The sequence below is a fragment of the Paraliomyxa miuraensis genome (genome assembly GCF_026337845.1).
Taxonomy (GTDB): domain Bacteria; phylum Myxococcota_A; class Polyangia; order Nannocystales; family Nannocystaceae; genus Paraliomyxa; species Paraliomyxa miuraensis.
In genome coordinates this window covers 516768-632110 of the sequence record NZ_JAOVZF010000163.1, presented here as the reverse complement: position 1 = coordinate 632110, position 115343 = coordinate 516768, and the positions used below count along the sequence as shown (strand labels likewise).

Genomic DNA, 115343 nt, shown 5'->3' with positions numbered 1-115343 from the left:
TGGTCGAGGACCTGCAGCGCTTTGCGGTCGCGTTCGGGCTCGACCTGGAGGCGCCGGCCCGCGCGGGCCTGATGCAGCATCGCTTTGGCGCCGAGCCTCCACCGCAGGTGGACCTGGCCCTGCTCGCGCCCCCTCGGCCCGCGCCCGCGCCCGCGGCTCGGTCGTCGCCGGTGCGGTGGATCGTGCTCGCCGGTCTCGGCGTGGGCATCGGCGTGGGCGGGTTCGTGGTCGGTGGCTTGGCACGCGACAAGGAGACCGCAGCCGCTTCGTCGTCGCCTCCGCCCGCGCAGGCGCCCGCCGTCGTGGCCGGGTCCCCCGAGGCGCTCGCCGGACCCGCGGCGCCCGACCCCGCACCGGCCGAGGCCGAGGTCGACGAGGCGACCCTCGACGAGGCCGGAGGCGACGACTCGCTCGCGACCGACACGGGGCAGCTCGAGTGGGTCGAGACCGAGGGATTCGAGACCGAGGGATTCGAGACCGAGGGATTCGAAACCGAGGGACTCGCGACCGAGGGCGGTGATGTCGCGGGCGCGAGCCGAACCGGTCGCAAGCGCCGTCGTCGTCGTCCCAAGGCATCCACCTCGTCGGCCAATCCCGACAGCATCCTGCCGCCGAGCTGGCGTGACCAATGATGCAGCTGCCGATCTCGCTCACGCTCACCCTCGCGCTGGGCACCCCCGCGCCCTCGACCGCCGTGCGCCCCGCGGACGACGACGCGGCCTACGTGCGCGCGGTGGCCAAGCGCGTGGCGACCCACGTGGAGGCTGGTCGCTACGAGCAAGCGCTGCAGGAACTCGACGACGCCGAGCGCGATCGACCCCACGCCGTGTTCGTGTACATGCGCGCCACCATCGAAGAGCGACGCGGTGACTGCGGGCGTGCTATCGCGCTCTACCGTCGATTCCTCGAGCACGACGTCCCGCCCGCCGACGCCGACGATGCTCGACGTGGCGTGGCCCGCTGCGGCGGCGAGGAAGGCACGGAGGTCTCGACCGCCGAGGGCTCGATCACCGAGTCGACCGAGGGCGATGGCTCCGAGCCCGGCGATCCCAGCGGTGGTACCCAAGAGGGTGGAGGCGATGCTCCCCCGCGCCGGTGGATCACCGATCCTTGGGGCGGTGCGCTGGTGGCCGCAGGTGTGGTGGGCGTGGGCGTGGGTGCGGGTCTCATCGTTCGTGCCCAGGCCGATGCTCGCGCCACGGCCAGCGCCGCCGATCTCCAGACCCACCAAGATCTCTCGCGCAGCGCCGAGCGGCTCGACCGCGCCGGGATCATCACCCTCGCGGTGGGCTCGGCCCTGGTTGCTGCGGGCATCGTTCGCTACGCGCTCATTGGTGCGCGCGGTCGCAAGTCGCTGGCGCTCGTGCCCGCCCCTGTGAAGCGTGGAGCCGAGGTTGGGCTCATCGTGAGGTTCTGACGCTCGCGGTGGGCTCCATGCCCGAGTGGTCGTGGTGAGCTCACGAGCGCGCATCGGTGCTGCCGTGCCTCGGGCCCCCATGCATCGATCGAGTCGATGAACGTCACGATGGTGGTTCGTCTCATCCATCAGGACGCTTGGTGCATCTCCTCGGCCGAGAGGATCCATGCACCGATCACGACACCTGCTCCTTCGTACCCTTTCCGCCCTGGCTTTGCTCGCTACCGGTTGTACCGACGGTGATGCTCCATCCGACGAGGGCTCCTCCGAGTCCTCGGGCGGGGGCGCGCCGCTCGGCCTCGCTCCGGTCGAGGCCACCATGCTCGTCCACATCTACTATCAGACCCCCGAGACGCTCGAGCGCCTGGCCACGGAGGTCGACCTGCTCGAGCACGCCGACCGTGCCGAGGGCTACGTGGCCGCGTTGATCGAGCCCGACGAGTACGAGCGCCTCGTGGCCGAGGGACTGACGGTCGAGGTCCAGCAGGAGCCCACCTCGATCTTGCAGCGCATGCTGGACGCGGGCGGGTTCCGTTCGATCCCGAGCTATGCGTGCTACCGCACCGTCGAGGAGACCGTGGACACCATGACCACGCTCGACTCGAACTACTCCGGCCTGGTGGAGCTCGTCGACATCGGCGACTCGTGGGACAAGGTCACCGCGGGGGGCCCCGCTGGCTACGACCTCCAGGGCATGGTGCTCACCAACGAGGCCATCGCCGGGCCCAAGCCGCGGTTCTTCCTCATGGGGGCGATCCACGCGCGTGAGTACGCCACCGCCGAGATCGCGATCCGCTTTGCCGAGCAGCTGGTCGAGGGCTACGGCACCGACCCCGACGCCACCTGGCTGCTCGACCACTACGAGCTGCACGTGCTGCCCCACGCCAACCCCGACGGGCGCAAGATCGCCGAGCAGGGCTACACGCAGCGCAAGAACCGGAACACCAGCGCGGGGTCGTGCTCGTACCCGCCCACCGCGAGCAGCCAGCACGGCATCGACCTCAACCGCAACAACTCGTACGAGTATGGTGGCGCGGGCACCAGCACCAACGCCTGCAACCTCACCTATCGCGGCACGGGGGCGAACTCCGAGCCCGAGACCCAGGCGCTGCAATCGTACATGAGCTCGATCTTCGCCGATCAGCGCGGATCGGGCAGCAGCGATGCTGCGCCGGACGACACCACCGGTATGATGATCACGCTGCACTCGTACGGAGAGCTGGTGCTGTACCCGTGGAGCTGGGGTGCCAGCGCGGCGCCCAACCTCGCCCAGCTGCGCACGCTCGGGCGCAAGCTCGGCTACCACAACGACTACGAGGTGTGTCAGGGGCCCCTGTGTCTCTATTCGGCCAGCGGCACCACCGACGACTGGGCCTACGGCGAGCTCGGCATCGCGGCCTACACGTTCGAGGTGGGCACCTCGTTCTTCCAGAGCTGCGCCAGCTTCGAGTCGACCGTGGCTCCCGTCAACCTCGAGGCGCTCACCACCGCGTTCAAGGCCGCGCGTCGGCCGTACCAGACCCCGTCGGGGCCCGATGCGGTGGGGGTGGCGGTCTCCGCCTCTCCGGTGACCGCGGGCGCCTCGGTCACGCTCACCGCCACCGCCGACGACACGCGCTTCGACAGCAACGGCTGGGGCACCGAGCCCTCGCAAGACGTGGCGGCGGCTCGCTACTCCGTCGATCACGCCTCGTGGACCGGCGCGCCGCTCACGGCCATGGCCGCGAGCGACGGCACCTTCAATGCGAGCAGCGAGGGCCTGACCGCCACCATCGACACCTCGGGCTGGGCCCCGGGGCGCTATCTGCTGCTGGTCGAGGCTCGCGATGCGGCCGGCAACTGGGGAGCGCCCAGCGGCGTGTTCCTCGACGTGGAGGCGGCCGGAGGCATGGTGGAGGTCTGCGGCAACTCGCTCGACGACGACGGTGACACCGACGTGGACTGCGACGACGCCGACTGCCTGGGGACCCCGGCGTGTGCGGAGCCCGAGGTCTGCAACGACACGGTCGACGACGACGGCGACGGCGACGTGGACTGCGACGATGCCGACTGCGGGGAGGACCCCGCGTGCGTCGAGCTGGACTGCGACGACACGATCGACGACGACGGCGACACGCTGGTCGACTGTGACGACCCCGATTGCACGGGTGATCCGGCGTGCCCGCCCCCGTGGACGGTGCTCGATCAGGCCGACTTCGAGAGCGGCTGGGGGATCTACATCGACGGCGGCACCGATGCCCAGCGGCTGAACAACGCCAGCTATGCGCACGGCGGCAGCTACTCGGCCGAGATCCGCGACAACTCGGGACAGGCTTCGTCGTTCTACTCCAACCCGATCGACCTCAGCGGCTACACGAACCTCGAGGTCGACTTCTGGTACTACGCGCGCAGCATGGAGAACGGCGAGAACTTCTTCGTGGAGCTGTACGACGGCTCGAGCTGGCAGGTGATCGCCGATCTCTCCCAGCCCGCCGACTTCGCCAACAACACGATGAACAACGAGATCATCACCGTCGACTCGGGCTCGTACACCTTCAGCAGCGTGGCGCGGCTGCGGTTCCGCTGCGATGCCTCGAACGACTCCGACTGGATCAACGTGGACGACATCACGATCTCGGCGTACTAGGCTGGCCGAGACGCGAGGGCGCCCGAGCACGGTCTCGGGCGCCCTCGTCCCCTCGCCTGGGCATGACTCCGCCCGGACGGAGTATGATGGAAGCGATGGTACGGCGGCTGCGCATCCTTCTCCTGACGGCCTCGCTCCTGATCGCGCTCTCGTGTGGTCCACTGGTGGAGCTCCCCGACGAGGACGCCGACGCCTCCGGTGAAGGAACGACCACGGCCACGACCACGACGGGCACCACCACGACCCCGCCGAACACGACGACGAGCACGACCACGCCGGGTACGGCGACCCCGCCGACGGCCGACGATGCGAGCGATGACGAGCCGCCCGAGATCCCCGACTTCGTCACCGAGACCTGTGGCGAGCTCGGTGAGGCCTGTGTCGATGGCGTCTTCGACTGCTGCTCGGGCAACTGCTACTTGGTCGGCCCGCTCGGGGGCGTGTGCTCGGAGTGCGACGAGGACGCCGATTGCCCGCAGTGGGGCTGCAACCCTGCCTCGCCGCTCGAGGGAATTCCCGCGTGGTGCGGAGACGGCCTGTCGGGCTCGGGCTGCGAGACGAACGCGGCCTGCCAGCCAGGCTTCGTGTGCGACACGATCTTCGAGATTCCGGGCATCGTGGAGACCAGCACCTGTGGCGAGTGCTCGAGCGACACCCCGTGCCCTGCGGGCAACCTGTGTGCACCCGCCTACGATCTATCCCTGTTCGCCGGCCACTGGTACTGCGTTCCGCAAGGCGCACTACCGCCGGGGGCGGGGTGCGACGAGCCGGGCACGGGCGATCTGCAGTGCGCCTCGGGCCACTGTGCACCGGCCTCGCTCATGGGGATCTCGGTGATCGGAGTCTGCTCGGAGTGTGAATCCAATCTCGACTGCCCGGGCGGCTCGTGCGTGCTTCCCGAGGTGGTGATCGAAGGCAACGAGCTGGTCGTCGAGCTGGGCTACTGCGGGTGAGCCAGGGACCCTGGAAAATGATGTGCGACACGTGTCCTCGGCCGGAGTCCGCTTCGGAACTCCGCCGTTCCCCGAAGAAGGCGGCGTGTAGCGCATCGCCTTGACACCCTCGGCTCGGCCCCCTATCCTCGAAATGTTGCCATACGGGGCTTTGTGCCGCCGTCACGTGTAACGCCAGCCTACATCCGGCAAGGATCGCCCCGCGCGATCCAGAGCGTACCTCCTTCACCAAGGAGCTCGTGATGGCGTCAGCCTCTCCACAATCGATCGTGGTCGACCGTCCGCTCGAGGGCTTACTTGCCCGGCTCGGCGTGAACGGAGCGGCCGAGCGTGCGCTGTTCGAAGCCTCGTGGCGCCAGCTATGCCGCCATGCGGCGCTGTTTGGCTACGCCGACCACCCCGACGTGGACGTCGAGCACCTCGAGCTGGCCCAGCACGTCGTGCACGAGCAGCTGGCCCAGTGGGCGCGCCGTGGCGATGCGCGAGCGGTCGAGCACGAGGCCGTGCGAACGATGCTCTCGGCCCTGCGCGGCGCCATTGGGCTCGCCGCCACGCCGCCGCGTCCGGAGCTCGCGACCCTGCTCGGGCCGGCGCAGGCGAGGCTGTGCGCCGCGGCGCGGTGTCAGTACGTGCCGCTGGTCGAGCTGTTCCACTACAACCGCTCGCTCGAGCGTCACTATCGCGTCCACGAGAGCTTCGTCGAGCTCGTCGACTGGTGCGTCGCGGCCATCGAGCACGCCCGGGACGCTCCTCCCGACGCCGAGGGACTCACCAAGCAGGTGCGCCGCTTCGTCGCCGTCGTGCAGCATCTGCGGCCGAACGAGCGTCGTCTTCCGAGCGCCGAGCGCGGCACCGAGGCCAGTGCGAGGGCGAAGGCCGTGGCCGAGGATCTGCCGCCCGAGCTGGTGGGCTCGCCGCCGGCGCTGGCCGATCGCGCGGCCGCGTCTGCCCCCGCGCACGACGCCGAGCCCGGAGCCGGCTACATGCACGTGCTGCACTGGTACGAGCTGCTCGGTACGCAGCTGGACTGGGGCGCGCTCGAGCGCACGGGAGCCGAGGGCGTTGGCACTCCGCGGCGCCTGCCTCCGCTGCTCCACAGCGCGCTGCTGGTGCACCTGCTCGGGCTCGAGGATCGCCGTCGCAAGGCGGTGCTGTCGGCGGCGGTCGACCGCCTGCTCGTCCATCGCTTCATTCCCGCCGCTCACGCGGTGGGGTCCAGGAACAATCGGCACGAGCCGGTGGCGGCGCTGCTCGTGAGCGTGATCGGGGCGGCGCTGCGCCCCTGGAGCTTCGTGGCTCCGGCGCTGCGCCCCGACGAGCGCATCGTGCTGGTGGCGCTGCTGGCCGAGCTCGCCACCAGCAAGGCCCTCAAGCTGCTGCACGACGAACGGCAGCACGCCGACGCCCACGACGAGCCCCAGCGGATCCGTACCGCCGTGAATCGGGCGCTCGCGCGCTGGCCCGGCTGCGTGCACGAGGTCTCGCCCAAGCAGCGCATCGATCGGGTGGTCGCGGGCATGCGCTACCTGAGCCGCGTGCGGCGGGGTACCGAGCCGCGCGTCCGCGATCTCGCCATCGTGGGCGAGCTGCTCGGGCGCTGAGCCCACCCTCACGTCGTCATCGACTCAAGCCACCGGCTCGCGCGCGAGCCGGATGGAGGACCCATGTCGTTCGTCAACTACGCCTCTCGAGAGATCACCTACAAGCTCGTCTACTACGGCCCCGGTCTCTGCGGAAAGACGACCAACGTGGAGCACCTGCACCGCAGCGCCAGGGCCACGGCGCGGGGCAAGCTCGTCTCGCTGACCACCGAGACCGAGCGCACCCTGTTCTTCGACTTCATGCCGCTGACGGTCGGCAAGCTCTCCGGGTTCGACGTGCGCTTCCACCTCTATACCGTCCCCGGGCAGGTGTTCTATCGCGCCTCCCGGCGCTTGATCCTGGGCGGGGTCGACGGGGTGGTGTTCGTGGCCGACAGCCAGCGCGAGCGCCTCGAGGCCAACCTCGAGAGCATCGAGGACATGCACGAGTGCCTGCGCGAGCACGGGCTCGAGGCCAAGGGCGTGCCGCTGGTGCTTCAGTGCAACAAGCAGGACCACGAGGATGCGGTCACGCTGGACGAGCTGCGGCGCGAGCTGGGGCTGGAGCACGTGCCCACGATCTCCGCCGTCGCCGTTCGCGGGATCGGCGTGCGCGAGACGTTCGAGCGCCTCGCCAAGACGGTGGTGAGTCGGGTGGGAAGGCGATGAGCCATCGCGAGCACACCGGTCCGAAAGGGCGTCGGTTGGCCACCGACCGCCGGGTCAGAACCGGCCGTGCACGCCCAGCCCCAGCGCCCGACCCGACGACCACGGGCCCAGGACCGCGGTACGCTTGGTGGAGATCGCCTGCAGCTCCTGCTGGTGGCGATTGCGGCGCGTCAGTCCCACCCCGAGCAGGGTGCCTCCCACGGACGCGATCACGAGCCCCGAGGCGATTCCGATGAGCCCCATGCGTTTCTTGATCCGTGCCGCCTCGGGATCGCCCGCCTCCTGAAAGAGGTTGGCCTCCTTCTTCTCCTCGATGCGCCCGCTGATGTACAGCGGCAGCGAGAGCAGGCACACCAGACCCCCGAGCCCGGTGACCACGTAGCCCGCGATCGCCATGCGCTCGTCGCGACGCAGGTCTTCACGCAGCATGATCTCGTCTGCGCTCGGGGGCGGTGGGGTGGGGACGACGGCGGGAACCGGGGCGGGCTCGGCTGCGGGGGCGGGCTCGGGCTCGGCCGACCGATCCAGTGCCGCCACGCGCCAGGGGCTTGCCTCGACCACCCGGGGCAGCGGCGCGAGCCCTGCGGTCACCGCGACGACGATCACGAGCCGTCGGCGATCCACACCCTCCATCCATGTGCGCACCATGGGGCCATCATACGGCCGCGTGATCAAGGGCGCTCGTGGTATCTCGGTGGTCTCCGGCGCAACCGCCGAGGTTCGGGGGCGCCCGAGCACGGTCTCGAGCGTGACCGACCGAAACACTGTTGGGTGGTTTCCCCGTGCAGTAGCATCGCGCCGTGGCACAGGGCATCGCGGCGAAATGGCAGGCACTCGTCGACCTCGCGGCGACCAAGGGGCTCGAGCGGGGGGCGTATACGGTGCCGCGCGGGTTGCAGTGGGCACGCAAGGCGTCGCCGCAGCACGAGATCCAGCTGCGTCCGCCTCCGGCCTCGTACGTGGCGCTGCTCGAGGCGATCGGAGGGTGTCCGGTGTTCGGGCTGTGCTACTACGACCGCGACGGCTGGTCGTTCTTGTCGCCCTCGGCGCAGGAAGTCCTCAGTACCGATCTTCCGACCCCCGATGACGTGTGGCCCGAGGCGGACGATGCAGGCGTCATCCGCTGCCCCTTCGTGTTCTTCGCAGGCGTCGAACTGTCCGACATCGAGGGCTGGGCGTTCGGCCCCGATCCTGCCCGCGGGGACACGATTGTGTGGGAGGTCGAAGGCGGCATGCCGCGCACGCCGGCAGGCCCCTTCGAGGCATGGTTCGACCAGCGGCTCGACGAGGCGCTCGACCGCATCGGGAGTGCAGGCGAAGCCGAGCTGTCCGGCTGGCGAGAGGCGCTGGCGAAGGAGGACGACCCCCATCGTCTCATCGACTACTCGATCGAGCGCAGGCTCGGCGACATCGATCAGCGCACGGACGTCGACCGAGCCTTGGTCTGGGTGGTCGATCCCTCGACGCGCCCGTACTGCTACGGACTCTGGGATACCCAACAGAGCCGATGGCGCATCGAGCCCCGGCCGATGTACCGGGTGAGCCCCTTCACCAGGGGCGTGGCCGAGGTCATCTTCGGGGAGGAAGGCAGCTCCTACGGCGGCCCCTGGGTTCGTATCGATCCGCAGGGCACTCGCCAGTGAACCGGAAGCCGGTCGCGGGGCGAGCAGAGCAAAGCGCCCCGGTCGCCCCGACCAATGCCCCCCTCCGGGGGCTACTAGAAATTACACTCCACCACCATCGCGGTGATGTTGTCCGTGCCGCCGGCCTCGTTGGCGCGGTCGATCAACGTCGACACCGCGTCCTCGAGATCCTTGCTCTTCTGGATGATCTCGTGGATCTCGTCGTCGGTGAGCATGCCCGACAGGCCGTCGGAGCACAGCACGTAGCGGTCGCCGTTTTGCAGGTCGATCTTGGTGATGTCGACCATCACGTGGTCGCGCATGCCGAGCGCACGCGTGATCACGTTCTTGTGGGGGAAGTTGCGCGCCTCCTCCTCCGTCATGTCGGGGCGCGCTTCCTTGTAGTCCTCGAGCAGCGAGTGGTCGCGCGTCATCGGCTTGATGCTGCCGTTGCGCACGCGATAGCACCGCGAGTCACCCACGTGCGCCACGAAGCCCTGATCGCCCTTGACGATGAAGGTGACGATGGTGGTGCCCATGCCCCGCAGCTGCGGGTTCTTGGCGGCCGACTCGTGGATGCGCTTGTTGGCCAGCCGGATGGAGGCCACCATGCGATTCTCCACATAGGACAAAGAATGGTCGTAGCGGTACGGCCACGTCGCGTCCTGATCCTTGCTGTGGCGATAGAACTCGCCGATGACGTCGGCCGCGAGCTTGCTGGCGACCTCGCCGGAGGCATGACCTCCCATCCCGTCGGCTACCAGGAAGAGCTGCTCGTCCTCGATCAGCGCGAAGTAGTCCTCGTTGTGAGTCCGCTTCATGCCGACGTCGGTCTTGGCCGCGTACCGGATTCGCACGTCGCCGGTCATCCTATCCGAGGCCGTTGGCCCGTCCAAGGTGCCCCGCACCAGAAGAGTCCGACGCCCGATCCCCCCCTGGCCACGCGACCGGCCGCCCAGGGACGGAGCGCCCCCAACGGGCCTTCGAGACGCCCGAAAACGGCCCATGCGCGACCTTGACATTTGCTCAGTAATGCACCACTGTTCGGTGCGCTCACCCCGTGACCGAGAACGCCTCATCCTCCGTACAGGGCCCCGTTGGGGCTCCCGTGGTGCATCTGCTGACCGTGGGCGACGAGCTGCTCGCGGGCGACATCGTCGACGGCAACAAGGCCCGGATGGCCGCGCGCGCCCGCGCGCTGGGCCTCGAGGTGCGCCGGGCCGTCTCCGTTCGCGATCGCATCGACGAGATCGTGGCGGCGCTGCGCGAGGCGAGGGACGAGGCCCACGTGTGCCTCGTCTCGGGGGGTCTGGGCCCCACCACGGATGATCTCACCACGGCGGCCGTGGCCAAGGCAGCCGGTCGCCCGCTGCGTCGCGACCCCGACGCGGTGGAGCGGCTGCGGGAGAAGTTCCGCCGCTTCGGGGTCGCCCAGATGCCCGAGGCCAACCTCAAGCAGGCCGACTTTCCCGAGGGGGCGGAGATCTTGCCCAACCCCATCGGCAGCGCCGAGGGTTTGATGTGCGTGCTCTCCCGCGAGCCGTCGGGCGCGTCTGCCGATGGGGCCGACGAGCCCAGCGGGAGCAGTGAGCACGGCTGCCTCGTGTTCGTGATGCCCGGGGTCCCCCGCGAGCTCGAGCGCATGCTCGCCGAGCAGGTCGAGCCGCGACTGACGGCGCGGTTGGGCGCTCGCTTCGCGCTGCGCCCGATCCCGCGTCGCATCCATCGGGTGCTCGGCATGGGCGAGTCGACGGTCGCAGCCCGCATCGAGGGGCTCCTGGCCCGCGCGCGCGAGCGCTCGCCCGGCCTGGCCGCGATGTACGTGCACTACCGGGCCAGCATCCAGCACGTCATGGTCGTGCTCGAGGGCACCGCGGGGGCCGACGGAGAGCAGGCCACCGAGGACGAGCTCGCCTCGCTCGACGAGGAGATGAAGGAGGCGCTCGCGCCGGGTCTCTATGGCATCGGCGAGGTCGAGCTGGCGCCGCGCGTGGTCGAGGCGCTCATCGGGGCCAACCTTCGCTTCGCTACCGCCGAGTCGTGCACGGGCGGAGGACTCGGGGCCCTGATCACCACCGTCTCCGGATCCTCGGCGTGCTTCCGCGGCGGGATCATCTCCTACGACAACGAGATCAAGGAGCGCCTGCTCGGCGTGCCGGGCGACATGCTGGCCACGTTCGGCGCCGTCTCCGAGCCGGTGGCGCGGGCCATGGCCCTTGGCGCTCGCACCCAGCTACGCACCGATCTCGCCGCCGGGATCACGGGGATCGCCGGCCCCGGCGGTGGATCCCCCGAGAAACCCGTGGGAACCGTCCACATCGCCATCGCCGATGGCGCCGAGACCTTCCACAAGGCACTGCAGCTGCGGGGCGATCGTGGCACGGTACAGGCGGCCTCCGTCCTGTGGGCGCTCAAGCTCTTGTGGGATCGGTTGCTCGCTCGCGGGATCGCCTCCATCACCGAACGCAATCCGCCACGCGAGTCACCACGCGACTCATAGACCAGAAGACCAAGACCATGGCATCGAACGACAAGGACAAGGATCCCACCAAGCAGCGCGACACGGCCATCGACCTGGCGCTCGCCACCATCGAGAAGCAGTTCGGCAAGGGCTCCATCATGCGGCTGAACGCCGACGGCAAGCTGCCGACCGGCGAGGTCAAGGTCATTCCCACCGGCTGCCTGGGTCTCGACATCGCCCTCGGGGTGGGGGGGCTGCCGCGCGGGCGCATCATCGAGATCTACGGCCCGGAGTCGTCGGGCAAGACCACCCTGGCCCTGCACGCGGTGGCCGAGGCGCAGAAGCTCGGGGGCGTGTGCGCCTTCATCGATGCCGAGCACGCGCTCGACGTGGGCTACGCCCGCAAGATCGGCGTGCGCACCGACGACCTCCTGGTCTCGCAGCCCGACTACGGGGAGCAGGCGCTCGAGATCTGCGACATGCTCGTGCGCTCGGGAGCGGTGGACATCGTGGTGGTCGACTCGGTGGCTGCGCTCACGCCCAAGGCCGAGCTCGAGGGCGAGATGGGCGACTCCCACGTGGGTCTGCAGGCACGGCTGATGAGCCAGGCGCTGCGCAAGCTGACCGGGTCGATCTCCCGCAGCCGCACGATCGTGATCTTCATCAACCAGCTGCGCATGAAGATCGGTGTGATGTTCGGCAGCCCCGAGACCACCACCGGCGGCAACGCGCTCAAGTTCTACGCGTCGATGCGCCTCGACATCCGACGCATCGGGGCGATCAAGTCCTCCGAAGCCGTGGTCGGCAACCGCACCCGCGTCAAGGTGGTCAAGAACAAGCTCGCGCCGCCGTTCCGCGAGGTCGAGTTCGACATCACCTACGGCGAGGGCGTCAGCCGCGAGGGCGTGCTCGTCGACATGGGCGTCGATCAGAACGTGGTCGACAAGTCGGGGGCGTGGCTGTCGTACCGCGGCGAGCGAGTGGGGCAGGGGCGCGAGAACGCCAAGCAATTCCTCAAGGAGCATCCCGAGATCGCGGCGCGGATCGAGGCCGACATCCTCAAGAAGCACGGGCTCGGTGCGCCGGCCGCCAACGGCCCCGGTGCGGGCGAGGCCAGCGAGGCCGAGGTGGGGCAGGCGGTGCCCAAGCCCGAGCCCAAGCCCAAGAGCAAGAACCCGGTGGGTGGCAGCAACGGCCGGGCGCGCGCGCGCGCGTAAGCGGCCCGCGTGGTGCGAGGGCGGCCGGCTGCTCCCACAATTCGAGCCTCGGACCGAGCTTGGGTATCCTCGACGGGATGCCAGTGATGCGGGAAGGCCTCGTTGGGGGATTCGGTCGACTCGGGCTCGCGGCCGCGTGGGTGCTCGCCGCGGCGTGCCAGGAGCCCAACCCGGACTTCGACGGGCCGGCCTCGGGCGCGAGCTCGAGCAGCGGGGACGGCACCACGTCCACCACGACCGCCGAGCCCATGACCACCACGGGAGTGGGGACCGGGTCCATGACGACCAGCGGTTCCGACACCATGCCGCCGCTCGACGACGGCTCGAGCGGTCCGGGAAGCACGACCGACCCGGACACGAGCGGCTCGTCGAGCAGCTCCGGCGGCGAAAATCCCTTGTATCCCCCGTGCGTGCTCGATGGCGGCCCCGAGTGCACCAAGCCCTACGAGGAGTGCTACGACTCCGCGGCCCCCGAGTTCACGGTGTGTACGATCCCCTGCGACGAGGACTCGGACTGTCCCGAGCCCTCGACCGGCAACGCGGAGGTCGTGTGTGCGGGGCAGGGCAACGACCAGTGCTTGCTCGATTGCTCGGGAGGAGCGACGTGCCCCGACGGCATGGAGTGCCAGCAAGTGGGGCCGGGGGGCATGTTCAATCGCTGCCTGTGGTCGAGCTGATTCCGCGCTAGCGCCCCAGCCCCACCTCGAGCGCCTCGCGGACGTTGCTCACCTCGCACAGCTCGAGCCCCTCGGGCACGCCCGTGGTCTTGCGCTGGTCACGGCGCTTGGCCACCAGGGCGCGCCGAAAGCCCAGCCGCGCCGCCTCGGCCAGGCGCAGCTCGATCCGCGTCGCCTGCCGGATCTCTCCGGTCAGGCCGATCTCCCCCACCGCGACCAGCTCGGGCGGCAGCGGTCGGCGCATGTGGCTCGAGGCCACGGCCATCAGCACCGCGAGATCCGACGCCGGCTCGAACAGCCGCAGCCCGCCGGCCACGTTCATGAACACGTCCTGGTCGAGCACGAACATGTCGCCGTGGCGGTCGAGCACCGCCATCAGCATGGCCAGGCGCGAAGGATCGACGCCCACGCAATTGCGCCGCGGGCTGCCGCCCATGCTCTGGGCCAGCAGCGCCTGCACCTCGAGCAGCAGCGGGCGCGAGCCCTCGAGGCTCGCCGTCACGCACGAGCCCGGAGCCGCGGCGGGTCGCTCGGCGAGCAGAGCCTCCGAGGGGTTGTCGATCGGTCGCAACCCCTGGCCGGTCATCTCGAACACCCCGAGCTCCTGCGTGCTGCCGAAGCGGTTCTTGGTCGCGCGAAGCAGGCGGGTCGAGCGATCCTCGTCACCCTCGAAGGCCACCACCGCATCGACCATGTGCTCGAGCAGCTTGGGACCGGCGAGCTGTCCATCCTTGGTCACGTGGCCCACCACGATCACGGGGACGCCGGCCGACTTGGCGTAGCTGACCAGCTGCGTGCTCACGGCGCGGATCTGGGTGACGTTGCCGGGCAGGCCCTGGTGCGCCTCGCTGTAGATCGTCTGGATCGAGTCGATGACCAGCACCGCGGGGGAGGGGCGCAGGCCTCGCGCCGCGCTCAGCACGGACTCCACCACGGTCTCGGCCAGCAGCAGCAGCCGCTCGTGGGTGGCCTCGAGCCGGGTGGCACGGCCGGCGACCTGCGCCACCGATTCCTCACCGCTGGCGTAGAGCACCGGGCCGACCGAGCGGGCCAGCGCGGCGCTCACCTGCAGCAGCAGGGTCGACTTGCCGATCCCCGGAGGCCCGCCCACCAGCACCACGCTGCCGGGCACCAGACCACCGCCCAGCACCCGGTCGACCTCGCCGATGCCGCAGCTGCGACGCGGGCCCTCGTCGATCTCGTCGGCCCGGGTGACGGGGATCGGCGCGGCGGGCCGCTGCGACAGCACGACGCGTCCATCGCCGACCGGCGCCTCGATCTGCTCCTCGAGGGTGTTCCACGCGCGACAATCGGGGCACTGGCCGAACCACTGCGAGCTGACGGCCGCGCACGCGGAGCACACCCACTGACGCTTGGGCTTGGACGACTTGGCCTTGGCCATGGAGGGGGACTCTACGACGCCTTGGAGGCGGCGGGCCATGGGGAGAAGGGCGCGCGAAAGCGGTCGCGAGCGACGGAGGCTCCGTTGTCGTCGCTTTGGCATCGATGCAACAATGTCGGGGCTCTCGGCCGCTCGCAGGCGGAGAGCCGGGGAGGAATGACCCTCAACGAGCTCCGCGCGTTCATCACCGTCCTCGAGGCGGGATCCTTCATTGCGGCGAGCGAGGCAAGCGGGGTCTCTCGCTCCACCCTTCGCACGCGCATCGACGAGCTGGAGAAGAGCGTGGGCTCGGCCTTGCTCGTGCGCGGCTCGGGGGGCGTCGAGGTGACGGAGGCCGGCCGCTTGCTCGAGTCGGGGGCGCGCGCCCTGGTGCGAGACGCGGAGCGGCTCAAGACGCGGCTCTCCGAGCCCGGCGACGAGCTGATCGGGGAAGTGCACATCGTGCTCCCCCTCGGGGCGGGGCCGCCGCTGCAGCGCGGGATCGCGATGGCGCTGCACCAGCGGTACCCGGGGCTGCGGCTACGCCTCGAGTTCTCGCCCGATCCCGTGGCGGAGCTCGGCAGCGGCGCCGACCTCTACGTGCTGTTCGGTACCCCGCCGCCCGAGGGACCGTACCGGACCTTCGTGCTCATGCGAACGCCCATGCGGCTGCTCGCGAGCCCGGCCTATCTCGAGCGCCGCGGTCGTCCGTCGACGCTCGAGGAGCTGGTGGAGCACGAGCTGCTCCACTGGCGCGGCCCCAACCAGGAGACCTCGTGGCCGCTGCTGACCGGCGGCATGCTGCCCATCGAGCCGTGGTTTTCGTGTCCCAATCTCTACACGGTTCGCTTGCTCGTGGCCGCGGGGCAGGGCATTGCGCTGTTGCCCGCCAACCCGCGCCTGAACGGTCTGTTCGGCGACGATGTGGAGGTCGTGCTCCCCGAGCTGGTCGGTTGGGAGGCGACGGCCCGTGCGGTGCTGCTCGAGGACCGCGCCAGGCTGCGCCGCACCCGGGCCGCAGCGCAGTTCTTCCGCGACCTCGGCGACGGGACGGTGCTCGCCGGCATCGGCAAGCGGGCGGGCGCCGGCACCGACGCATGAGCGCAGGCCCAGGCCGTCGCGCGCCCGTACGCCCCGCTCGGCGGCTCGCGCTTCGAGGTCGCGCGCGCGCCGGATCGGCGTTCTTCGGGCGATGATCAGGATTTCGCCACTTGCTGTCGCGATTCTTGCCAGGGGTGGCGGTCGTTCGCCAGTGCCGCGGGGCGATGTGCATGGCATCCCGGACTGGGAGCAGGCAGGCGAGCGGCGATGGAACTCGAGCAATTGCGAGCGTTCGTGGGGGTGGTCGAGCACGGCTCGTTGCTCACCGCGAGCAAGGCGATGAGGATCTCGCGAACCACGCTGCACTCGAGGATCTCGGCGCTCGAGGAGGGGCTGGGACGCGAGCTGCTGGTGCGCACGTCTCGGGGGGTGCTGCCCACCGAGGTCGGGCGCGAGCTGGCCGAAGGGGCGCGGCGGCTGCTTGCCGATGCGGAGGCACTGGCCCAGTCGGCCGCGCACGACGGAGACCGCGTGCTCGGGCGGCTGCGCCTGTGCGCGGCGGTCGGGTTTCCGCCGCAGCTGGCGATGGCGCTCACCTCCCAGCTCGCGCGACGGCATCCCGAGCTGGAGATCGCGGCGGAGGTGACGGGAGATCCTTGCGATGATCCCGATCCCGACGCCGATGTGATCGTGCACTTCGGACCGGCGGTGCCGAAGGGGCCGTTTCGGACGTTTGCCCTCACCCACGTGCAGGAGCGGCTGCTGGCCAGCCGGAGGTACCTGGAGGAGCACGGACGGCCGCAGTCGCTCGAGGCGCTGTGCGAGCATCGGCTGCTGAGCTGGCGGCCGCCGGGAGAAGATGGGCGCCGCTGGCCGCTGTGCGACGGGTCGACGCTCGAGGTGTCGCCGGCCGTGGTGAGCAACGACGTGCTCGTGGTGCGAGGGCTCGCGGCAACGGGGCAGGGGATCGCGCGGGTGCCCGACGCCGCGCTCGGGTTCGGACCCGGGGTGATGGGCATGGGCGACGCGCTCGAGACGGTGATGGCCGACGAGGTGGGGCGAAGGATCGGCGTATGGGTGCTCTTGCCCGAGACGCGAGCCGATACTCCGCGGAGCCGGGCGGCGGCGAGGCTGCTGCGAGAGCTCGCCGCCGGGCTCGCGAGGGGGAAGCGGCGAGGCACCGCGTGAGCGCGGCGTGACCGCTCGCCGCGACCTGCGTCGCGCGAGCTTCACTCGGCCGCCGAGACGTACAAGATCCCCAGGCACATCTCGTCGAGCGTGCCATCGCCCCAGTTGCGATCGACCGGGTCGAGCTGGATCCCGTCGACGACGGGCTGGTTCTCCGCGCTGTTGTCCCACCAGCACTGTAGGTGCAGCTCCTGATCGGCGGTCCACGTGATCGGCTGCGCGAGCGCATACGACGACTGCCAGTCGAAGTCCCACTCGGGTACGTCGAGCATGCACTGCTCGTTGCCACCACCGGAGTCGCGGACCGTCAGCCGACCGCGCGTGCCGAACAGGTGCATGTGCAGCCCGGCGGTCCAGACGATCAAATCATCGTCGGCCTGGGCGCCGATCCCCGGGAGCACGCCGTTGAGGAACACCGGGTGCGTGCGATCCATCGTGGCCTCGTGGGTCACGTTGGCATCGCCTGCGGGGATCAGCATCGAGGTGGTGCCGGTCAGCCATCCCAGGTCGGCCAGCGGCATCAGCACGGCCGGGCGGTCCACGGAGGGCTGCAGGCGCAGGCCGATCGCGCTGCGATCGGAGAGCCCGGCGTTGCCCACGGTGTTGTAGTGCACCTGGAACACGATGGTGGAGCCGGGGAGGATCCGCTGGCCCACGCCCTCGGGGGCGATGGACGCCCCCACGCCGGGGACCCAGGCACCCAGCCAGCGTGCGCTCCCATCGAGCATGCCGGGCCCGCCAAAGCAGGTGTAGCCCGCCTCGGGATCGGCGGCATCGAGGTCGACGTAGGGGCCCTCGTTGCCCGGGTCGATCTGGAAGGCGATCACGTGGTGCACGATTGCTCGCTCGCCCGGGTAGACCTCGAACCCGGTCATGAATTGCTCCTCGGTCATGTCCTCCGGCATGGGGATGAGGAAGCAGCGATAGTCGTCGGGGGTGCTGGCGTCGGGCGTGTAGCTCTGCGGCATCTCGAGCATCACGTCGGGCACGAGCTCGGGGGGCGGAGGATCGGCGGGCGGTGCATCCTCGGGATCGCCCTGCGGCATGTCGGTGGCGAGGTAGGCCAGCAGCTGGTCCTTGTGCTCGGGCTCCAGCGACAGCGGGTCGGCGTACTGGTTGCACGCATCGTCGGGGCCCCAGGGGGGCATCACGTCTTGTTCGATCGCCCAGATCGCCGCGGGTCCGTAGGTCACGAAGTCCTCGTAGGTATCGAGCGGAAACGGGGCCACCTCGCCGGGGCGATGGCAGTTGGCGCACTTGTCTCGCACGATCGGCTCGATGTCCCGCCACCAGGTCAGCGCATCGTCGGGCAGCGTCTCGGTGCCATCGGCCGAGTCGGTGTCGGTGTCGGTGGCCCCGGTGCCATCGGTGCCCGCGTCGGCGGCGGGCTCGTCGTCCTTGCAGGCGGCGGTCGGGAGCAGCAGCAGTGCGCACAGCGAGGCAGGGCCGAGGGACAGGGGAGCGCGGGGGGTCGTTCTTGACGTCGCCATGGTGCTACCCGACACCATGACAAGCGACGCCGCGCTTGGGGTGGCCGGAATTTCGACACCGGGTGAACAGGGCTCCCCGCGACGCTGGCGGCCGAGGCTTCCAAGGCTCGCGACGCCTTCGCGTCACGCCGGAGCCGCGTCGCTGCGCGGCTCGGGAATCCAGGCCGCCACGAGCAGCCCCGTGATCAGGATCGACCCCGCGGCCAGGAGCGTGCAGCCCAAGAAGCCCGCGTCGGCATAGATGGGCCCGGCCAGCGCCGCTCCCACGCCTCCGCCGAGCTGGCCGATCGCGACGACCAGGCTCATCAGGGCCCCGCGCTGCTCGTCGCCCACCAGCGCGGTGAGCAGCGCCTGGAACGGCGACAGTCGCAGCGCCAGCAGCAGCATGGCCACGAAGAACAGCACATAGGCGGCCGTGGGCGCGGTGACCAGCACGGTGGTGAGCGCGAACATCACGGCCGTGCCCACGCACGAGACGATGATGAGCGGCTTGCGACCGAAGTGATCGCTGAGCCGACCTGCCTGCGGCCCGAAGAGCACGCTGGAGATCCCGCCCACCACGAACAGCAGCGCGATCCCGTCGGCGTCCATGCCCAGCGCTTGCCCGGCCCACGTGGGCATGTAGGTCACGAACGACGAGACGGCGAAGAACATGGTGGCGTAGGCCAGCGCCGCGCCCTGCACCTGGCGCTGGCCGAGCAGGCCCATGTAGCCGCGCAGGGCCGTGCCCACGGTGAGGCGCGCACGATTGCGAGCCTGGGCCGACGACATCGACGATGGCTGCGGCACCACGAGCAGCACGAGCACGAACGCCCCGCCCATGAGCACCGCGAACAGCACGAACGCGGCGCCGAAGCCGAAGCGATCGGCCAGCACGGTGCCGGCGGGCACCCCGAGCACCTGGCCGACCGCGAAGCCGCTCATCACCCAGCCGCTGGCCCAGCCGCGGCGATCGTAGGGAAAGTAGTCGCCGATGTAGGCGATCGCCGAGCCGGTGAGGATGCCAGCCGCCACCCCGGCGAGCATGCGCACGGTGAGCATGCTCGCGTAGCCCGTGGCCAGCGGGTGCAGCAGCAAGGCCGCGGCCAGGGCTCCGGAGCCCCATAGCAGGATCGGGCGCCGACCGACCCGGTCGGAGATCGGGCCCACCACCAAGGCGAACACCGAGAGCGTGAGGGCGAAGCCGGTGACCAGGGTGCCGCGCAGGGCGGGCGCGATGTGCAGCTCCTCGCCGATCTGCGGCAGGATCGGCGCCACGATCATGATCTGGCTGGTCGAGGCCAGCACGGTCAGCCACAGCGCCAGGAGCACCAGGCGATCGCGACCAGGGCTGCGCTCGGAGTTCATGCTCCCCCGGGGGCCCAAGACCGGCGTGGTGTGCCGGCGAATGGCGTTCGCGACCGCATCATCATGATGGTGCCCGATCGTCACCGACCGGGGGGCACGTTACCGGCCCAAGCCCGGATGTGCCACCGTGCCCCGTCGTTGGGGGGCTAGAAGCGAATTCCGAGCTGCCCCTGCACGGTCTGCACCGCGCGAGCGTCGCCGGTGGGGCTGGTGTCGCTGACGCGGTTGAACGCACCGAGCGGAAACAGCACGCCGTACTGCACCTGGAAGAAGATCGGCTCGCGCACGTCGTGGTAGCGGAACGCGCCGTCGAGCTCGATGCCGTAGCTGTACTTGTTGCCCAGCGTGGCCCGGCGGTTGGCCGCCAGCGCGTACTCCACGTCGACCCGCGCGCTGAAGCTGTCGAAGAAGTAGAACGCCGCCCAGGGCTTGAAGTACGCCGCGTTCGACACCGTGCCCAGGATCTCCCGGAACAGCAGCATGTCGATGTTGAAGGCGCGGTTGAAGCGGAAGTTGCTGATGACGTCGTCGTCGTCGTTGATGCCCACCGCGGCGCCTGCATCGGGCGCGTAGGGCGAGCTGGCCACGTCGCCCATCGCCATGCCCTGGTCGAGGCCGATGTGGAAGCGGTCCTTGAAGAAGCCGTACTTGAACTCGAGCGCGTAGCCGAAGTTGGCCAGGGTCTTGCGCTCGAGATCCGACGAGGTGACCGACTCGTAGATCCCCGAGTCGTCCTGTGCCGTCTCGGCCAGCGACTCGTCGAGCGCGTTGAAGCGCCCGAAGTTGCCGGCGGCCTCGAGCTCGACCCGCAGCGTGCGCCAGTTGACCCGCATCCACAGGTCGGGGGTGACCACGAAGGCGCGGCGCGCCACGAGCAGCTCGTGGTACGGCGAGTTCTGCAGCAGCCCGGCATCGGCGGCCGCGGCCGAGCCCTCGACCTGGTCCACGTCCTGGTAGCGCATCCAGGTCTTGAGCCCGTAGTTGAACACGGGCGAGCCCAGCGACAGCTTGCGTCGCAGCATGTCCTGGTCGTCGCGCCGCTCGAGCGAGGCGCTCCACTGGTAGACGTTGTCGAACTTCTCCGCGGAGATCGTCTGCCCCACCAGCCGCGCGTTGCCGTACTCGGAGCCGAGCACCTGCGCCGTGGTGGCGCCGCTGGCCGCCCAGTCCCACGAGACCGCCAGCGTGTGGGTGCGCCGGCGATCCTTGCCGAAGTCGAACCCCAGGCGCACCGAGTCGACCGAGTCGCCGTAGTCGCTGTCGAGCTGCCGCACGATGTCGGCCTGCTCGCCCCGTGCGTAGCCGTTGCCGCCGTTGGCCACCAGGCCCATGCCCCACTCCCAGGGCATGCGCCCGAACTGCAGGTCGAGCCCGAAGCCGAAGCGGATGTGGCCCCACGCGCGCTTGACCTGGATGCTGTCCTCGAGGCTGTTGACCCCGGCCTGCGGCGGCACCTGCGTGCGCGTGAACAGATCGAGATCGGCGTCGGGATTGTCGAAGCGGTAGGTGTCGGGCGTGCTGCCCAGCACCACGTTGTCGAGCAGATCCACCTGGCTGTGCACCTTGACCGTGTCGGTGATGTGCAGGGTGGGCTCGAGTCGCAGCCGCAGGTTGGCGCTGGGGAAGCCGTTGCGGCGGCGGCAGCGGTTGGTGGCGCGCTGGAGCGAGACCCCCGCGTCGGTCAGCCGCGTGAAGCAATCGGCGTCGTTGTTGAGGAACACGCTGCGCCCGGTCTCCTCGCGGTCCTCACCCGACTCGGCCGGGGGCCGAAAGAACTTGTTCGGCAGCGGATCGAAGTTGGAGTCGCGATCGGCCAAGCCGAGGTTGAGGCGGTGGAAGTAGTCGCCTCGCATGCGCAGGTAGCCGCCGAGCTCGAACAGCTGCACCCGGCGACGGCTCGGGGGCTGGGCCGGCACCTCTTCGATCGGTCGCAGCGCCTGCTTGTCCTTGGGTGCCTCTTCGGCCGGCCCTTCCTTCTTGTCCTTGCCCTGGCCGGGCTGACCTGGCGGTCCCGCTCCCGGACCGCCGGCACCGGGTCCTCCCAGGCCGGGCTGCGCAGCTGCGCTGGGCGTGATCCCCAGCATCACGCCGGCGGAGAGCAGCACGAGCAAGGGCAGGGGGCGATACGACGCGGGTCGACGTCCGCGTGGGTACGGGGTGCCGCTCATCGAAAAAGGCGTCGCACGCTAACAGCGCGCCACCGGGGCGTCAACTTGGGCCCGGGGGTCCTGGGATGGCTTGCCGCGACCGAAGGGGTCGGTGTGATCCTGTTCACGGCAGGCGCTGGGGCCGGGCTCGGCGATCGGCCCCAGGCCAGCATCAGTCCGGCATCAGGCCGGCATCAGGCCGGCATCAGCCTGGGCAGGCCACCATCAGCCCAGCAGACCACCATCAGCCCGCTGGGCCACCGTCAGCCCGCAGGAATGGTGGCGCAGCCGAACTTGATGCTCACGCTGGCGTTGGCGAACCCTTGGATCTTGGTGCAGGTCTGCGGGCAGACCACGATCTTGGTCGGTGCCGCGGGGACGTCGTAGTACCAGCCATCGGTCACGCCGGCACACTGCGTCGGGTCGTCCACGCGACCGATCTGCAGGATGCCCCCCGCGCCGTCGTCGAACTCCACGTTGACCTCGTCGGGGTTGAAGCTCTCGCCGTCGGGCGGCGGCGGAATGTCGTACTCGCACGCGAGCGACGCCCCCTGCACCACCTGCATCGAGACCTGATCGAAGATCGGCCCGAAGTTCTGCTCGCAGAGGTTGCCGAACACGCCGCCCGTGAGCCCGACCAGGTCGAGGTACTCCTGGGACAGCGCCGCCGCCAGCAGGCAGCACGAGGTCATCTGGACGCACGCGAGGATCTCGTTCTCGGGCGAGGCGATCGCGTGGAACTTGTAGCCCGCGTGGCTCGGGTCGAGGGCCAGGAACTGGTTGTTGAAGTCGCTGGCCGACATGTCCGAGTCGTCGTCGGACACCACGATGATGTGCTTGGCGGCCGTGGGCCGCATCTGGGGGGCCCAGGTGGCGTGGTGCTGGATGATCTTCTGGAGCGCCGCGTTGCTGCCCACGCCGTCGACGATGTGCAGGTAGCCCGGCAGGTTGGTGTCGTTGGGGCACGAGCCCGAGCCCAGCGGCTGCGCCAGGCAGATCCCGGCGTCATCCGAGTCGTCGGCCGAGATCAACACCACGTGGGCGTCGATGTTGGCCAAGAAGATCTGGCTGGAGAACGTGTTCATGTGCTGCTGCACGAACCCCGCCTCGGCCGACATGCTCCCCGAGTTGTCGACCACCACGATGATGTCGGCCGGCTGGACGCCCACCATGGCGGTGTCGCTGACCTCGGCGCACCCGCCACTGTCGTCCAGCATGCCCGTGTCGACGCTGCCCACGTCGAGCTTGGTGCCGCCGCTCATGGTGCCCGGGTCGTCGCTGTCGCTCGCGGTGCTCGTCACGGTGGGGTCGTTGGTGGGATTGAAGGTCACGCCCACCGTCACGGTGGTGGTGTCCTCGCGCTCGTCGGGCCCCCCGCACGCCAGCGCGGGCAGGAGCACGGTCATCGCAACCGGAATCCATGTCTTCGTCATCATGATCGTTCCCCCCACGGCCAGTGTCGATCACGGCCGGGACCGTGACCCGGTGATGATGACGGGTCGCCGCCGATGATGGCAAGCTCCGCCCCATGACCTCGTGGTGGCAGCCGGGCCAGCTGTTGTTCGTGGGCTTTGCGGGCACCGAGGTCCCGCGGGACCTCGCCGCCTTGCTCGGGCAGGGCCGGGTGGGGGGGGTGGTGCTGTTCTCCCGCAACATCGAGTCGCCCACGCAGCTGCGCGCGCTGGTCGATGCGCTCCACGAGGCGGCCCCGCCCGAGCTGCCGCCGCTGCTGGCCATCGACCAGGAGGGCGGCCGCGTCCAGCGTCTGCGCGACCCCTGGACCGAGTGGCCGCCCATGCGTCGGCTCGGCGATCGCGATGAGCCACGGGCCACCCGCGCACTTGCGCAGGCCCTCGCCCGCGAGCTGTCCGAGCTGCGGATCCACCTCGACTTCGCCCCGGTGGTCGACGTGGACACCAACCCCCAAAACCCCGTGATCGGCGACCGCAGCTTCGGGCGCGAGCCGGCGCGGGTGATCCGCCACGCGTGCGCCGTGATCGAGGGCCTGCAGGCGGGGGGGGTGGCGGCGTGCGCCAAGCACTTCCCCGGCCATGGCGACACCGATCTCGACAGCCATCTCCAGCTCCCGCGCGTGCGCCACGATCTCCATCGCCTGCGGGAGGTCGAGCTCGCTCCGTTCGCGGCCGCGGTGGAGGCGGGCGTGGCCAGCATCATGACCGCTCACGTGGTGTTCGAGGCGCTCGATCCCAGGCGACCCGCCACGCTGTCACCCGACGTGATGGCGCTGCTGCGCGAGGAGCTGCGCTACGACGGGGTGGTGTTCTCCGACGACCTCGAGATGAAGGCGGTGGCCGATCACTTTCGGCCCGAGCAGCTCGTGCATGGCTCGCTCGAGGCCGGCGTCGACGCGATCCTGGTGTGCAGCGACGCCGGCTTGCGCGACGAGGTGCTGCAGCGGCTCGAGCGAGCGCCCGACAACCTGGTGGAGCGCGCGGTGGCCCGGGTGGTGGCGCTCAAGCAGCGCTATGCCTCGGGAGCTCGCCCGGCTGCGAGCGCGGCGGCGGTCGCTGGCGCCGACGCGCCGTCGCCATCGGGCCTCGTCATCACGCTCGATCGAGCGGTGGCGGAGGGGATCGGCCCCGCGCCCGCTGCGTCCGATCCCGCGGGTCCGCCCTATCCCGAGCACCGCGAGCTCGCCGAGCGCCTGGCCCGCGACCGGTGAGTCGCGCTAGCCTCGCCCGTATGCGCCAGTACCTCGACCTGCTCGAGGAGATCCTCGAGCACGGCGTGCCCAAGGACGATCGCACGGGTACGGGCACGCTGAGCGTGTTCGGTCGGCAGCTCCGCTTCGATCTCGGTCGCGGCTTCCCCATGGTCACCACCAAGCGCCTGCACCTGCGCTCGATCATCCACGAGCTGCTGTGGTTCCTGCGCGGTGACACCAACGTCGCCTACCTGCGCGAGCACGGGGTGAGCATCTGGGACGAGTGGGCCGATGCCCAGGGCGAGCTGGGGCCGATCTACGGTCACCAGTGGCGCTCGTGGCCCGATCGCGATGGCGGCTCCATCGATCAGATCGCGCGCGCCGTGGAGCTGATCCAAGCGAACCCCGACTCGCGACGGATCCTCGTCAGCGCCTGGAACGTGGCCGACCTCGATCGCATGGCGCTGGCGCCCTGCCACTGCCTGTTCCAGTTCTACGTGGCGCGGGGTCGCCTCTCGTGTCAGCTCTATCAGCGCAGCGCCGACGTGTTCCTCGGCGTGCCGTTCAACATCGCCTCGTACGCGTTGCTCACCCAGATGATCGCGCACGTCACCGAGCTCGAGCCGGGGGAGTTCGTCCACACCCTCGGCGACGCGCATCTCTACGTCAATCACCTCGAGCAGGCGCGGCTCCAGCTGGAGCGGGAGCCCCGGCCGAGCCCCACGATGCTCATCGAGCGCCGCCCGGCGAGCATCTTCGAGTATCGCTACGAGGACTTCGAGCTGCTCGACTACGATCCGCACCCTGCCATCAAGGCGCCGGTGGCGGTCTAGGAGTTCACGCGCATGCGGGTCGGGATCATCGTGGCCATGGCCACCAACGGGGTGATCGGCCGCGACGGCGATCTGCCGTGGCGGCTGCCCGCCGACCTGCGGTGGTTTCGGCGCGTGACCATGGGGCACCACGTGATCATGGGCCGCAAGACCTGGGAATCGATCGGGCGCCCCCTGCCGGGCCGCACCCTCGTGGTGCTCACCCGCGACCCCGAGGCACGGCGCCGCCTCGAGGAGATCCCGGGGGTGGTGGCCGAGGCCGAGCTGTCCGGCGCGCTCGACCGCGCGCGCGCGGCTGGCGACACCGAGGCGCTCGTCGCCGGCGGCGCGGAGGTCTACGCCCACGCGCTGCCCCTGGCCGACCGCCTCTATCTCACCCGGGTGCACGGGCAGGTCGAGGGCGACGTGGTGTTCCCCGCCTTCGATTCCGACCAGTGGACCGAGACCGCGCGCGAGGAGCACGCCGCCGACGACCGCCACGCCCTGCCGTTTGCGCTGTGCACCCTCGAGCGCCGGGCGCCCCCTTCCCCGGGTCGTGCTTCCTAGGCTCGGGCCCCTGTCATCGTGCCCCCCCCTCTCATGGTGCTCATGGCGCTCGAGCGGGGTCGATAATCGCGCGTCGGTCCCTCGGCTATTGTGCGCGCCCGCCCCGACGCCGATACTGGGTGAGCTGGGGTCGCCGCGTGTGAGCCCGGCGTTCGCCCCATTCTTGCCAGGAAGCTCGCCCATGCGTCGCTCATTGCGTTCTTCGGTCAACCCAACCAGTCGTGGAGGGTCGGGCCGCGGAGGATGGTGGGCTCTTGGTCTGGGAAGCGCGATGGCGATCGGCGTCGTCACGCTCCCCGCGCAGGCGAGCGCCACTCAGGTACCGGTCTCGCGGGCGCAGGCGGAGGCCGAGCCTGCCCCGGAGGAGCCGACGTTGGTGGGCGACGCCGAGATGGGGATCTTCGCCGAGAGTCGGCCGGACCAGGACGTCGCCGCCGTGTCTCCCCAGGTTCGCCTGGGCATGCGTCCTCGGCCCGAGGTCGAGCTCGACCTGCGGTTCGGAGCGGTGTCCACGTTTCGCAACGGCCCGCAGGGACGGCAGCAAGACGCCCGGCCCAGCAACCTGAGCTTTGGCGCGAGTCGGGTGGTCGACGCTCGCGGCGATCGCTGGCGCTACGCCAAGCTGGGGTTCTCGTTCGTGCTGCCCACGGCCTACGCGGGCACCCCGTCCGAGCACGAGGCCTACGACTATGCGCTCGGCGGTCGCGTGGGCTGGGACCCGTGGAGCTGGACCCCCAAGACGTTCGGGCTGGTGCTCCCGGCCGAGGTGCGCGCCCAGCTGGGGCGCCGCTGGGTCCTGGGGGGCGATGGTGGCGTCGCCGTATTGCTGCCCAGCGCGGACCGCACCGACGGGCTCGCATTCGCGGCTCAGATCGCAGGCGAGGCTCGACTCGTCACGCGATGGATGGGGCTCGGCATGCGGCTGATGGCGGTGTGGAACGGCCGTCATCCCGACGATCGATCCCAGGTGGGCGTGAGCCCATTCGCCGACGTGAGCCTGTGTCGCCGCAGCACCGGTCGTCGGATCCGCGGCGAGCGAACGCGCACCTCCAACGAGTGTCCGGTCTACGCCTCGGGACGCGTCAACATCAACCTCGACGGCCCCTACGGATGGAGCGGCGAGGAAGCGATGCGCGTGTGGGGCTTGCAGGTCGGCCTGGGTTGGTCGGTCTTCTGATCGTTTCCACCGGTCGTGAGCACGACCGACCCGTGAAGTCTCCCCCGTGGATCCCCGAGGGGACCGAGGCATCCACCGGGTGATCGGCCGGGTTTGCGATGCCGGGTGATCGGCCGGGTTTGCGACGCCGGGTGATCGGCCGGGTTTGCGATGCCGGGTCTTGCGATGGGGTGGTGTCGCTGGATCCGATTTCGATCACGGAACACTGAAGTTGGTGTCACGTGTCACTCCCTCTTCCCTCGAGTGACGTTGGCAAGGTGCTCCGTGCGGCCGGTCGTGCTACATCCCTCGGCGGCGTTCCCTCCGCGCGACAAAGCGTCACGCTCGGCTTGTGCTCGTCCATCTTCACCTCTAGTCTGGAAACCATCATGAGAAGCTCCGCCTTGACGTTCGTGTTCGCCCTGGTCGCACCCCTCGCGATGGGCCTGTCGGCCTCCGTGGCCTCGACGGCTTGTTTCCTCTCGACCGACGGCGATGGCTACGACTACGAGTCCTACGACTCGGGTGGCTGTGAGATCGGGACCGAAGGTTGTCAGTGCACCACGGGTGGCAAGTGCAACGACCCGTTCTTCTGCAACAACAACTTGAACATCTGCGTGGCCGATACCTGCCCGGTGGGCACCGAGGCCTGTGCATGCACGCCCGAGGGCGCGTGTGACCCGGGCCTTCTGTGTGCCTCCGACATCTGCGTCGATGCGGGCTGCTCGGCGGGCACCGAGGGCTGTCAGTGCACCGAGGGTGGTGGCTGCGATCCGGGCCTCGCCTGCCTCTCGGGCCTGTGTGTCGATCCCACCTCGGGCACCAGCAGCACCGGAGCGGCCGACGAGACCGGCATGCCGCCCACGACCACGGGCATGGCCGACGAGACGGGCAGCGCCAGCACCGGTGGTTCGTCCGAGGGAACCGCGGGCGGAACCGAAACCGGCACCGGCAGCACGGGCTGATCCCGTCCGCGTCCAATCGTGCGAGAGCCTCATGAACGAGGGCGCACCACCGAGCTGGGTGGGCGCCCTCGTCGTCGTTTGGACTACCCGCGCCGGGCTGGTTGGCCACCCCAGCGCGACCGCAAGCGCAAGACGGCCTCGGCGGCCAGCAGCAGCCCGATGAGCCACCACAGCCCGCGCCAGCGTGGAACGGCCACCGCCACGTGGCGACGCTCGCCGTCCTGCAGCGGCGTGGGATCGAGCGCTTGCCACTGCGTATCGCTCTCCACCGGATCCACCGCGACCGAGAGCACGCTCTGGGTGTCGCCGATGTCCACTCGATAGTGTCCGGGGACGTAGGTGTCCTCGAGCACGGCCTGCCCCTCGTCATCGGGAGCCAGCGACAGCTGCTGGCCGGTGGGCGTGGTGATCGTGATCGCTTGCTCGGTTCGGAAGTGGCGGACCTCGCCGGCCACGAGCTGACCGGTACCTCCGCCACCATCCGCGCTGGCGAGGTATCCCAGCATGCTCGAGATCATCGGCACGAAGCCCGGCCGCAGCGGGAGGTCGGCCCAGTCGCGATCGATCGACGTGGTCAAGAGCGCCACGCGACCCACTCCCACCTCGCGGGTGAGCAGCGCCGGGGCGCCGCTGGTGAACGACAGCGCGATCTGGTGCTCGCGCTGAGGGTCCGGCTCGAGCAGCATCACCCGACGGGCCCGGGTGCCCGTGAGCCCCAGATCCCCTCGGAGACCGCGAAAGGCAGGGTGGGCGAGATCGGCGGGGGCCATGCCCTCGGCCCGGGCCTCGGTGCGCCCGGGGGCCGTGCCCACCCGCACCGCCTCGCGCATGCGCAGCGGCAGCAGCTCGCCCAGCCGTGCATTGTAGGCGTCGGCCTGCACGCGATCGCCCACCGTGATCCAAAGACCCATGCCGCGGTGCACCTGCTCGACGATGGTGGGGGCGACGTCGGGGGATGGTGCGCGGAGGTTGGCCAGCACCAGCACGTCCACGTCGCGAAATGCCTGCCGACCCTGCTCGCGTACGCGTGACTCGAGCTGATCGGGTGCGAGGCTGCGCAGCCGCAGGCGCTGCTCGTCGTCGCCCACGCCCACCGCGGTGCTCAGGAACCACACCTCGTCGTGGGCTCGCAGCTCGCTGGGATCGCCATTGACCACCACCACCTCGATCGCATCGTCGGCGGCCAGCCACAGGTGGCGGGTGTCGTCGCTGGGCATGGGATCGTCGGGGACGTCGAGCGCGATCACGGCCGGGGCGAGGTCTTGCTCGCTCGACAGGGTATGGGTGAACTCCACCGGGACCAGCTCGCCGAACGGGAGCACCACCTCGGTGCGAGCCAGCTCGGTGTCGCCCACGCGCAGCACCACGGGCACGCGCCGCTCCGGGGCGGCGTCGTCGAGGCTCGATGCGGGGTGTCGTCGCAGCGCGGCCTGGATTCGCATCGCGCGGGGGTCGAGCTCGGGCGCCGGCTCCCAGTGCGCCTGCTCGATCGCCACGTGCTCGGGACGCGGCTGCTCGGCATCGATCGCGGGCACCGGGACCACCAGCGCTCCGCCCTCGGCGGCCTTGGGCAGCGACCCCAGGCCGCGCGCGGTGGCATCGCCCACCGCGTAGACCACCCGCGGCCGCTCGCCTTCCACCCGCTGCAAGAGCGCGGTGGCACCGGGCAGCGCTTCGGCCATCGTCCAGGCTCCGGCGCGCGGGTGGCCGTCGGTCTTCCAGCGCTCGAGAGCGTCGCGTACCACGTCGGGGTCGGCGCTGGGCTCCTCGCGGGGACCATCGGGATCGGTGGTCAGAAGGCCCACGCGGCTTCCGGGGGGCAGCGACGCGAGCAGCCCGTCGACCTGGTCGATGGCGTGCTCGAGCAGCGAGCGGCCGTCGACCCGCAGCTCCATGCTGCGCGAGGCGTCGACCAGCACCACGGCATCGTGGGGCTCGCCCACCACCGCCACGCCCGTCTGCTCGGTGCTCGAGGGGCGGGTGAGCACCACCACCAGCAGCGCCAGCAGGAGCAAGCGCACGATCAGCAGCGGCCAGTCCTGGATCGCGCGGCGCTGGGTCGAGGATCGCTCGGTTGCGTGGAGGAACCGCATGGCCGCGAAGCGGATCGGCTGCGGTGGCTCGCGCCCCAGCAGGTGCGCGATCACGGGCGCCGCGAGGCCCAGCAGGCCCAGCAGCAGCGCGGGGGCCAGCAGGGTCACGCGGGCACCTCGACCTCGACCGTCGCGGCCCCGGCCTCTCCCGCGAGCCGGGCCAGCATGCCCATGAACGCGTCTTGCACCGGCTGCCCGGTCGACACGCGTACGAGCACCAGGCCCTCGGCCTCGCAGCGGTCATCGAGCGCGTGCAGGTGCGCCGCGAGTCGGCGCAGGTACTCGTCGCGGAGGCTGCGGCCGGGGGCCTCGAGCGGTGCTCGCAACTCGCGGAGATCCTCGAAGCGCAGCATCGATCGCTCGGCCCAGGGAAAGGTCAGCTCGTCGGGGTGCAGCACCTGCACGATCACCACGTCGTGCTGGCGCGCGCGCAGCTGGGCCAGGCCGCGCAGCAGCTCGTCCTGCACCTCGTCGGCGTCGTCGGAGCGCATGCCGGGATCGAGCAGGTCCGAGAGCACCACCACCAGGCTGCGTCGCGGCAGCCGGGGGGCGACCTCGTTCATCAGCGAGATCCACGGGCAGCGCCCGAGCGGCGGGGCCTCGGTCAGGCGCTGCGCCAGGGCGGAGAGCCGCTCGCGGCCGCTGCGGGGGCGGGTGAGCGACACGTCGACCGCTTGTTGGCGCCCCAGCGAAAGACCCACCGGATCGCCCTGGCGATGGGCCATCCAGGCCAGCCCGCCCGCGATCGCGTGGGCGTAGGCCAGCTTCTGCTGCGGTCCTTCGCCGTAGGCCATGCCGCCGCCGCCGTCGAGCACCAGCACCAGCGACAGCTCGTCCTCGCTCTCGGTGCGGCGCAGCACCAGGCGCTCGCGTCGGGCCACCGCGCGCCAGTCGAGGCGTCGCGGATCGTCTCCGGGCACGTAGGCTCGATGGTCGCGGAAGTCCAGGCCCAGGCCCGCGCGCGCGGCCGCGTGTCGGCCGTGGCGCTGGCCCCACACCGGCCGCCGTACCAGCAAGGGGCGCGCGCGCAGCAGCTCGCGCAGCGGGGCCGGCACCAGGCGTCCGAGGGCATTGCCGTCGTCGCCCCCGTCGGAGGTGGCGGGCGTGGCGGCCGGGCGCGGGGGCGGGGGAAGGCCCCCGGGCTCTCGTTCGCGGTCCGCCACCGTTGCTCCGCCCGCCCTCAGGCGGGCACGGCCGCCAAGATCTTCGTCATGATCTCGGTGCTGCCGATGCCGCGACTCTCGGCCGTGAAGCTGCGCACCAGCCGATGCTCGAGCACCGGTCCGGCCAGCGACCGCACGTCGTGCACCGTGACCGCGGCGCGCCCCTGCAGCGCCGCTCGGGCCTGCGCGGCCACCAACAGCTGCTGACCCGCGCGTGGTCCGGCGCCCCACCGCAAGAGCCCTCGCACCTCACCCGGGCACTCGGCCTCGTTCGGCCGCGACGCCCGCAGGATCGCCACCACGTGATCGACCACCGAGGGCGGCACGGGGATCCGGCGCACCAGCTGCTGGTGGGCGATGAGCTGCTCGGGCGTCAGCACCGGCTGGAGCGGCGCGGTCGACGGGCTGCCCATGGCCACGATCTGGCGCTCCGCCTCGGCGTCGGGGTAGCGCACCACGATCTGCAGCATGAAGCGATCGAGCTGGGCCTCGGGCAGCGCATAGGTGCCCTCCTGCTCGATGGGGTTTTGCGTGGCGAACACGTGGAACGGCGGCGGCAGCTCGTACGTGCCCCCTCCCGCGGTGACCCGGCGCTCCTGCATCGATTGCAGCAGGGCCGCCTGGGTCTTGGGCGGGGTCCGGTTGATCTCGTCGGCCAGCAGCAGGTTGCAGAACACCGGGCCCGGCACGAAGCGAAAGCGCCGCCGACCCGTGCCGGGATCGTCCTCGAGCACCTCGCTGCCCGTGATGTCGGCGGGCATGAGATCGGGGGTGAACTGGATGCGCGAGAACTCGAGGTGCAGCGCCTCGGCCAGGCTGCTCACCAGCAGGGTCTTGGCGAGCCCGGGCACGCCCACGAACAGGCCGTGGCCGCCGCCGAACAGGCACACCAGCAGGAGATCGATGACCTCGGCCTGGCCCACGATGCGGTGGTGGACCTGCTCGAGCAACCGCTCGCGCGCGCGGGCCAGCTCGCGCAGGGCGACCTCGTCGTCGATGGGAGGGGCGGATGCAGTGGCGGTGGCGGAGTCGGGCACGAGCGCGGTGCCGCCTGGTATACCCGGCGGAGCCGGCCGCGTCACACGCCCACCCGCGGCGACGTTGGGAAGGCTCGAGTGGGCCGGGCCGAGGTCTCCCCGATCTCCCAGTACGCGGGTCCCGCCGCCCTGGCGGCGACGAACCCCCCGAGATCTCGGGTCCTCAGACGGAAAATGCGCGTTTGACGAAAGAGGGCCCTTGGGCCACATTCCAGCGCGAAACGGCGATGCACCACCGACGGTCCTCGCGATAAACCCGGGAGATCGTCGAACAATCGGGAGCAAGGAATCCATGGCGACCTTCAACGAGCTGCTCACCCAGGTCAAGGCTTCGATCCACGAGGTCTCCGTCGAGGAGACCAAGGCGCGGGTGCTCGATGGTCCCCCCGCGGGTGGGTCCGCACCGGTGCTCATCGACGTGCGCGAGCGCGACGAGTACGAGCAGGGCTTCGTCCCGCGTGCGCAGTGGATTCCCCGGGGGTTCCTCGAGATCAAGATCGAGGACGCGGTGCCCGAGCACGACACCGAGATCATCCTCTACTGCGCCGGCGGGACGCGCTCCGCTCTCGCCGCGCAGGCGCTGGGGCAGCTCGGCTACGGCAAGGTCTCCTCGATGGCCGGGGGCTTTCGCGCGTGGAAGAACGCCGGCTACGCGTTCGAGCGCCCGCGGGTCCTCAGCCCCGAGCAGCTCAAGCGCTACAGCCGGCACATCATGCTCCCCGAGGTCGGCGAGGTGGGCCAGGGCAAGCTGCTCGACGCCAAGGTGCTGTTCCTGGGGGCGGGCGGCCTGGGCTCGCCCTCGAGCCTCTACATCGCGGCCGCTGGCGTGGGCACCATCGGCATCGTCGACGACGACGTGGTCGACGAGAGCAACCTCCAGCGGCAGATCCTCCACAACATGGAGCGGCTGGGCATGCCCAAGGTCGAGAGCGCTCGCAAGACGCTGCAGGCGCTGAACCCCGACGTGAACGTCGTCGCCCACCAGACCCGGCTGACCAGCGAGAACGTGCTCGAGATCATCGCGGGCTACGACGTGATCATCGACGGCGCCGACAACTTCCCCACGCGATACCTGCTGAACGACGCCGCGCTCAAGCTCCACAAGCCGGTGATCCACGCCTCGATCTTCCGCTTCGAGGGGCAGATGACCACGTTCCTGCCCGACTCGGGGCCGTGCTACCGCTGCCTCTACCCCGATCCGCCCCCGCCCGGCATGGCGCCGAGCTGCCAGGAGGCCGGGGTGCTCGGCGTGCTGCCGGGGCTGGTGGGCACGGTGCAGGCCACCGAGGCCATCAAGCTGATCCTGGGGGTCGGCGAGACGCTCAGCGGGCGGCTGCTGGTCTTCGATGCGCTCGGCACCAAGTTCCGCACGCTCAAGCTGCGCAAGGATTCCGAGTGCCGGGTGTGCAGCAAGGACCCTGCGGAGATCGAGCTCATCGACTACGAGCAGTTCTGTGCGCTCGGGGGGTGAGAGCGGCCCGGGTCCGTGGAGCTTCGCGGCAGCCACCCGTGTTGCGACCGGATGCTGGAGTCGGACGGCCTTGGGGCGTAGAGTTCCGAGGTGTCCGAGCCGACCGAGGACGACGTCGAGGCGACCGCGATGGGCCTTGGCACCTCCGATGGCGAGGCGCTCGACCGCGAGCTGAAGCTCGGCCGCCCCGAGTTCGGCGAAGCGCTCGACGGATTGCGGGCGCGGCTGACCGCCACCGCCCGCGGGCTGGCCGCGCGCACGGTGGGCCGCTACCGGCTAGGGCGCGAGCTCGGCGCGGGGGCGTTCGGCACGGTCTACGAGGCCGAGGATCCCGAGCTCGATCGCAAGGTCGCGGTCAAGATCCTCGGCGTGCGCTCGAGCAAGGAAGCGGCCCGGGTGACCCGCGAGGCCCAGGTGCTGGCCACGCTCTCGCACCCCAACGTCGTGCAGGTGTTCGAGGTGGGCGAGCTCGACGAGGGACGCTCGCTCTACGTGGTGATGGAGCTGGTCGACGGCACGACCCTGCGGCAGTGGCTCGCCGAGGGCAGGCGATCGTGGCGCGAGGTGATCGACGTGACGCTCGGGGCGGCCGAGGGCCTGATGGCGGCGCACCGCGCCGGGATCATCCACCGCGACTTCAAGCCCGACAACGTGCTGATCGGGGCCGACGGGCGGCCGCGGGTGATCGACTTCGGCCTCGCGCGGCCGATCGGAGGCGCCGACGACTCGAGCGGGAGCACGCTGCCCTCGGGGGCGTCGCCGCAGCTCACCGCGACCGGTCAGGTGATGGGCACGCCGGCCTACATGGCACCGGAGGTGTTCGCGGGCACGTGCACGCCGCTGTCCGATCAGTACTGCCTGTGCATCTCGCTCTACGAGGGGCTGTTCGGCCAGCGCCCGTTCGTCGCGAGCACCACCGAGGAGCTGCGGGCGCTGGTGCTCCGCCACGAGGCCTCGTTGCCCGACGATCGCCGCGGGGTGCCGCGACGGGTCCAGGCGGTGGTGATGCGAGGGCTGCGTCGCAAGCCCGAGGAGCGCTTCGCGGATCTCGACGCGCTGCGGGCCGCGCTCGTGGCGGCCTCGCGACCGCGGCGGCGAGGATGGATCGCCGGGGTGACGGTCGGGGCGGGTGGGTTCGTGGCCGCGGCGATGGTGCTCGTGAGCTCCGAGCCCGCGGCGCTCCCGGTGCCGGACGACGTCGCGCTCGAGTCTTCGTCCGAGGGGAGCGAGCCCGCCGATCCAGCCCAGGCGGCCCAGGCGGCCGAGGTCGCCGCGCTGCAGACCGAGGCGGAGCGTGTGCGCGGGCTCGTGGCCACCTCCAAGGTCGCGGATGCGCTGACGCACTCGGCCTCGCTGCTCGAGCGGGCCCGGGCGCTCGAGCACCGTCCCACGCTCGCCGACGCGCTGCTCCTGCGAGGGCACGCGCTCGACGTGGCCACCGACTTCGAGCATGCGATCCCCGTGCTCGAAGAGGCGTACTTCCTGGCCGAGGACGAGTCGTTGCCGCGCATCGCCGCCCACGCGGCCAGCTTGCAGGTGGGGATCCTGGGCTACCAGGCCGATCAATACGAGAACGCACATCGCTGGAAGGACCACGCCGACGCGGCGTTCGGCCGCGCGGGGCTCGACCCGCGGCAGCACGTGCCCTACATGCTGTCGGTGGCGGGCCTGGCCATGCGCGAGGGTGACCAGGCCGGGGCGATCGCCACCCTGCGCGAGGCGATCGCCAGCGTCGAGCGCGACCATCGGGCGCGGACCGCCGAGCACGCGACGCTCTTGCGCTGGCTCGGTCGCGAGCTGTCGGACCAGGATCTCGAGGCCGCGATGGCGCTCACCCGCGAGGCGGCGGAGATCTTCGGCGAGCACGACGGCCCCCGCTCGCTCACCCGCGCGGCTGCGCTCGACAACCTCGGCGTGTACCTCGCCAACCTCGCTCGCTTCGAGGAGGCGCTGACCTACCATCGCGAGGCGCTCGAGCTTCGGCAGGAGCAGCTCGAGCCCAAGCACATGGATCTCGCCCGCTCCCACGGCAACATGGGCCGCGCGCTGGGGTCGCTGGGGCGACATGACGAGGCCTTCCATCACCTCGATCGCTCGATCGAGATCTTCAGCGAGCGCCTGGGACCCGGCAACTCCGGCGTGGCCATGGGCTACGAGATGAAGGGCATGATCCACGCCGGCCGGGGCCCCGAGGGTCGCGAGGAAGCACTGCGGAACCTCGACCGGGCGGCCCGGATCTACGATGCGGCCGGTGTGATCTACGTGCCCACGGCCGAGCGCGTGCGCACGGCCATCCGCGAGCTCGGCGGCACCCCACCGCCGGCTCCCTCGGTTGCCATTCCGCCATGAACGACGACCACGAGCTCCTGCACGCCTGGCGGTCCGGTGATCCCGACGCGGGACAGCGCCTGATCGAGCGCCACCTCGAGTCGGTGCACCGGTTCTTCTCCAACAAGGTCCCCGGGTCCACCGACGACCTGGTCCAGCGCACCTTCCTGGCCTGCGTGGAAGCGGTGGACGGCTTCGAGGGGCGCGCGAGCTTTCGCTCGTACCTGTTCGCGATCGCACGCAACATCCTCTACCGGCACTACCGCGAGCGGCACCAGGCGTTCGACCCGCTCACCGTGTCGGCCTCCACCGTGGTGGTCGACCAGCGCTCGCCCGCCGATCGCGTGACCGAGCTCGAGGAGCAGCGGCTGCTCTTGCGAGCCCTGCGGGCGCTGCCGCTCGAGCTGCAGACCTTGCTCGAGCTGGCCTACTGGGAGGGCCTTGCCGATCGCGAGCTGGCCGAGATCCTCGAGCTGCCCGCAGGCACGATCAAGAGCCGCCTGCGCAAGGCTCGGCAGCAGCTCGAGGAGCTCCTGCCCCGGCTTGCGCGCTCGCCCGGCTTGCTCGAGTCCAGCCGCCAGACCCTCGAGGCCTGGGCCGCGGGCATTCGCGACCGCACGGGCATCGAGGGGGGCGGAAGGCGTCGCTAGACCTCACCGGGCTCAGCCCTTGGTCCACCAAAGCGGCGTGGCGCCATCGTAGATCACCAGGTTGCCGTCGTCCTGCAGCCGCAGGTACGCGCCCGGGTGGCCGTGCGTGCCCGCGTGCCACAGCGGCTGTTGGCTCGGGGTGTAGACCACGAAGTTGCCGTCGCCTTGCATCACCGCCACGTGGCCGGGCTGGCCGTGCGTCTGGGTGTGCCACAGCGCGTTCGATCCCTGATAGAGCACCAGGTTGCCGTCGCCCTGCATCACCAGGTTGAAGCGGCCGTCGCACGAGGTGAGCGCCTCGTTGGCGTACAGGGCCTCGTCGACCAGCATCGTGCCGCACCCGGCCGGAGGCGGAGCCGGGGGCACCGGTGGCGGCTCGGGGGGCAGCTCCCCTCCGCATGCCGTCGGGCTGGTGTCCTTGAGCAGCGGGAACGGATCGATGTCATGGCTGTAGTCGCCGTCGGGCGAGACGTTGAAGTGCAGGTGCACCGATGCGGTGCCGGTCTTGCCCATGTAGCCGATGAGCTGCCCGGCTTCCACGTGCTGGCCCTCGGACACCACGGCCTCGTCGAGGTGCCCGTAGTAGTACTCCCAGCCGCAGTCGTCCTTCATCCGCACGCGCAGGCCCGAGGTCGCGCTCACCACTCCCACGCGGCGGATCACCCCGTCGGTCACGGCGACCAGCGGCGCGCGGTGGTAGGCGAACACGTCGATGCCGTGGTGGTCGCCGCCCCAGTCGGAGTTGGCGTGGGCGTCGGGGCAGGAGATCTGGCAGGTGCCGGTGCCGCAGGACGCCGCGTCGTAGCCGATGTTGTGGGCGTCGGCCACCGGGAACACGTGCATCGTGGGCTGGCAGGTGATCGCGATCGGGTCCACGTCGACCCCGGGCTCGTCGGCGTCGTCATCGACCTCCCCGTCGGCGTCCTCGTCGAGCTCGGCATCCCATGCATCCTCGGGGCGCTCGCCGATGTCGCTGCAGCCTCCGAGCGAGAGCAGCGATGCCAGCAGCACGAGGCCCGCGCGGGCGGCTTTACCGTGGGAGCGCATACTGGAGGAGATTGCTGGGGAGAACATGTCGACCTTGCCTTTCGTGCTGACCGCCATCGCGATCGCAGCTCGGTAGTGCCGGGTCGAAGGGATGGGTTTAACGAAAATGCGGGCGAATCGTGGGCTCGGCGCTCACCAGAATTCGCGGATCATGCGCATCGCTCGACGGAACCTGAGCCGGCACGCAAGAATTGACCGAATTGAACCAATTCGGTCATGTCAGTTCAAAAATCTTCGTACGACCCCTTCCCTCGATGATTGAAGGCGCTACGTTCCCTGCACACCGGAGGTCGACAATGACGACGATGACCCGCTGGCAGCTGCTTTCCGAGATGCGAGCCGCGATGAAGGACCCTGCGCGGTTCGGCGACGCGGCGGTCTACAAGGCGGAGCTGGGGCGCTCGCGCGCGCGGCCGGAGATCGAGGCCCAGCTCGGCGACGTGCGCGGCTACTTCCCGCGCGTGGATCTCGAGGCGCTGGCCGAGCTCCCCGACGGCACCTTCGGCCGCGAGTACGCGCGCTTCCTCGAGGTCAACCGCCTGCATCCCATCATCCCCACCGACCAGGTCGATCCGGAGATGATCGCCCGCAACGCGTTCACCGTGCGCTACGCGATCATCCACGACATGGTCCACGTGCTCACGGGCTTCGATACCTCGTGGCCCGGCGAGGCGGGCGTGTGGGCATTCGTGGGCGCGCAGCGCTACAGCTTCATCTTCGATCTCGCGGGGGTGATGAGCCTGCTCGTGGCTCCGTTCATGTGCCCGCTTCGCCTGCGGCAGGCGTGGCGGAGCTGGCGGCGAGGCCGGGCCATGGGCAAGCAGGCCCGCCTGCTGCTCATCCTGCGCCTCGAGGAACGGCTGGAGCAGCGCCTGTCGGACGTGCGGGCCGAGCTGGGCATCGAGGGCGCGGGCGATGGCTACCTGCCCCACGCCCCGCGGGCGGCTCACGCTGCTGGCTGACTTCGGGTACGCTCGCCGGGGTGAAGAGCTTCGAGGAGGTCGCCGCCTTCATTCGCCAGAACGAGGTCGGTCGCCGCGCGTGCGTGGAGACTCCGTTCGGGCGCCGGCTGATGTTCTACGCCGATCTCACCGCCACCGGGCGCTACCTCCACTTCGTGGAGCGCTGGGTCGAGCGCATTCGGCCGTTCTATGCCAACACGCACACGGCGGTCTCCTCGACCGGGCGCATCACCACGGCGCTGCGCGAGAAGGCCCGCGAGGTGGTCAAGCGCGCGGTCGGGGCCGGTGAGGACGACGTGGTCCTGTTCACGGGGGCCGGCGCGACCGCGGCCGTCAACAAGCTGGTGGGGCTGCTCGGCCTTCGCATCGACGAGCCGCTCGAGCGCACCTACGGCCTGTCGCAGCATATCCCCTCGCACGAGCGCCCGGTGGTGTTCCTGGGCCCCTACGAGCACCACAGCAACGAGCTGCCGTGGGTGGAGTCGATCGCCGAGGTGGTGGAGATCGAGCTCGATGCCGCCGGGCGCATCGACGTGGAGGACCTGCGGCGCAAGCTCGCCGCGCACGCCGAGCGGCCGCTCAAGGTCGGCAGCTTCTCGGCCGCCTCCAACGTGACCGGGGTGCTCAGCGACGTGGCCGCCATCGCCCGCGTGCTGCACCGCGGCGGGGCGTTCGCCGTGTTCGACTACGCCGCGGCCGGGCCCTACGTGCCGATCGACATGCACCCGGCCGATCCCGAGGCGCGCATCGACGGGCTGTTCCTGTCCACGCACAAGTTCGTCGGCGGGCCGCAGGCCTCCGGGCTGCTGGTGGCCAACCGCGCCCTGTTTCGCGGCCAGCGTCCCGAGCGGCCCGGGGGCGGCACCGTGCACTACGTCGCGGGCTCCGGTCGCGACGCGATCGACTACGTGCAGCGCCTCGACGAGCGCGAGGAGGCCGGGACCCCCGCGATCATCGGCGACGTGCGGGCCGGCACCGCGTTCCTCGTGCGCGAGATGATCGGGGCCCACCGGATTCGCGAGCACGAGGTGCTCCTGGCCCGCCGCGCGCTCGAGCGCCTGCACAAGCACCCGCGCATCGAGCTGCTCGGCCCGCACGACCTGCCGCGGCTGGCGATCCTGTCGTTCAACATCCGCGATCTCCACCACGACCTGGTGTCGGTGCTGCTCGATCACCTGTTCGGGATCCAGAACCGGGCCGGCTGCTCGTGTGCCGGGCCCTACGGTCATCGCTTGCTGGGCATCGATCTGGCCACCTCCACGCGCTTTCGCAGCCTCATCCGCCGCGGGGTCGAGGGCATCAAGCCGGGCTGGGTGCGGGTGACGATCCCGTTCTATGCCAACGAGCAGGACGTGGAGTTCCTGCTGTCGGCCATCGAGTTCGTGGCCGACCACGGTCAGGCGTTCGTGCCGCGCTACCGGCTCTCGTGGCGCGACGGGGTGTGGCGCCACGTGGAGCGTCCCGCCCCCGACATCGAGCCCATCGAGCTGACGGTGGAGGCGCTCGAGGAGGCGGCGCAGAGCTTCGCCGCCGGGGACCACGAGGCACCGATGAGCGACCTGCAGGTGCTCGGCGAGCGGGCGCGCTATCTCGAGGATGCGCGCGACATGGCGCGGGCGCTCGAGGATCGCTGGAGCCGCGAGCCACCCGAGTGGAACTTGCCCAGCGGTGAGGCCGAGGTCGATGCGCTGCGATGGTTCGACTACGTGCATGCGCACGACATGCCGGTGGCACCGAACGAGGACGAGCCGCGTGACCGCTGCGAGGTCGCGCAGTAGGGCAGAGGCGACAGGAGCAACGCATGCGACTACACCTGGTCGACGGAACCTTCGAGCTGTTTCGGGCGCACTACGGCAAGCGCCCCGGTCACATCGGGCCCGACGGTCGCGATCTCAAGGCGACGGTGGGAGTGGTCGCTTCGCTGATCGCCCTGCTCGAGGACGCCGCCGAGCAGTGCACGCATCTCGCGGTGGCGTTCGACAATCCGATCGAGTCGTTTCGCAACGAGCTCTTTGCCGGCTACAAGACCGGGGCCGGCATGGACCCCGCGCTGGTGGCCCAGATGGACGAGGTCGAGCACGCCGTGCGAGCGCTGGGCGTGACCGTGTGGTCGATGGATCGCTTCGAGGCCGACGACGCGCTGGCCACCGGGGCGCGGCGGTTTGGCGCTCGCGTCGAGCAGGTGCGCATCATGACCCCCGACAAGGACCTGGGGCAGTGCCTGCGGGGGCAGCAGGTGGTGCAGGTCGACAGGATCCGCCAAAAGGTCATCGACGAGGGCGCGCTGCGCGAGCGACGGGGGATCGGGCCGGCGAGCATTCCCGACTGGCTGGCGCTGGTGGGGGACACGGCCGATGGGATCCCCGGGCTGCCCGGGTTCGGCGAGAAGGCGGCCACGGCCTTGCTGGGGCGCTTCGAGCACATCGAGGCGATCCCGGCCGACACGGCGGCCTGGGAGGGCGTGCGCGGGGCGACCAAGCTGGCGGCGACGCTGGCGGAGCGCAAGGACGACGTGCTGCTCTACAGGAAGCTCGCCACGCTGATGGACGACGTGCCGCTCTCGGAGGACCTCGAGGACCTGTGCTGGCGCGGGGCGCCGCGACGGGCGTACGCGCAGTGGTGCGATCGGGTAGGGATCGGCGGCAGCCTGCGCAGCCGGCCCTCGCGCTGGGACGATGGGGGGTGAGGTGGCTCATTTTGTCGCAGTCGGCTGATGGCGACCCTCCCGTACCCGGTAATGGTGTGGATGATGCAATGGCCCAGCAAGGCTTCCGGGGGGCACTCGCCCGGGGACCGGGTCGCCGGAGGCGGCTGCCGCAGGAGTCAGTCAGGACTGATGTTCCCATGGAGTATCGTGCGTAGTCGAACGGCAGAGCAACCCTATCCGTCATGGATTGCCAGAAGTCTTGCCTGGAGAAGCAACGTGAACTCCTCGCGATCACAAGAGTAGTGCGCGCGACGATGGCAAGTCGGACAAAGTCCGATGGCATTTTCCGGCTCGTCGGCTCCGCCATCAGCCAGTCGTTGAACGTGGTGAACCTCAAGGTATGGCTGCCCATTACCATTAAGGAATGGGGCTTCCTGCCCACACCCCTCGCACTGACCTCCTGCCCGATGGAGCACAAATGCAACGACATTGCTGTCGCGGTCAAATACCGTTACCGTCGCCTTTCTCTGTTGGGGGCGTCCCCGTCGGATCTTCGCAAATATCGCCTCCGGCCCAACGCGCGTGATCTCCTTCTGCGCCTCGGCAATAGCGCGTTCAAGCTCTTGTGTGGCTTGCGTGATGTCTTGGATGGCCCCCTCGGATGGCACAGGATCAAGAAAGAACATGACCCGTATGACTCCACTCTTTCCATAGCTCGAGACGAAGCTGTGGCGGTTGTAGCGGTATTGCCCGAGGCATTGAACCTGTCCATTATTTCGCCCCCGAAGGGACTTCCAGACAAATAGCAGCTTGCCGTCCTTTTCGTGATCGCGAACCGCTCTGTTCGCCCGATTCAAGACTCTGGGCGGCGAGCACCTGTCACCGACGCAGTCGACGACTTCCCCCGCCTCCCATTGTCCCCCGTGAAGCCCATTCGGTTCGGCGATCACTATGACGTAGCGGGAATCGCTTGGGGCGATGATGGGTCCCGTCCGTCCCTCCCGCTCCCCAAAAAATGCAGTTCGTAGGTACGTTTCCCCGAGACGCGTACCGGGATGAAGATAGTCAGACAAGTTCGGCATTTCAGCGACCCCTCATGATCATACCGTATCGTGTACAAGGGTGCGGTTGGAGCGACGTTGCCCGACACCGACGCATCCACTTCCTTACGGGCCCGCCTTGCGTAAATTCCGCAGGGCCTATGTCTCTGTCGAGACACTCGCTCACGAGCAAGGGACATCGCCATTACGACGAGCCTCGGCGTAGAGGTCGTTAAGCACGGAGCACCGAGTGCAACTCATGAGCCAGGGCCCATGCCAAGACTCGACTGATGTCAACCATGTAGCTGCCCCTCGCCCACCCCATCCCGCAGATCCTTGGGCAGCTCGTCCGGCAACAGCCCCGCGTTGTCCTTGGGTCGCTTGGGATCGTAGAACACGAACACCGGCGTGTCGGGTCCCACGCGGTTGGCGATGAGCGCGTCGTTGGTCAGCAGGTAGCCCTTGTACTCGCGGTCCTCGTGGCGAAAGGCGTAGGTCACGAACAGCGAGCCGTTCTCCGAGCGAGCCTGGATGAGGCGCCCCCTGGTCACCGCCCCGGTGGCGTAGAGCTGCCGGAGCTGCTTGCGCTTGGGCAAGGGGGCCAGCAAGAAGCCACCGATCGAGGCAAACAGCAGCGGGACCGTCACGACCGGCAGGCCGGCGATGGCAAAGCCGATCGCGATCGACATGCCGCCGAGCATCGTGCCGAGCGACAGCGGCAGCGCTCCCCGCATCGCTCGCACGTAGCCGAGGCGATCCTCGATCTCGGGACCCACCGTGCGCGGCCCCTCGGTCAGCCGCGCCAGCGCGAGCTCGGGCCCGGCGTCGCGATGCGCGAGCGAGGTGACGGGTGCAGCCGCAGCGGGTTCGTCCTTGGCCCCCTCGAGCACCCGCAGCACCTCCTTGGCCGAGCCGAAGCGGCGCTCGGGATCCGGATCGAGCAGCCGCTCGAGGATCGAGGCCAGCGTCGCGTCCACCCCGGTGAGGTCACCGAGCTGGGGCCGCAGCCCCTGCCGCGGCAGATCCGACGGGTGCACGTGGGTGAGCACGTGCGCCATGGTGGCGGCGGCCCCGTAGAGATCGGAGCGCACGTCGGCGATGCCCATGGCCTGCTCGGGGGCCATGTAGCCGGCCGTGCCCGCGATCGTCATCCCGCCGTCGGCTTGGCGCGCCGCGATGTCGCGCACCGAGCCGAAGTCGACCAGCACGGGTCTCCCGTCGCTGCGCAGCACCACGTTGCCGGGCTTGACGTCGCGGTGGATCACCCGCGGCGACAGCGAGTGCAGGTACTCGAGCGTCTGCAAGAGCTGCCGAAACAGCGTGCGCGCCTGCTCGGGGCGGTAGCGCCGTCCGCCGGAGATCTCGGCCTGCAGCGTGGGTCCGTCCACGTGCTCGGACACGATGTAGAACGCGTGCCCGCGCTCGGGATCGTCGTCCTCGAACGCGTCGACGAACGCGGGGATGCCCGGGTGGTCGAGGCTGCGCAGCACCCGGGCCTCGCGCTCGAACAGCTCCACCGGCCTCCACTCGGGCAGGCCATGGAGGGTGAGCTGCTTGATCGCCACCTTCCGATCGGTCGCGCGCTCCCTGGCGAGGTGGGTGGTGCCGAACGTTCCCTGGCCGAGGGTGCGTTCGAGCTCGAAGCGTTCGGAGAGCGACATGGTCTTGGCTACCCGGATGATACCCTCGGGCCGGGAAGCCGCGGGGCTCGCCTCGGACCTCCGGGGGAGGCCGGCGGCCATGAGCAGGGCTCGACGTGAAGCCGTGCCTGGTCGGTAGCCCCTCGTCCCGGAACGGAGGTAGGATTCTCGGTGTGGTCGATGACGCCGAGCTTCTCGCGGCGTGGCGTGGCGGTGACGCCAAAGCAGGACGGGAGCTGTTCTCTCGCTACTTCCAGCCCATCTCGCGCTTCTTCATCAACAAGGTCGGCGCCGGCCACGAGGATCTCATCCAGGAGACGTTCGAGGCCTGCGTGCGCGGGCGCGACCGCCTGCGCGAGGACGGCAGCTTTCGCGCATACCTCTTCAGCATCGCGTTCAACGTGCTCAAGGCCCACCTCCGCCGCAAGCGGGCGAATGACCAGATCGATGCGCTCGGGTCGGCGTCCATCCACGACTTGATGCCGAGCCCCAGCTCCATCGTGGGGCTCGCCGAGCAGGAGCAGCTGCTGCTCGATGCCTTGCGGCGACTCCCCATGGACACGCAAGTCGCGCTCGAGATGCGCTACTGGGAGGAGATGAGCTCCACCGAGATCGGTGTGGCCCTCGCGCTGCCACCGGCCACCATCCGCTCGCGCCTCCACCGTGGCCGTGGGCAGCTCGAGCAGATGATCGCACAGCTGCCCGCGAGCACCCAGACTCGGCAGAGCACCCTGGCCGAGCTCGAAGGGTGGCTGGGTCGGGTACGAAGGTCGATGCAGCTGTCGGGTTGATCCGAGGCTCGTCGAGAATTTTCATGCAACACCTCGTCGATGGCGTGCACTACCTCCATGGATGGTCCTTCCGGTTCCCATGCCTGATCTCGACCGGTCACGGGTGACGACCCATGGGTCGGAGAAGGCCGAGGCGGCCGAGTCGGACTCCGGGTCCTCTCCCGACGTCTTGCGGGTTCGGATGGCAGCGCAGAAGAACGAGGTTCAGGCGCGGTTGTTCGGAGGGGCCTCCGAGCCCTCCCGCATCGGTCGCTACGCGGTGCTCGACACCCTGGGCCAGGGGGGCATGGGTCGCGTGCTGCGAGCCCACGACGAGACCCTGGATCGTGAAGTGGCGCTCAAGGTGCTCCACGACCAGTACGGCGGTCGGCACGAGCAGCGCCTGCTTCGCGAAGCCCAGGCCTTGGCCCGGCTGACGCATCCCAACGTGGTGCGGGTGTACGACGTGGACCAGATCGACGGCAGGGTCTGCATGGCCATGGAGCTGATTGCCGGGCAGCCCCTCGATGTCTGGCAGCGCACCCCGCACTCCTGGGCCGAGGTGCTGGGGGTCTATCGACAGGCGGGTCGAGGCCTGGCAGCCGCCCATGCCCAGGGCCTGGTGCACCGTGACTTCAAGCCATCCAACTGCATCCTCGACGAGCGGCGCGTGGTCAAGGTGCTCGACTTTGGGCTCGCGCGAGGGATGGGTTCGGAGGACTCGCGCGCGACCACCGAGGCCGAGCAAACCCTCGCCGACGAGCCGTCCCCGAGCCGGTCGGGGAGCGCGAGGGTCTCGGGCTCGCAGCGCATGCTCGAGCAAGACCTGACCCGCACGGGCACGGTGCTCGGTACGCTCGCCTACATGGCCCCCGAGCAGCTGCTGGGCCGCCCCGCGACTCCCCAAAGCGATCAGTTCGCGTTCTGTGTCTCGCTGTTCGAGGCGCTCTACGGCCATCGACCCTTCGCTGGCAGCACCGCGATGGCCCTCCTGGTCACCATGCGGGCGCAGCAGGTGACGGCCCCACCGACTCGGCGCGGGCTTGCACCCGTGCCGGGATGGCTGTTCGAGCTGGTACGGCGCGGGCTGTCGCTGGACGGTGAGCGACGCCACCCCAGCATGGAGGTGCTGCTCGACGGGATCGATCGGCGGCTGGCCCGACGACGGCGTGCTCGCACCGCAGCCCTGACCGCCGCGGCTGCAGTCGGGCTCGGCGGCGTGCTGTCGCTCCTCGGCCAGCCTGCCAGCGATCCGCCTTGCGATGGCCTGCGCGAGCAGGTCATGCCCGCGTGGACGGACGACGAGCGCCGGGCGGTCCGAGCGGCCTTCGAGGCGTTCGAGGTCACCGATGCCCAGCGGGTCTTGCCCCGGGTGGAGGCCGAGCTCGACCGCTACGCGAGCTCATGGGTGCATGCGCGGGCCGACGCCTGCGAAGCCACCTGGATCCGCCACGAGGCCGGCGAGCAAGCGCTGGATCGCCGCATGACGTGTCTCGACGAGCGGCTCGCTCCCGTGCAGGCCGTGGTGGAGCGCCTGGCGAGCGCCGATGCACGCACGGTGGCCCAGGCGATGGAGGCCGTGGGTGCCCTGCCGCCGCTGAGCCCCTGCGCCGACGTGGACGCATTGCTGCGCTCGTCCTCCGAGGTGCCATCCCAGCATGCTCAGGAGGGAGCGAGCATTCGGGCCCTCATTGCGCGCTCGTGGGCCGCAGCCGCGACCGGTGACGAAGAGCACGGCATGGAAGCGGCGGATCGAGCGGTGATGCGGGCCGAAGCGCTGCACGATGTGCCCTCGCTACGTGCGGATGCCTTGCGAAACCGTGGCCAGCTCCGGCGACGAGCGCGACGGCTTGCCGATGCGCGCAGCGATCTCGAGGCCGCGCTCGCGTTGACCGACCAGCTCGATGATCGCGGGCGAGCCATCGATGTGCTGCATGCGCTCCTCCTCGTCGCGAACGACGAGGAGGACACGACCACGGCCAGCGCATGGTTGGCCGCGATTCGCGGCAAGCTGGCTCGACCCGACGGCGAGCCCCGCCACCATGCGCTGCGCTGGGCCCTGGAGGGACTCGTTGCGCTCCGCGCTGGTCGTCACGAGGAGTCGGTCGAGGCCAACACCCGTGCCTTGGCGCTGTATGACGCGATCGAGGAGCCGCTGCCCGATGAGCGCCTGGAGGTCCTGCTCCAGCTCGGCGATGCCCAGCGCGGTCGCAAGGACCCCGAGGCCGCGCTCGCCGCCTACGAGCAGGCCGATGCCCTCGCGGTACGAGCCGAGCGGATCGCGTGGAGGGTCGAGGTCCGATACAAGCTGGCCAAGCTCCACTACGTCCAGGGGCGCCTCGGCGAGGCACGCGTCATCCTCGAGGGCTCGCTTGGCGACCATGAGAAGTTCTGGGGCCCGCGAAGCGTCGTCTCGGCCCGCACTCGGGTGCTGCTCGCCACGATCCTGCTCCAGCAAGGCGACATGGCCGAGGCGCTGGAGATGGCCAAGACCGCCCACGAATGCCTCGACGAACGCTCCCCATCGCAGATCCGGGGCGATGTAGCCATGCTGCTGGGCAACCTGCACCGCGCTCACGGGCGCTGGGACGAGGCCGCCTCCTACTACCGAGAGACCCGGGCCGCGTGGGAATCCAGCCCCAGCCCCGACCGCGTCGAGCTGGCCATGCTCGATGGCAACATCGCCGACTGCCTGGTGGCGCAAGGGAAGCACGACGACGCCGCTCCCCTCTACGAGCAGACGTTGCGCATCCTCGAGCTCGATACCCCTCCCGACGACATCCGACGAGCGTACCCCCTTCTCGGCCTCGGTGAGCTGTCGCTGGCCACCGGGGAGCCCCAGCGTGCCGTGCCCCCGCTCCGAGAGGTGCTCGCGCTCGGGGAGGTCCTCGCTCGGGATCCGGCGCTGGCGGCCACGGCTCGCTGGGCCCTTGCCCGGGCGCTCACCCCCGTCGACACGGGAGCGCGGCCTTCCCACGAAGCGGTGAGCTTGGCTTGTCGGTCGCAGCAGGCATTCGCGGGCGCTGGCGTTGCAGAGGTCGTCGCGCAGATCGACACGTGGCTCGAGCAATACGAGCTGACATGCAACACCCGATGATCTCTACTCGAACCATGCGATTCAATCCGACCAGAGGAGAACGACGATGAGTACGACGGTTCAGGTCAAATGCGATGATTCCTCTCACCTGTACTGGCGAGAGGGTGACAGTGGCAGCTGGGCTCGGCTGACCAGCTCCAAGAGCAGTGCGCCCACGATCGCTGTCACGAGTCGAAGCTCGATTACGTTCGAGTTCTACAAGTACTCCGGATCGGACCATGGCATCGAGTACAAGGTGTCTCCCCAGTCCAGTGCGAGCCGCTTGCACAGCAGCAGTAGCGCCCCGTCCGTGACCGTCTCGTCCGGCGACGACAACTGCGTGTACTTCGCCAAGACGAGCAGCAACCCAAGCTGGTACTGCGGCTACGTTCGCGTCTCCGACACGAGCAAGTAGTCGTGCTCAGCGCCCGACGAACGCCCGCATGTACACGCTGAGCTTGAGCGTCAGCTCGTGGAACGGCTCGCGCACGGGCTCGTCCGGCGGCGCCTCCGAGAGCGGCAGGTCGTTGCGGTAGACGAGGAACAGGTCGCTGCCGGGCGCGAAGCGCCAGCGCAGCCGCGATTGCACGCCCACGCGCTCGCGCCCGGGCGACAGATCGAGCCGCCCCCGGTTGTCGAACGCCAGGTTGCGGGTGATCGCCACGTCGAGGTTGGCGTTGGCGTAGCCGAAGTCGAAGTCCTCGCCCTCGTCGGCGAGGTGCCCGACCACGTGCGTATAGCTGCCGGCCGCGGTGAAGTGCTTGCCCAGGCGCGCGGTCAGGTCGGCCGAGGGCAGGTGCGCCACGCCGCCGAACAGCTCGACCCACTCGTAGCCCACGCCCACCTGCAGGGCGCGGCGGTCGGGGCTGCTGGCGCCCACGGCGTGGCGAAAGCCGCTGTAGCGCCGCGCCTCGACCTCGTGCTGGTAGAGCTCGAACGGCGCCTGCACCACGTCGATGAAGTGCGAGGCGCCATAGTCGATGCCCGCGCCGTTGCGCCACGAAGCGCTCACCCGGCTGCCGCCGCTGCGACCGAGCCGCTCGGTGTAGCGCGAGTCGGTCTCCACGCTGTAGCTGGGGCCGAAGCTCACCTCGCGCAGGCCCCAGATCCGCGGTCGGGGCACGAACGACAGCGAGGCCTCCTGCCTCGCGCTGGCCGGCCGCCGGTAGAAGCCGAGCCGCGGGTCGAAGTCGCGGTCGCTCCACAGCCACAAGAGCGACGGTCGAACGTAGAGCCCCTGGTACGCGAGCTGGGCGTAGGCGCTGCTGCCCAGCCGGGTGTCGGGCGGCCGCGAACCGGTGAGCAGGGCTCCGTCGTCGTCGAGCACGGGACCCTGCGCCGGACTCTGCCCCAGCGTGCCGGCCACGAACCCGTAGCCCTGGAGCTTGCCGTCGAGCCCGATGAGCTGGGCATCCACGCCACCCGCCGCGTGGTCGCCGTGCTCCTGGCCAAAGCGGTGCTGCCCCAGCGCCATCAGGCCCACGCTCAGCGTGCGGGTGGTCTGCACGCGCATGCGCGCCACCGTCACGTTGTCGGGGTCGGCTCGCGACAGCCCTCGCGAGGGATCCTGAGGTGCGCCCAGGGTCTGCAGCTGCAGCACGCCGTAGCTCACCGGACCCGAGCGCCCGTAGACCTTGGCGCCTCCGAGCACGGGCACGGGCTGGCCGTCGACCAGGCCCACGCGTCGCGAGAAGAACAGCTGCGCCTCACGGGGTCGCCCGAAGTCGAACACCTCGAGCCCGTTGATGAAGAACGGGCGGCGCTCGGGGAAGAACAAAGGGAAGCGGTCGCGGGCCACCTGGACCTCGTCGGCCTCGACCTGGGCGAAGTCGGTGAGGAGGCTCGCCTCCACGTAGGAGCTGCTGCCCACCTGCACCCGCACGTCGCCGCCGCTGGCGAGGTTGGGGCGGCGCCGTGGATCCACCGTGAACGTGGGCTGGAAGTTGGTGCGCATCAGCGTGTACGGCGTGTACTCGATCGCACGCTGGGCCCGGATGTCGCGCAGCCCCTCGAGGTGGCCGAACTGGCTCGCGGCCATCGGCGAGCGCGGGGGCACGAAGATCCGCCAGTCGTAGGTGGCGTTGCGCGACGGGTGGTCGCGCGAGATGTCGAGGCCGATGGTCTGCTCGCGGGCGCTCTTGATCCCGAGGATCGCAAACGGAATCTTGTACTCGACGGTGTAGCCGTCGTGGCGACGCTCGGCCTCGGCCGTCCACACGGCATCCCACTCGGTGAGGAACTGCGCCCCGTCGCTCAGCCCCAGGGCGTCGATCTGCGCCCCCTCGGCGTTGACCCCCAGGCTCACCGCATCGCGATGGTTGTGGAACGCATCGAGCTTCACGTAGACGGTGTCGTCCGAGAAGATGCCGGGGTTGTCGCGCCTCAGCGTTCGCACGATCACGTCGCCCGGCTCCGACTCGCAGTCGATGAGCACGTAGAGGAACTGATCGTCGTAGGCGACCTGCAGCGTGGTGCGAACCGGGGGCACGCCGCCGACCTCGGGGGTTCGCTCGAGGAAGCGATCGTCCTTGGGAGCCGCACGCCAGGTGTCCTCGGTCGCGCGGCCATCGATCTGCATCGCCTCGTGCGTACGAATCGCTCGGTAGGTGCGCTCCCCCGGGTCGACGGAGGGATCGACGGTCCGACCGGTCTGAGGTGCGGCCATCGCCAGGTGCGGCGCGAGCAGCCACGCCGCTGTCGGGGCGATCATCAATCGCATCCAACGCGGCCCTTTCGTGTCCACCGTCGGACGCGGCGCCGATCCTGCGCGCGACCCGCCAAGGCCGAACCGAGGGTCGATCGGATCGGCGTGCAATTCCTCGCCAACCCGCCCAACGCCCCTGCGATTGGCGTTCGCGTTCGCTTGGCCCGAACCCCGGCCTCGAGCACGGCCCGTCTCTACCGCACCCCAGCCGGGTTTGCTATACGAACAGGCGTCGCGTGTAGCCTGGCCGATCGGGGATCCCCCCCTTCCGCATCCAACCTCGGTCGGCCAGGCTCCCGACCTTTTGCCGTCGGGCATCGAGTTCGACACCAGCTCTCCGAGCTTTTCCGAGCGGATTCGAAGAAAAGATCCTTCGAGCCCGAACTCGTTGAGATCCTTGGGTTCTTCGACGATGCGCGCCCGGTGCGCTCGGCGGGGACGAGTTACGGTGGCTCGCGATGGCGGTCAGCGAGGCGGTGAGCCGCTGCGGTGGAGCGAGTCGATGGCCTGGTCGATGGCGTCCTTGGCCTTGGCCGTGAGCCCACCCCTTCGATACTGCTCCACGAGCACCTGCTCGACCCGTGCGACGTAGGCATCGAGGCCCGGCGTCGATGCGGCGGGTGTGGCGGTCGACGTCGCGGAGCCGGGTGCGGGCGGAAGCTCGGGTTGGGATCGGGACCAGTCGGGTTCGGACCGACCGAACAGGTTCACCCAGCGATCGAAGGCATGACCGAGCTGCAGCACGCCACGGAACGCGCGGCCGGGGTCGTTGCGATCGGCCACCATTCCGACGACCGCCGCCACCAGCGACACGGGGGCGAGCACCAGGTCCTTGACCCCGTCGACGAACAGCTTGGCTTGGAACACCGCGAGGTCGCGTACGAGCTGCCAGCGAAGGGCACGGTGGTCGGCCTCGCGCACGGCGGGCAGGGTCTCGTGGATCGGAGTCGGCGGCTCCATTGCCGGCAGTATGCTTCGCGGGCGGGTATCGTGGAAGCGATGATCGGGCGCTCCAATGCCGACCAGTCGTCGAGGGCAGGGCCCAACGGGCGCTACGAGGTGCTGGGGACTCTGGGCGAGGGAGGCATGGGGGCGGTGCTGCGAGCCCACGATCGCGAGCTCGATCGGCAGGTGGCGATCAAGGTGCTGCGTCGTGAGCTCGACCCACACCACACGGTGCGCCTGAGGCGAGAGGCACAGGCGCTGGCCAAGCTCTCGCATCCCAATGTGGTGCAGGTGTACGAGGTGGGGGAGCTCGAGGGGCAGACGTTCGTGGTGATGGAGCTGGTGCGGGGGCGGACGCTCGCGCAGTGGATGGCACAGGTGCCGCCGCCGGGCTGGCGTGCCTGTGTGGAGCTGTTCGTGCAGATCGGTGCCGGCCTCGCGGCGGCTCACGAGCAGGGGCTCGTGCACCGCGACTTCAAGCCGAGCAATGCGATCATCGACGACGAGGGCCGACCGCGCGTGCTCGACTTCGGGCTGGCGCGGCGGTCCGAGGGCGATGAGAGTGCTTCGAGCGAGCACGAGCCATCGGATCCAGTCGCGTGCGAGCCGCGGCTCGAGCCTGGGGCCGCGGTGCTCGACGAGTCGATCACCAGGACCGGCACGGTGCTGGGCACGCCGGCCTACATGCCGCTCGAGCAGATGCAGGGACGGCCGGTCGATGCGCGCAGCGACCAGTTCAGCTTCTGCGTGTCACTCTACGAGGCCGTCTACGGCGAGCGCCCGTACGTGGGCGCCTCGATGGGTGCCTCGATGGTGGCGATGCGCCGCGCCGTCGTCCGACCGGCGCCCAGGGGGCACGAGGTCCCGCTGGCGCTGCGCCAGGTGCTGCTGCGTGGGCTGGCGGCCGACCCCGAGCAGCGATGGTCGTCGATGGATGCGTTGCTCGCAGCGCTGCGCGAGGTGGTAGCCCCTCGCCGACGGTGGTGGATGGTGCTCACGGTCGGGGCGGGGCTCATGACGACCGCGGCGGTTCTCGGGCTGCTGCCGGAGCCGTCATGGGGCGAGCGCTGCACCGGAGCCCGGCTCGAGCTCCGCGGGGTATGGGACGACGAGCGCCGACAGGAGGTCGGGGCGGCGATCCTGGGCACCGGGCTCTCGTATGCACCGGGCACCTGGGATCGCGTGGCGCTGCGGCTCGACGACTATGCCGAGGCCTGGGCTGCCAAGTACACCGACGTGTGCGAGTCGACGCGCACGCGGCCCGAGCACGACGCGGATGTGCTCGCTCTGCGCCGCGGCTGCATGCTCGAGCGCAAGCAGGCCCTGCGCGCGGCGGTGGAGGTGCTGGCCACGGTCGATGTCACCGTGGTGGCGCACGCGGTGGACCTGGTCGGCGGGCTGCCGCGATTCGACCGCTGCGACGACCTCGACGCGCTGCGGGCCGAGGTCTCCCCGCCCGAAGATCCCGCGGTTGCGCGAGCCGTGGAGGCGATGCGGATCGAGCTCGATGACTACGAGGCCGCGCGGAAGGCCGGCCTCCATGCCTCGGCCCTCGAGCGGGTGGAGCCGCTGGTCGAGCGCGCCGAGGCGCTCGGATACGGGCCGCTCGTTGCCGAGGCCAAGGCCCTGCGGGGCACGTTGCGCGAGGACGTTGGCCGGTACGCCGAGGCGGAGCAGGACCTGCTCGATGCGCACGCGCTGGCGGTGGAGCATCGACACGACGAGGTGGCGATCGGAGCAGCCTTGGGGCTCGTGACCGTGGTGGGCCTCGATCGGGCTCGGCACGCCGAAGGGCGCACATGGGGCCGCACGGCCCTGGCCTACGCCGAGCGCAGCGGAGACGCCATGGATCTCGCTCGGTGCCTGAGCAACCTGGCCGTGGTGTCGAGCTCGCGGGGAGAGTACGAGCAAGCCCGGCACGACTTCGAGCAGGTCTTGCAGCTCGAAGAGGAGACGCTGGGACCCGAGCATCCCGAGGTGGCAGGGAGCCTGAGCAACCTGGCCACCGTGCTCCGCAGCCAGGGTGACTACGAACGAGCCGAGCTCCACTTCGAGCGAGCGCTGCAGATCTTCGAGCAGGCGCTGGGTCCCGACCATCCCCACGTGGCCATGGCCCTGATGAACCTGGGGACCGTGCTCCACGCGCGGGCGGAGCACGAGCGAGCCACGCCCTGCTTCGAGCGTGCGCTGCGGATCAACGAGCAGGCACTGGGACCCGACCACCCCGAGGTGGCCAAGGTCTTGACCAACTTGGGCTTCGTGCTGGGCGGTCAGGGCAAGCAAGCGGAGGCCAGGCTCCACCTCGAGCGTGCGCTGCGGATCAACGAGCAGGCACTGGGACCCGACCATCCCGCGGTGGCCCTCGACCTGATGAACCTGACGCACGTCCTCCACGGCCCGGAAGAACGCGAGCAGGCCCGGCTGCACCTCGAGCGAGCCTTGCGAGTCTCGGAGGACGCGCTGGGCCCCGACCATCCCCAGGTGGCCGACATCCTGGGCAGCCTGGGCGCGCGGCGCCATGACGAGGGGCAGTACGAAGTGGCCGCGCGCCATCTCGAGCGAGCGATGCGGATCCGGGAGAACGCGCTGGGCCCCGACCATCCCGGCGTGGCGATCGACTCGAACAACCTCGCGCGAGTGCTCGAGTCCCAGGGAGATCGCGAGCAGGCCCGGCACTACTACGAGCGATCACTGCGCGGGTTCGAGAAGGCGCTGGGGCCCGATCATCCCCACGTGATCTCTCCGCTGCTGGGTCTGACCAGGGTGGCGCTCCTGCGGGAGGACTTCGACACCGCAAGGCTCCACGCCGAGCGCATCCTCGCGTTTCGCCAGATCGACGAAATTGCAGCCGAGGCGTTCGCAGAGGCCCGCTTCGCGCTGGCCCGCGCGCTGTGGAGCGACCGGACCCAACGCGCTCGCGCCCACGCGCTCGCCGAGCAGGCCCGGGACGACTACGCCGAGCTCGGCGACACCGCAGGCGAGGCGCTCGCGGAGGTCGAGGCCTGGCTCGCCCGACACCTCGCTCGATGACCCGGGCGACCTCGTCCACGCGGACCATGGCAGCGCTCGTGGTACCGTGGGCACGATGTCCGAACCCGCCGCCCCGGCCACGCTCTCGCTGCCTCGCAGCACCGCCGTGCTTGGCCTCTCGTTGTTCGCCTGCGCGTTCTTCCCGCTGACCCCGGCCGGACGCACGTTCGTGCAGGTGGCGATCGACGCCTTCGGCCAGGGGTTGGTGGCCGGCGTGGTGATGGTGGTGGGCTTCGGATCGCCGTTCCTGTTCGGGTTGGCGATTGCAGCCGGGGTGTGGACGCGCGACGACGCGACCGCGGCCCGGCTCGTGCGTGGTCCGGTGACCATGATGCACAGCCAGCTGCTCTTGATGGCATGGATGATCTGGCGCCACGGCGACGCGGTGGCCTCGCTGCCCCTGCTGCTGTTCGCGGTCGTGAGCGCGCTCTACGTGGTCCAGCACTCGGCCTCCGAGCGGGCCGCGGGGCGGTCGGCCTCGTTTCGCTGGTACGTGCGCTCGGGGGCCGTGCTCATCGTCACGGTCGCCGCCTGGTTGTGGTTGCAGCGCACGGTGGGCCTCGAGATGGGCCGTGCCGTGATCATGGCGGGAATGTGCGCGCTGAGCCTGCTGCTGCGCGCCCGAAGACAGGGGTGAAAGGTCTCCGTGGCGGCTGGCGTTCGGGGCCGCGAAACCACGGAGCCTACCCATGAGAATTCCCGCTCGTTCCTCGATCTCGCTGGCCCTGTTGGCGCTGGGCCTCGGCTGTGCCTCGAAGTCCAGCATGGCGCCGGCCTACGACGGTGGCTATCCCGGCCATGACCCCGGCTACGACATGGCCATGGAGGCCAGCCCCGAGATGATGGCCCCCGAGATGCAGAGCGACGGGCCCGTCGCCCAGGGAGCGAGCCCGAGCGTCAGCCCTGGACCGGGGGCGGTGATGCCCGCGGCGGTGATGGGCGCGCTCCCGCCCAGCCAGCCCGTCGGGGCCGAGGTCGGCACGGCGGTGGCGAGCGATGGTGGGGGCCAGCGGGCGGTGGCCGACGACATGCCCACCACCGGTGATGACTCCGTCGACCAGATGCTGATCTTCAACGGGTCGCTCCACGTGGCCGTGCAGCCCGACTCGATCCCCGCCAGCATCGACGCCGCGGTGGACCAAGCGGTCAAGGCCGGTGGCTACATCTCGCAGCAGACCGACACGTCGCTCGTGCTGCGGGTGCCCTCGCGCCGCTTTCGCCGGCTCATGCGGGGCCTCGAGGGCCTGGGCGAGGTCAAGTCGCGCAGTGTCCAGACGGTGGACGTGTCCGAGCAGTTCCACGACTTGAAGGTGCGGCTCGAGAACCTGCAGGCCACGCGCAGCCGGATCCAAAAGCTCATGAGCCAGGCCAAGGATCTGAGCGAGATCCTCGTGGTCGAGAAGGAGCTCGAGCGCATCAGCGCCGAGATCGACGCCATCGAGGGCCAGCTGCGCTACCTGGGCTCGCAGGCGGCGTTCTCGACCGTGACCATGAACTTCTCCGAGCTCCCGCGCGAGCTGGTGGTGGTCGAGGACGATCGCAAGGACGAGGAGATCCTCCCGCCTCCGCCGCCCCCTCCCGCCCGCGTGCTCGGTACCTCCGTGGGATGGATCGACGAGGTCGACGTCAACCACCTGCTGAGCCTGCGCTGAGCTTCCACTGCTCGACGAATCCCCGTTGTTCGAAAGGAACCATGACCATGCGACGCTCGATCCCTGCCTTCATCCTCGCGGCCCTCGTGCTCGGCGGCTGCAGCACCGCTCGCCTGCAGACCCCCTCGGGCTTTGCCACCCACGACGACGACACCTACGACTACCGCGCCAGCGATGGTGAGGGGGTGGTGCTCGCGGTGCGCACCGAGAAGAACGACCCCAAGGGCGACCTCGACTTCTGGTCCTCGGCCGTCGACGTCAAGCTGCGTCGGGCCGGCTACGAGGCCAAGACCCTCCGCGACGTGACCTCGGCCAACGGTCGCTCGGGTCGCCAGATCCGCTACGAGGTGGAGTCGGGCGGGCGCATCCTGGCCTTCTGGGTCACGGTGTTCGTCACCGGTCGCAGGGTGGTGATCGTGGAGGCCGGGGGTGACACCGAGCTGTTCGAGCCCAAGGCCAAGTCGGTCGAGGCCGCGATCGCCTCGCTCGACGTGGGCTGAGGCTCAGGGCGGCACACCCAGGGTCTCGGCCGCGGCGCCCACGGTGGCACCGACCACCAGGGCCGCGAAGTCGAAGGCCACCAGGTCGTCCTGCCCGCTCGCGCAGTGATAGGCGGGGTTGCGGAAGTTGGCGGTGTCGGTGAGGAAGAGCGCCGGGATGTCGACGAACCAGAACGGCGCGTGATCGGAGCGGCGCAGGTCGGAGAACAGGTCGCTGTTCTTGGACGCCGCGTCGAGCACCACCGAGATCGAGGTCAGCCCCAGCGAGGCGGCGTGGGCGTCGAAGGCCTGGGCCGGCGCGGTCGCGAGGTCGTCGGCCACGTTGAGGATGAAGTCGCCGCGGAACTCGTTGGCCTCCACCTGCATGTACTGCTCGGGGAACACCGCGTCGAAGCCGAACGGGATCTCCTGCGTGTCGGGGGTGTTGGTGGCGTAGCCGATCATGTCGTAGTTGAAGTAGGCGACGATGGTCTCGCCGGGTGCCTGCCCGCCATCGACCCACGCCTCGGACCCGACCAGGCCGAGCTCCTCTTCGTCCCAGCACGCGACCGCGAGGGTGCGCGGGCGGTCGTCGGCGGTGGCGAGCACGCGGGCGGCCTCGAGCGCACCGCCCACGCCGCTGGCGTTGTCGTCGGCCCCCAGGCAGTCGGCCACGTGGTCGTAGTGGGCGCCGATCAGCACGACCTCGTCGGGGTTCGTGGAGCCCGGCAGGCGCCCGATGACGTTGATGCCGGTGCCGTACTCGTGCAGCTCGACGGTGAAGCCGAGCATGGTGAGGCGGTCGGCACACAGCTCCTGCACCGCGAGCCAGTGGGGGGTGCCCGGAGTGCGGATCTCGGCGATGAAGGTCACGTCGGCCTCGATGGCCTGGGTGTCCACGCAGCGGGCGAGCGCTGCCGCCGAGTCGGTGCCGCAGCCCGGCGTGGCCGCGGTGGTGTCGGCTCCATCCGATGAAGCGGAGGGCCCGGTGCTGGCGTCGGCGCTGGTCGACGGGGCCGACGAGGCCGACGCGGTCGTGGTGCCCGCACCCTCGGACTCGCTGGTCGCGGGGGGCGGGTCGTCCTTGCAGGCGGGGAGCAGGAGCCAGGCGCTCAGGACGACGATGCCGCGAGTGTGCACCGGTCGAGCATGTCCCGCGGCGAGGCGCGGGGGCAAGGCGTCGTGCTTCATTCCGCGGGGAAACGAAGGTCGAGCGGACTCCCTACTTCCCGGCCTGCTCCTCCATGTGCTTGCGGAGGCTCAGCGGGCGCATGTCCGTCCATACCTCTTCGATGTGCGCAAGGCAGTTCGCCTTGGGCCCCGTGACACCCACCGCGGTCCAGCCGTGCGGAAGCTCGCGGTCTGCCGGCCAGATCGAGTATTGCTCTTCGTGGTTCACTACGACGGCATAGGTCGTCGTGTCTTCTCGTTCATCACTCATGTCCGTTTCTCTCCCGTTTGCGTCGTTGGTGCAGTGTGCTCATTCTCGGTTGCGCCCTCGTTGACGGGCGATGGCTCGCGCGCGCCGACGAGCACCGCGCTCGGCGCTGTTTCCACGAGCGGGAATCTCCGGCTCGGAGGGAACTTCACCCAGCGCTACGGCCAGGTCCGCGATCGTGGGTGATGCAAAGAGCTGAACCACCTGGAGGTCGCGTTCGGTGTGTGCTCGGATCTGGGCTGCGAGTCGCATGGCCAGGATCGAGTCACCCCCGAGGTCGAAGAAGTTGTCGTCGATACCCACCTGGTCCAAGCCCAGTGCTTCGGCGAAGATCTCGACCAGCGTCGACTGAAGGGGGGTCTGCGCCCCCACGTACGGCGTCGCCAGTGCCGGGCGACGACGACGATCACGCTGCGGCACCTCTTCGAGCTCGGCCAGGGGGCGAGCTCGCGTGGCCGACGTGTGCACCATTCCCCGAGCCAGCATCGCCTCCACATCCCGAGTAGAGATGACCCAGTTGGGTACGAGAGGCCCGCCGAGGGCTCTGCTCCAGATCTCCGCGCCCTCGTTCGGCAGGACCCCCTCTTCGCGCAGGATCTGGTCGAAGATGCTCGTCGGTTGTCTTGCGGAGGTGCCGTCGAGCGTTGCCGTCATCGCATCACGCCGTGCGAGGTTCCGGTACACGGCCGCGACATCGTTGATGCGCTTGAGTGAGAACCCGCGGATCTCGACCAGCTCCCGTCCCGCGCCGTCCATGATCGTCACGTCGAACGACGGGGTCTCGCTCCGGCTCACGTCCTCTCCGCGTGCACGGGTGTGAACGAAGATGCGCTGCGTCATCGGGTGCCTGATGACGAGGCTCTCGTAGCCGAACGGGATATAGGGGATCCCTTGGATGATGAAGTCCCGGCCGGTGCCGATGGCCTTGTCGAGCATGGAAGGGTGCAGCGCCAGTTGGTCGAGATCCGAGACGAACTCCACAGGAAGCTCGAGCGTGGCCAAGACCTCGCCATCACCCCAGCGTACGTGTCGGACGCACTGCCAGCGTGGGCCGTGGTCGTCGTCCCGTGCGTCCGCATCGCTCATCGTCCTCTCGCGGGGGCACCGGCTCTGCAGCGCCGGTAGCTCGTGCCCGCGATCCTGGCCGGGCACCAGTCGCGCATTCCCGATGACGTGCTGCATCGGCTGGCCTTCGGAGCCCTCGGGCGCTCGGCTGCTCACCCCGAACGCGTATCCGTCCGTCGTGCGGGTGAGTTCCAGGCGAGCGATCCGTGCCTCACCCAGCCGAACGGCCAGAGGGTTCAGGAAGGAGATGTCGAAGATCTCGAGGCTCATCCCCTGCACGCGTGGTGCGAGCGCCGCCCGCACCATCTCGAGGTAGGTCGTGCCGGCGATCACCGGTGTGCCGAGGATGCGGTGATCCGACAGGATCCAGTGTGTCTCGGCGCTGAACGTATTTTCGTAGATCTCTCGCTCTGGGGTCGACACCACCCGGTCACCGAGGAGCGGATGACCGGTGGCGACCGGTCGCGACGTGGCGGTCCCGGGAGCACGGGCGTCGGCCGCACGGGCGAGCATGCCCACCTCCTTCCAGGCGCACCAGGCGATCGACATGGTGCGTGTCCTGGATGTTCGGCTCTTGTGACGAGCGAATGCGTCGAGGAACGCGTTCGCGGCCGCGTAGTCGGCCTGCCCGAATCCCCCCAGCACGGCCGTCCGTGACGAACAGTAGACCACGAAGTCGAGGTCTTCGTCCGCGAGGAGCTCGTCGAGCACCAGCGTTCCCACGACCTTGGGCGCGAGCACCCGCTCCATCATGTCGTCCGTCTTCCGCTGGATGGCCCCGCTCGCCGGTACTCCCGCAGCGTGGATGACTCCGTTCAGCGGGGCAAAACGGGCTCGCACGTCGGCCAGCAGCTCCCGCATTCGTGCACGATCGGAGACATCTCCCGAGACGATCATCAACTCCGCACCGAGCTGTTCGAGGCGACGGATCCGTGCGAGCAATCCCGTGGGCCGTGATGCGGCTCCCGAGTCGGCCGAGGTGTCGCTCTCGGGATGTTCGCTCGGAGCCTTCCGTCCGAGGAGCACCAGGCGTGTGCCGGGGATACGAGCGATCTGTTCGGCGAGGGTCAGGCCAATCCCCCCTAGTCCGCCCGTGATGAGGTACGTGCCGCCGTGGCGAAACGAAGACGCCGGCTGTGACGAGGGCTCGACCCGCATCGGCTCGTGGCTCTTCACCCACCGGTGGGGCCCTCGGTATGCGACCAGCGGCTCGTCCGCGTCGCTCTCGACTTCTTCCACGAGTTGTTGCACGAGACGCGCTTCTTCGGCGCCACCTGGGGCCGGCAAGGCGACGTCGACGAGACGAGGGCGGATGGTCGTGTACTCCTGCCCCATGACGAGCACTGGACCCAGGATGGTCGCCTTCTCCGGGCAGAGCACCTCGTCGCCCGTGACTTCCTGGACCTGGCTCGTGATCACGTCGAGGTGGAGGGGACCCTCGCGCAGCGCCGGTCCGACTGCCTGCGCGAGGCGGATCAAGCTCTTCATGCCGAGCTCGTAGACCCCTGGCAGCGCCGCCAGTCGCGAGCCATCGTTTCGGTACGGCTCGACTCCCCACATGTGGATCACTCGAGAAGGCATGGTGCCCGCCGCGCCGAGGTCTTGCCAAAGAGCGTGGTAGTCCTGGGGGCGGGCAGGCTCGATGGCGTAGCGGGTTCTCTCGATCGCCCGATACTGGTCACCACGCATGACGCGGACGACGGTGTGCCCATCCTGGTCGAGCTGCGCCGCGAGGCGCTCGGCTAGGCCGTAGGCATCGGCGAACAACAGCACGACCTTCCCAGCGCCAGCATCCTTCGACCCGGCAGCTCGTGTGGGTGGCCCCACGCGCTTCCACGATGGCACGAAGAACCAGTCCGCCAGGTCTGCTCGCCGCGGGGGAAGGGGCTCCTCCGCGTCCTCGCTCACGGGCGGCTCCAGCCAGTACCGGCGGCGTTCGAACGGATAGAGGGGCAGAGGCACGCGTCGCCTCGGGGTGGTCCCATCCTCACTTCCCGGGCCGGTCTCGGCGCCATGGATCGACAACCGGGCGAGGGTGGCGGTCAACGTCTGCGTCGGCGAGGCATCGGCCGCTTCATCGACCATGGCTGGCAAGACGACGTGGCGGGGCGACTTCGTCGGGTGTAGTCGGGCCATGTTCGTCATCGCTCGTCCCGGGCCCACCTCGACCGCGAGACGGTCGGGCTCTTCCCAGAGGCGAGCGATACCTTCGGACAGACGCGCGCATCGCTGCATCTGCTCGCCCCAGTAGGTGGGATCGGACCATTCACCCTGGATCCACCTTCCGGTTGCTCCACTGATGCACGGAATCCGTGGCCGCTGGAAGGAGAGGGGACGCAGCAGCTCCGTGAGCCGCGCTGCGACGCTGCCGACGACGGGAGAATGGAGCGCCCGGTCCGCTCGGAGGCGTCTCCAGGATATCCCCTCCGCCGTCAGGGAGCGTTCGAAGTCGGCGGCGGTCTCGAGCGGACCCGAGACCACGCACGAGGAGTCGCGTCCGATGCTCGCGAGGGCCCAGCCGAGTTCATCCATCCGCGAACGCAAGGCGGCCTCCGACGAGAGGACCGCCAGCATGGCTCCCCGGGGCGACCGCTCGACCTGCTCGGAGCGCATGGCCACCATCCTCACCGCATCTGGCAGCGAAACCGCACCGGCAACGCAGGCCGCCACGTACTCGCCGATCCCCTCGCCAAGCAGCGCCGTGGGGCGAACGCCCCACGCCATCAGCGATCGGGCGAGCGCGTGCTCCACGGCGAACAGCGCGGGCTCGGCCACCCTCGCGCGCTCGAGGGCGGCTCGTGCGTGCTCCTCTTGGCCTGGGCCGGGCAAGAGAATGGACCGCAGATCGATGCCAAGCAAGGGAGAGAGGCACTCGATGCACTCGTCGAGGTGTCGGCGAACCTCCGGCACCTCGGCATGGAGCTCGCGCACCATCGTGGGGTGCTGGCTTCCCACCCCCGGGAACAGGAACGCCACGGGGCGCGCGCTGCCCTCGTGCTGCGCCGAAAAGGTCTGATCCGGCGGAAGGCGCTCGAGCACCTGCACCGCCTCGGCCGTCGTTCGACACAGCAGGGCACGGCGGTGCTCGAAGCGTCGTCGCCCCAAGTGCAGCGTATGGGCCACATCTCCGAGATCGAGCTCGGGATGGGCTGCGAGATGCTCGCGCAACGCGTCCGTCTGTGCCTCGAGCGTGACAGCAGAACGCGCAGAGAGCATGAGGGTATGCCATGGCCGCGAGGGCGTCGAAGGTCGTGGTGGGAGCGGGGCTTCCTCCAGCACGAGGTGGACGTTCGTGCCTCCGATCCCGAATGAGCTGACCCCTGCACGCCGGCCATGGCCATCCGGGGCGGGCCACTCACGGATCTCCGGGTTCACGTAGAACGGTCCGCTCTCCAGCCCCAGCTCCGGGTTGGGTGACTCGAAGTGCAGCGTTGGTGGGATCTTCCCTCGCGAGAGACACAAGGCCGTCTTGATGAGACCAGCCATGCCGGCGGCCGTGTCGAGATGACCGATGTTGCTCTTCACCGAGCCAATCGCACAGTATTGCCTTCGCTTGGTCTTTGCCGCGAACGCGCGGGTGAGTGCCTCGAGCTCGATCGGATCGCCGAGCACGGTGCCTGTCCCGTGGCATTCCACGTATCCGATCGTGTCCGGGTGTATCGAGGCCACGGCCTGGGCCATCGCGATCACCTTGCGCTGGCCCTCCGACGACGGTGCCGTGTAGCCGATCTTCGCCGCGCCGTCGTTGTTGGCGGCCGAGCCTGCGATGACCGCATGAATCGTGTCACCCGCCGAGAGCGCGTCCTCGAGCCTTCGCAGCACCACGATGCCGGCACCGCTCCCGAAGACCGTGCCCCGTGCCTGGGCATCGAATGGTCGGCAATGCCCGTCGGGCGACGCGACACCGCCGTCCTCGTACACATAGCCCATCGTCTGCGGCACTCTCACCGATACGCCGCCGGCGAGCGCCATGTCCGTCTGATGGGAGAGCAGCGACTGGCACGCCAGATGTACCGCGGACAGCGATGTCGAGCATGCGCTCTGGACCACGAATGCGGGACCGTGCAGATCCAGCTTGTACGCCGTGGACGTGGCGAGGTGATCGCCCCGGTTCGCCATGGCGGCCTGGAGAAGACCGTGAGACTCGATGAACCCCCGATGCTTCGTGAGATTCTCGATCAGGTACGTGTTCATGCTCAGACCGGCGAATACGCCGATGTCACCCGTGAACTGCTCGGAGTCGTAGCCCGCATGCTCCATCGCGTGCCAGGCCAACTCGAGGAAGATGCGATGCTGAGGGTCGGTGATCTGCGCCACATTGGGGTTCACACCGAAGAACTCTGCGTCGAATAGTTCCACGTCGTCGAGCGCGGCATTGGCCTTCACGTAGTGCGGATCGTTCAGCAACTCCTCGGGTACGCCGGCCGCGAGCAGCTCGGCGTCGGAGTAGGTGCGGATCGACTCGACGCCATCGCAGAGGTTCTGCCAGAATGCCTCCACGTCGGGAGCCCCCGGAAACCGGCAGGCCATGCCGATGATCGCGATGCCCTCGAGTCGTTCGTCCGGTGAGATCATCGTCATCGCGCTCCTCCTTTCATTCGAGCCTTCTGGCGTCTCAACGCGAGCACGCGCTTCTTCGCCGCTTCGTCGATCTCGCGGCTGGTGTCGCCGATCTCATTCGCCCCGCTCGCAAGTAGTGCGGCGAGCGACGCTACCGTTGGGTGCCGGAACAGGTCGAGGATCGACAGTTCGCTGCTCATGACTCGATTCACGCGCCCGTGGGCCTCCAGGAGGAGGAGCGAGTGGCCTCCGAGGTCGAAGAAGTTGTCGTGGATCCCGATGTGGTCCTTGCGGAGCACCTCGCCCCAGATGGACGCGATGCGGCGTTCGGTCTCATTGCGTGGCTCCACGCGGTCGACGCCGGCGTCCGTGGAGACGGACTCTGGTGGGGGCAGGGCCTTGCGGTTGACCTTCCCGGTGATGGTGCGTGGCAGCTCCTCCAGCAAGATGATCGCGCTGGGTACCATGAAGTCGGGCAGCACTTGTTTGACGAAGTTGCGAAGCTCGTCGGGGGTCAAGACCCTCGAGATCACTCGAGGGTCCAGCGCGTGCTCTGGCGTGATGGCGGTCACGGGCGCGCTGGGTCGGTGCGCAAAGAGGTTGTGGCGGTCCGTCCCTCGGAGGAGGGGATCTTGCTCGGTGATCACGGCAAACCCCCTCGCCTCGAGCAGCTCCGCCACTGCACGCAGTCGTCCCTCCGTCGCGTGTCCGTGTCCGTCGTGTACCTCCATCACGACCTGGCGGATCATCGGCCAGTGCTCGTCATCGATGCCATGAAGGACGTCGAGCTCCGCCCGCTGGACGTCGATCTTCAGCAGGTCGATTCGGTCGATGCCCTCGTTTCGTACGACATCCGAGAGCCGCTGCAGCAGCACCTCGTGCCGCTCCTCGGTGAACCGGCCGTCGAGCAACTCGCTCACATTGGCGTGGAGCAGCGCGGCTCCGGTGTCTCCCTGCGCGCGCTGATTCTCGAGGAAGGTCTTGACGACGAGTACCTCGCCCTCCGCATCGGCGTACTCGCTTCGGCCCGACATCATCGTGTAGCCGGGATAGAAGGTGAAGGGCACGGCCTGGCTCCGGTCCGAGAGACCGAATGGACGGACCTCCACGCGCGATCCGTAGAGTTCGGCGTTCTTGACCAGCACCTCTCGTATGGGGTGGAGCGGCTCGAACGCGTATACCCGGCATGTTGGGCTCTCCAGACCCACCAAGAGCGTGAACAATCCGATGTTCGCCCCCACGTCGAACACCACCCCCTCGCCTGGCAGGCGAATCCCGTGGCGCAGGTAGAGGCGCTCGTCGAAGAGCTCTCGATAGAGGTAGTCCGTTTCGTTCTTGTTCCGGTGGACGATCGCCATGCCGTTGGGGAGCACGTGGCGTGGGAGACCGTCGAGCCGGGGGGCATTGCGGCGGTGAGGGACGACGTAGGCCACGATCCGCTGATCGCCTCGTGCGTCCTCCCGGACCGTGACTGCTGCCTGTTGGACGGCCGAGTGCTCGAGCAAGACCCGCTCGATCTCCTCGAGCTCGATACGAACCCCGCGAACCTTCACCTGTAGGTCGGCTCGCCCCAGGAAGACGAGCTTGCCGTCGTCCTCACGACGGGCGATGTCGCCGGTGCGGTACATTCGAACCCCTGGATCGCTGGCGTACGGATCGGGGACGAATCGCTCCGCCGTCAGCCCCGGACGCCCGACGTACCCACGCGCGAGACCCTCGCCGCCGAGGTAGACCTCTCCGGGCACGCCGATGGGGACGGGCTCGAGCGCTTCGTCGAGCACGTATGCCCTGACGTTCGCGAGCGTTCGACCGAGACTCGGCGTTGGATGGGATGCTTCCATGGGGCACGCCGTCGCGTCCACGGTGCACTCCGTCGGTCCGTAGAGGTTGTACGCCGTTGGGCTGTCTTGCTCGCTCAGTCGGCTCCACATGCCGTCGTCGATGGCCTCACCCCCGAGCAAGAGCCGCGGCATCGTCTTCGGATCGAATCCGCCCTGCTTCTGAAGCAGGCGGAGCTGCGTTGGCGTGAGGTCGAGGATGTCCAGCGGAGCGAGCTCGAGGTGCCGAGAGAGCAGCTTTCCATCGAGTCGGACGTCGTCGGACAGGACATGGAGGGTTCGACCCTTGCAGAGCTGGATGATCTGCTTGACGGAGGCATCGAATGCGAGCGACGCGTTGAGGCCCACTTGACTGATCGCGTTGGAGCCGTGGTAGATGGCGTCTTCGAGGGCATCGAGGAGATTGCTCACCGACCGATGGCGGACCATGACGCCCTTGGGCCGGCCGCTGGAGCCCGATGTGTAGAGGACGTACGCCAGGCTCTCTGGATGGATGGTGCACGCGGGGGCGATGTCGTCGTGAGCGTCGATGTGGGCCCGGTCGGCATCCATGGTCAGGACATGGCCGCGGAACCCCGGAATCCGTGCCGCGAGGGGCTGCGTCGTCACGAGTGCTCTGGCATGCGTGTCGGCGAGGATGAACGCGTGGCGTTGCGCCGGCATCTCGGGATCCAGGGGTACATAGGCAGCCCCCGACTCGAGGATGCCCAGCAGTGCTGCGATGATCTCGGTCGAGCGAGGCAAGCACAGGCCGACGATGTCCTCCGGGCCGATCCCGGCGCCGCGGAGGGCGTGAGCCAGCCGGTTGGCGAGCCGATCGCACTCGCCAAAGGACATCTGGTCGTGGCCGTGGACCACCGCGATCGAGTCTGGATGTGCCGACGCGATCGCGGAGAAGCGCGCAGGAATGGTCGTGACATCGACCGGCGATGCCGCTGCGTTCCATTCGTGGAGCACGCGCCGACGCATGGTGTCGTCGAGCACCCGGAGCTCGTGGAGAGGTGCTTCGGGGCGTGCGATCATGTCGGCGACGAGGGCCTGGTATGCCTCGAGCATCCGACGCATCGCTGGCTCCGAGTGCAACGCCGGGTCGAAGTCGAGGCGTAGCACGATGTCGTCGTGAGCATCGATTGCCGTGAGCTTGAGACCGAAGATGTCTTCGCACGCCTCGAGGCGGCGCAGGTGGAAGCGCAGCTCGCCACTGTCCAGGGCTGGCCACGAGACGTGCTCGAAGACGCAGGGCGGGCTGGCTGGCGATGCCGACAGCCCCGGGTGGGCGAGCGCGTCGAACGCGATCGCGTACCGTTCGTGGGCCTCGTTGACGGGCTCGAGCACCTGGAGCAGATCAGACAGGCGATGAGAGCGGCCGATCGGGGTGGTCACCGGGAGCGACTTGGCGAAGGTGCCGATCGCTCCTGTGAGCTGCTCGTATCCTCTGCCGTCGTAGCGTCGAAAGGAGACGACGGGCGATTGGCAGCCATGACGCAGGAGGAGCACCTGGAATGCCGCGTGGAACAGCGTCGACACTCGCGTGCCCATGTGGAGGGCGAGCTCGCGTAGCGGCGAAGGGCGCTCGAGCCGAGCGTCGATTCCGATGACCGACGGTGCGGGTCCGGTTGCGCGAGCCTCCCGTCCGAACGGGAGGCTCGATGGTGGTGGCGTCGATCGAGCGAGGTGTTCGAAGTGGGGGGCGGCCTCCTGCTGCGCTTCTGCGTCGAGGATCTCCTGCTGCCACTGTGCATAGTCGATGTACTGGAGGATCGTGGGTCCGTTCTCCTCGCCGGTGTCTCGCGTGGCACATGCGCTCGAGAGCACCGAGACGAGGTCGTGCATGGCGTGAGCGTCGACAGCCAGAGCCGGTGTCGACAGGGCGAGGAGGTGCCGCTGGGGGGCGAGCCGCTGGAGCTGGGCACGAACGATCCGTCCGCCATGAAGATCGAATTCGGGGGCATCGAGAGGCAGTGCATCGAGCTGCTGGACCTCGATGGCCGGCGTCGTGGGGGCCACGGCCTGCAGGGGGACGGACATCCCCGCGAGGCGTGGGTAGTGCGTGCGGAGGACCTCGTACCGCTCACACACGGACCGGAGCGCTTGCTCGAGCTGCTCGACGCTCAGGGGGCCCTCGATCTCGACCGTCGCCCGTACCCATGGAGTCTGCCGCTCATTGCCGGCCGACCAGATCCGCCGCTGCTCCGACGATAGATCGTATCCTTCGATTTCAGTGGCGTTCATCTCGCTCCTGGCTCACGCGGCTCGAGACCGATCATGGGGTTGTGGTGTAGCTTGGCCATCGCGACCAGGATGGAGCGTGGGCCTTCGAAGGGGTCGCGGCCATGGACGGCGAGGAAGTTGTCCAGCATCAGCACGTCTCCCTTGTGCCAGGCGAAGCGCACCGCGAAGCGCTGGTACGTGCGGCGAATGGCGTCGAGCATCCGTGGGTCTAGCGGGCTGCCGTCGGCATGGAACGCGTTGCGGGGCATCTCTTCGGGATCGAACTGGGCACGCAGGGCCTCGTGCACCTCGGGAGGCAGATTCGTCTCGTGGAAGATCGGAGCATGGTTGAACCACAGCTCTTCTCCGGTGCGCGGGTGAGTCACCGTGACCTGGCGGATGGCCCTCGTGTGGAGCCGATCTCCGTCGCGCCATTCGAATGCCGTAGCGGAGCTTCGGCAGTAGTGCTCCACCTCGGCGGGATCGGTGGTCTGGAAGGCCTCTTGCCAGGTCATGTCGACGCCCACACCATAATTGCGGACGTATGAGATCCCCTTGTCGAGGAACGCCGACTTGATCCATGGCTCGAGGTGCTTGGTGACCTGCCGCTCGCTCGCGATCGGGGTTGCGCCCCCTGCATCCGGCGGGATCTCGCAGTAGAGCCACAGGCGCGCCGGCCAGTTGTGCGAGTATGACATCTCGTGATGGAGCGGGATGGATTGATCCGGTGCGAATGCCGTGGAGGTGAATACATTGGGCGCCACCTGAGCACGGGGTGCCGCACGCTCCACATAGTCCAATAGCTCGCTGTCCATCGCGGAGGCGAACGCACGGAAGCTGTGGCGATCGGGCAGGTGAAAGCCGCGAAAGAGAATGGCGCCCGTGGCGAGGAGCTGGTCCTCGATCCAGCATTTTTGCTGCTCGGCCCACGCCACCGCCGAGAGGCTGCGCATCCGGGGCTCGACGACCAGCGGGAAACCCTGGGCCGAAGGAAGCCAGCTCGTCTCCACGAGCGATGCGGATGACATCCTCGTGGGCCCGCGGCGTTCCTTGGGCACGAGCCCCGGCGCACGGCCGCGATCGTTGGTTCGCGTCGTCATGCCCCCAGACCTCGGCCGTGCCGTGTTCCGTTGGGTAGCTCGTCGACTGCGACGTCTGCCCAGCGCGTTGGGTTGGACATCGCTACCACGATGTTTCGGTCGCCTCGAAACGACTCTCGCCCGTGCGCCATCAGGATGTTGTCGAGCACGAGGCAGTCACCGCGCTGCCACGGGATCGCCACCTTCGCACGCTCGTAGGCAGCGCGTAGCGTCGCCATGGTGTCGTCCTCGATGGGTGCTCCATTGCCGTAGAAGGTGTTGTTGGGCATCTCGTCCTCGCCAAACGTCGATCGCAGGGTGTCGACGACACGACGGGGGAGCGTGCTGACGTGGAAGAACGTCGCGTGATTGAACCACGCGAGCTCGCCGCTCACCGGGTGTCGGGCGACACAGCGGCGCGTCTGGCTCGTCCTCAGGCGACCTCCGTCGAGCCATGCATGATCGATCTGGTTCGCTCGGCAGTAGCGCTCCACTTCAGCCATGTCGTCCGTCTGAAACGCGGTCCGCCAGCCGAGCCCCATGCCGCCGAAATTGCGGATGTAGCGATAGCTCGAGGCGAGGAAGCGCTCGACGAGTGCCACCGGGAGCTCGCGTAGAACACGCCTCGTGCAGGCGATCGGCGTGGCCCCGCCTTCGGCCGGGGGGGTCACGCAATGGAACTGGATCCTTCCCGGAAAGCCCAGGTTGTACGACTGCTCGTTGTGCAGGAAGATCTCGGACTCGGATGGGTGTGACGTCGACGTGTAGACATGGCCCTTGACGACATCGCGGGGAGAGGACCGCTCGGTGTAGGGCAGAGGCTCGCTCCCAGACGCACGAACGAACTCGTCGAGGGTGTTCGCTCCATCCGACCGGAACCCCCGCAGGAGCACGGCACCGTGACGAACGAGTGCTCGATCGAGGAAGTCACGACTCTCTCGTGCCCACATCGCGAGGTCCAGCCCGGCTTCGCGAGACTCGACGATCAGCGGGTACGGGGCCGCGTCGTCCCGGAGCCGGGTGGTGACGAGCGTATCGGCGGAGAGCCGCTGAGGGCTCCGGCGTGACGAGGTGCCGAGCGGGCGCAACGTGGGCTTCACGACGCATCCTCCCGACTGGGCCCTGGTGTCTTCGGTGTCCCACGGTGGGAAGGGCCGGGGTTGCTGCGACGCCTGCCTTCGAGCTTCCGCAAGGCGCCGTCGAGGCCCTCGGAGGACGCGGGTGATGGCTCCAGCGGAAACGACGAGATCCGGGCGTCGGGATGCTCCAGCGAGAGCTCGAGCCAGGCGGCGAAGCGGCGATGGAGCTCGGCCACGCGAGCTGCGTCGAACGACCGGTTGGTATGGGTCCAGGCGCACTCGAGGCCGCTTGGGGTCTCGGAGATCCACAGCGTCAGATCGATGCGGGCCAGGCCATGATCCGTGGAGAGGAGCTCGGCTTCGACTCCCGGCAGGTCGAGCTGCTCTCTCGGCTGATTCTGGGTCCCGAATGCGGTGCGGAACAGTTGGCCATGCGAAGCCACGCGCTCGGAGAGGATCCGGCGCGCGAGGACCCCAAAGGGCATGTCCTGGTGCTCGAAGCACTGCAGGGCGTCGCGGCGGGTGCCGTGGAGCAGATCGGAGAAGGAGGGGTTGCCGTGGAGCCTCATCCTCATCACGACCATGTTGATGAAGTTGCCGATGAGTTGTTCCGAGCCGGGCACGTCGCGCCCGAGGACGGCAACCCCCACGGGGACGTCGTCTTGTCCCGTGTAGCGGAGCAGGAGCAGCGCGTAGACGGTCAGGAGCCACATGAAGGGCGTGACCCGCTCTCGGGCGCACGAGGTCGCGAGCGCGTCCGCAATCTTCGGCTCCAGCAGCGCGCGCAGGGTGCCGCCGCCCTGCGCATCTTCGCGGGGCGGGATCGACTCGAAGGGGAGTCGGAGCTCGTGGGGAAGATCGGCCAGGACTTGCCTCCAGTGATCGAGCAGCTCCTCGAGACGCGCACCGGCGAGCTCGTTGCGTTGCCACGATGAGAAGTCCGCGTACTGGAATGGGAGCGGCTTCAGCCGGAGAGGGGCTTCGCGGTGGCGCGCTGAGTACATCGCTGCGAGCTCCCGCACGAGGATGCCCATCGACCACCCGTCTGCGATGGCATGATGGATCGTGAACAGCAAGATGTACCGTTCGTCCTCGAGGCGGAGCAGCCGGGCGCGATGGAGTGGAGCGTGGGCGAGATCGAAGGGCTCGAGGGCCACGGCGCGCGCGATGGTCCGGACTCGTGCGTCACGGTCTGGTTGCGGCAGGGTGCGGAGGTCATCGAGCGGCAGCACGGTCGTGCCCGTGGCAAGCGATTGGACCTGCTGAACCGGCCGTCGGCCCACCTCCGGAAAGCAGGTTCGGAGGATCTCGTGCCGCTCGATGATCTGGGCCAGCGCATCCTCCATCCAGTCGACGCGAAGCGGGCCTCGCAGCTGCAGGGTGACCGGGATGTGGTAGTTGCTGGAGTTGCCATCCAAGCGCGCCGCCAGCCAGATCTCTTCCTGTGGATGGGACAGTGGCATGTCCGGCGCCCGGGGAACCCGGGGCACAACGCCGCCGGCCTTCGGCTCTCGAGGGCTCGCATTGGCACATGCCCTCACGAGGTCGCGCGTGCTCGCCCCTCCGATGAGCCACTCCAGCGGAAGCGATGTGCCGAGGGCCCGCTCGAGCTCGGCTCGAAGCTCCACCGAGCGAAGCGAGTCGAGCCCGAGCTCCACCAGCGGTCGGTCGAGGTCGGCGTCGTAGAGGGGCCTGTGCAACACCATCGAGAGCCGGGCGGCGAGCCAGGACGCGAGCCAGCCCTCCCGCTGCTCCGGTAGCTCCCGGGGCCCGTTCAATGGCAGGTCGGGGGCCACGTCGATGGCGACGGTGTCGAGCTCGTTGGCCAAGTAGGCCGCCTTGCACGCGTGTCGCTGGATCTTCCCGCTCGACGTCTTGGGGATCGTACCCGGCGCGAGCAGAGCGATCCCGTGGGTGGACAGCCCGTGCTCCTCGGCGACGGCGCGACGGATGGCACGGATGACCTCCGCTGGGTCCGCCGCCTTGCGAGGGTCGAGCTCGAGCACCAGGACGACCTTCGCTTCATCCTCGTGCTCGACCGAGAATGCAGCCGCGCAGCCGGGGCGCAGCGAAGTGTGACTGGCCACGGCGCTCTGCTCGATGTCTGCCGGGGAGAGATTGCGACCTCGCACGATGATGAGGTCCTTGCGACGCCCCGTGACGAACAGCTCGCATTCGTGGATGAACCCCAGATCACCGGTGCGCAGGTACACGATGTCGTCCGCTCCATCGAGGCGCGCGCCGAATGTCGCGAGGGTCTCGTCCGGGCGGCTCCAGTACCCGGCGGCGACGCTCGCACCTCGCACCCAGATCTCGCCGACTCGATCCTCGCGCAGGTGCACGGATGAGTGAGGATCTACGATGATGAGATCCTGATCGGACAGCGGCACTCCCGAGGAGACCAGAGCCTTCACCGACCCCTCGGAGGTCGTGCCGTCGCTCGCCGCGAGCACGGCTTCGCCTCGCTCGAGCGGCGCCGAGAGAAAGTGTCGAGTGACCGGCTCACGCGTCGTGACGCTGCCCGTGGCGATCAGCGTCGCCTCGGCGAGTCCATAACAAGGATACATGGCTCGCAGGTCGAACCCGCAGGGAGCGAACGTCTCGGCGAAGCGCTGGATGGTGGACGAGCGGACGGGCTCTGCCCCGTTGAAGGCGATCCTCCATGATGCCAGGTTCAGCGTGGCGAGGTCTTCCGGCGTGGCCTTGCGCGCACAGAGATCGTAGGCGAAGTTGGGTCCACCGCTCGTGGTGGCCCGATGCCGGGAGATCGCGCGAAGCCATCGCATCGGCTGCGCCAGGAAGTCGAGGGGGGACAGGAGCACGACGGGGAACCCCCCGTAGAGCGGCTGGAGAATGCCCCCAATCAGGCCCATGTCGTGATAGGGAGGCAGCCAGATCACGCCCCGGCTGTTCTCGCCGTGGCCGAACAGGCGATGGATCGCGGCTGAGTTGTGCAGCAGGTTGCGGTGGGTGAGCATGACTCCGCGCGGCGACCCCGTGGAACCCGAGGTGTATTGCAGCAGGGCCAAGTCGTCGGGAGTGGGCCCTGGATCGGTCCAGTGCTCGGTGTCAGGAGCCGATGCGCTCTCGATCGCGAGCCAGCGCAACCGCGACAGAGGTGCAGAGCCGCGGCACAGGAAGTCGGCCAGCGAGCGCAGCGGGGGGGTTGTGAACGCGAATCGAGCACGAGAGTCGGCGATCAGCGCCTCGAGCCGCGGGAGCGTGCGCGCGATCCGGCTCGGATCCGGAGGGTAGGCCGGCACCGCGATGGCGCCCGCGAGCAGGCAGCCGAAGAGCGCCGTGATGTAGTCGAGGCCGGGTGGAAACAGGAGCACGACGCGCTCGCCCCGTGCTCCCTCTGATTGGAGGAAGTGAGCCGTCGCCACGGAACGGCGCAGGACTTGCTCGTAGCTCAGCCATAGCTCGTTCGACTCACCATCGACGAGGAATCCGAAGGCTCGCGCCTCTGGTTGCCCGGCCGCGCGACTGGCGAGGAGGTGACACAGAGTGGGCGGCATCGGGTCGAGCACGACGAGCGTCCTTCGTATACAGACCCCGAGCGGGGATTCGCTTTTCGGTCAGGTCTGCGTCGATGTCAAGCGGGGGTTGTGCCTGGCGCCGTTGGTACCGTTGTGCTTTGCGTTGGTCTGAGATCCCGAGATTGTGCAATTCCGTCCGGGGGGCGGGCTCGCGCGTTGTCATGTGCGATTGCGTGCGATCGCGTGAGGCTGCACGTTCACGCGCATGGGAGTGATTGCGCGCAATCGATGTGTCCGGCGCGATCGTGCACGTGTGCGATCTTGCGCGGTCGAGCGCGATTGTGTGTGTTCGAGAAACTGTGCGGTCATGCACCCTGATGCGTGGTGGGGAGTGCGATTGCCTTGCGTGGGGAGAAGTGCTCTGATGCGGCGCGGAGCAAGGGGCTTCGGACATGACGGAGGGGCGTGCGTCGCTTCATCCCGGAGAGTTGCTCGAGAGATTCCGACCCTGCGAGAGACGATGAGCAGAAGCTATACCGGTACCGAAATTGCGGTCATTGGGATGGCCGGACATTATCCAAGATCGGGGAGTGTGAGCGACTTCTGGCGCCATCTTCGCGAGGGAAGGGAGCTCGTCACCTTCTTCGATCGCGAAGATCTCCTCGCCTCCGGGGTCGATGCGCAGCTTCTCGACGACCCTCGGTATGTGAAGGCGGCTGCCTACCTCGAGGACATGGAGTGCTTCGACGCGGCGTTCTTCGGCGTGGCGCCCAGAGAGGCTGCGTTGATGGATCCTCAGCATCGCCACTTTCTCGAGTGCGCGTGGGAGGCATTGGAGGACGCGGGCTATGACCCGCAGCGCTGTCCCAGTCGTGTCGGCGTGTATGCGGGCGCGGCCATGGATACCTATCTGCTCTACAATCTGATGCGCAACCCCGTCGCTCGCGCGACGGATGTCCTGCAGATCCAGCTTGGCAACGACAAGGACTACCTGCCCACGCGGGTGTCCTACAAGCTCGATCTGCGCGGCCCGAGCATGCTCGTACAGTCCGCGTGCTCCTCGTCGTTGGTGGCCACACACGTCGCCACTCAAGCGTTGCTCGATGAGGAATGCGAGATCGCGCTCGTTGGTGGTGCTGCCGTGCTCGTTCACACGCGTCACGGCTATCTTCACAAGGAGGGAGGTGTCGCATCCTCCGACGGTCATTGCCGTAGCTTCGACCTCGCGGCGGACGGGACGATCTTCGGCAGCGGCGTGGGGGTCGTTGCGCTGAAGCTTCTGTCTCGTGCTCTCGAGGACGGCGATCACATCGAGGCGATCATCCTCGGCACTGCGATCAACAACGACGGGAACATGAAGGTCGGCTTCGGGGCTCCCAGCGTCGAGGGGCTGTCCGAGGTCATCGCCGAGGCGATTGCCAACGCTGGTGTCGACACGGAGACGATCGGATACGTCGAGGCACACGGCATGGGGACGCGTCTGGGCGACCCCATGGAGCTCCAGGGCTTGACGTCGGCGTTCGGCCTCGGCTCGTCCGCCCGGCAGCTCTGTCCGATCGGCTCGGTCAAGTCGAACGTTGGGCATCTCGACGCGGCCTCCGGAGTCACCGCGCTCATCAAGACGTGCCTGTGCGTGCGAGAAGGCGTCGTCCCGCCCACGCTGCACTTCCGGCGACCGAATCCGGCCTTCGACCTCGCATCGACGCCGTTCTTCGTGAACGATCGCCTGAGAGAGATGGACCGGCGCGGTGCCCCACGACGCGCCGCCGTCTACTCGATGGCGATTGGTGGGACCAATGCGTGTGTGGTCGTCGAAGAGCCGCCTCCCGCAGCGCCGACGCCTCGGGCCGAGCCCTTTCAGCTCTTCGTGCTGTCGGCAAGGACCGAAGCGGCGCTGGAGCGAGCGACGGCCAACCTCGCCGAGCACCTCCGCCGTCATCCCGATACGAACCTCGCGGACGCAGCGTTCACCCTGCAGGCCGGTCGCCAGCACTTCGAGCACCGGCGATTCGCGGTGGGGCGTGACACCGAGGACATGGCTCGACTGCTGTCGGAGCCCAAGAGTCTTCCGCGCCAAGGGCTCCTGACCGAGCGACCATCGCTTGCGTTCATGTTCCCCGGGCAGGGGGCGCAAGCCGGCGGCATGGCGGCGCAGGTCTACGAGCGCGAGGAAGGGTTCCGGGAGCCCTTCGATGCATGCGTCGAGCGCATTCGGACGATCTCCGGGATCGATCTACACCCGCTCCTCGTCTCGGCGTGGCGTCAAGAACACGATGACCAACTCCGGCGGACGGAGGTCGCCCAACCCGCTCTATTCGCGGTGGAGTACTCCCTCGCAAAGCTGCTCGAGCGCTGGGGGGCGAGGCCGAGCATCATGATCGGGCACAGCATCGGCGAGTACGTCGCCGCGTGCTTGGCCGACGTATTCACACTCGACGATGCGCTCTCCATCGTATGCGAACGCGGTCGCCTGATGGCTCGGCTTCCCGCAGGGGGGATGCTGGCCATCCAGCGGTCCGTCGACGAAGTCCGGGAGTGGCTTGGTCCGTCTCTCTCGATTGCGACGATCAATGCACCGACGCAGTGCGTCGTCTCGGGGCCGCTGGACGCCGTTGCGTCGCTCGAGCAGCAGCTCCGTGCACGGTCGATTCCCTGCCGGCGATTACGGACCTCGCACGCGTTTCACTCCGCGATGATGGACCCCGTCGTGGAGGAACTCGTCGAAGTGGTCCGCCGCGGGGCTCCGAAGGCCCCTCGGCTCCCCTTCGTCTCGAACCTGAGCGGTCGTCTCATCCGCGATGAGGAGGCCACCGATCCCTCCTACTGGGGCCGGCACCTGCGCGGTACCGTGAACTTCTCCCGAGGGATCGAGGAGATCCTTCGACTGGGCAACCACGCGCTGGTCGAGGTGGGGCCGGGCAGCACGCTCGTCACGCTGGCGCTCCGTCACGCGCCGACGGGCGCGGCTCCCCTCGCCGTTCCCACGCTCTCTCACGCGCAGGTGCGCGACGCGGATGCCTCCACCCTGCTGTCGACGCTCGGGCAGTTGTGGCAGGCGGGGGTCGCGATCGACTGGGAAGGCATGCACGCGGGGAAGCGAAGGCGCCGCGTCTCCCTACCGACGTATTCCTTCGAGCGCGAGCGCCACTGGCTCGAGCCGGCCGAGGACGGGATGGCTCGCTCGTCGAGGGATCAGGCTCCCGGAGGGAGCAGTCGAGCCGCCGATGTGGTCGTCGGACCGAAGCCGGAGATCTGCGTGCCCATCGAGCCGCCGAGCGATGACGTCGAAGGGACCATCGCTGCCATGTTCGGAGCACTGCTCGGCATCGCTCCCGTTGGAGTCCACGACGACTTCTTCGTGCTCGGCGGTGACTCGATGGTCGGCATCCAGCTCCTCTCGAGCCTCCACGAGGTCTTCGGTGTGGACCTCTCCGCACGGGCCGTGTTCGAGCATCGGACCGCGGCGCAGCTCGCCGCGCTCGTGCGCGAGCGGGGGACCACGACACGTCCACCCCTCACGCGGGCGATGTGCCGGGAAGATCTCCCGCTCTCCTTTGCACAGCAGCGGCTCTGGGTCCTGAGCGAGAGCGAGGCCGAAGACATCTCCTACAACCTGCCGTTCGCGATGCGCATCCTTGGGGACCTCTCCAGCGAGACCCTACGGCGCGCGTTCGAGGAGGTGTTGCGGCGGCACGAGGTGCTGAGGACCACGATCGAGGCACGGGACGGGGTGGCAGTACAGCGCATCCAGCCTGCCACTCCGTGGTTGCTGCCAGTGGTCGATCTGTCGGATCTCACCGCGCCCGCACGGGAGGCCGAGCTGGAGCGACGCGTGCTCGAGCTCGCCAAGCTCCCGTTCGATCTCGCTCACGGGCCGCTGCTGCGTACGGTTCTGCTCCGTCTCGGTGACACCGAGCAAGTCCTGTTCGTCTGCATGCACCACATCGCCACCGACGCGTGGTCGATGGGGGTCCTGATCCACGAGATCTGCACGCTCTACGACGTACTCGGCCGAGGTGATGCCTCGCCGCTTGCCGAGCTCACGATCCAGTATGCGGACTATGCCGTCTGGCAGCGGGGCTGGCTCGAAGGTGAGCTGCTGGACGAGCAGGCCTCGTACTGGAAGGGCCGGCTCGCCAACCTGCAGTCGCTCGAGCTCCCCACGGACCGACCACGCCCCCTGGCACCGTCACGCGGCGTCGGATCGATTCCGCTGCGAGTGAGTGGCGAGCTGCTGGAAGAGCTGCGGACGCTCGGCCGAGGGCAGGGAGCCACGCTCTTCATGGTGCTCGTAGCTGCCCTTCAGGCCCTCTTGCATCGGCTGAGCGGACAGGACGATGTCACCGTGGGCACGCCGATCGCGGGGCGCCAGCGCAGGGAGCTGGAGGGGCTCATTGGTCTCTTCGTCAACACGCTGGTACTGCGCGCAGACCTGTCGGATGACCCGACCTTCGTCGAGTTCCTCGAGCAAGTTCGCGAGACGACCCTGGGGGCCCATGCTCACCATGACATTCCGTTCGAGCGGCTCGTGGAGGAACTCGCGCCCGCGCGCGATACCTCCAGGCACCCGCTGTTCCAGGTGATGTTCACGCTGCAGAATGCTCCTCATCGAGATGTACACATCGAGGGGCTGGAGGTGTCGCTGATACCCATCGAGAGTGGTGCCGCGAAGTTCGACCTGCTCTTGATGGTGGGCGAGGAGGAGGGGGAGCTCCGAGGGACCCTCGAGTACGCGACGGACCTCTTCGACCGGGACACGGCGCAGAAGATGGTCGAGCGGCTGTCCATGCTGCTCGAGGCGATCGTGGCGCAGCCGGATGTCCGCATCGGCGCCCTCTCGATACTGACCGCCGAGGAGCGAGCCGCGATCGCCCGCTGCAACGACACCGCGAGCCGTTACCCGCAGGATGCCTGCGTCCACCACTTGTTCGAGGCCCGGGTGGACAGCACGCCCGCCGCGGTGGCGGTGGTGGATGGCAGCGAGCAGATGACGTACGCCGAGCTGGACCGAGCGGCCGAGCGTGTGGCTCGTCGACTTCGGGCGATGGGAGCCGGGCCGGAGGTGAGGGTTGGGCTTTGCCTTCGGCGATCACCACACCTGCTCGTTGCGATGCTCGGCGTCATCAAGGCCGGTGCGGCCTATGTACCCCTCGATCCCTCCTATCCGCGTGCACGCATCGAGTACATCTTCGCCGACAGCGGTGCACGCATCCTCGTGGTGGAGAGTGCACTGGCGGATGGTGTAGGGGTTCCAGCATCCTCGCGTCTGATCATCGACGAGCTGAACGATGGGACGGCCACCGAGAGCACCCAGAGGCTCGCCGCCGAGGTTCGAGCCGACAACCTGGCCTACGTGATGTACACGTCGGGCTCGACCGGCAAACCCAAGGGAGTGATGGTTCACCACCGGGGGCTGGTCAACTACTTGTCCTGGGCCATGGGCGCCTATCCGACGGGCGCGGGCGCTCCGGTGCACTCCTCGATCGGATTCGATCTGACCATCACCAGCATCTTCCTTCCGCTGCTCACAGGAAGGGCCGTCGTGATGGTGTCCGAGCAGAACACCATCGAGGCGCTCGTGGGGCTGATGCAGGAACGGCCCGGTTTCGGCCTGGTCAAGATCACGCCTGCCCACCTGGGGCTGCTCGAACGGCTGCTGCCGCCCGAGTGCATCTCGGGAAGCACGCGGTCCTTCGTGGTGGGAGGCGAAGCGCTGAAGTGGGAGCAGATCTCGTTCCTCCGTCGGCACGCACCCGAGGTCCAGATCGTCAACGAGTACGGGCCAACCGAGACGGTCGTGGGCTGCTGCACGTTCGAGATTGGGGGCGACATGGGGTCCGCCGTCGAGGGCGCCCCCGTGGTGCCCATCGGTCGGCCCATTGCCAACACGCAGCTCTACGTGGTGGACCGAGGGCTCGGGTTGCAGCCGCCCGGCGTCACGGGGGAGCTGCTGGTGGGGGGCGACGGTGTCACGCGCGGCTACCAGGGTCGCCCTGGCATGACCGCTGAGCGATTCGTTCCCGATCCCTTCTCGGGATCGCCGGGCGCGAGAATGTACCGCACGGGCGATCTCGCACGGTGGCGAGCCGACGGCAGTCTCGAGTTCCTGGGGCGAACGGACCAGCAGGTCAAGCTTCGCGGCCATCGCATCGAGCTGGCCGAGATCGAGGCTGCGCTCGCGAGTTTCCCGGGCGTGCGCGAGGCTGCGGTCGTACTGCGGGGAGATGCTGCTGCGGGTGAGCACCTCGCCGCGTATCTGGTGCTCGCCGGAGGGCAACCGACACCGGTGGAGGCCATTCGGGAGCACCTCTCGAGCGACTTGCCCGGCTACATGATCCCGACGTCGTTCATCGTGCTCGAAGCGCTGCCGCTGCTGCTCAGTGGCAAGGTGGATCGCAAGGCCCTGTGCGCGCTCGAGGAGGACGAACACCAACGGGCGAAGTCCTACGAAGCCCCACGCTCGCGGGTGGAGCAGCAATTGGCTGCCATCTGGAGCGAGGTGCTGCGCCTCGAGCACGTGGGGATCCATGACAACTTCTTCGAGATTGGAGGCGACTCCATCTTGAACATCCAGGCCGTCGCACGCGCGCGGAAGGCAGGGATCGAGCTCTCGCCCGAGCTGGTGTTCAAGTACCCGACGATCGCGTCGCTCCGTGACGTCGTGGGCTCGCTCCCCGGGCCGCACGCCGCCGAGCAGGAGGACGCGACCGGGGTGATGCGATTGCTGCCGATTCACCGCCAGTTCTTGGAGGGTGAGCCCGAGGCGCCCCATCACTTCACGCAAGCGCTCTTGTTCGAGATCTGCGAGGGGCTCGATGGCGACACGCTCGAGCGGGCCATCGACGCCCTCGTCACGCACCATGACGCCCTGCGCCTGCGCTTCACCCGGGTGGGGGACGCGTGGCAGGCTCACTTCGGAGATGCGCGAAGTGCTTGGATCTTCGTCAGAGAGGATCTTGGCGCGCTTCCGGTCGCCTCGCGGAGGTCGCGGCTCGAGGCCCGTGCCGCGGAGCTGCAGGCGAGCCTGAGCCTCGGCGACGGCCCGATGCTGGTTGCTGCGTGGTTTGGGCTCGGCGCGGAGCTCGGCGATCGGTTGCTCCTGGCTGCACACCACTTCGTCGTGGATGGCGTCTCCTGGCGAGTCCTGCTCGAGGATCTGGAGCACGTCCATGCCAAGGCCGTGCTCGGTGAGCCCATCGTGCTGCCGGCCAAGACCACGTCCTACCAGCGATGGGCGGAGCGGTTGAGCGAGCATGCTCGATCGGAGTCGATGGTTCGACGGCTCGATGCGTGGACCCACCACCTCGAGCGCGATCTGCCACGCCTGCCGCGTGACTTCGCCGTTCCCGACGAGGCCAACACGGTTGCCTCCGGCGTGCTCGTCACGGCCACGCTGTCTCGCGACGAGACACAGGCGCTCCTCCAGCGCGTTCCGCAGGCGTACCACACGCAGATCTCGGATGTGCTCATCACGGCATTGGCGCAGACGATCGCCGCCTGGACGAGGGAAGCCGGCGTATACCTCGAGATCGAGGGGCACGGCCGCGAGGCGCTCTTCGACGACGTGGATCTCTCGCGAACCGTTGGATGGTTCACCATCCTCGCGCCGGTGTTCCTGGAGATCGACGCGGGCGCCGGGCCAGAGCAAGCGCTGAAGTCGGTCAAGGAGCAGCTACGCCGGTTTCCACACCACGGGATGGGGCACGGACTCCTGCGCCATCTCGGCCCGGACGACACACGGCACACGCTCGCGCGGGTGCCACGGCCGGAGGTCGTCTTCAACTACCTCGGCCAGCTCGACCTCACGCTCGAGGAGTCGAGCCTCCTTCGCCCGGCCAAGGAGTCGGCCGGCCCCACGCGAGACGGCGGCGCTCGACGATCGCACGTGCTCGACATCGACGGCATGGTGATCGAGGGGCGCCTTCAGGTGAGCTTGACGTTCAGCGAAGCGCTCCATGAACGGGAGACCATCGAACGACTGGCTGCAGAGTTCCGTCGTCGTCTCGTGGGGTTGATCCATCACTGCTCGTCGCCCGACGCCTACGGACGCACCCCTTCGGACTTCCCCCTCATCGAGATCGAGCAAGCGGCTCTCGATCGGCTGATTGGAAGCGAGCGGAACGTAGAGGACATGTACCGGCTCTCGCCGATGCAGCAGGGCATGCTGTATCACTCGCTCAAGGAGCCGAGCTCCGGCATGTACATGGAGCAGCTCCACGCGGTGCTGGACGGCGTGGAGCGAGCCGAGCTCCTCATGGATGCGTGGCGTGGCCTGCTCGAGACGGAGCCGATGCTCCGTACGTCCTTTCACTGGGATGGTCTCGCCGAGCCGGTGCAGGTGGTGCACCGTCGCGTGGAGTACCCTGTGTCGAGCCAGGACTGGCGAGCCCTCTCCGAAGCGGAGCAGCAGGAGAGACTCGCTGCGTATCTCCTGGACGACCGGCGGCGCGGGTTCGACTTCGAGCGGGCGCCCCTGTGGCGCCTGCTCATCGCGCGCCTGGGCTCTCAGCGTTACGCCTTCATCTGGACGCACCACCACATCCTCCTCGATGGTTGGTGCCTCTCTCTGATCCTCAAGGATCTCTTTGCCTTCTATCACTCGGCGCGGAGCGGAGAGCCACCGCGACTGGAGAGGAGGGGCCAGTTCCGCGACTACATCGGGTGGCTCTCGGCACGAGACCTGCAGGTCATGGAGAGCCACTGGAGAGGGCGCCTGCAGGGCTTCGAGGAAACCACCCCGTTGTTCCTGGAGCACCGAGCGGACGCGTCGATGGTAGGGGCTCATCGACGCGTCGAGACCAAGCTCTCCGGTGCCGAGACCGAGGCTCTCGTGCAGGCAGCACGGCGACACCGGCTGACACTGAGCACGATCGTGCACGGAGCGTGGGCGATCCTCCTCTCGCGACGTAGTGGTCGGAGCGAGGTGGTGTTCGGCAGCACAATCGCGGGCCGTCCACCCGAGCTGCCGAACGTCGAGACGATGGTCGGCCTGTTCATCAACACACTCCCCCTGCGCGTCGAGGTGCGAGAGGACGAGCCGCTGATCCCCTGGCTTGGCGGGCTGATGACACAGCAAGCAGAGCTGCGGGCCAACGGGGCGATTCCGCTGTGGCAGGTCCAGAGCCTGGGCCAGTCCTCGTCCCGAGGTGCGTTGTTCGACTCGATCGTCGTATTCGAGAACTACCCCATGGACGAGGCCATCATGCGAGGCCCGGAGGGGGTACGCGTCGAGGGGGTGAGGCTCGTCGAGCAGACCAACTATCCTCTGACGGCTGCAGCTGCGCCTGGGTCGGAGCTGACGCTCCAGATCGGCTTCGACACGTCGCGTGTGTCGAAGGAGACGGCAAGCCGGATCCTGGGCCACTGGAAGGCGCTCCTCGAGGGCGCGTCCAGGCGCCTGTCGGGGACCATCGGCGACCTGTCCCTGCTCGGTACCGACGAGTCGCAGCGGCTGCTGACCGAGTGGAGCACGACTTCGACCGAGGCGCTGGAGAACGAAGGCGTGCACCGGTTGGTCGAAGCGTGGGCCAGCAAGCGACCCGAGCTGACCGCGCTGGTCTTCTCCGGACAGCAGGTGACGTACGGAGAGCTGAACCGGCGAGCGAATCGGCTCGCCCATCACCTGCGAATGCTGGGGGCAGGGCCGGAGGTCAAGGTTGGGCTCCACGCGGAGCGATCCATCGAGCTCGTGGTGGGCCTCCTCGGCATCCTGAAATCGGGCGCGGCCTACGTGCCGCTGGAGCCGGCGCTACCGATGGAGCGGCTCTCCCACCTCCTGCAGGACGCTGCGATCGCGCTGGTCGTCGCGCAGGAGAGCCTCTCGGACGAGCTCCCCGCCACGGATGCGTACGTGGTGATGCTGGACGAGGAGGTGAGCGTTGCGGCGCACGGCAGCGAGCACGACCTTGCGGGCGGGGCCGATGGGCGCAACGCGGCCTATGTCATCTACACCTCGGGATCCTCGGGCACCCCCAAGGGCGTGGTCCTGGAGCACCGCGGGATTCGAAACCTGGCGCTCGCACAGGGCAGGGCGTTTGCCCTGCGTGAGGGCAGCCGCGTGCTGCAATTCGCCCGGCTGGGATTCGACGTCGCGACCGGGGAGATCCTCACGACCCTGTCGGCGGGTGGGACGCTGTTCATGGCGCCTCCGGACGAGCTCGTACCCGGAGCTGGGCTCGTCGAGCTCCTCGAGCGACATGCCATCGAGCTGGTGATGCTGACGCCCTCGGCGCTCTCCCTGCTCGAGCCCACGGCCTTGCCGAAGCTCCGGACGCTCGTGGTGGGCGGCGAGCCCTGCTCGAGCTCGCTGGTGGAGCGCTGGGCGACCGGCCGGGCGTTCTTCAACGTCTATGGGCCAACGGAGGCAACGGTCACCACCACGATCGGACGGTGCATCGACGGTGGGGAGCCGTCGATCGGTCGCCCCATCACCAATGCGCAGGTGTACGTGCTCGATCGACGGATGGTGCCCTCGCCGGTTGGTGTTCCCGGTGAGCTGTTCATCGGCGGGGCAGGTGTGGCGCGGGGATACTCGAGCCGACCCACGCTGACCGCCGCGACCTTCGTGCCGGATCCATTCTCGAGTGCTCCTGGTGCGCGGCTCTATCGGACGGGTGATCTCGTGCGATGGCGGGACGACGGCACACTGGAGTTCCTCGGGCGCGTCGATCGGCAGGTCAAGGTGAGGGGGCACCGCATCGAGCCGGGCGAGATCGAGGCGGCGCTGATGCAGCATCCTTCCGTCTCCCAGGCCGCGGTGATCGTGCGGGAGGACGCACCAGGCGAGAAGCGGCTGGTGGCATACGTGGTCGCAAGCGGTGCCGAGCCGGTCGAGGGGGCGGACTTGCGCTCGTATCTCGAGGGCAAGCTACCCGAGTACATGGTGCCGGCGCTCCACATCCCGCTGCCCGCGCTGCCCCTGTCCCCGAGCGGCAAGGTGAATCGACGGGCCCTGCCCGCACCGGAGGCGTTCCTTGGAGCCCGCGAGACGGCGAAGGAGCAGCCGCGGACCCCGATCGAGCGAGCACTCGGGGAGATCATCCGCCAAGTGCTACGCGTCCAAGACCTGGGCTTGCATGACAACTTCTTCGATCTCGGTGGCGACTCGATTCTCAGCATCCAGGTGGCAGCGAGGGCGAGCCAGTCCGGCTTGAGGGTCACGCCGCGGCAGATCTTCCAGCATCCAACGATCGCCGAGCTGGCCCAGGTCGTGTCCTTCGGAGCCGACGGGGTCGAGGCAGAGCAGGGGGTTGTCTCGGGTGAGATGCCGCTCCTGCCCATTCATCGGCACTGGCTCGAGCTCCTTCCGACCGACAGGAGCCACTTTGCATGGACCCTGCTGCTCGAGGTGCTCACCTCGATCGACGTGGCAGTGCTCGAGCAGGCACTCGGCGCCGTGGTCGAGCACCACGACGCGCTGCGCCTGCGACTCGTGGAGGGCCGAGCGGTTCACGCCGAAGAGCCGGCGGCCGTGCGTGTCGAGATCGTCGATCTCTCGGACATCGACGAGCATGCGCAGCGAGCGGTCATCGACGCGAAGACCACCGAGATCGAGGAGGGTCTCGATGTGGAGCAGGGGCCGATCCTGAGGGCGGTGTGGTTCGAGCGAGGCGACCTGAGCCCGCCGCTCTTGCTCCTCGTGCTCCATCACTTGGTCGTGGACGGCGTCTCATGGCGCATTCTCACCGAGGATCTGGCGAGCGCATATGCGAAGCTCGTGGCCGGGGAGCCGGCTTCCCTTTCGCCGAAGACCACGTCGTACCGGGCATGGGGCGAGCGGCTGGCCGCCTGGGCGCGAACCCCTGCTGCCCGCGAGCAGCTCGAGTACTGGGCCTCGCGGCCGACTCATCACGCAAAGCCACTCCCGCGAGACCACACGGCCGACATGGCCCAGAACACGGTGGCATCGGCCGAATTCGTGGAGCTCGAGCTCTCGGCCGAGGAGACCGACGCGCTGCTCACACGGGTGCCTCCGATCTACCGTACCCAGATCAACGACGTCCTCCTGACGGCCGTTGGAGGCGCCCTGGCGGCTTGGGTGGGAAGCTCGACCGTCTCGATCCTCCTCGAGGGGCATGGCAGGGAGCAGCTCGTCGAAGGGGTCGATCTGTCGAGGACGGTCGGATGGTTCACCTCGATCTTTCCGGTGACTCTCGAGATCGACGCCGCATCAGAGCCGGCTGCGGCGCTCAAGTCCGTCAAGGAGCAGATGCGGCGAGTGCCAGAGCGAGGCATCGGGTACGGCGCGCTCCGGTACCTGGGAGACGAGGACACGACGAGGGAGCTGTCCGAGAAGGCGGAGCCCGAGGTCGAGTTCAACTACATGGGCCAGATCGCCGGCTCCGACCTCTTTCGCATGTTCCGCTCCAAGGTGCCCGTGCAGCCCGGGAGCAATCGCCGGCCCTACGTGCTGGGTGTTGGTGCGATGGTGGTCGAAGGTCGCATGAAGGTGATGTTCTCGTTCAGTCGGGCGCTGCACCAGCGCTCGACGATCGAGCGGCTCGCTCGGGGCTGCTTGGAGCGGCTGCGGCGGCTGATCGAGCACTGTCTCTCGCCCGATGCCGGCGGCTTCACCCCGACGGACTTTCCACTCGCAGGGCTGGGCCAGGTCGATCTCGACCGCGTGCTTGGGAGCGCGCGGAACGTGGAGGACGTCTTCAGGCTGTCGCCAATGCAGCAAGGCATGCTGTTCCACGCCCTCAAGGACCCCGGCTCGGGTACGTACGTGGAGCAGCTCCACTGCGTGCTCGACGGTCTCGAGCACCCCGACGCGTTCGAACAGGCATGGCGGCAGCTCGTCGACGCCGAGCCGACGCTTCGGACCTCATTCTACTGGGAGGGGCTCTCGTCACCGGTGCAGGTCGTCTGGCGAGACGTGGAGCTGCCCCTGACCTGCGAAGACCTTCGGGGCATACCGCGAGACGCATGTCGAGATCAGCTCGCCTCGTACATCGAGAGCGACCGCTTGCGCGACTTCGATCCGACCCAGGCGCCCTTGCTGCGCCTGCAACTGACCCGCCTGGGGCCCGAGCGGTACGCATTCGTCTGGACCCATCATCACATCCTCATGGATGGATGGTGCTTTCCGTTGCTCCTCGAGGATCTCTTCGCGCGATATGAAGCGCTCTGCCGAGGTGTTGCCGCTCCCTCCTCGCGTCGGGGCCGCTTTCGTGACTACATCGCTTGGCTCGATCGGCAGGACATGGCGCCGATGAAGAGCTACTGGAGCGAGCTCCTTCGCGGGTTTCGTGAGCCTACCCGGCTGCCCCTCGGATGCTGCGAGCCGAGCCCCGAGGGAAGCTCGTACCGGCGCCTCCGGGCCACCCTGTCGACCCGGTCGACCGCTGCGCTCGGCGAGCAGGCCCGAGCGCACCACCTGACGCTCAGCACGCTCGTCCACGGTGCGTACGCGATCGTCCTTAGCCGGATGAGTGGAGACGCCGAGGTCCTGTTCGGTAGCACGATGTCGGGCCGTCCGCCCGAGCTACCCGACATCGAGACGACCATCGGTCTCTTCATCAACACCCTGCCGCTGAGAGTGGGGGTGGGCGGTGACGAACTGCTCCTCCCCTGGCTCGGACGACTGATGGAGCAGCAGGCGGACGCGCGACAGAACGGCGCGATTCCGCTGTGGACCGTGCAGGGGCTCGCAGAGACTCCGCGTGGCACTCCGCTATTCGACACCATCGTCGTGTTCGAGAACTACCCCATCGACAGCGCGGTCCGAGAAGGCCCCCATGGCATCAGCGTGGAGAGCGTCGAGATCGTGGAGCAGACGAGCTACCCGCTGACTGCGGTGGCCGTTCCCGGTGAGGAGATGTCGCTGTTCGTGAGCTACGACGCGTCGCAGATCTCGGATGAGGTCGCGAGTCGGATGCTGCTCCACTGGAAGACGCTCCTCGAGGGCATGGCCGCGGACCTCGAGGGAACGGTCGGTCTCTTGCCGCTCGTCCCCGAAGACGAGTTGCAGCGAGTCGTCGTGGGCTGGAACGATACGGCTTCGGAGTACTCTCGGGGTGCGTGTGTCCATGAGCTGTTCGAGGCACAGGCTGCGAAGACGCCCGACGCGGTGGCGGTCGTGGCGGGCGACGCGAGGCTCTCGTACGCCGAACTCGACGAGCGCGCCGGGCGGCTGGCGCAGCGCCTCGCGCATCGGGGAGTTGGGCCCGAGGTGCTCGTGGGCATCTTCGTCGAGCGCTCCCTGGACATGGCGATCGCGGTCCTGGCCATTCTGAAGGCCGGAGGGGCGTACCTGCCTCTCGATCCCGAGCACCCTGCCGAGCGGCTCGAGTTCATGCTGGGCGACGCAGCGGTACCGCTGGTCTTGACGCAGGCCAGCATGTGCGAGCGGTTGCCTCCAACGGCAGTCGAGGTGCTCGTGCTCGATCGTGAGGCGGAGGCTCGTGCATCGTACCCGCCGGGCGAGCTCCAGCCGGGTGTCGGGCCCATGAACGTCGCGTACGGGATGTATACGTCGGGTACGACGGGCAAGCCGAAGTGCGTGCTCGTCTCGCATCGGAATGCCGTCAATCTCCTCGGATGGAGCGAGCGCTTCTTGGATGGTTTTGGGGACTGGTCGCTCCCCGTCGTTGCTGGCTTCGCCTTCGATCCCTCGTTCTGGCAGATGTTCACACCTTGGTCGGTGGGCAAGGCCGCGTGGATCATCGACATGCCGAGCACGATTGGCGCGGGCGCGACCGTGGATCGGCTCTCGGTCGAAGGGAAATGCGTCCTCAACTGCGTTCCCTCGGTGTGGAACGCGATGCTGGAGTCCATCGAGCAAGGCGAGACCTCGGCATCTCCTGGGCTCGCTGCCTTGCTCCTCGGGGGAGATCACGTCGAGCCGGCGCTGGTTCGGCGCACCCGCGCCGTGATGCCCGAGCTCGAGATCTGGAATGTCTACGGCCCAACCGAGACCACCGTCAACGCGACGGTCGGGCGAGTCTCGTCGCCGGATGCGATCTCGATTGGACGCCCGATCGCGAACACGCGGGCCTACGTGCTCGACCACAGTGGCTCACCGGTCCCGGTCGGCGTCCCGGGAGAGCTCTACATCGGTGGTGATGGGGTTTGCCGCGGATACAGGCAGCGACCTGCGCTGACGGCGGAGCGCTTCGTGCCCGATCCCTGGGGAACACAGCCTGGCGCGCGCCTCTATCGGACCGGTGATCGGGCGCGATGGCTTACCGACGGAAACCTCGAGTTCCTGGGCCGAGTGGATCGGCAGGTGAAGCTTCGCGGCGTTCGTGTCGAGCTCGGTGAACTCGAGAGCGTGATCGGGCAGCACCCAGCCGTGCGCGAGGTCGTGGTGACGGCGCGCGAGCGGACGCCACCCGTCACGCGGCTGCTCGCCCATCTCGTTGCGAGTGACGGAGTGGAGGCCCCGCGCTCGAGCGAGCTACGAGAGTTCCTCCGCGGACGCTTGCCAGAGCCGATGATCCCTTCGGACTTCGTATGGCTCGAGTCGCTACCTCGCGTTACCAGCGGCAAGGTGGATGCTGCTGCGCTTCCGCCACCGACGAGCTCGCCCGAGATGCTCTCGCCGCGCACGGGGGTGGCCGAGCTCCTCGCGATGCTCTTCGCCGAGGTGCTCGACGGAGAGCCCACCCAGATGCATGGCGATTTCTTCGCGCTCGGTGGCCACTCTCTGCTGGCCACGCAGCTCGTGTCTCGGATTCGAACCACACTGGGCGTCGAGCTGCCCGTGCGGGCGATCTTCGACGCACCGACCGTGTCGGAGCTCGCGGCGCGGGTGGAGTGGGCGCAACGCGAGCAGCTACCCTTGCCTCCACCTCTCGAGCGAGCGCCTCGCGATGCGGCCTTGCCGCTGTCGTTCTCGCAGCAGCGGCTGTGGTTCCTTCAGGAGCTACAGCCCAAGAGCGCAGCCTACAACATGCCCCTGGCGCTGGATCTCGATGGGCCGCTCGACGTCGAAGCGCTTCGAGGTTCCTTCGAGGTGCTGGTTCGCAGGCACGAGGTGCTGCGCACGACCTACACGGAGAGCGAAGGGATTCCCATCCAGCACGTGCATCCCCCGGTGGCGTGGGACATCCCGATGGAAGACCTCCGCGAGTGGCCCCGCTCTCGGCAAGAAGTGATGGTGCGGAGCCAGTGCATCGAAGAGCTGGATCGTCCCTTCGATCTCCGTGAGGGCCCCTTGCTCAGGACGCGGTTGCTTCGCCTCGGAGACGAGTCGTTCGTGCTGCTGTGCACCATGCATCACATCGCTTCCGATGGCTGGTCCACCGCCGTGCTGACCCGGGAGCTGAGCACGCTCTACGCGGAGCTGTCCTGCGGGCGTGAGCCGTCCTTGCCCCCGCTCGCTATCCAGTACGCCGACTACGCGATCTGGCAGCGGTCGTGGCTCTCGGGGGCCGTGCTCGATGCTCACCTCGCCTACTGGAAGGAGCGGCTCGCGGGGGCCCCTCCTGCCATCGACCTCAGGATCGATCGGCCCCGTCCGCCCGTCCGGAGTCACCGCGGAGCGGCGCTGCCCGTGTCGATCGGCAGCGAGCTGTCGACCGAGCTCCATGCGCTGTGTCGTCGTGAACGCGTCACCATGTTCATGACGCTGCTCGCGGCGTTCCAGACGCTGCTCTACCGATACACGGGACAGGAGGACCTGGTGATCGGCTCGCCGATCGCCAACCGCACCCGAGCGGAGACGGAGGGCCTGATCGGCTTCTTCGTCAATACCCTGGTGCTTCGCACGACGCTCTCGGGGCAATGGACGTTCCTGGAGCTCCTCGAGCACGTTCGAGAGGTCACGCTGGGTGCCTATGCACACCAGGAGCTGCCCTTCGAATACCTGGTGGAAGAGCTGTCGCCGGCTCGCGATCTCAGTCGCTCTCCGCTGTTCCAGGTCGCGTTCGTTCTTCAGAACACGCCGAGCTCTCCCCCTCGGGCGTCTGACCTCTCGATTCGGCCTCGCACGATCGAGAGCACGATGACCAAGTTCGATCTCACGCTGTTCGTCACCGAGATCGATGGCGTGGTCGAAGCCACGCTGGAGTACAGCACGGACCTGTTCGACGAGGAGACGATCGCCCGCATGGCGGGGCACTTCGTGGTGCTCCTGGAAGGCATCGTGGCCGAGCCTTCGACGCGGCTGGAAGCACTCCCGCTGCTCCGGCCCGCGGAGAGGGACCGCCTGCTGGTCGAATGGAACGACACGAGGCGGCCGCTCGGGGAGGGGTGCGTGCACCAACGCTTCGAGGCGCAAGCCAGCAGGACGCCGGATGCCGTGGTCGCGGAGCTGGGCGAGGCTCGGCTCACGTACCAAGAGCTCGACCGCCGAGCCAACCACCTCGCTCACCTGCTGCGGGCTCGCGGGGTACGACCGGAGGTGTCGGTCGGGTTGTTCGTCGAGCGATCGTTCGAATTGCTGATCGGGCTCCTGGGCATCCTCAAGGCGGGGGGAACGTATGTCCCGCTCGATCCGAGTCATCCCAAGGAGCGTCTTCGCTTCATGCTGGAGGACACCGGTACGCGACACTTGGTTGCCCAGCGCCACCTGCTGGGGGTGCTCCCCGAGGCGACGGTCGAGGTTGTGTGCGTCGATGGGGCGGCCCTGCTCGTGAATGCGAGCGACGATCGAGGTCCTTGCTCCGATGCGCGAGCGGACAACGCTGCGTACATCATGTACACATCTGGCTCGACTGGGCGCCCCAAGGGGGTGGTCGTCACGCATCGCGGGCTGTGCAACTACCTCGACTGGTGCACGAGCGAGTACGACGTTGCTGGAGGCGCAGGTGCTCCGGTCCACTCCTCGGTGGCGTTCGATCTGGGCGTGACGAGCCTCTTCGCCCCCCTCCTGGCAGGTCGAAAGGTGGTGATCATTCCGCAGGACGGCGACCTCGAGGGCATGTCCAGAGCCCTCCGTAAGTCGAGTGGGTTCAGTCTCGTCAAGATCACCCCGCTCCACTTGGAGCTGTTGAGCCAGATCCTGTCGGCGCACGAAGCTCGAGCCGGCACCAAGGCGCTCGTCGTGGGGGGCGAGGCACTCTCGTGGGAACAGATCTCGTTCCTCGGCGAGCACGCGCCCGAAGTGCGAGTCATCAACGAGTATGGCCCGACCGAGACGGTCGTGGGCTGCTGCACCTACGAGGCGACGGGGGGAGGTGCCCGCAGCGGGCCGGTTCCCATCGGGCGACCGATCGCCAACATGCGGCTCCATGTGCTCGATACCAACCTCGAGCCCGTTCCGGTGGGGGTTCCCGGCGAGCTCTACATCGGAGGAGTGGGGGTCTCGCGCGGCTACGTTGGCCGTCCCGCCGAGACGGCGGAGTGCTTCCTTCCCGATCCCTTCTGCTCGGATGAGCCCGGGGCCCGCCTGTACAGGACGGGCGATCTCGGCCGGAGGATGCCCACCGGAGACATCGAGTTCCTCGGGCGGCGTGATCATCAGGTGAAGATTCGGGGATACCGGGTCGAGCTTGGTGAGATCGAGGGTGTCGTGCGACAGCATCCGGTGGTGCGCGACGCGGTCGTGGTGCTTCGCGAGAACTCGCCAGGAGACGCACGCATCGTCGCCTATCTGGTGCCTCGGGTGACGCAGGAGGGAGGCGCCGACACGCATGGGGATCCGGGCGAGCTGGGAGCGCTGCGGGAGTACCTGAGCGCACGGCTCCCCGACTACATGATCCCCTCGGCGTTGGTCGTGCTCGACCAATTGCCGCAGACGTCCAGTGGCAAGGTGGATCGCCGGGCACTACCCGAGCCCGGAACCGGCGCTGGTACTGGCCGAGGCGAACCACCGCGTACTCCGATGGAGGTCATCGTCGCTCGGATCTGGTGCGACGTGCTGAGGGTCGATGAGGTCGGGCGCGACGAGAACTTCTTCGAGATCGGAGGCCATTCGCTCCTGGCGACACGCGTCGTCGCCCACATTCGGGCTGCATTGGGGGTAGAGGTGCCGTTGCTCGCGCTGTTCGAGGCGCCCACGGTGATGGGACTGGCCGAGCGAATCGAGACGTTGGAGGCCCAGCGAGGTGGACCGAGCTCCGATCCGACCGAAGTCGACGAAGGAGAGCTATGAACGACCTCGAGCTTCTGCGTCGTGTTCGCTCTGTGGGCATCTCGTTGTGGCTCGAGGGCTCGACGGTGCGCTACCGTGCGCCAAGAGGAGTGTTGACGCCCGACCTCCTCTCGAGTCTCAAGAGTCGCAAGGAGGCCCTGCGGGAGCTCCTGCGTGCGGAGGGGAGCGGCGGGGCCGTGCCTCCGATCACGAGGGCACCCAGGGATGGAGCGCTGCCGCTGTCGTTCGCACAGCAGCGGCTATGGTTCATGGATCAGCTCGAGCCCGGGCAGATCTTCTCCAGCGTGCCAACCGCCCTTCGACTGAGGGGGCGTGTGGATGTGGAGTCGCTTCGCCGCGCATTCGAGGAGATCGAGCGCCGGCACGAGGTCTTGCGCACCACGTTCGACACGGTGCAGGGCAAGCCCTGCCAGCGGATCCACCCACCCTCGCCATTCGAGCTGCCGGTGGTCGACATATCGACCGCTCCCGACCCCGAGGCCGAGGCGAGACGACTGTGCCTCGAGGAGGTCGAGCGCTGCTTCGAGCTCTCGCGTGGGCCGCTGTGGCGCGCAAGGCTTCTACGCCTCTCCGGCTCGGACCAGGTGCTCGTGGTGAACATGCACCACATCGTGTCGGACGGGTGGTCCGCCGCCGTGCTCGTGCGAGAGGTCGCCGCGCTCTACGTGGCATTCGACACGGGTCTTCCGTCGCCGCTGCCCGAGCTTCCGGTCCAGTATGCCGACTACACCCTATGGCAGAGGGGTTGGCTGGACGGTGAGCTGCTCGAGCGGCAGCTCGACTACTGGAGGGAGAAGCTCGCCGACCTCAGCCCGCTCGAACTTCCGACGGCACGCCCCCGCCCGCCCGTCCAGAGCTTCACGGGCGCGTCCGCCGAGACACGGCTGTCGAAGGCCGTGCTCGATGGGCTCACGGCGCTCGGGCGGGCCGAGAACGCCACCCTCTTCATGGTGCTGCTCGGCGCGTTCCAGGTGCTGCTTGGCCGCCTCTCGGATCAAGAGGACATCGCGGTGGGCTCGCCCATTGCGGGTCGAACTCATGCGGAGCTCGAAGGGCTCATCGGATTCTTCATCAATACCCTCGTCTTGCGCACGGACCTCAGTGGTGATCCCACGTTCCGCGAGCTGATCGCACGGGTGCAGCGGGACGTGCTGGGGGCGTACGCGCACCAGCACGTCCCGTTCGAAAAGCTCGTGGACGAGCTCGCTCCGCGGCGGGATCCGAGCCGGGCGCCGCTCGTCCAGGTGATCTTGGTCCTCCAGAATGTCGCGACCCCGGAGGTGACGCTGTCGGGCTTGTCCATCCGTCCCGAGCCGATCTCCGTGCCGAGGATCACGGTGGATCTGTGGGTGTCGTTCACCGAAGATGCGCACGGGCTCCACGTCGCGGTGCAGTACAACACCGATATCTTCGATCGAGCCACGGTGGAGCGATTCCTCCTTCACCTGACCCTGCTGTTCGAGGATGTGGCGATGCATCCGGAGCGTCGCATCTCCGAGCTCACGCTGGAGCGCGCGGCAGATGTGCGACGAGTGCTCGTGGACTGGAACGAGACGGAGGTGCCTCGTCCGCCGCATCGGAACATTCATCACCTGTTCGAGGCAAACGCGGCCGAGGTGCCCGACGCCCGGGCGCTCGTGTGGAGCCACGGGGCCATGAGCTACGCGGAGCTCGACCGGCGGGCAAACCGACTCGCCCATCACCTGCGTGGGCTCGGGGTGGCTTCCGAGGCTCGCATCGGTGTCTTTGCGGAGCGTTCTCCCGCCGTGTTGTTGGCTGTCCTCGCGATCTGGAAGGCGGGCGGGGCGTACGTGCCGTTGGACCCGGCCCATCCGCTGGAGAGGCTCCGCTACATGATCCAGGACAGTGGGGTCATGCTGATCCTCGCCCAGGAGGATCTGATCGACGAGCTGCCCGCCCTCGACACCTACGTGGTCCCGCTCGACGTCGAGGCGAGCATCGCGTCGGGGGAGAGTGACGACGAGCTTCTCGTCCCGATCCCGCCACAGAGCACTGCCTACGTCATCTACACCTCGGGGTCGACGGGGCAGCCCAAGGGGGTGGAGATCGAGCATCGTGGCGTCGTCAACCTGGCCGAGGCGCAACGGCGCACGTTCGGCGTCGCGCGGGGCTGTCGCATCCTGCAGTTTGCCCGATTGGCATTCGACGCCTCGATATTCGACATCGTGATGGCCATCGCATCGGGAGCAGAGCTGCACTTCGCTTCGAGCGAGGAGTCGAGACCAGGCCCCGAGCTCGCAGCGCTGCTGCGAGACCGAGAGATCGACCTCGTCACGCTCCCGCCGTCCGCGCTCTCGGTGGTGCCCCACGGTCCGCTGCCGGCACTACGAACGGTGATCGTGGCCGGCGAGGCGTGCCCGTCCGAGCTCGCGCGGCGCTGGAGTCCAGGGCGCTCATTCTTCAATGCGTACGGTCCCACGGAGACGACGATCTGGGCGACCGTGTACGAGGTCGAGGGAGCCGAGGCGGCGCCCCCGATCGGGCGTCCCGTCGCGAACGTCAAGGCGTACGTCCTCGATCGTCACTTTGGGCCCGTCCCCATGGGCGTGCCCGGCGAGCTCTACGTGGCGGGGGCCGGGCTTGCCCGTGGCTACCTGAATCGACCGGCGCTGAGCGCAGAGCGATTCCTGCCGAGCCCGTTCTCGGACGAGCCCGGCGCGAGGATGTACCGGACCGGAGATCGAGCGCGATGGCGGCCCGATGGCACCCTGGAGTTCCTCGGCCGTCGCGATCATCAGGTGAAGGTTCGGGGCTTTCGCATCGAGATCGGAGAGATCGAGGCGGCCCTTGGTCTGCACCCCGCGGTGCGCGACGCCGTCGTGGTCGTGCGAGACGAGGGGCTCCTGGACCGGCGTTTGGTGGCCTATGTCGTTCCGGAAGCGGACCGCCCGAGGGCGGCGGCGCTGCGCGAGCACCTTCACCGGACGCTCCCCGAGTACATGGTTCCGCAGGCGTTCGTCCTGCTCGATGCGCTCCCGACGTTGCCCAGCGGGAAGGTGGACCGCGGTCGCTTGCCCGCCCCGGACGTGACGGCGGAGGAGGAGCGGCACGTTGCGACCCCTCGGACGGACGCGGAGCGTGCGCTCACCAGCATCTTCGAGCAGGTCTTGCGGGTGGGCGAGGTCGGTATTCACGACAATTTCTTCGAGCTCGGTGGTGACTCGATCCTCAGCATCCAAGTCGTCGCGCGTGCCAACGACGCGGGGCTTGCACTGTCGCCACGTCAGTTCTTTGCGCACCCCACCGTCGCGGCGCTCGCCGCCATCGCGGGAGAACGAGGTGCTACCGCTGCCTCGCAGCCCGAGCTCGTCGAGGGCGACATGGCGCTGCTACCCGTGCATCGGTTCTTCCTCGACGCGGGGTTGCACGACCCTGATCATTTCACTTGGACCCTCGTGCTCGAGGCCGAGCGCGGCGTCGAGATCGATCTCCTCGAGCAGGCCCTGCGGATGCTCCCCCCCCACCACGACGCCTTGCGGCTGCGGTTCTCCGAGCAGGCGGGTGGGTGGCGGGGAGTGCACGAAGACACGGACAGTTCCATCACGTTCGCGCGTGTCGATCTGTCAGGGCTCTCCGAGCACGAGCAAGAGCGTGAGCTGGAGGCCAGAACATCGGAGTCGGAGCGAGGGCTCAGCCTTGCTCGTGGACCCATCTTGCGCGTCACCTGGCTGACCCGAGGGGAGGGGCGCCCGGGGTTGCTCCTGCTGGTCTTGCACCACTTCGTCGTCGATGCCATCTCATGGCGCGTCCTCATCGAAGACGTCTGTAGGATCTACGAGCAGCTCGCCCGAGGCGAGGGGGCGCGGCTCCCTCCCAAGACGACGTCCTTTCGCGAGTGGGCGCGTCGTCTCGAGGTGCATGCACGCTCGGACGAGCTGCTCCGGGAGATGGAGCACTGGGCTGGCCGTTCCACCGGTGAGACGCCTCGCCTCCCGAGGGATTTTGCTGCTTCCGACCACGAGAACCTCGTCGCGACCATCGAGCGGGTGGCGGTGCAGCTGCCCCAGGAGGACACGAAGGCCCTGCTCCAGCGCGTGCCGCAGGCCTACCGCACCCAGGTCAACGATGTCTTGCTGACCGCGCTCGCACAGACCCTCGCGGGATGGACGGGCGGGCGCAGGGCCCTCGTCGATCTCGAAGGCCACGGAAGGGAGGACCTGTTCGACGACATCGACCTCTCGCGAACGGTCGGATGGTTCACCACCTTGTTTCCCGTCGCCCTGGAGGTCGATCCAAAGGCGGATCTTGGCCAGACGCTCAAGTCCATCAAGGAACAGTTGCGGAAGATTCCGGGCCGAGGCCTCGGCCACGGCCTCCTGCGGTATCTGGGCGACGAAGAGACGCGGCGGACCCTCGCAGCGCTGCCGTCACCCGAGGTGAACTTCAACTACATGGGGCAGCTCGGCGAGGCCACCCCGGAGATCTCCTTGCTTCGACCGCTGCGCTCCGCGGTACCAGTTCGAGACGAACGAAACCGCCGCGCCCACCTCCTGGACGTCGGATGCGGCGTGCAGGATGGATGCCTTTCGGTGAGCTTGGCGTTCAGTCGGGCAATTCACGCACGAGCGACCATCGAGCGGGTCGCACTCGACTTCGTGGAGCGCCTCCGCTCCATCATCGCCCACTGCCTGCGCGATGACGCTGGCGGATGCACCCCGTCGGATTTCTCGCTCGTCGACATCGACCAGGCGGCGCTCGATCGCCTCGTGGGCGATGGGCGGAACGTCGAGGATGTCTTTGGGCTGTCCCCGATGCAGCAGGGGATGCTGTTCCACTCCGAGAGAGACCAGGGGTCCGGAGTCTATGTGCAGCAATTCCGATGCGTCATCCGGGGCACACGCGACGGAGAGGAGATTCTGCAGGCATTTCGGGCCCTCATCGAGCAACAGCCGATGCTGCGGACCTCCTTCCACTGGGAAGGCCTGCCCGAGCCGGCCCAGGTGGTGCACCGACGGGTGCAGCTCCCCGTCGAGCGGCAGGACTGGCGTGCGTTGCCAACGGCCCAGTGGCGCGCTGCGCTGAGCGCCCAGCTCGAGGACGACCGGCGGCGTGGGTTCGACCTGACGACGGCCCCGGTGATGAGGCTGCTGCTGGCCCGGGTCGAAGAGGACGCCCACGTCTTCGTTTGGAGCCACCATCACATCCTGCTCGACGGCTGGTCCCTGCCCTTGCTCTGGAAGGATCTGTTCACCTCGCTCCAGGCGTTCGAGCGCGGCGAGCGGGTTCCATCGGAGCGACGCCGACGGTTCCGCGACTACATCGCGTGGCTGAGGAGACAGGATCTCGGGCGAGCGAGGGCATACTGGCGCGAGCGGCTCCAGGGGGTCGTTCCGGCGCCTCTCGGGCTCTTGGGGCCCCGGTCGGCAACGTCCCAACGCCGAACGCTCAGGCTGCAGCTACCGCAGCACGAGAGCGAGGCGCTCTCCGCCTTGGCGAGGTGCCACCGCTTGACGTTGAGTACGCTCGCACACGGTGCGTGGGCCATCCTGCTGAGCCGCTATGGTGGCGAGCGAGACGTCGTGTTCGGCAGCACTACCTCTGGCCGCCCCGCCCAACTCCCCGGCGTGGAGACCATGGTGGGCCTGTTCATCAATACCCTCCCGGTTCGAGTGGAGGTATTCCCCGATGAGGCGCTCTTGCCGTGGTTCCAGCAGCTATCCGCGGATCAGGTGGAGATGCGCCAGTACGAGGCGCTCCCGCTGTGGGAGGTACAGAAGCTCTGCGACATCTCCCGGTCCGACGGCCTGTTCGAGTCGATCCTCGTGTTCGAAAACTACCCAGTGGAGGAAGCAATCGCAGAGCAGCAGATCGAGCTCTCGCTGGAAGAAGTCGAGATCCTCGAGGAGACGAGCTACCCGTTGGCGGCAGCGGTCGCTCCGGGTCGGGAGATCTCGTTGCGGCTCACCCATGATCGCTCGCGGCTCTCGGACGAGATGGCCGAGCAGATCCTGGAGCACTGGGCCATGTTGCTGCGGAACATGGTCGGGGGCCTCGAACGACCGATGCGCGAGCTTCCCATGGTGGGCGAAGCGGAGCGTCGGCGCTTGCTCGTGGAGTGGAACGACACCGAAGCGGGGCGGACGGTCGAGTGTATTCACGAGCGATTCGCAGAGCAGGCGGAGCGAAACCCGGACGCGATCGCGGTGATGGATGGAGACCTCCGAATCACGTACCGGGAGCTCGACGCACGAGCGAACGGCTTGGCCCGTCGGCTCGTGGAGCTTGGCGTCGGACCCGAGGTGCCCGTGGGTCTTTGTGCGGAGCGTTCCATCGAGCTGGTGATCGGCCTGCTGGGGATCCAAAAGGCGGGAGGTGCGAGTGTTCCCCTGGACCCTCGCCATCCGCGGGAGCGGCTCCGATTCATGATCGCGGATGTCGGGGCGCCCATCGTGCTCGCGCAGCGGTCGTTGATGCAGGCGGTCTCGAGCGAGAAGACTTCGGTACTTTGCCTCGATGAGGAGATTGCCGCGTGTCGCGAGAGAGGGGAGTTCCTTCCAAGCAAGGGGGTGAACTCGAGCAGCCTGGCCTACGTGCTGTACACGTCTGGTTCGACGGGCAGACCGAAGGGCGTTGCGTGCAACCATGAAGGGGTCGTCAACCTGCTGTTGGACTTCCAGCAAAGGGTGCCGATCGGCGTGGGTGATGCGTGTACCTTCTGGACCAGTCCTGGCTTCGACGTTGCGTTCTACGAGGTGTTCTCGGCGCTCATCTCGGGGGCCACCCTGCACATCGTGCCGGAGCCGCTCCGCGCCGACGCCGAGGCATTCATCGAGTGGCTCGGCCGCACTCGCATCACGAGCGCATACGTCCCACCGTTCATGGTGACTCAGATGTTGGCGGCGATCGAGGCCGGTCGCGGTCCAGTGTCGTTGCGCCGGCTGCTCGTGGGGGTGGAGCCGATTCCCGAGCCGCTTCTGGTACGAATGGCGGAGGCGCTACCGCAACTGCGGATCCTCAACGGCTACGGTCCGACCGAGGCTACGATCTGTGCGACGTTGCATCCGGTGGGTCGAAGGGGGGCTCGACCGCGGGCGACTCCCATTGGCCGCCCGGTGAGGAACGCGAAGATCTACATCCTGGATCGACATCAAGAGCTCCTCCCCGTTGGTGCTCCCGGAGAGCTGTGCATCGGGGGAGTGGGACTTGCACGGGGCTATGTGCAGCGCGCGGGTGTGACGGCGGAGCGATTCATCCCGGACCCATTCGCATCGAAGCCTGGCGAGCGCATGTATCGGACAGGAGACGTGGCACGGTGGCTTCCAGACGGAAGCATCGAGTTCATCGGGCGAGTCGATCATCAGATCAAGCTTCGGGGGCACCGGATCGAGCTTGGCGAGATCGAGTCGGTCCTGGCCCGTCACTCCGGTGTGAGCGAGGCAGTGGTCGTAGCTCGGGAGGATGCTACGGAGGGTAAGACGCTGGTCGCCTACGCCGTGCCTCGAGAGGGGACGAATCTCGGTCCGGCCGAGTTGCGTGCCCACCTACGGGCGAGGCTCCCCGAGGTCATGTGTCCCCAAATGATCGTGATTCTCGACCGATTGCCGCTCACGGTCAGCGGCAAGATCGATCGCCGTTCGCTCCCAGCTCCGAGCATTGCTGCATCGGCGCACGAGCAGATGGCGGTGCCCTGCACGCCGACCGAGGAGACCCTCGTGCAGCTCTTCGGTGAGGTGCTGGCGTCGTCCTCGGTGCATGCCGAGGCCGACTTCTTTGCGCTGGGGGGACACTCGCTCCTCGCCACGCGCCTCGTCTCGAGGATCCGCGTGGTGTTCGCCGTTGATCTGCCGCTGCATGCCATCTTCGACAGCCCCACGGTCCGGGGGCTCGCGGCGCGGGTGGACGCCCTCCAGGAGGGTGCGCATGGAGTCGGACGGCCTCCTCTCGTCCGGCTGGCGCGAGGAAGAGAGGCTTCACTCTCCTTCGCGCAGGAGCGCCTTTGGTTCATCGATCAGCTCTCGCCCGGAGATGTGTCCTATAACATCTCGGCTGTGTTTCGATTGTCGGGTCCACTCGACATCGACGCGTTGAGTCGATCGTTCGAGGAGATCTTGCGCCGCCACGAGGTTCTGCGGACGAGCATCGTCACGGTGGATGGCAGGGGCCACGCGCAGCTGCGGCCGGTGGAGCGCTTCGAGATTGCCGTCACCGATCTCTCGCACATGCTCGACCACGAGCGCAACGAGGAAGTTCGGCGGGCTTGCGAGGCCGAGGCGCGCCGTCCGTTCGCGCTGGCGAGCGAGCCGCTGATGCGGGTCAGCCTGTTCCGGCAGGGAAGCCTCACGCACGTGCTCATGATGACGATGCACCACGTCATCACCGATGGATGGTCGAGTGAGATTCTGATGCGTGAGGTCACCGTGCTGTACGCTGCATTCACGCGCGGAGAGCCTTCTCCATTGCCGGAGCTGCCCGTGCAGTACGCAGACTACGCGGACTGGCAGCGGCGGTGGCTCTCGGGTCCGATCTTGGACCGGGAGCTCGAGTACTGGAGGCGCACGCTGGACTCCGTGGCGCCGCTTCGGCTTCCCACGGCACAGCCGCGTCCCGAGCGGCAGAGTCACCGAGGTGCGCAGGTTCCGTTGCAAGTTCCCGCGCACGTCGCCGTCGAGCTGAGACGCCTGGCGCAGAGTGAAGGCGCGACGCTGTTCATGGTGTTGCTCGCGGCGTACGAGGTGGTGCTGTACCGCTATTGCGGGCAGGAGGACATCGCGGTGGGCACTCCCATCGCGGGCAGGGACCAGCTCGAGCTCGAGCCACTGATCGGGTTCTTCGTCAACACGCTGGTGCTCAGGACGGATCTATCTGGAGACCCGACATTCGTCGAGCTCCTCACGCGTGTCCGGAGCACCGTGCTGGGGGCATACGAGCACCAACACGTCCCGTTCGAGAAGGTCGTGGAGGCGCTGGCGCCAGCGCGCGATCTCGGTCGCACTCCACTGTTCCAGGTGATGTTCACGCTGCAGAACGCACAGCTCGAGGAGCTACGGACCGGGGACTTGGTGCTCGATCCGGTCGCGGTGGACAATGGGACGGTACGGTTCGAGCTGGTGCTGTCGGTGGGCGAGCAGCACGACAACAGCCTCCGGGGGAGCGTTCGCTACGCCGCGGATCTGTTCGATGCCTCCTTGGTCGAGCGCATGGTGCAGCACCTTTGTCTGCTCGTCGAGCGCATCGGCGCGAACCCGAGACGACGCCTTTCGGAGCTCGCCTCCTTGACGCCGGAGGAGGAGCAGCGCGTGCTCGTGGAGTGGAGTCCGGAGATCTCCGAGCATCCGCAGTGCGCATGTGTGCACGAGTTGTTCGAGGCACAGGTGGATCGGACGCCGAACGCCGTGGCTGTGGTCGATGCCGACGGCGAGCTCACGTATCGAGAGCTGGAGCATCGCGCGAATCGTCTCGTCGGGGTGCTGAGAGGAATGGGAGTGGTGGTCGAGTCACGCGTGGGCATCTGCCTCGACCGTGGCATTGACCTCGTCGTTGCGTTGCTCTCCATTGTCAAGGCTGGCGCGGCATACGTCCCGCTCGATCCTCTCCAGCCTCGTGAGCGTCTCGCCTATATGATCTCGGACTCGGGGATCGCGGTGATCCTTGCATCACGCGCGACTGCGGCCCGATTGGGGGGTACGAAGGCCAGGACCGTTTGCCTGGAAGACCTCGCAGAGCAGTGCGATGCGCAGCCTCGCGCCCGGGTCGCGTTGGGTGTCCATCTCGACAACCTCCTCTACGTGCTCTACACGTCGGGGTCGACCGGTCGGCCCAAGGCGGTGATGGTCTCGCATCGCAACGCCGCTCGCCTCCTGGATGCTCTCGACGAGACCGTCCATGCTGATGCGATCGGTCCTCGGTCGATTGCGCTCAACGCCTCCCTCTCCTTCGATGCTTCGGTGAAGCAGTGGCTCCGGTTGCTCAGGGGCGATCGGCTGTGCGTGATTCCCGAGGAGACACGCCACGTTCCCGAGCGACTCCTGCCACTGCTCAGCAGGTGGGCAGTCGACGTACTCGACTGTACACCGTCTCAGCTCGCTCCATTGCTCGAGCACGGTCTTCTCGAGGGCGAGCGAGCCCACCCCAGTGTGCTCCTCGTGGGCGGCGAGGCGATCGACGAGGTAACATGGCAGCAACTCGCAGGGGATACGCGGCACTCTGCGTTCAATGTCTATGGGCCCACGGAGTGCACCGTGGACACCACCAGTTGCGCGATCACGGCAGGGAAGCACGGATCCATCGGCAGGCCGCTGCCTGGAACGCGGACCTACGTGCTAGACGACCACCTTCAGCTGACGCCAATCGGTGCTCGCGGCGAGCTCTACATCGGTGGAGAGCTGGTTTCGCGCGGATACTGGAATCGTCCCGCACTCACGGCGGAGCGGTTCCTGCCCGATCCGTTCTCCGAGTCGTCCGGCGCGAGGATGTACAGGAGCGGGGACATCGTTCGCTGGTCTGACGACGGAACCCTCGAGTTCATCGGCCGTACCGATCATCAGGTCAAGCTTCGTGGCGTCCGCATCGAGCTCGGAGAGATCGAAGCCGTGCTCTCCGAGAACCCCGGCGTGAGCCAGGCGGTCGTCGTGGTTCGAAGAGACGGGAGGGACGAGCCCCAGCTCGTTGGCTATGTCGTTCCTCGTGACCTGCAGAAGCTCGATCCGGAAGAGCTGCGCGATCACCTCGCGCGACACCTTCCTCACTTCATGGTGCCCTCGATCTTCGTCGAGATTGCGAGCGTACCGCTCTCCGTCAGCGGCAAGGTCGATCGCAAGCGCCTGCCGGTACCCACCGAGGACGACATGGCCGTGTGCCGCGGCATGGTGCCGCCACGGGATCAGCTCGAGCAGGAGCTCGTTCTGCTATGGGAGGAACTGCTCGGCCGGAACTCGATTGGAATACGAGATGACTTCTTCGCGCTGGGTGGGCACTCGTTGCTGGCCGTGCGGCTCTCGGCCGAGGTCGAGCGTCGACTTGGGCGGCGTCTGCCACTGGTCGAGCTGTTCGGAAACCCGACGATCGAGCGTCTGGCCACGGTCCTGAGAGCAGATCCGGGCGCTCGGCCGAGCTCGCCCGTGATCACGCTTCGCGCTGGCGACAGACCACCCATCTTCTGCGTCCACGGGATGGGAGGCTCGGCGCAAGTGTTCCGCGAGCTGTCCAGCGCGCTCGGAGATCAACCGTTCCATGCTTTCCATGCACTGAGCGATCTCGACACATTCAATCACGGCGATGTCGTAGCGATGGCCACGCGCTACGTGGATGCGTTGCAACGGATCCGGGCGAACGAAGAATACTGGCTCATGGGCTGGTCGTTCGGAGGGTTGGTTGCCTACGAGATGGCGCGACAGCTACACGACTCGAGAGCGTGTCCGTCTGGCTTGATCCTGCTGGATACCTGGCTTCCTGGTCCGGGACGTAACGGAACGCTCGATCAACTCGCACTCTGTTCGTTCCTCGCCCGCGAGTTCGGGTTGTCCCTCTCACCCGAGGATCTAGACGAACTCGCGGAGCAGTCCGACGAGGAGCGCCTCGAGTCGCTCTCACGGCGGTGTGAGGAAGCGGCCATCCTGCCGGTCGAGCCCGCGATGGTCCATCTGCGCCGCGCATCGGGTCTATACGCCGCCCACTGGGAAGCGGCGAGTCGCTACCGTCCGAAGGCACTCGGCGGCATTCGTGTGGTGCTCGTACGCCCCGAGGAACTGCCGAGCGAGAGCATCTGGCGCTGGTTCGAGCAGGATCCTACCGGGGGGTGGGGCGCCCTCGTGGAGCGGCCCGTCGAGGTCATGCGAGCGCCGGGGAACCACTTCAGCATGATCCGCGCCCCCCTCGTCGAGAGACTCGCCGAACTCCTTCGAGGATGTCTGCATGACCCCCGGCAAGACATCGGAGCGCAGAATGACGATGACCACTAGCAGCTTCTATCTTCGCCCCAACGTCGTGATGGAGCCGCTGATCACGCAGTGGTACGCGTGGCTTCATCTCGTCGCGCCCGCCACGGCGCCGCTCTACGTCATCCAACACCTCAAGATCATGCAGTCCTTCCTGGCGCACCCGCAGATTCACGTCGCTGCGATGAAGAACCCCGACCTCATCGGCGGCCCATACGTCAACTACGGCATCGACAAGGTGGGAGATGTTCGCAGCCTGGTCGAGGTCACCAAGCAGGAGGAGGCGCCGTCGGTCGAGTTCGCGGCCGCCGTGCAGGCGCTCGACATGATGCTGAACGAGCACCCGCGGGGGATGTCGCTCGAGGAGCTCTACCCGAAGGTTCCTGCGCTCCTTCGCGGCTATGTCGAGCTCGGCTACGATGTTCGGAACCAGCCGTCCATGCGCTTCATCGAGAGAATGCTCTACAGGAGCGAGCACTATCGCGAGTCGGCCCAGAGCCTGCTGCTGTGGCGGATGGATCGCGACGAGCGTCCCTTCATCTTCAGCACACCTCGACTCGAGGAGTCGGACAACATCCTCCTTCGGACGCCGTTCCGGAGCGACGCGGTGGACGAGATCCTCGCGCTACGGCACCGCCCCGCGAAGGTGGGACACTTCCAGGAACTGCTCGGAGTGGGCGCAGACAAGGAGCCGCTCCTGCGGAGCTTCCTCACCGAAGATGTGCCATCCCCTCCTGCGTCCCGCTACGACGGTGACGGCGTGCGAATCCGCTACTTCGGCCATGCGTGCTTGCTGATCGAGTCCAAGGAGCTCGCCATACTGACGGACCCCACCCTGAGCTATCGGTACTCGGCCGAGCCCGCGCGCTTCACCTACGACGACTTGCCGGCCAAGATCGACCATGTCCTCATCACCCACGCGCATGCCGATCACTTCATGCTGGAGACGCTGCTGCAGCTGCGTTCGCGGGTCGAGAGCATCGTAGTTCCCAAGAGCAACGGCTCGTTGCAGGATCCGTCGATGCGTCTCCTGCTGGAGAACTTGGGCTTTCCCCGGGTGATGGAGCTCGAGGAGCTGGAGTCGCTCGAGGTCGAGGGGGGAGCGATCCTGGGCTTGCCCTTCCTCGGCGAGCACGGCGACCTCGATGTTCGATCCAAGCTGGCCTATCACGTGCGGCTGCGCGGGCGTACCGCGGTGGTCGCGGCAGACTCGAACGCGCTCGAGCCGATGTTGTACCGCAGGCTCGGGGAGATCATAGGTCCGCTCGATGCGTTGTTCCTCGGTATGGAGTGCGAAGGGGCGCCCATGAGCTGGGTCTACGGCCCCATGCTCCTCGCGCAACTCGCTCGGAAGATGGATCAATCGAGGCGCCTGTGCGGCTCCAACAGCCGCCGGGCATCGGAGATCATCGATCTGCTCTCGCCGAGGCAAGTCCATGTGTACGCGATGGGGCAAGAACCCTGGCTCGGCCACGTGATGGGGCTCAGATATACGAGTGAGTCACCACAGCTCGTAGAGTCGAACGAACTGCTGGAGTACTGTCACGAGCGAGGGATCGCCGCAGAGCGGCCCTATTGCAAGCGCGAGCTCCTGCTCGAGCCCCTCTCGTGAGCCAACGTGATGACTGAGGGAATCGCGATGAAGACGAGCGCCCTTACCTCCCCCCGTCGTGGACCCATCGAGCGCATCGAGGGCTTGACCCGGCAAGAGTTCGAGGCCGAGTTTCGCTCGCGTAGCGAGCCGGTCGTGATGGTGGGCTTTGCCCGTGATTGGCTGTCCGGAAGAGCGTGGACGCTCGAGAACATCGAGTCGATCTACGGCGACTTGGAGGTCCCCGTGACCGTCGACCTTCCGATGGGTGGATCTCCCTACCTCCGGCCGAACAAGGATCACCGGCGAAGGATGACCGTGCGGGGGTTCCTCGAGAAGCTGCGCTCGGCTGCTCCGGACCGGCCTTGCTACATCGATTCGTCGAACATGCGAAGCTATCCCGAACTCATGGCAGAGGTGGATTTTCGAGGCTACACCAATCATCCGGTCGAGGCTGGGTCCACATATTTGTGGTTGGGCTCATCCAACACACGATCTGGGCTCCACTTCGATCCCAGCGAGAATTTCCTGGTTCAGGTCTTCGGTAAGAAGAAGGCGATGTTGGTGGCGCCCGATGATCCGGCGTCCCTGTATCCCATGGAACCCTATGTCTCCAAGAGCAAGGTCGATCCCGAGGACCCGGACCTGAGTGCATTCCCCGGCTTCGCTCGCGTCGAGATCAAGGAGACCGTGCTCGAGCCCGGCGATCTCTTGTTCATCCCTCGCTTTTGGTGGCATCATCTACGCTCTCTCGAGAACTCGATTTCCGTGAACCATTGGTTTCCCGGTACCGATGCTTCCTTGGCGTGGCAGATGGTCAAGGTGCTGAATGCGTGCGGACCGAGGTACTGGTGGCGGACCATGCGTGACTTCGTGGCTCATGGGCTCCTGCGCATCGAGTTCGAGCCCAACCTGTACACGCCGCAGCCTCTTGGAGTGATCCTCTACAAGGCGTTGAGCACCGGCCTTCGAAGGGTGATCCTTCGCCGGTAGCACGAGATGCCGCTGCGGTCCTGATCATGACCGGTGTGAACTCCGCGGGTCGAACATGGCTACGAGGATGCGGCGATCCCCGGTGAACGGCGTGCGACCATGAGCCACCAGCATGTTGTCGACGAGCAGGATGTCTCCCCGTCGCCACGGGGTGGCCGACGCCTCTTCTTCGTGGGCCTCGCGAACCCGGTTCAGGGTTGCCTCGGGGATCGGCTCGCCATCGCCGAAGTATGCATTTCGGGGCAGGTCCTCCTCTCGGCGTAGGCTCAGCAAGGCTTCACGTGTCGTGGGATCCAAGCTGGAGATGTGAAAGAGGTGTGCTTGGTTGAACCACAGGAGCTGCGAGGTCCGCGGATGGCGGGCAACTCCCTGGCAGACCTGACGCGTTCGGAGCCCGCCGTCCGGCTTCCAGACGACCTCGATGCCCTTGGATACGCAGTACCTCTCCACTTCGACCCGTCGATCGGTCTGAAACACGGTCTGCCAGGGGATATCGACGCCGACCCCGTAGTTCCGAACGTAGAGGACCCTTCGGCGGGCGAACTCGTCGACGATGCTCGACCCGATGCGTTGGGTGATTCGAGCGTTTCGGGCGATGGTGGTCTCGCCGCCCGTCCCCGGTGGAGCCAGACAGTAGAACGCGAGCTTCATCGGCCAATCGTCTTGGTAGGCGTTCTCGCAGTGGAGCGGGATGGTCGTGTGACGCGGATACTCCGTAGCGGTGTAGATGCCATCCCCGACCGCGGTACGTGGGGTGGAGCGGTAGACGTAGTCGAGGCGACGGTCGGAGAGCACGCTCGCGAACGACTCGAAATCTGCCTGCGACTGGACCCCGAATCCTCTGAGCACGATGGCTCCATGAGTGAGGAGGCCAGAGTCGACGAGATCCGCGTGGCATCGGAACCACGTGGGGAGGTCATCTCCGCCTGGTTCGCCCAGGATGACGAGGGGAAAGGTGCTCCGGCTGCTCTCGAGCTCGGGTCGAGCTTGGTCATCGTGGGTCATGGGCTTGCTCTCGGATCGATTCTGTCAGGCGCTCGCGCTGTGCCGCTGGGTTCGTGGCGGAGCCAGGCGGGGAAGAACAGGTATACGTCATTCGTCGGTTCCCCAGGTTGGTCCATTGCTGCATTCATCGGGCGGCGCGATCAGACCAAGAGCCTCCATCGGGAGGTTGGGGGCGGAGATGCGCAACCATGGCTCGATCTTGATTTCGCAGGAGTCGAGGGCCGCTCGTCTTCGAACTCCTCCGAGGAGCGACCATCATGAAGAATCCCTGGATCGCGGGGCGCCGGTGCGCCTCGGAATTCGTTCTCTCCCGCCTTCTTTGTTGCCCCCACGCGGGAGGAGGCAGCTCGCTATACGCCCAGTGGCGCGGGGCCTTCGGCCCCACGCTCGAAGTCTGCCCGGTGCTCCTCCCGGGTCGAGAAGCGCGGATTCACGAGCCCTGCTACCGTCGGATCGAGGCGCTCATTGGGGCTCTGTGTGCTGCGCTCCACGGCGACCTCGATCGCCCCTATGCCCTGTTCGGGCACAGCCTCGGTTCGGTCGTCGCATTCGAACTGGCTCGCAGGGCCGGCGCCATGGGCCGCCCGCCTGCGCTGCTGATGGTCTCTGGGCGGCGTGCCCCTCACCTGCGGTCTCGCAAGGCGCCGACCCACGGTCTCGACGATGCCGGTCTCCTTCGCGCGGTGGAGCAGCTCAACGGGACTCCTGCGGAACTCCTGGCCGACCCGGAGTTGATGCGCGTGTTCTTGCCCTGCCTACGCGCCGACTTCGAGCTCAACGCGACCTATGTGCCACTGACCGACCAGCTGTTGGATTGCCCGGTCGTGGCCTTCATGGGCGAGCAAGACCCCGAGGTGGAAGAAGCGGAGCTCGTGGCTTGGCGGGAGGTCACGACGGGGCCATTCTCCCATCATGTGCTACCGGGCGATCACTTCTACCTGATGCCACCGCCGGCCTCCCTGCTGGCGTTGGTCCGGGAGGAACTCTCGGCCCGGCTCCCCGGTGTGCTGGCTTAGCCTGGGTCAGTCTTGGCCGATCACTCGGTGTAGCCGAAGATCACTTCGACTTCGAGCTCGGGGTCGGTCTCGATTTCCTCTTCGGTGTAGAGCACCTTGCGCCACTCCTTGTTGGAGAAGGCGAAGGTCTGGTCGGTGTGGAGCGGCGAGCTGGAGTCGCCGCTCTGGCCGTAGGTGAGGAAGGTGTAGGCCTCGGGCTGGTCGTCGGTGAAGCGCATTGCCATCACGAAGCTCGTGCCATACTGCACCGGATAGCCGTCAGCGGTCAGGCCGGTGACGAAGTTGACGAGCTCGGGGCGCTCGAGCTGGTCGCCCACCAGTGTGGTGTCGAGTCGGCGAAAACGCACGAGGTTTGGGGTGCCCTCGACGATGCCACCTCCGTGGATGGGGATCCGCTGGCCAGCGCGGATGGTGTACTGCACGTCGCCGAGACGGGCGTCGAGCGGGATTCCGACCCCGTTCAGGCGGACCACCGCCCCGGCGAGTGCCTCGAGGATGCGATCGGCCTGCTCGGGGTCGTCGGGAGCCGGCGCGAGCTCGGCCGGGGTATCCACGGCGCTGAGGGCATCACTGGAGGGGCCGGGATCGAAGGCAATGGCGTACAGCTCCCCTGCCTCGAGGTGCGAATCGAGGTCGTCGAAGTCACCGAGGAATTCGCGGAACACCACTGCGCCCACGCTGTCGACGTCGACGCGGTGGTCCCAGCCGGCGAGCAGGGTACAGGCCTGCGAGATATCCACGCTCTGCCCGTCGTAGCTCACCGGACCGGCGCCCTGGCAGCGGTCGATCACCGAGTCGAGGAGCAGCTCGGCGGGGAGGTTGTGGTTGCCGAGGATCGCGTTCTTGAGCTCGTCGAGGTCGAACTTGCCGTCGGATCCCGACATCGAGCGTTCGCGATCGAGCAGGATCATCGCGTTCATGCGAGTGCGAGGGCTACGGGGGGTGCGCTCGAAGCCGTGCATCGGTGAGTAGCCGGTGAGCGGTTCGAAGGGGTTGGTCAGCCAGTGGCTGTCGTTGGCGTTGAAGACGAAGTCGTTGCGCCACAGGCGGGGTAGCTTCGCCGTGGGGATGAGGCCGGGCTCGCGCGCCCCCGGTTCTTCTACCCACTCGGATTCCGAGGAATCGCCCGGAAGCAGGACCAGGCCGTTGCCCCAGAGCTGGGTGGTGAAGAAGTCGCCCTGTTCGAGCTTCTGCTGCCAGAGATCGATGGTGGCCTGGCTGAGGTTGGGGGTGGGTGTGGCGTCGATGTAGAAGGTCCGGCCGTCTCGCCCGGTCGCCACGGTGTTGACCCACGGTATGCCCTTGATCTCGTCGTGGGTGCGCTCGATCTCGTCGATGGAGGTGGCGCGGTCCATGGCCATCCACTGCGGGATGAGCTGTTGATTGTTCAGGTTGGCGTCGCGGAGGGCGAAGCCGAGGGTGGGCAGTGACAGGCCGGGTAGGGCCACCAGCGAGCCGTGGTGGGTGCGGTAGAAGGTGTGCGAGGCGGTGGAGATGCTGCCGTCGGGCTCGAGCACCTGCGTCTGCTGCGGGTCGGCTTCCATTGCCCGGTACTCGCCGTCGTAGAGGTAGCGGGTGGGATCGCCCGGATCGATGGTGAGCTGGTAGAGCGTCATCCGCTGACCCTCCGAGACGGTGTGGGTCCAGGCCACGTCCTGGTTGAAGCCGATGAGGATGCCCACCACCCCCATCAGGCTCGCGCCATAGACGTCGATCACGTCGGGCACCTTGATGTGACTCTCGAACAGCTTGAGCTCGCCCTCCCAGGGAAAGTGGGGGTTGGCGACGAGCATGCCGTGACCGTTGGCGGAGCGCTCTTGGCCTATGCCCCAGCCATTGCTCCCGGGGCGGTTGTCTCGGATCTCGGAGAGCTGCGTGTCGGGGTCGAGCTGCAGGCCTTCGCCCTCGGGGCCCGCGAGATAGATGAGGTCGTGAACCCCACGGCTCGAAGCGAGCTGACCCAGCTCGATGTAGTAGGCGAACAGATCCACGGGGGTGATGGGCCGCAGCCACTCTTGATCGGCGCAGGGCAGCTCCTCGCGGCGCTGCTGCAGGAAGTCGTTGTAGCCCGCGACATAGGCCTCGATGAGCGCTCGGATCTCCTCGCTCTGCTGTGGCAGACCCTGCTGGGCGTTTTCGTAGACGCGCAGGTGCTTGAGGACCAGGTCGCTGCGCACGTGCTCGTCCTCTTCGCCACGCCCGAAGAACTGGGCCCGTTCGGAGCGGACCTTGAGGATCTGATCGGCGAGCACACAGCCGTTGAGGCGGGTGAAGGCCCAGGCTTGGCCGTAGACGGCGCTCGGCAGGTCGTCGGCCAGCACGTGGGGGATGCCGTGGCTCGTCCATCGGATCACGGCACGGTAGGTATGATCATCGGGCTCGACCTGGACGGGTTCCACGCAGCTGCCGGCGCCCAGCTCGATGGCGGTCAGCGCAAGCAGTCGAAGACCATGAGCGAGGAACGAGGGAGCCGAGCTGGACATCGAGGATCAGACTATGCGTCGATGACCCGATGGGTCAACGCGGATGGAGCGAACGATGTGCGGTGTGGGACCGCTCCTGCCGGTCGCGAGACGGGCGTGATTGCCCAGCAGGGGTCTACTCGTTTCGATCGGAGTCGCGCATTCGCTTGTGGTCAGGCTCGACCAGGCAGGGGCGTTCCAGCGTCCTACGAATTCGCTCGCGGGGTGTCACGTCCCAAGTCGTGACGAAGGAAGTCAATGCTCGTCAGTGCATGGTCTTCATCTCCAACGCGCTCCGCGGCTCGTGGCCTGGCTCCACGAGAAGTACCGAGCGATTCGGATGGATCTCCCGGTTGTGTGAGCGAGGGTTCCCCGTGCTATCGTTTCCGCCCGGTGCCTTCGTTCGACGCCATCGAGCCCCTCGTCACTGCCGGCAAGAAGATCCAGGCCATCAAGGAGTTCCGTGCTCTGACCGGGGCCGGTCTCAAGGACTCCAAGGACGCGGTCGAGTACTTCGAGGCCCATCGCCAGTGGCCTGCGCAGTACCTCCGCGAGCCTGCTCCCCGGAGCGTGCCTCCACCCGTTGCGAGCGGGCCGAGCCCCCTTCGGGCCGAGCTCGAGCGGCTGATGGCCAGCAACCAGAAGATCATGGCGATCAAGCGGCTGCGCGAGCTGACCCGCTGGGGTCTCAAGGAGGCCAAGGAAGCGGTCGATCACTATCAAGATGGCGGCGTGTGGTCTCCGGCCGTGCTCGCCGTCCTCGATGGCTCACCGTCGCCGGCGCCCGCATTGACGCCGACGCCCGCATCGACGCCGACCCCTGCGCCTACGCCGTCCGGGCCCGCCGCCGCCGTGATCACCACGGCCCCCACCGAGGTCGCGATGCTCGAGGCCCTCGCGCGGCTGATCGGCTACGCCCCCGAGGTGCTGCTCTCCGTCCCCGCCCGTCGCGTGGCCGCGGACGGCAAGCTGGTGGTGCTGCGCGATCGCACCTGCTTCATGGGGGAAGACGAGGGCCAGTGGACCATCGACCCCGTGCTCTCGCACGACGCCGTGGTGAGCGTCGAGGTCCATCGCGGCATGCAAGCCACGCTCTACGTGAGTCTTGGCTACCTCCACGAGCGCTTCGAGATGGACCCCAAGGACGCCGACGCCGCGCTCGCCTTGCTTCGCGTCTACGCCCGCTGATCTCGGCCCGGCTCCGCGTTACCATTGCTCGTGGCTCGCAGCACCATCCTCCTGCCCACGCTGCTCCTGGCCACCCTGCCGGCCTGCGTGGAGATCGATCCGTCCTACGCCGACTCGTACACCACCACGATCTCGGCGACGACGGATCCATCGACCACCGATCCCACGGCGAGCTCCACCACCGCGCCCGATGACTCCTCGGGCACGCCGGCCTGCGATTGCGAGCCCTTCCAGCTGTGCGAGGCGGGCACCTGCACCGCCCCCTCGCGGATCCTGTTCGTCAACCTCGACGGCGTGACGGCCACCTTCGGCGCGGCCAATGCCTCGCAGGACAGCCACAACCTCTACCCGGAGCTCGCCGGCACCTGGGACGGCTATGGAGCCGACGACGCCACGCGGCAGACGTTGCTGTCCACGATCACCACCCAGTGGGAGCCCTTCCGCGTGGTGGTCACGGACCAGCGCCCCCCGGCGGGCTCTGCCCCCTACCTCCAGGCGGTCGTGACCGCGACCCCGCCCCCGGCCGGCTTCGAGGGCGTCGCGTCGATCGCCTTCCCCGACTGCGGCGACGCCATCCCGCAGGACATGTCGTTCGTGTTCGCGCAGCCCGGTGATGCGTTCGGCGTGTCGACGCACGCCAACTGGGTGAGCCTGGCGTTCGCGCGCGGCCTCGGTCTTCAGTACACCAACGCGGCCGACGACCTCTCGGGCTTCGGCGATCGCTTCGTGGAGACCTGCTACCCCATCGCCGAGGCCACGCCGTGTGCGGCGCATCATCCCGAGTACTGCAACGACGACCCCATGCAGCAGAGCTCGCTGCTCGAGCTGCAGGCGATCCTCGGCGCTCGCGGCTGATACACCCGGCAGATCACGGGCGCCGCCGCGTGACGGAGTCGAGCGTCAGAACCGCAGTCCGAGCCCGTGGGGACGCACGGCGACCCGCTGTCCCGCGGCCGCGCGGCGCTCGGCCCTGCGTCCCAGCACCACCATGATCACCCCACCGGCCACCGCCAGCACCCCGGTCCCGAGCACGGCGGCGCCGGGAATCACGGTGGTGTAGCGTACCGGCACGCAGTCGCCACCGCGTGGGTTCTCGAGGCAGCCCGCGCTCTGGTGGTGCAGCCCCAGCAGTACCGCTCCGCCCACGGTGGCGGCCGCTCCGGCGCCCAGGAGGCCCCAGCCGGCGGGGATCAGCCGGGAGCGCGGGGCCGACGGGCGATCGCTGGACGCCACCACCACCGGCTCGACCGGGGGCTGCACCGCTGCCGTCGCTTCCTTGCGCCGCCGCAGCACTTCGGCGCGCGCATCGAGGGCCCGCAGCCGCACCATGTCGCGTACCTCGACGAACCCGCAGATCGAGCACTCGTCGGCAAATGGCGCCAGCGCCTGGCCGGTGTCGCCCGCGAACACCGTCACCGTCACGTTGAACTCGTCTTCGTCGCCGGTGACCTGGGCCTGCACCAGGAAGTCGGCCCCGGCTGCGCCGGCGGCCGCCTGGCGACACGCCTCGTCGCACCCGGGGGTCGTGCCCTCGGCCGGTACCACTTCGATGCCGTCGTCGACCAGGTTGTCCGAGACCAGCGTCGCCAGCTCGATCGCGGTGTCGGGCGGCAGCTCGCCCGAGAGGATCGTGGGGAGCACGAGGATCTTGGCGCGACCGGTCGCCGCTTGCTCCGGTCCGACCACCGCGACCGTGGCGGCCACCACCGGGCGTGGCATCGCGGCGAGCACGAGACCCGCGCTCGCCACCCACGCCCATCGCTGCCTTCGCCTCGTCGTCATCCGCCCAGCTTCTTGCGCACGCGCTCCAGGCGATCCTGCGCCTTCGCGTCGCCGAGCGCCACCGCCTTGGCATAGGCCGCCTCGGCGTCCTGCAAGCGCCCCACCTTGAAGTAGACGTCACCCAGGGTCCGGCGGTAGTGGGCGCTGCCGGAGGCAAATCGCACCGCCTTCTCGGCGTGGGGCACGGCCTCGGCGTAGCGGCCCGCGTCGAACTTGAGGCGGCGCAGGCCGTCGTGCGCCGCCGCGGACCGACCGTAGACGCGCAGGGCGGCGAAGTACTTGGCCTCGGCCGCCGCTGTCCGGCCGCCCTTGCGCAGCTTGTCGGCCTCGGCCACCAGCTTCGCCGCCTCCTTGCGGGCCGCCTCGCGGCTGGCCTCGTCGCCGGCTCCATCGTCGCCGCCGTCCGCGATCTCGGGCTCTGGTTCGGGCTCCGGCTCGGGCTCTGGCTCCGGCTCCGGCTCGGCCTCGATGGTGGGATCGGGCTCCGGCTCGGGCTCCACCGCGAGCTCCGGCTCCCGTGCGTCCCGTCGCCGCTTCACCGCACTCGCGAGCTTGACCTCGACGTCCTCGTCGTCGGTCACCTCGGCCGGATCCTCCGGCACGATCGCAGCGAGCTCGGCCAGCTCCTTGCCAGCGTCGAGCTCGGCCGGGGTCAGCTCGCCCTGCAGCGCCCGCGCCCGGATGTCGGCGATCTCGCCGTTGGTGAACCCGCTGCGCTCCCGGGCTCGCTGCAGGCTGCCGTCGAACAGCGCGGCCTGCAGGTAGAAGTCGCGCGCGAACACCCGGCCCCCGCTGCGCTCCCAGTAGTAGTCGCCCAGCCGCACCAGCGCGGCGCCGAAGTCCTGTCGCAGCTCCGCCGCTCGCGTCGTGGCCTGCTCGGCCGCGGCCGCAGCCTCGTCCTCGGCCATCGCA

Annotated in this window: 63 protein-coding genes (2 of these 63 cut by a window edge); 37 read left to right on the top strand and 26 right to left on the bottom strand. The window is 68.3% G+C overall.

Translation table 11 applies throughout. The features are described 5' to 3' along the window. From OEB96_RS42580 to OEB96_RS42555, 6 genes are all read left to right on the top strand, one after another. Positions 1 to 632, top strand: partial view of a serine/threonine-protein kinase gene (locus tag OEB96_RS42580; RefSeq protein ID WP_266222700.1) — the end only. The gene continues 856 nt to the left of window position 1, outside the view; only the last 632 of its 1488 coding nucleotides appear in the window; its start codon lies beyond the left edge, outside the window; the stop codon is at positions 630 to 632. After that, positions 629 to 1417: a tetratricopeptide repeat protein gene (locus tag OEB96_RS42575; RefSeq protein ID WP_266222699.1), complete on the top strand. Its 789-nt coding sequence runs from the start codon at positions 629 to 631 to the stop codon at positions 1415 to 1417. Before OEB96_RS42580 ends, OEB96_RS42575 begins: the two co-directional genes overlap by 4 nt. A 319-nt stretch (positions 1418 to 1736) precedes the next feature. Further along, positions 1737 to 4043, top strand: coding sequence for a M14 family zinc carboxypeptidase (locus OEB96_RS42570; RefSeq protein ID WP_266222698.1), 2307 nt, complete (start codon positions 1737 to 1739; stop codon positions 4041 to 4043). A gap of 95 nt (positions 4044 to 4138) precedes the next feature. Next, positions 4139 to 4996, top strand: a complete 858-nt coding sequence (locus tag OEB96_RS42565) for a hypothetical protein (protein WP_266222697.1) — start codon at positions 4139 to 4141, stop codon at positions 4994 to 4996. A 242-nt stretch (positions 4997 to 5238) separates the two neighbouring features. Further along, entirely contained in the window at positions 5239 to 6597 is a 1359-nt protein-coding gene (locus OEB96_RS42560) for a hypothetical protein (protein WP_266222696.1), read from the top strand. Positions 6598 to 6660: 63 nt separating this feature from the next. After that, positions 6661 to 7245: a GTP-binding protein gene (locus tag OEB96_RS42555; protein ID WP_266222695.1), complete on the top strand. Its 585-nt coding sequence runs from the start codon at positions 6661 to 6663 to the stop codon at positions 7243 to 7245. A 54-nt stretch (positions 7246 to 7299) separates the two neighbouring features. Here OEB96_RS42555 and OEB96_RS42550 read toward each other — a convergent pair whose 3' ends face one another. Continuing rightward, positions 7300 to 7893, bottom strand: coding sequence for a hypothetical protein (locus OEB96_RS42550; RefSeq protein WP_266222694.1), 594 nt, complete (start codon positions 7891 to 7893; stop codon positions 7300 to 7302). A 152-nt stretch (positions 7894 to 8045) separates the two neighbouring features. Here OEB96_RS42550 and OEB96_RS42545 point away from each other — a divergent pair, with 152 nt between their 5' ends. Next, positions 8046 to 8888, top strand: coding sequence for a hypothetical protein (locus tag OEB96_RS42545; protein ID WP_266222693.1), 843 nt, complete (start codon positions 8046 to 8048; stop codon positions 8886 to 8888). Between the two features lie 74 nt (positions 8889 to 8962). On the opposite strand, the gene OEB96_RS42540 is transcribed toward OEB96_RS42545, so the two are convergent. Beyond that, positions 8963 to 9724, bottom strand: coding sequence for a Stp1/IreP family PP2C-type Ser/Thr phosphatase (locus tag OEB96_RS42540; RefSeq protein WP_266222692.1), 762 nt, complete (start codon positions 9722 to 9724; stop codon positions 8963 to 8965). 203 nt (positions 9725 to 9927) lie between these two features. On the opposite strand from OEB96_RS42540, the gene OEB96_RS42535 reads away from it, so the two are divergent. The 3 genes from OEB96_RS42535 to OEB96_RS42525 all read left to right on the top strand — a co-directional run bounded on the left by OEB96_RS42535 (position 9928) and on the right by OEB96_RS42525 (position 13222). Next, the gene (locus tag OEB96_RS42535) at positions 9928 to 11367 is read left to right on the top strand and encodes a nicotinamide-nucleotide amidohydrolase family protein (protein WP_266222691.1); all 1440 of its coding nucleotides are present in this window, start codon (positions 9928 to 9930) and stop codon (positions 11365 to 11367) included. A gap of 17 nt (positions 11368 to 11384) precedes the next feature. Then, a complete protein-coding gene (recA, locus tag OEB96_RS42530; RefSeq protein ID WP_266222690.1) occupies positions 11385 to 12545 on the top strand; it encodes a recombinase RecA in 1161 nt (386 codons plus the stop codon). 86 nt (positions 12546 to 12631) lie between these two features. Then, complete coding sequence (locus OEB96_RS42525; RefSeq protein WP_266222689.1) at positions 12632 to 13222, top strand: hypothetical protein; 591 nt, start codon at positions 12632 to 12634, stop codon at positions 13220 to 13222. 7 nt (positions 13223 to 13229) lie between these two features. Here OEB96_RS42525 and radA read toward each other — a convergent pair whose 3' ends face one another. Then, entirely contained in the window at positions 13230 to 14624 is a 1395-nt protein-coding gene (radA, locus tag OEB96_RS42520; protein WP_266222688.1) for a DNA repair protein RadA, read from the bottom strand. Positions 14625 to 14780: 156 nt separating this feature from the next. Between radA and OEB96_RS42515 the strand changes: the two genes are divergently transcribed. Beyond that, positions 14781 to 15704, top strand: a complete 924-nt coding sequence (locus OEB96_RS42515) for a LysR family transcriptional regulator (RefSeq protein ID WP_266222687.1) — start codon at positions 14781 to 14783, stop codon at positions 15702 to 15704. Between the two features lie 207 nt (positions 15705 to 15911). Further along, positions 15912 to 16832, top strand: a complete 921-nt coding sequence (locus OEB96_RS42510; RefSeq protein WP_266222686.1) for a LysR family transcriptional regulator — start codon at positions 15912 to 15914, stop codon at positions 16830 to 16832. A 41-nt stretch (positions 16833 to 16873) separates the two neighbouring features. Here OEB96_RS42510 and OEB96_RS42505 read toward each other — a convergent pair whose 3' ends face one another. The 4 genes from OEB96_RS42505 to OEB96_RS42490 form a co-directional block, all read right to left on the bottom strand. After that, a complete protein-coding gene (locus tag OEB96_RS42505; RefSeq protein ID WP_266222685.1) occupies positions 16874 to 18322 on the bottom strand; it encodes a monooxygenase in 1449 nt (482 codons plus the stop codon). 123 nt (positions 18323 to 18445) lie between these two features. After that, positions 18446 to 19669 (bottom strand): MFS transporter, encoded by a 1224-nt coding sequence (locus tag OEB96_RS42500; RefSeq protein WP_266222684.1) that lies wholly within the window; start codon positions 19667 to 19669, stop codon positions 18446 to 18448. 146 nt (positions 19670 to 19815) lie between these two features. Further along, a complete protein-coding gene (locus tag OEB96_RS42495) occupies positions 19816 to 21837 on the bottom strand; it encodes a TIGR04551 family protein (RefSeq protein ID WP_266222683.1) in 2022 nt (673 codons plus the stop codon). 242 nt (positions 21838 to 22079) lie between these two features. After that, positions 22080 to 23252 carry a vWA domain-containing protein gene (locus OEB96_RS42490; RefSeq protein ID WP_266222682.1) on the bottom strand — a complete coding sequence of 391 codons (1173 nt, stop codon included), beginning with the start codon at positions 23250 to 23252 and terminating at the stop codon, positions 22080 to 22082. A 92-nt stretch (positions 23253 to 23344) separates the two neighbouring features. On the opposite strand from OEB96_RS42490, the gene nagZ reads away from it, so the two are divergent. The 5 genes from nagZ to OEB96_RS42465 all read left to right on the top strand — a co-directional run bounded on the left by nagZ (position 23345) and on the right by OEB96_RS42465 (position 27981). Continuing rightward, on the top strand, positions 23345 to 24499 hold the full coding sequence (gene nagZ, locus OEB96_RS42485; RefSeq protein WP_266222681.1) for a beta-N-acetylhexosaminidase: 1155 nt from the start codon (positions 23345 to 23347) through the stop codon (positions 24497 to 24499). A gap of 20 nt (positions 24500 to 24519) precedes the next feature. Then, on the top strand, positions 24520 to 25314 hold the full coding sequence (locus OEB96_RS42480; RefSeq protein ID WP_266222680.1) for a thymidylate synthase: 795 nt from the start codon (positions 24520 to 24522) through the stop codon (positions 25312 to 25314). Between the two features lie 12 nt (positions 25315 to 25326). Next, on the top strand, positions 25327 to 25860 hold the full coding sequence (locus OEB96_RS42475; protein WP_266222679.1) for a dihydrofolate reductase: 534 nt from the start codon (positions 25327 to 25329) through the stop codon (positions 25858 to 25860). Positions 25861 to 26131: 271 nt separating this feature from the next. Further along, positions 26132 to 27037: a hypothetical protein gene (locus OEB96_RS42470; protein WP_266222678.1), complete on the top strand. Its 906-nt coding sequence runs from the start codon at positions 26132 to 26134 to the stop codon at positions 27035 to 27037. 368 nt (positions 27038 to 27405) lie between these two features. Further along, positions 27406 to 27981 carry a hypothetical protein gene (locus OEB96_RS42465; protein WP_266222677.1) on the top strand — a complete coding sequence of 192 codons (576 nt, stop codon included), beginning with the start codon at positions 27406 to 27408 and terminating at the stop codon, positions 27979 to 27981. An 83-nt stretch (positions 27982 to 28064) separates the two neighbouring features. Here OEB96_RS42465 and OEB96_RS42460 read toward each other — a convergent pair whose 3' ends face one another. The 3 genes from OEB96_RS42460 to OEB96_RS42450 are packed head-to-tail and all read right to left on the bottom strand — an operon-like array spanning position 28065 to position 32274. After that, positions 28065 to 30182: a BatA domain-containing protein gene (locus OEB96_RS42460; RefSeq protein ID WP_266222676.1), complete on the bottom strand. Its 2118-nt coding sequence runs from the start codon at positions 30180 to 30182 to the stop codon at positions 28065 to 28067. Further along, positions 30179 to 31237: a DUF58 domain-containing protein gene (locus OEB96_RS42455; RefSeq protein WP_266222675.1), complete on the bottom strand. Its 1059-nt coding sequence runs from the start codon at positions 31235 to 31237 to the stop codon at positions 30179 to 30181. Before OEB96_RS42455 ends, OEB96_RS42460 begins: the two co-directional genes overlap by 4 nt. A 17-nt stretch (positions 31238 to 31254) precedes the next feature. Beyond that, entirely contained in the window at positions 31255 to 32274 is a 1020-nt protein-coding gene (locus OEB96_RS42450) for an AAA family ATPase (RefSeq protein ID WP_266222674.1), read from the bottom strand. 292 nt (positions 32275 to 32566) lie between these two features. Between OEB96_RS42450 and moeB the strand changes: the two genes are divergently transcribed. The 3 genes from moeB (at position 32567) to OEB96_RS42435 (ending at position 36723) form a co-directional block, all read left to right on the top strand. Beyond that, entirely contained in the window at positions 32567 to 33745 is a 1179-nt protein-coding gene (moeB, locus tag OEB96_RS42445) for a molybdopterin-synthase adenylyltransferase MoeB (protein ID WP_266222673.1), read from the top strand. A gap of 90 nt (positions 33746 to 33835) precedes the next feature. Further along, positions 33836 to 36094, top strand: coding sequence for a serine/threonine-protein kinase (locus OEB96_RS42440; protein ID WP_266222672.1), 2259 nt, complete (start codon positions 33836 to 33838; stop codon positions 36092 to 36094). Beyond that, the gene (locus OEB96_RS42435; protein WP_266222671.1) at positions 36091 to 36723 is read left to right on the top strand and encodes an RNA polymerase sigma factor; all 633 of its coding nucleotides are present in this window, start codon (positions 36091 to 36093) and stop codon (positions 36721 to 36723) included. The genes OEB96_RS42440 and OEB96_RS42435 overlap by 4 nt, the downstream gene beginning before the upstream one ends. A gap of 12 nt (positions 36724 to 36735) precedes the next feature. Here OEB96_RS42435 and OEB96_RS42430 read toward each other — a convergent pair whose 3' ends face one another. Then, complete coding sequence (locus OEB96_RS42430) at positions 36736 to 37734, bottom strand: peptidoglycan DD-metalloendopeptidase family protein (RefSeq protein ID WP_266222670.1); 999 nt, start codon at positions 37732 to 37734, stop codon at positions 36736 to 36738. A gap of 332 nt (positions 37735 to 38066) precedes the next feature. Between OEB96_RS42430 and OEB96_RS42425 the strand changes: the two genes are divergently transcribed. The 3 genes from OEB96_RS42425 to OEB96_RS42415 are packed head-to-tail and all read left to right on the top strand — an operon-like array spanning position 38067 to position 41418. Continuing rightward, positions 38067 to 38732 (top strand): Coq4 family protein, encoded by a 666-nt coding sequence (locus OEB96_RS42425; RefSeq protein ID WP_266222669.1) that lies wholly within the window; start codon positions 38067 to 38069, stop codon positions 38730 to 38732. A 20-nt stretch (positions 38733 to 38752) separates the two neighbouring features. Then, the gene (locus OEB96_RS42420; RefSeq protein ID WP_266222668.1) at positions 38753 to 40510 is read left to right on the top strand and encodes an aminotransferase class V-fold PLP-dependent enzyme; all 1758 of its coding nucleotides are present in this window, start codon (positions 38753 to 38755) and stop codon (positions 40508 to 40510) included. A gap of 23 nt (positions 40511 to 40533) precedes the next feature. Next, the gene (locus OEB96_RS42415; protein ID WP_266222667.1) at positions 40534 to 41418 is read left to right on the top strand and encodes a 5'-3' exonuclease; all 885 of its coding nucleotides are present in this window, start codon (positions 40534 to 40536) and stop codon (positions 41416 to 41418) included. A gap of 194 nt (positions 41419 to 41612) precedes the next feature. Here OEB96_RS42415 and OEB96_RS46780 read toward each other — a convergent pair whose 3' ends face one another. Beyond that, positions 41613 to 42065, bottom strand: a complete 453-nt coding sequence (locus tag OEB96_RS46780; protein WP_407674741.1) for an HNH endonuclease — start codon at positions 42063 to 42065, stop codon at positions 41613 to 41615. Positions 42066 to 42712: 647 nt separating this feature from the next. Further along, a complete protein-coding gene (locus tag OEB96_RS42405) occupies positions 42713 to 44080 on the bottom strand; it encodes a serine/threonine protein kinase (RefSeq protein WP_266222665.1) in 1368 nt (455 codons plus the stop codon). Positions 44081 to 44232: 152 nt separating this feature from the next. Between OEB96_RS42405 and OEB96_RS42400 the strand changes: the two genes are divergently transcribed. The 3 genes from OEB96_RS42400 to OEB96_RS42390 all read left to right on the top strand — a co-directional run bounded on the left by OEB96_RS42400 (position 44233) and on the right by OEB96_RS42390 (position 48320). Further along, complete coding sequence (locus OEB96_RS42400) at positions 44233 to 44850, top strand: RNA polymerase sigma factor (protein ID WP_266222664.1); 618 nt, start codon at positions 44233 to 44235, stop codon at positions 44848 to 44850. Between the two features lie 79 nt (positions 44851 to 44929). Further along, positions 44930 to 47926, top strand: a complete 2997-nt coding sequence (locus OEB96_RS42395; protein ID WP_266222663.1) for a serine/threonine-protein kinase — start codon at positions 44930 to 44932, stop codon at positions 47924 to 47926. Between the two features lie 46 nt (positions 47927 to 47972). Next, positions 47973 to 48320, top strand: a complete 348-nt coding sequence (locus OEB96_RS42390; RefSeq protein WP_266222662.1) for a hypothetical protein — start codon at positions 47973 to 47975, stop codon at positions 48318 to 48320. Positions 48321 to 48326: 6 nt separating this feature from the next. Here OEB96_RS42390 and OEB96_RS42385 read toward each other — a convergent pair whose 3' ends face one another. Together OEB96_RS42385 and OEB96_RS42380 are read right to left on the bottom strand one after the other, a co-directional pair. Then, positions 48327 to 50615: a carbohydrate binding family 9 domain-containing protein gene (locus tag OEB96_RS42385; protein WP_266222661.1), complete on the bottom strand. Its 2289-nt coding sequence runs from the start codon at positions 50613 to 50615 to the stop codon at positions 48327 to 48329. 459 nt (positions 50616 to 51074) lie between these two features. Next, on the bottom strand, positions 51075 to 51569 hold the full coding sequence (locus tag OEB96_RS42380; RefSeq protein WP_266222660.1) for a hypothetical protein: 495 nt from the start codon (positions 51567 to 51569) through the stop codon (positions 51075 to 51077). 39 nt (positions 51570 to 51608) lie between these two features. Here OEB96_RS42380 and OEB96_RS42375 point away from each other — a divergent pair, with 39 nt between their 5' ends. The 4 genes from OEB96_RS42375 to OEB96_RS42360 are packed head-to-tail and all read left to right on the top strand — an operon-like array spanning position 51609 to position 56736. After that, complete coding sequence (locus OEB96_RS42375; RefSeq protein WP_266222659.1) at positions 51609 to 54584, top strand: serine/threonine-protein kinase; 2976 nt, start codon at positions 51609 to 51611, stop codon at positions 54582 to 54584. A 55-nt stretch (positions 54585 to 54639) separates the two neighbouring features. Then, positions 54640 to 55221: a hypothetical protein gene (locus OEB96_RS42370; RefSeq protein WP_266222658.1), complete on the top strand. Its 582-nt coding sequence runs from the start codon at positions 54640 to 54642 to the stop codon at positions 55219 to 55221. A gap of 52 nt (positions 55222 to 55273) precedes the next feature. Beyond that, positions 55274 to 56236 (top strand): DUF4349 domain-containing protein, encoded by a 963-nt coding sequence (locus OEB96_RS42365; protein WP_266222657.1) that lies wholly within the window; start codon positions 55274 to 55276, stop codon positions 56234 to 56236. A 47-nt stretch (positions 56237 to 56283) separates the two neighbouring features. Then, a complete protein-coding gene (locus tag OEB96_RS42360; protein ID WP_266222656.1) occupies positions 56284 to 56736 on the top strand; it encodes a hypothetical protein in 453 nt (150 codons plus the stop codon). Between the two features lie 3 nt (positions 56737 to 56739). Here the strand turns inward: OEB96_RS42360 and OEB96_RS42355 are convergent, their stop codons facing one another. The 7 genes from OEB96_RS42355 to OEB96_RS42325 all read right to left on the bottom strand — a co-directional run bounded on the left by OEB96_RS42355 (position 56740) and on the right by OEB96_RS42325 (position 73515). Next, positions 56740 to 57855, bottom strand: coding sequence for a M28 family metallopeptidase (locus tag OEB96_RS42355; protein ID WP_266222655.1), 1116 nt, complete (start codon positions 57853 to 57855; stop codon positions 56740 to 56742). A gap of 82 nt (positions 57856 to 57937) precedes the next feature. Continuing rightward, positions 57938 to 58156, bottom strand: a complete 219-nt coding sequence (locus tag OEB96_RS42350; RefSeq protein ID WP_266222654.1) for an MbtH family protein — start codon at positions 58154 to 58156, stop codon at positions 57938 to 57940. 39 nt (positions 58157 to 58195) lie between these two features. Beyond that, positions 58196 to 63799, bottom strand: coding sequence for a type I polyketide synthase (locus tag OEB96_RS42345; protein WP_266222653.1), 5604 nt, complete (start codon positions 63797 to 63799; stop codon positions 58196 to 58198). Next, entirely contained in the window at positions 63796 to 67848 is a 4053-nt protein-coding gene (locus OEB96_RS42340; protein WP_266222652.1) for an amino acid adenylation domain-containing protein, read from the bottom strand. Before OEB96_RS42340 ends, OEB96_RS42345 begins: the two co-directional genes overlap by 4 nt. Next, positions 67845 to 68927, bottom strand: coding sequence for a TauD/TfdA family dioxygenase (locus OEB96_RS42335; RefSeq protein ID WP_266222651.1), 1083 nt, complete (start codon positions 68925 to 68927; stop codon positions 67845 to 67847). The genes OEB96_RS42340 and OEB96_RS42335 overlap by 4 nt, the downstream gene beginning before the upstream one ends. Further along, the gene (locus tag OEB96_RS42330) at positions 68924 to 70006 is read right to left on the bottom strand and encodes a TauD/TfdA family dioxygenase (RefSeq protein WP_266222650.1); all 1083 of its coding nucleotides are present in this window, start codon (positions 70004 to 70006) and stop codon (positions 68924 to 68926) included. The genes OEB96_RS42335 and OEB96_RS42330 overlap by 4 nt, the downstream gene beginning before the upstream one ends. Next, on the bottom strand, positions 70003 to 73515 hold the full coding sequence (locus tag OEB96_RS42325) for a condensation domain-containing protein (protein ID WP_266222649.1): 3513 nt from the start codon (positions 73513 to 73515) through the stop codon (positions 70003 to 70005). Before OEB96_RS42325 ends, OEB96_RS42330 begins: the two co-directional genes overlap by 4 nt. Positions 73516 to 73729: 214 nt before the next feature. Between OEB96_RS42325 and OEB96_RS42320 the strand changes: the two genes are divergently transcribed. The 4 genes from OEB96_RS42320 to OEB96_RS42305 are packed head-to-tail and all read left to right on the top strand — an operon-like array spanning position 73730 to position 106978. Next, entirely contained in the window at positions 73730 to 92500 is an 18771-nt protein-coding gene (locus OEB96_RS42320; protein WP_323137494.1) for a type I polyketide synthase, read from the top strand. Further along, the gene (locus OEB96_RS42315; protein WP_266222647.1) at positions 92497 to 104418 is read left to right on the top strand and encodes a non-ribosomal peptide synthetase; all 11922 of its coding nucleotides are present in this window, start codon (positions 92497 to 92499) and stop codon (positions 104416 to 104418) included. The genes OEB96_RS42320 and OEB96_RS42315 overlap by 4 nt, the downstream gene beginning before the upstream one ends. After that, entirely contained in the window at positions 104402 to 106006 is a 1605-nt protein-coding gene (locus OEB96_RS42310; protein WP_323137492.1) for an MBL fold metallo-hydrolase, read from the top strand. Before OEB96_RS42315 ends, OEB96_RS42310 begins: the two co-directional genes overlap by 17 nt. 27 nt (positions 106007 to 106033) lie before the next feature. Then, positions 106034 to 106978 carry a cupin-like domain-containing protein gene (locus tag OEB96_RS42305; protein WP_266222646.1) on the top strand — a complete coding sequence of 315 codons (945 nt, stop codon included), beginning with the start codon at positions 106034 to 106036 and terminating at the stop codon, positions 106976 to 106978. 24 nt (positions 106979 to 107002) lie between these two features. Here the strand turns inward: OEB96_RS42305 and OEB96_RS42300 are convergent, their stop codons facing one another. After that, positions 107003 to 107983 carry a TauD/TfdA family dioxygenase gene (locus OEB96_RS42300; RefSeq protein WP_266222645.1) on the bottom strand — a complete coding sequence of 327 codons (981 nt, stop codon included), beginning with the start codon at positions 107981 to 107983 and terminating at the stop codon, positions 107003 to 107005. A 257-nt stretch (positions 107984 to 108240) separates the two neighbouring features. On the opposite strand from OEB96_RS42300, the gene OEB96_RS42295 reads away from it, so the two are divergent. After that, positions 108241 to 108999, top strand: coding sequence for a thioesterase II family protein (locus tag OEB96_RS42295; protein ID WP_266222644.1), 759 nt, complete (start codon positions 108241 to 108243; stop codon positions 108997 to 108999). A gap of 20 nt (positions 109000 to 109019) precedes the next feature. Here the strand turns inward: OEB96_RS42295 and OEB96_RS42290 are convergent, their stop codons facing one another. Next, positions 109020 to 111482 carry a penicillin acylase family protein gene (locus OEB96_RS42290; protein WP_266222643.1) on the bottom strand — a complete coding sequence of 821 codons (2463 nt, stop codon included), beginning with the start codon at positions 111480 to 111482 and terminating at the stop codon, positions 109020 to 109022. Between the two features lie 372 nt (positions 111483 to 111854). On the opposite strand from OEB96_RS42290, the gene OEB96_RS42285 reads away from it, so the two are divergent. Both OEB96_RS42285 and OEB96_RS42280 read left to right on the top strand, forming a co-directional pair. Beyond that, complete coding sequence (locus tag OEB96_RS42285; RefSeq protein ID WP_266222642.1) at positions 111855 to 112649, top strand: ribosomal protein L7/L12; 795 nt, start codon at positions 111855 to 111857, stop codon at positions 112647 to 112649. A gap of 30 nt (positions 112650 to 112679) precedes the next feature. Further along, the gene (locus OEB96_RS42280) at positions 112680 to 113504 is read left to right on the top strand and encodes a hypothetical protein (protein WP_266222641.1); all 825 of its coding nucleotides are present in this window, start codon (positions 112680 to 112682) and stop codon (positions 113502 to 113504) included. 45 nt (positions 113505 to 113549) lie between these two features. Here the strand turns inward: OEB96_RS42280 and OEB96_RS42275 are convergent, their stop codons facing one another. Together OEB96_RS42275 and OEB96_RS42270 are read right to left on the bottom strand one after the other, a co-directional pair. Continuing rightward, positions 113550 to 114431 (bottom strand): hypothetical protein, encoded by an 882-nt coding sequence (locus tag OEB96_RS42275; protein WP_266222640.1) that lies wholly within the window; start codon positions 114429 to 114431, stop codon positions 113550 to 113552. Further along, positions 114428 to 115343 carry the final stretch of a serine/threonine-protein kinase gene (locus tag OEB96_RS42270; RefSeq protein WP_266222639.1) on the bottom strand. 1199 nt of this gene lie beyond the right edge of the window, so the window shows 916 of its 2115 coding nt (coding positions 1200-2115); its start codon lies off the right edge, out of view; the stop codon is at positions 114428 to 114430. The genes OEB96_RS42275 and OEB96_RS42270 overlap by 4 nt, the downstream gene beginning before the upstream one ends.

Coding starts and splice junctions, on each gene's coding strand:
- OEB96_RS42575 (WP_266222699.1), top strand. CDS start 629: ATGATGCAGCTGCCGATCTCGCTCACGCTCACCCTCGCGCTGGGCACC.
- OEB96_RS42570 (WP_266222698.1), top strand. CDS start 1,737: ATGCTCGTCCACATCTACTATCAGACCCCCGAGACGCTCGAGCGCCTG.
- OEB96_RS42565 (WP_266222697.1), top strand. CDS start 4,139: ATGGTACGGCGGCTGCGCATCCTTCTCCTGACGGCCTCGCTCCTGATC.
- OEB96_RS42560 (WP_266222696.1), top strand. CDS start 5,239: ATGGCGTCAGCCTCTCCACAATCGATCGTGGTCGACCGTCCGCTCGAG.
- OEB96_RS42555 (WP_266222695.1), top strand. CDS start 6,661: ATGTCGTTCGTCAACTACGCCTCTCGAGAGATCACCTACAAGCTCGTC.
- OEB96_RS42550 (WP_266222694.1), bottom strand. CDS start 7,893: ATGGTGCGCACATGGATGGAGGGTGTGGATCGCCGACGGCTCGTGATC.
- recA (WP_266222690.1), top strand. CDS start 11,385: ATGGCATCGAACGACAAGGACAAGGATCCCACCAAGCAGCGCGACACG.
- OEB96_RS42525 (WP_266222689.1), top strand. CDS start 12,632: ATGCGGGAAGGCCTCGTTGGGGGATTCGGTCGACTCGGGCTCGCGGCC.
- radA (WP_266222688.1), bottom strand. CDS start 14,624: ATGGCCAAGGCCAAGTCGTCCAAGCCCAAGCGTCAGTGGGTGTGCTCC.
- OEB96_RS42515 (WP_266222687.1), top strand. CDS start 14,781: ATGACCCTCAACGAGCTCCGCGCGTTCATCACCGTCCTCGAGGCGGGA.
- OEB96_RS42510 (WP_266222686.1), top strand. CDS start 15,912: ATGGAACTCGAGCAATTGCGAGCGTTCGTGGGGGTGGTCGAGCACGGC.
- OEB96_RS42505 (WP_266222685.1), bottom strand. CDS start 18,322: ATGGCGACGTCAAGAACGACCCCCCGCGCTCCCCTGTCCCTCGGCCCT.
- OEB96_RS42500 (WP_266222684.1), bottom strand. CDS start 19,669: ATGAACTCCGAGCGCAGCCCTGGTCGCGATCGCCTGGTGCTCCTGGCG.
- OEB96_RS42495 (WP_266222683.1), bottom strand. CDS start 21,837: ATGAGCGGCACCCCGTACCCACGCGGACGTCGACCCGCGTCGTATCGC.
- OEB96_RS42490 (WP_266222682.1), bottom strand. CDS start 23,252: ATGATGACGAAGACATGGATTCCGGTTGCGATGACCGTGCTCCTGCCC.
- nagZ (WP_266222681.1), top strand. CDS start 23,345: ATGACCTCGTGGTGGCAGCCGGGCCAGCTGTTGTTCGTGGGCTTTGCG.
- OEB96_RS42480 (WP_266222680.1), top strand. CDS start 24,520: ATGCGCCAGTACCTCGACCTGCTCGAGGAGATCCTCGAGCACGGCGTG.
- OEB96_RS42475 (WP_266222679.1), top strand. CDS start 25,327: ATGCGGGTCGGGATCATCGTGGCCATGGCCACCAACGGGGTGATCGGC.
- OEB96_RS42470 (WP_266222678.1), top strand. CDS start 26,132: ATGGCGATCGGCGTCGTCACGCTCCCCGCGCAGGCGAGCGCCACTCAG.
- OEB96_RS42465 (WP_266222677.1), top strand. CDS start 27,406: ATGAGAAGCTCCGCCTTGACGTTCGTGTTCGCCCTGGTCGCACCCCTC.
- moeB (WP_266222673.1), top strand. CDS start 32,567: ATGGCGACCTTCAACGAGCTGCTCACCCAGGTCAAGGCTTCGATCCAC.
- OEB96_RS42435 (WP_266222671.1), top strand. CDS start 36,091: ATGAACGACGACCACGAGCTCCTGCACGCCTGGCGGTCCGGTGATCCC.
- OEB96_RS42425 (WP_266222669.1), top strand. CDS start 38,067: ATGACGACGATGACCCGCTGGCAGCTGCTTTCCGAGATGCGAGCCGCG.
- OEB96_RS42415 (WP_266222667.1), top strand. CDS start 40,534: ATGCGACTACACCTGGTCGACGGAACCTTCGAGCTGTTTCGGGCGCAC.
- OEB96_RS46780 (WP_407674741.1), bottom strand. CDS start 42,065: ATGTTCTTTCTTGATCCTGTGCCATCCGAGGGGGCCATCCAAGACATC.
- OEB96_RS42405 (WP_266222665.1), bottom strand. CDS start 44,080: ATGTCGCTCTCCGAACGCTTCGAGCTCGAACGCACCCTCGGCCAGGGA.
- OEB96_RS42395 (WP_266222663.1), top strand. CDS start 44,930: ATGCCTGATCTCGACCGGTCACGGGTGACGACCCATGGGTCGGAGAAG.
- OEB96_RS42390 (WP_266222662.1), top strand. CDS start 47,973: ATGAGTACGACGGTTCAGGTCAAATGCGATGATTCCTCTCACCTGTAC.
- OEB96_RS42385 (WP_266222661.1), bottom strand. CDS start 50,615: ATGATCGCCCCGACAGCGGCGTGGCTGCTCGCGCCGCACCTGGCGATG.
- OEB96_RS42380 (WP_266222660.1), bottom strand. CDS start 51,569: ATGGAGCCGCCGACTCCGATCCACGAGACCCTGCCCGCCGTGCGCGAG.
- OEB96_RS42375 (WP_266222659.1), top strand. CDS start 51,609: ATGATCGGGCGCTCCAATGCCGACCAGTCGTCGAGGGCAGGGCCCAAC.
- OEB96_RS42370 (WP_266222658.1), top strand. CDS start 54,640: ATGTCCGAACCCGCCGCCCCGGCCACGCTCTCGCTGCCTCGCAGCACC.
- OEB96_RS42365 (WP_266222657.1), top strand. CDS start 55,274: ATGAGAATTCCCGCTCGTTCCTCGATCTCGCTGGCCCTGTTGGCGCTG.
- OEB96_RS42360 (WP_266222656.1), top strand. CDS start 56,284: ATGCGACGCTCGATCCCTGCCTTCATCCTCGCGGCCCTCGTGCTCGGC.
- OEB96_RS42350 (WP_266222654.1), bottom strand. CDS start 58,156: ATGAGTGATGAACGAGAAGACACGACGACCTATGCCGTCGTAGTGAAC.
- OEB96_RS42345 (WP_266222653.1), bottom strand. CDS start 63,799: ATGACGATGATCTCACCGGACGAACGACTCGAGGGCATCGCGATCATC.
- OEB96_RS42340 (WP_266222652.1), bottom strand. CDS start 67,848: ATGAACGCCACTGAAATCGAAGGATACGATCTATCGTCGGAGCAGCGG.
- OEB96_RS42335 (WP_266222651.1), bottom strand. CDS start 68,927: ATGACGACGCGAACCAACGATCGCGGCCGTGCGCCGGGGCTCGTGCCC.
- OEB96_RS42320 (WP_323137494.1), top strand. CDS start 73,730: ATGGGAGTGATTGCGCGCAATCGATGTGTCCGGCGCGATCGTGCACGT.
- OEB96_RS42315 (WP_266222647.1), top strand. CDS start 92,497: ATGAACGACCTCGAGCTTCTGCGTCGTGTTCGCTCTGTGGGCATCTCG.
- OEB96_RS42310 (WP_323137492.1), top strand. CDS start 104,402: ATGACGATGACCACTAGCAGCTTCTATCTTCGCCCCAACGTCGTGATG.
- OEB96_RS42305 (WP_266222646.1), top strand. CDS start 106,034: ATGAAGACGAGCGCCCTTACCTCCCCCCGTCGTGGACCCATCGAGCGC.
- OEB96_RS42300 (WP_266222645.1), bottom strand. CDS start 107,983: ATGACCCACGATGACCAAGCTCGACCCGAGCTCGAGAGCAGCCGGAGC.
- OEB96_RS42295 (WP_266222644.1), top strand. CDS start 108,241: ATGAAGAATCCCTGGATCGCGGGGCGCCGGTGCGCCTCGGAATTCGTT.
- OEB96_RS42290 (WP_266222643.1), bottom strand. CDS start 111,482: ATGTCCAGCTCGGCTCCCTCGTTCCTCGCTCATGGTCTTCGACTGCTT.
- OEB96_RS42275 (WP_266222640.1), bottom strand. CDS start 114,431: ATGACGACGAGGCGAAGGCAGCGATGGGCGTGGGTGGCGAGCGCGGGT.